Raw genomic sequence first — 114,408 nt, forward strand, 5'->3', positions numbered from 1 at the left:
CACTTCACAAACTCCCCGACGCCGGTGCCAACCGGCACCTGCGGACTGAAATCGACCCACTCTGCCAGGGCCGACACGTCGGCCCAGGTCTTGACCACATCGCCAGCCTGCAGCGGTAGATAGTTGCGTTGGGCTTGTATACCCAGCGCCGCTTCCAGGCAGTCAATGAACTCCAGCAGTGCCACTGGCTGGCCGCGACCGATATTGAACAACCGGTTGACACCTTCGCCCGGTCCGGTCGATACCGGTGGTCGTGTGCGCAGCCGGGCGATACTTTCGACGATGTCGTCGATGTACGTGAAGTCCCGTGCCATCTGGCCCTGGTTATAGATGTCGATCGGCCGGCCTTTGAGCATCGCCTCGGTAAACTTGAACAGCGCCATGTCCGGCCGCCCCCACGGTCCGTAAACCGTAAAGAAACGCAGCCCGCTGGCCTTCAATCCGTATAGATGGCAATAGCTCTCGGCCAGCAGCTCATTGGCGCGCTTGGTCGCGGCATACAAGGAAATGGGATGATCGACCGCGTCCTCGACACTGAACGGCATTTTGCTGTTGCTGCCGTACACCGAGCTGCTCGAGGCGTAGATCAGATGCTCAGGGCGATGGTGCCGGCAGGCTTCCAGCACATTGAGGAAACCCACCAGGTTTGATTGCGCGTAGACGTCGGGATTGTCCAGCGAATAGCGCACACCGGCCTGGGCGGCCAGATGCACCACTTCGCTAAACGGCTGATCGCGAAACAACGCCATCAACGCCGGCTTGTCGACAATGTCCATTTTCTCGAAACGAAAACCCGGCAAGCACTCCAGTTCCTTGAGTCGTGCGCGCTTGAGCGTGACGTCGTAATAGTCGTTGAGGTTGTCGATGCCGACCACTTCATGCCCGTCCTGGCACAAGCGCCGGGCGGTGTGAAATCCAATGAACCCGGCGACGCCGGTGACGAGAACCGTCACCGGCCAGTACGCCACGATGACGCACCGACCGGTGCAGTGTTGCTGCTCAATACCCACGCCTGCTTCATGCTTCTGTTCCTGCCCATGACGTTTCTAATGCGTGACTCCGTCATGAAGCTTGTAAAACAGAAATGTTTCAGTTTCGGTGGTTCAGAAAAACTTCGAAGGATTTTTTTACGCGTCAATCGGATTATTTCGCATCCCCGTCACGGGGCTTATAAAACCGGAACAAGCCGATTTCAGCGGTTTTGACGTACTTGTCAGCCCAGTCGGGCTTGACGGTGCGGTCGTGAAAATACAACGCGCCGCCCGTGTGGTCCGGCAATTGTTTGTTCAGCGCCTTGCGTGCGATTTCCTTGGCGATCGCGTAGGGAGCCTCCTCCTGAGCCGAATCGGGCTTGCCGTCACACCACCAGGAGAACTGGCAACTCTTGGTTTCCGAGCCTTGCTTGACCACGGCACACACCGTATCCGGGAAGCCTTCGTGACCCAGTCGGTTCATCACCACATTGGCGACGGCCTCCATGTCGGTGGAGTCCTTGCCCTTGGCCTCCCAGTAGATGGAACGGGCCAGACAGGTGATCGCGTCGTCCAAGGGTGCTTTGCCCGCCGGATCGACCGCCTGGACTTCAGGTTGAGTAATGGCTTGAGACTTGGGTGCCGGTGCCGGGCTGCTGTTATCCGCGGCCTTTTGCTCCAGGACCTCGGCCTTGTCTTTGGCGACTTGTTGTTTTTGATCCTGATCACTGGCGAAGGCCGGGCCGACCAGCAGCGTTATTGCGAGGCAGGTTGCAATCCAGTCGAGGCGCATGATGGGAAGAACTCAGTGGGCAGTATCGACTCAGTGTAGTAGTGAACGGATTGCATGCCCCCCACAACATTCTGGAAAATCCATTGCCTTTGATGGGGTAATTTCGCGCATCATGGGCGCAGTCAGCTCTAGGGGGATTTCCATGCGTTCACTATCATCCGCAATGCGCTTTGCCGGGTTGTCACTGGGTCTGCTGTTCGCCTCCAGCGCGATGGCGAGCGAAGAGTCACAGCTGATCGAATCGATCAACGTCTACCGCAGCCAGTTGCAGCGTTGCGCCGGCCAGGTGTCGTCGGAGCTGCCGCCGCTGTCGGCCGACCCGCGCCTGGTGCTGTCCGCCACCAGCATCGGCAATTTGCAACAGGCCATGGCGAGCGCCGGTTACCCCATGAAGAATGTGCAGGCGATCAGCCTGTCCGGGCCCCGTGATGCGGCCTCGGCGATGAAAGCGATACAGGAGAGTTTTTGCCAGATCGTGCTGGACCCGCAATTCGTCGATGTCGGTGTCAGCCATCAGGACCGTGACTGGCGCATCGTCGTCGCCCGTCCGTTGCTCAGCGCACGCCTGGGTGACTGGCAGACCGAAGGCCAGAAACTGCTGGCCGAACTCAACATCGCACGCAGCAAAGCGCGCCAGTGCGGCACGCAGTCCTTTGCCGCCGCCACGCCGCTGGCCTGGAACGCCACGCTGGCGAGCGCCGCCGAAGCGCACGCGCGCAACATGGCCAATAAAAACTTCTTCGACCACAAGGACCAGGATGGCCGCACACCGGGCGACCGGGCGGAACTGGCGGGCTACGACTTCCAGCAGATCGGCGAGACCATCGCCGCCGGACAGGACACCGTGCGCAAGGTGGTCGATGGCTGGCTGGCCAGCCCCGGTCATTGCGCCAACGTGATGAACCCGCTGTTCCGGGATCTGGGCGCAGCCTACGCGACCGATCCGAAAAGCGATGCGGGGATTTACTGGACGGTGATGTTCGGGGCGCAATAAGAACCGAACCTGAAACGACCTCTGTGGCGAGGGAGCTTGTCGGACCGTTATCACCGACAAGCTCGCTCCCACCGCGATTCACGCGCCGGACGTTGACGGTGACCTGATTGAGGTCATCGATCGCTTAACGAAGAAAGGACCAGGAATGCGCGTTTAATATCGCGTTATCGCTCGTTGCGAGCCCGCTGCCGACGATAACCCAGAGGATTTTTTATCGTTACCTATCAATAACTTAAACAATTTAAAAACCAATTATTGAAGGAAAACAGCGCTTCATAGATGCCGTCGATCAACCGGTTACTCAGAGTGATTGGACGTTCTCCCGAGTTGCACTTAGCCTCCCCTCAACAAATCCGCACATCACGTCATTCGTCACTGCAGGAGCGAGCTCGCTGCCGCAGGTTTTGCGGCTACTCATTCAATGCGTATGAGGAAATCATGTCAGAGCGAATCTTGGTCGATGGGTTCTCCCGGCGGGTGGACTACCTGCGCATGTCGGTCACCGATCGCTGCGATTTCCGTTGCGTGTATTGCATGGCCGAGGACATGCAGTTCCTGCCCCGGCAGCGAGTGCTGACCCTGGAAGAGATCTATCAGGTGGCCCACAGCTTCGTCGCACTGGGCACCCGCAAGATCCGCCTGACCGGGGGCGAACCGCTGATCCGCCCGGGTGTGGTGCAACTGTGCCAGAAGATCGCCGCCCTGCCCGGCCTGCGCGAACTGTGCATGACCACCAACGGTTCGCAGTTGGCCAGACTGGCTGATCCGCTGTTCGAGGCCGGGGTCAAGCGCCTCAACATCAGCCTCGACTGCCTCGACCCGCAACGCTTTCGCGAACTGACCCGCACCGGTGACCTGGCGCAGGTCATCAAAGGCATCGACGCCGCCAACAAGGCCGGATTTCGCAACACCAAGCTCAATTGCGTGGTGATGAAGGGCCGCAACGATCACGAGATCAATGACCTGGTGAGCTTTGCCATCGACCGCAACCTGGACATCTCCTTCATTGAAGAAATGCCCTTGGGCACCCTCCACGAACACAGCCGCGCCGAGTCGTTTTTCTCCAGCGCCCAGGTACGTGAAAAAATCGCCGAACGCTACACTTTGATTGATTCCGCCGAGTCGACCCAGGGCCCTTCGCGCTACTGGCGCCTGGCCGAAGCGCCGCACATTCGCCTGGGGTTCATTTCGCCCCACAGCCACAACTTTTGCGGCACCTGCAACCGGGTACGGCTGACCGTGGAGGGACGCCTGCTGCTGTGCCTGGGTAACGAGCACGCCGTCGACCTCAAAGCTGTCTTGCGCAGCCACCCCGGCCAGCCCGAACGCCTGGAACACGCCATCATCGAGGCGATGAAACTCAAACCTTATCGGCACCATTTCGAAGTGAACGACGATGTCCAGGTGGTTCGCTTCATGAACATGACAGGCGGCTGAAAGACCATGATCGTCAGACCCAAACCCAACCTGATCGGTGTCCTGACTTCACTCAAGGGTTCGATCGCCAAGCGCATTGCCTTGCGCAGCCTGATGGTGACGCTGCTGGCCTCGGCCATCGTGCTGATCGAAACGCTGCACCCCAGCTACTTTTCCAAGGTCAGTGCGACGCCTTTCACCCTGCTGGGGTTGTCGCTGTCGATCTTCATGAGCTTTCGCAACAACGCCTGTTATGACCGCTGGTATGAAGCGCGCAAGGCGTGGGGCGACATCATCGTCGAAGTCCGGTCGATGATTCGCGAAACCCGGATCATCAAGGACGCCCGTGAACGACACGCGATTCTAAGCAACCTCTGCGGCTTCGCCCATGCGCTGAATGCCCGGTTGCGCAAGGAGAACGAACTGGCCGCCAGCGGTGACTGGTTGCAGCCGATTCCCGAGGGCGGCACCCAGGACATCAGCGGGCAAATACTGATGCAGGTTGGCCAACAGTGCTCGGCACTCAGCGAGTCGGGCGCCATCAATGAATGGCGCTACACCATCATCGCCGGTCACCTGTCCAGCCTGACCCGCGCCCAGGCGGTCTGTGAACGGATCAAAAACACACCGCTGCCGTTCCCCTACACCTTGCTGCTGCACCGGACCATCTACCTGTTCTGCATCCTGCTGCCGTTCGCCATGGCCGAGCCCCTGGGCTGGCTGACACCGATATTCACCGCCATCGTCAGCTACACCTTTTTCGGGCTGGATGCGATTGCCGATGAACTGGAAGACCCGTTCGGCCGCGACGAAAACGACCTGCCCACCGACGCCATCGTGCGCAACATCGAACGCGACGTCCTCGACGCACTGGGCGTGACGGAACTGCCGCCACAACTGGAACCGGTGGACTTTGTCCTGAACTGAAAGCAAACCTGCGGGAGCGCGGTCTCCCCGTGATGGCGGTCGGGCAAAACCGACTGTTCAAAGCGCCGCTTCATGGCTACAGTCACCGGCTCAAAGCGCCCCAGCACAAGGAACATTCGCTTGAGCCTCACGCCCGCCCCCAACAGCGCCCCCGAACTGACCAAGCCTGCGCCGATCAGCCTCGGTGAAGCGTTCCGATTCTGGCTCAAGCTCGGTTTCATCAGCTTCGGCGGGCCGGCCGGACAGATTTCGATCATGCACCAGGAACTGGTCGAGCGCCGCCGCTGGATCTCCGAGCGACGCTTCCTGCATGCCCTCAACTACTGCATGTTGCTGCCCGGCCCCGAGGCCCAGCAACTGGCGACTTACCTGGGCTGGCTGATGCACCGTACCTGGGGTGGCGTGATCGCCGGTGCGCTGTTTGTGCTGCCGTCGCTGTTCATCCTGATTGCCCTGTCCTGGGTGTACATCGCCTTCGGGGAAGTGCCGGTGGTGGCCGGGCTGTTTTACGGGATCAAGCCGGCGGTGACCGCGATCGTGCTGCAAGCCGCGCACCGGATCGGCTCCCGTGCGCTGAAGAACGGCTGGATGTGGGCGATCGCCGCAGCGTCATTCGCCGCGATCTTCCTCGGCAACGTGCCGTTTCCGCTGATCGTGCTGGGCGCGGCCATCATCGGTTACTTCGGCGGACGCCTGGCACCGGAGAAATTCAGTACGGGCGGCCACGGCGCCGCGAAAAAATCCTTCGGCCCGGCGCTGATCGACGATGACACGCCGCCCCCCGGACATGCCCGTTTCAGTCGCTGGAAACTGCTGCGCCTGGCGCTGGTCGGCGCGGTGTTGTGGACCCTGCCGATGGCGACCCTCACCGCCCTGTTCGGCTGGGAAGGCACGCTGACGCAAATGAGCTGGTTCTTTACCAAAGCGGCACTGCTGACCTTCGGCGGTGCCTACGCGGTGCTGCCCTATGTGTATCAGGGCGCGGTCGGCCACTATGGCTGGCTGACGCCGACGCAAATGATCGACGGCCTGGCGCTGGGCGAAACCACGCCGGGGCCGCTGATCATGATCGTGGCCTTCGTCGGTTTTATCGGTGCCTATGTCCATCAAGTGTTCGGCCCTGATCAGGCTTTTGTCGCCGGCGCCCTCGCGGCCACGCTGGTGACCTGGTTCACTTTCCTGCCTTCGTTCCTGTTCATCCTCGCCGGCGGGCCACTGGTGGAGTCCACCCATAACGAACTGAAATTCACCGCGCCACTGACGGCGATCACTGCCGCGGTGGTCGGCGTGATTCTCAACCTGGCGTGCTTTTTTGGTTATCACGTGCTGTGGCCCAAGGGCTTCGCCGGGCAGCTGGACTGGCCTTCATTGCTGATCGCCATCGCGGCCGCCATCGCCTTGCTTCGGTTCAAGCGCGGAGTCATCGAAGTGTTGTTCGGTTGTGGCCTGATCGGCCTGGTCGTGCACCTGCTGCGCTGAATCAAAGATTTACATGTGCCCCGTTCACCCCTAGTATCCAGCCATCCCCGGATGGCTGTTTACCGGCCACCGACGTTTTCCTTCTGGAAACATGAGTCATGCGTACTTCGCCGTCAGAGCCCCACTTGCTGGATGTCTCGATCCTGACCCCCTCGCGGCTGGTCGCGGATGGCATTGCCTGATGAAACGCATCGTCAACCTCCCCATGGCCCTGCGCCGCTCAAAACTGCGTCACTCCGCACGCCCGCCGGATAGCGCCCTGCTCGCCTGATCGCGTCTTCGACGCATCGAGCCCCCAGCCTTTTTGCTATCGCTGCCCGCACGCAACGGATCTTTGTCCGTGCCCGTGCCGCGGCCCGAATCCGTGCGTCCGCGGGACGCCAACGTGAGTGACGAACAATGAAATTCGCAGCCCTTGAAGATGCCCAACGCTTTCTGGCGAACAACCCCGATATCGACATGATCGAGCTGTTCATCCTCGATGCCAACGGCGTGCCACGCGGCAAGCTGTTGCACCGCGAAGAACTGCTGGCGGTGTATGAAAGCGGTCGTCCGCTGCCCAGCACCATCCTCGGCCTGACCTTGCAGGGCGAAGACGTCGAGAACTCCGGGCTGGTGTGGGACGTCGGCGACATCGACTGCCGCGCCTACCCGCTCGAAGGCAGCCTGGTGCGCTTGCCGTGGCGGCAGATTCCGACGGCGGCGGTGCAGGTCAGCATGCACCCGCAAGAAGGCATGCCGGCGAGCATCGCCGACCCGCGTCACCTGCTGATCAAGGTCATCGACGGCCTCAAAGCCGAGGGTTACCACCCGGTGATGGCCTGCGAGCTGGAGTTCTACCTGCTGGACAGCAAGCGCGATCACAACGGTCGCCCGCAACCGGCGCTGGACGCTGACGGCGGTCGTCCACGGCACACTCAGGTCTATGGCCTGCGTGAGCTGGAACAGATCGAACCGTTCCTCGCCGACCTCTATGCCGCGTGCAAACTGCACGACATTCCGGCGCGCACGGCGATTTCCGAATACGCCCCGGGCCAGGTGGAAATCACCCTGGAACACGGCGATGCCTTGCTGGCGATGGACCAGGCCGTGCGGTACAAGCGGCTGGTGAAAGCCGTCGCCCACAAGCACGGCATGCAGGCGACGTTCATGGCCAAACCGTTCGACGACCTGGCCGGCACCGGCATGCACATGCACGTCAGCATCGCCGACGCCGAAGGTCGCAACCTGTTCGCCTCCGAGAACCCGGCCGGCACTCCGCTGCTGCGCACCGCCATCGGCGGCATGCTCGCCTCGCTGCTCGATTCGTTGCTGCTGTTCTGCCCCAACGCCAACTCCTACCGGCGTTTCCAGGCCAACAGCTATGCGCCCCTGGCACCGACCTGGGGCGTCGATAACCGCACGGTCAGCCTGCGCGTGCCGGGCGGCCCGGCCAACAGCCGGCACATCGAACACCGCATCTGCGGCGCCGACGCCAACCCGTATCTGGCGGCGGCGGCAATCCTGGCCGGCATTCATCGCGGCATCCGTGAAAACCTCGATCCGGGCGAACCGGTGCAAGGCAACGGTTACGCGCAAGCCACGCAATTGCTGCCCACCGACTGGCTGACGTCCCTGACGGCACTGGAGAACTCGGCCTGGGCGCGGGATGCACTGGGTCAGGAATTTCTAGGGGTTTATCTGGCGGTCAAGCGTGCCGAGTATCGGCAGTTCATGGGCGAAGTGGGTGAGCAGGACTGGCGCTGGTATCTGACTGAGGCGTGAGCCCAATCAGCCCCCACCCCCTGTGGGAGCGAGCCTGCTCGCGATGGCGGTGTGTCATTCACCACTGAGATGACTGACATGGCCTATCGCGAGCAGGCTCGCTCCCACAGGGGCCGCGCTAACGGCTCTTCATTTTTGCCTGGACCCTGACATGACTAACCAACGCTGCAACTCCTACTACACCGCCACCCTCAACCAGGACACCGATTACCCGACCCTGCAAGGCCAACACCGGGTTGACGTGGTGATCATCGGCGGCGGCTTCACCGGCGTCGCCACCGCCGTCGAACTGGCGGAAAAAGGCCTGAAAGTCGCCATCGTCGAAAGCCACAAGATCGGCTGGGGCGCCACCGGACGCAACGGTGGCCAGGTCACCGGCAGCCTCTCGGGCGACGAAGCCATGCGCAAGCAGATGCGCCGCACCCTCGGCGAAGACGTCGACGATTTCATCTGGCACCTGCGCTGGCGCGGGCACCAGATCATCCGGCAACGGGTGGAAAAATACGGCATCGCCTGCGACCTCAAGCACGGTCACCTGCACGCGGCCTACAAGCCAGGCCACATGGAGGGTTTGCGCAAGGATTACGAGGAAGCCGTGCGCCGTGGCATGGGCGACGAGGTCAGCCTGCTCGACCGCAGCCAGGTACGCGACCTGCTGCAAAGCGACCTCTACCACGGTGCGATCAAGAACACCCGAAACATGCACCTGCACCCGCTGAACCTGTGCATCGGCGAAGCCCGCGCGGCCGAGAGCCTGGGCGCGCTGATCTTCGAAAACAGCGAAGTGCTGGAGATCATTCACGGCGATGGCCTGAACAAGAGTCCTGGCGTACGCACCGCCCACGGTCGCATCGACGCCAACCAGGTGCTGCTGGCCGGCGACGTCTACCACAAACTGGAACCGGGCCAACTCAAGGGCAAGATCTTCCCGGCCATGGGCGGCATCGTCACCACCGCGCCGCTGGGCGACCTGGCCAGACAGATCAACCCCGAAGACCTGGCCGTCTATGACTGCCGCTTCGTCCTCGACTACTACCGCCTGACTGCGGACGGTCGTTTGCTGTTCGGTGGCGGCGCCAATTACAGCGGCAAGGATTCACGGGACATCGCGGCCGAGTTGCGCCCCTGCATCGAGCAAACGTTCCCGGCGCTCAAGGGCGTGGCCATCGATTATCAGTGGAGCTGCGCGATGGGCATCGTGATCAACCGCATCCCGCAACTGGGCAAGCTCTCGGACAACGTCTGGTATTGCCAGGGCTACTCCGGGCACGGCATCGCCACCACGCACATCATGGGCGAAATCATGGGCCGCGCGATCACCGGACAACTGGAGCACTTCGACACCTTCGCCGCCTGCCAGCACATCCGCGTGCCCATGGGCGACCTGCTCGGCAACCCGATGCTCGCCGCCGGCATGTGGTACTACCAAATGCTTGAACGCCTGCGCTGAGGCAGCCACGGGATACACCCGAATCAGCTGTGGGAGCCAGCTTGCTCCCATAGTTTGCTCAAGCCTCCACCTGCACCACCTCGATGCCCAACTGGCGGTAATCATCGATGTTGCCCGATGCCACATGGCGCTCGGTGATCAACGTGTGCACGCGGTTGCAGGGCGCGACGATGAAGGGTTCGACCGCGCCTAGTTTGTCCGCCGTGGTAACGGCGATCACTTGCGAGGCACTGTCGATCAGCGCCTGTTTCACCGGCACCTCATCGAAATGCAGCGAGCTGATGCCCACCTCGGGATGAATCGCGCAGACCCCGGTGAACAGCAGGTCAGCCTTGATTCCCTGCAGCAAGCGAAGGGTCTCGTGGCCACTGACGGACAGGGTCGCCAGGTTGAGTTGCCCGCCCGCGAGAATGACCTTGATGCCTTTGTATTCAGCCAGGGTGATCGCGGTCATCGGCGAAGTGGTGATGGCGGTGATGGAAATGTCCGAGGGCAACGAGCGCGCGATCTGCAGCGTGGTCGTGCCCGAATCGAACATCACGATCTGGCCGTCCTCCACCCTTTCGGCGGCGAGCTGCGCCAGTCGGGTTTTCACCTCATCGGTTTCGCTGATGCGGGTGAAGTAATCCTTGCCCGTGTCCTTGGGTCGCGGCAGCGCCCCGCCGTGCACCCGCTGCACCAGGCCGGCGTTGTCCAGCTCTGCGAGATCGCGGCGAATGGTGTCTTCGGACACGGCGAAATGCTGGCTCAACCCGGAGGCCATGACCTTGCCGTCGCGCTCGAGGATCAGGAGGATTTTCTGCCGGCGCACATGAGGGAGTTCGGCCGCGGAATGCTGATCATGCATGTTTTTGCCTGTTTATGCGATTAGATGCGTGTTTGTGCGAGATTAGTCAAACAGTGCCTGAAACACAAACAGGACGAGGCCAAGTATCAATTATTTCAATCTTTCAAATCATAAAGGCGAATTTCTTATTTGCGCGTGACCTGTTCAAGATGAGCGCCATCACAAAAAGCAACGGATGGACATCTCATGAATCTCAATTTCGCCTTCGCCTGCATGATCGTGGTCTCGTTTGCCATTGCGCTGGGCCACGCCTGATCTGCGACAACGCTCACTGCGTCATGCAGCGTCGAGCCCCGCTTTTTCCCTGTTAGCGTACGGCTGCTTCCTGTTCCCGGAACAGCCGGATACCACTTCGCTGGCTGGCACCTCACCCAAACCATGCACGCGGCGCCAGCCCTGTCGCGCGCGCGTGCGCAAGAATGATCGAACCCGCCTCGAAACACCCCCCTCAAAAGCCCGCTGACACAACGTGTTTGTTCGCCTCAGCTTGCCCGGCATTCACGCGCGAATAGGCAGGCGTCAGCCCGGGCGACAGGCCCGTGACGGTTTTTCACTGCATGGGGTAAGACAAGGGTACACGCTGCGTTTTTGATACGCAGAGGGGAGAAAAAACGCGGTTGAAGCACAAGCGGTGTGCTGTTTAGAGGACACCCAGAGGGTTGACAGCCTCAGTTGCTGGCAACGTGATCCACGTTGCCAGTCATCACCAGCGCCTTGAGCGACGCATCGAACTGTTTCAGCGCATTCACCTGCAACTCGGTTTGCTCGTTGATTTGCGCGGCAATCTGCGGAGCGGCTTTGCCATGCACCCACACCGAGGGCATTTGCTTGGCGCGTGAGCCTTCAGCCTGGCCGATGTATTGCAGGTTCGCATCGTAGAACTTGGCGACAAACCGCGCTTCGACCTGGTCGTTGCGCTTGGACACCAGGCGGCTGTAGGTGTCGAGCATCACCACCACATCGGGATGCGCCTGCACGGCGGCGTCGAGGTTGTCGTAGACCGTCACCGAGGCGAACTGTTTCTGCAGCGACCCCAACAAGCTCCTGACCCCAACCGAAATGCACAGTACGTCTTAAATCGTAACCTTCACAACCACATGGCCGTTGTATGCATTATAGATAATGCACATCACGAGCACAAGCTCTAAAACGGGCCTCTCAGCCTTTCTTCCGAACACCAATCAATGACAAAGCTCCCGTACGTCCAGAAAATACAAGGCTATACGACCTGTGTAATCAAATGACTTTTGAACACATCTGACATCAGTTGCAGTTCCCCAAAGATGTGTCGTGAGTAATAGCAAGCTCGTTCGAAATGCATGACCTAGTCATTCCACCATCTTTCAGACGGAGGTCGTTGCCCCTCCTCCTCGTTCGGGACTCAGTTTGGCAATCAACGTGGGTAATCAGTAAGGGGCCGGCGAACACGACTTGGTCGGACGGATAGACTACTCCCTGCACCGCATTGCCTTGAGCCTCTCCAGCACTAGGAAAGTTAATCAAGACGCCGACAGACTTGCCGATAGAACAAGTTCGATCAGCAAGAAGTACGTGGTAAACGATGAACCAATACCTCATTCCCACGCCGGATAGCGAGAGTTCGCAACCAGTCGCCAGGCTCCCTGAAATCCGTATGCTCGCCATTGTCTCTACTCTGGCGTTGCTTCTGCTCCTACCCGCAGCGGTCATGGTAAAGCTGGACGCACACTACGCAAACTACATTGCCCTGGCCTTGACCGCCGCGATGATTTCAAGCGTGTACGTCGTCATGAGTCTGATCGAATTAAAGCTAGCCGGTAGGCTGATGAGCATGAAGTCCGGCGTGTATATCTGGATTTCCTTGATTGGACTTTTGATATGGTTCTCAAAGATTGACGCACAGGTGGACGTCAACAATATGATTGGCGTAGATGCGTCGTTACTGCCTATGACAACTGCAGCTGCAACTTTTATGCACGTTATGATACGTATAGAGCCAGTGATCTACGTGATAATGGCCGCATCTACCTTACTATTCCTTCTCTCCTATCCGGCAGCACGGTTGAGAAAAGAAATCCCTTCGTATGCAATCTGCCATATTTCAAATCTATTTGCCTTCTGTGTGATCGCCTCCTTAGTTTCTGATGTGATGTCTCTGGATCGCCACCGCGTCCAGATCCTTTATCACATCGCGCATATGGCTGACTTCAGCAGCAAGTCACCATGCACGAATGTCGATCCTTTAACAGATGACGTGCTCTATCTGGATAGTGCGCGGAGTAAGATCTTGATTGCCCCGAAAATCAAAGAGCATGAGCCAACGACCTTGGCGACATTCTCGCTACTGGCCCCTACCCACATTCCTAGCGGCTTCAAGCACCTTGTATGTGACTACAAGCTCCCCCTCTCGAGCTGATATCAAAGTCTAACTAGAGAGCGATATAGCCCAGCAACCTTCCGGTCGGCTGGACTATTCCTTAGCGATCGAAAAACGGAAATCGCCGTGAATCATAGCCACGCAAAGTCTATGGGCTCTCGACTTTAGAATCCAACCGACGAATCGAACCGCTGGTTTTTGAGCGTCAGTACTGGATGGACAAACCTGGCAACACTATCAAATCAGCTCATAGCGTCAACTTCGGGACAAGCTGTGTGCACGCCTAGATAAAACCTGGACAAATCGAAATTAGGACACCTACCCAACGAGCATTGAAGCAAAACTTACGACGCCTGGGCGTCGGTTCATTTTGTCTCTCGAACCCAGCCTAGGGGCCACGCCATCAGTTATTTGTAAGCTGAGCCACGTGGCTGGATGAAACGAGTGCCTTCAACGACGCATCGAACTGCTTCAAGGCATTCATCTGCAATTCGGTTTGCTGATTGATCTGCGCAGCAATCTGCGGTGCGGCCTTGCCATGCACCCACACCGAAGGCATCTGCTGAGTGCGCGAGCCCTCAGCCTTACCGATATATTGCAGGTTCGAATCGTAGAACTTGGCAAGGAAGCGAGCCTCGAACTGGGAATTGCGTTTCGTAACCAACCTACTGTGAGTGTCCAGCATTACCACCACGTCAGGGTGCGCTTGCACCAAAGCATCAAGGTTGTCGTAAACGGTCACTGAGAAAAATTGTTTCTGGAGAGAGTTTTTGAGCCAGTCGATCGCAAGCTTTGGATCGGAACTGTTGATAAACGCGCTGCTGATGCGGGAATCGAGCGCATCATTTTTAGCACCTTTCAGCGCGACGGAATGGTACTGCTCGAGGTATTCGACGGTATTTACGGTGTTTTCGCTGTAGAGAACCCCTACCGACTGTGAATGCTGCAAGACCCGTGAGCTGTTATCCATCGGCAGAAAATGGCAGGCATCCCCACCTGCGCCATAGGCGGGCGCCATTGCTGCAGTACCAAAGCTCAACACGGCGACAAGAATCAGTAATGTGGAAATTCTCATCGCGTTTGCTCCTTCAGAAACCGCTTCGGTGTAACGCCAGTCTCCTCTTTTGCCAGCAAAACAAAACTTGCATTCTTTAATGATGACTATCGACTGAACGAATGGTGGAAGGATCGACGGCATCATTGAACCCCACCTCGCACGTCTGATAGCATTAGCGCGTTAGATCGGTCTCCCTGGATCGAGCGGTCGGCACGCATAGGTAACCCACAGGTCGCAGCACCCCTTCTTTTTGCATGCATTCGACATTAGTCACTGCGGGCAGCCGACACCGCCTGGACGATTGGAGAATGATTATGCGCGTTCCTATTTACCCTCAAGATCTTAATAGTGGTAGCGGTTTCGCGCGTCTTGCGAAATGCTTAAAGCGCGATTGGCCGGGAACCGAGCCTATCCGACTGTCAGAAGCGCAAAATCTACTTGCTAGATGCTTCGGGTACTCCGACTACCATCAGATCATATCTTCAAACTCACCAAAAATCGTAGCTTACCCATCGATAGCAGACGTGGTAGCGCAGTGCATGGAGACGCTTTGTGATGAACTGTTAGGTGGTGGTCGCGCTAAATTCTTCGACCTCGGGAAGCTACAAACGCAGGTTATCGATTGGCCATTCTTGCAATTGAGCGTCTACCGTAAGCAATACGGTCACTCTGATAATCGGGTTGTGGCTAAAGCAGTGATTGCCGAGCTAATTGAGGCATTCCTATCCACTCAGAAAGCTCATTCTGAGGTACAGCCAGATAAGCGAACCCACGAGCTCCGATTAAATAGACTCGATGCGATGTTAGGACACCTCTCGGTGAATTCTTGCGCGGCATATGTATCTCCCCCCATGGGTGTCTGCACCCATCAATCACCATACGACGCCAATCGGCCTTCATCGAGTGGGATGTCATGCCTCTCGTGTGGGCCCTCCATTTTCCAACACAAACTTTAATCCTACCCCAGCCTTAAGTGCCCTTGATTTGTTGGCGCTGATTGAAAACTGACCCACCCTGCCGATTGAAAATTGACCCCAGGGCGGATTGCTGATTTTTCAACCAGCATTTGTGGATAAGCTTAGAGTAGTGTTCTGGTTGAAGACGCATCGGGCCCCACCGCATGCAGGCATGCGGCAGGGTGTTTATGGTGCAGATCAAAACGGTTCATCGTCCTCGATACCATCTTCGTCCTTGCGCTTTCGTTCACGCGATTTGATCTTTGTCTGGGCGGCCAAGGTGCTGTGTTGCAGGCGGTAGGACTCGTTGCCCGTTTCGACGATGTGGCAGTGGTGTGTCAGCCGATCCAGCAATGCAGTGGTCATCTTGGCGTCGCCAAACACACTCGACCATTCCGAGAAGCTGAGGTTGGTGGTGATGACCACGCTGGTGTGCTCGTACAGTTTTGAAAGCAGGTGAAATAACAGCGCGCCACCGCTCTGACTGAAGGGCAAATACCCAAGCTCATCGAGTATCACCAGGTCTGTTCGAAGCAGTCCCTGGGCGATTCGGCCTGCCTTACCATCGTACTTTTCACGCTCCAGCAGGTTGACGAGATCGACCGTGGAGAAGAACCGTACTCGTTTGTTATGAGTGGTGATTCCGGACACGGCCAAGGCACTGGCCAGGTGTGTTTTTCCGGTTCCAGGCCCACCGATGAACACGACATTTTGTGCAGTCTCCGTAAACTCAAGGCTGGATAATTCCTTGACCAGACGGGCATCAGCGCTGGAAGCGCTGAAGTCAAAGCCAGCTAAATCACGGTGCATGGGGAGCTTTGCCATGTTCATCTGATGATTCACAGAGCGCACGGCGCGATCTGCCTGCTCCTGTTGGAGCAGATGCTCAAGCAGCCATTTCGAGGATGCCGTCGAAGCTTCTCCCTGGGCCGCCAGTTCTTCCCAAGCCTGCGCCATGCCATGCAGACGCAGTTCTTTAAGTTCTGCCATCAAGTCACGCATTGCGGCTCTCCTCATCTGTTGTACGGAGTTGGTCATATCGGGCCGTGTTGGCAACGGGAGCCACCTTGAGTTGCAGGCTGGTTTCTACGGAAGGCGGTGGTGCAGTAGCGGTGAGCCGGGCGAGAACATTTAAGATGTGATCGGCGCTCAGACTTCCCGACTCAAGCACCAGTTCTACCGCTACCAGCACCGGGTCGAGACCGGCGATGGGCACGGCAGCGAGCACCTGCGTCATGATTCGATCACCGTTGCTGTGACGTCTTAGGCCCCGTTTGAGAAGTTGTAACGGCTTGGGCAGATAGGCAAACGGTGCGCCATTGCGCAGTGCACCCGGCTTGCGTTCGATGAGTGGGATGTAATGCTGCCAGTCAAAACTGACCTGATCTCGATCAAAGAGGCGCTCGTGGCTGGCGATCACCGTTTCGTCGGCGATGACCACGATCCGAGAAGGATACAGACGGCTACTGACCCATTGGCCGACTCGCTCACAAGGCACCGAATAGCGATTTCGCGCCACACTGATCAGGCAGGTGCTGGAGACCCGCAAGGTACGCTCGACGTAGCCATCAAAGGCCGTCGGCATCGGCATCATTTCAGCTCGCTCCAGTTCCAAGACCTCTGCCACCGTTAGCCCGCTGTAATGCGGATGCGGCAGCTCGCTCCAGAGCGACCGGCAACGTTGGCCGAGCCAGGCATTCAGTTCTTCGAAGGTGTGGAACATGCAGTTTTGAGCGTCGATCCAGATGCGCCGTCGACTGTCTTGAACGTTCTTTTCAACGATGCCCTTTTCCCAGCCAGAGGCTACGTTGCAGAAATCCGGATCGAACAGGTAGTGCGCACACATCACGGAAAACCGGGCATTGACCGTGCGGCCCTTGCCTTTGTTGACCTTGTCGACAGCCGTTTTCATGTTGTCGTAGATGCCGCGACGCGGCACGCCACCTAACGCTCCGAACGAGCGTGTATGGGCATCGAAAAGCATCTCGTGACCTTGGCTGGGGTACGCAACCAACCAGAATGCGCGACTGGCACACAGCTTCATGTGGGAGACCTGGATGCGTCGAAACAGGCCGCCGATCAGCAGCCCTTCTTCGCTCCAGTCAAATTGAAAGGCTTCACCGAGCGCAAACGTCAGCGGTACAAAAGCGCGTAAAGACTTGCCTTGCTCACCTCGCCACGAGCGTACAAACGCTGTGAGCTGGCTGTAGCCGCCGTCATAACCCTCGGCCTTGATCTGCTCGAAAAGTGCTTTGGCGCTTCTGCGATTGTGCTTTGCCCGAAACGAATCGGCTTTCAGCGCCTGTTCCAGCGTGTCGTGGAATGGGCTGAGTTTGTTGAAGGTCGCGCACCGCTGGTACGCCGGCTGAGTGGCTTCGGGCGCTCTGACCCATTTTCGGATGGTGTTTCTCGACAGCCCGGTACGCTTGGCTATCTGGTGCAGCGAGAGCTTGTCGCGGAAGTACATCCGCCGGATTTTTCCCAACATTTCCATGCTGATCACCCTGTGTTCTCCTGCTCGGAAAGTGAGCAGAAGCAGTTGAACACCTGGGTCAGTTTTCAGTCGGCAGAACAGCCTTTACTGGGTCAGTTTTCGGTCAGCGGCAACACGCAGACCCTTTGATTGAGTCATAAGGGCGCAGGACGCAACCAGAGACCGCACAAAGCATGACCCGCAGTCTCGACTTGGCCCTGCGCGAGGCCCTACAGGCCATGTCATACCGCGCTTGCCAGACGGTGAGCACGCTCCTTATTGCGTGTCCGGCCTCTTCGGCCAATGGCGAATGGCTTCAGAGATCGCAATGCCGCGCTCCGTCGGTGTATCACACAACGGGCAAGTGTCAGTTGCCGGCTGAAGGTGCTCAGCAATTTTCAGCTTCTCGTACTGGCGTCGTACAGCGCCCTGAAAACCCACCATGTCCTGAAGAGCCGAGCGAGTCGCACGGGATTGCCTGCGCGCCTTTTCGATGTCACTCAGCAAGCGGCGTCGATTGTCGTATAGGTTGCCGAGCTCACTCTCATTGGGGTTCGTTACGCTATTCGCATTGATACGCTTGACCCGCAGCAGGGCGGCCTCAAGCTTCTTCTCGGAAGCGTCGTCCGACGGGAGGTCGCACAGGCCGCTGCGGCTGGCATCCAGCAGTAAGCGCATGGCGTGCTTTTTGTACTCGCTGCCGGCTGCCTGACGAGTTCGCTGCTGTCGCTCCTCTCGCTCAAGCTGCTTGCGCAGATCCCGCAGGCGCCGCTCCTGGAGCACGCTGTCCTCGTTCACGACACGCAAGAAATAGGGCATCGTCTCTATGATCGCCGGTGCCTCGTCAGCCTGATCCAACCCATGGAGCAACGCCGTTTCGTTGTAGATGACATCCTTGGGGACGAACATGTAGGCCGTGGCGTGGCGCACCGTTGGTCTTGGCGGCGTCACGGCCAGAGATGCTGGTCGAAGTTAAGAAAAAGCCAAGTGATGTCAGTGCGGTCGACATTGCCCGAATGGAACGCGAGATGGAGAATCTGCAACACGATTACAAGCAGGTCGAAGACACGCTGGGCGAGACGATGTTGGTCTTGGTTGTGGCCAAGGGGTATCTCGTACGCATGCTCCGCAATGAAGCTATTGCCGGCTATCTCAGTCGCTATTATGCGGAACTGCTTGAGGAGCTGGTGTCCATCATGGAAGCAGTAACCTCCGATGCCAGGCAGCTCGAACGGGAATAGCAACCGCCTGCTACGCTGTCTTCTTTTCACGGAGGAAATACGATGTCGAACGCAGACCTGCTCCCTTCCTTACTCTTCAAGATCAATCAAAATCAATTGGCTCTCGAAGCAGCAATCATGGAGCTCACACTCTGGGTCGAGCAACGAGGATCGGCGGAGGTCGCCGGAAACGTTCGCGGTGTACTGGCAGCTATCGACCGAAACGAAGAATTCATTAACATGACGCTTGCGGTGCTCATGACACCTGATTGATCTGGTCGCCCTTCAACGTGGATGATACGAGTCGAGTAGGTGATTTAGTCGTGGTTCAATTGAGGGCTCAAGCTCTTCAAGTAGAGCTGGAGTCAACGGCAGCTTGCAGCGTCACCGCCCAGTACTACCTGAGTTGAGATAAAACTGTTCGTCGTACCACTCAGCGCGTGCCTTAGGCGTACGACCTTAAAAGTGGTGGACGCGAGTCATGCGAGCTTGATGGCTCCGCCTTGGATATCGTCCCGCGCCATTCGCAACTCACTGGCGTCTTGGTTGAGCCGATGAATCAGGTTGAGCAATCGTTGGCGCAATACCTCATCCTGGAGCTGCTCGGCAGCACGCATCACATCAAGCGCCGCTGCCTCATTGTTGGTGGCGACGGAGTCGAGCAGTTTGCGCATGCTTCTTGATGGCCGATTCATCTCCAACCCTCCTAGGTTTAGGTGACGCGAATCATATGGCCGGAATGTTTCGTCAGTATTTCAGTTGCACGAACAGGTTTTGAATCACCAGCTCTGGTTGATTTGAGGATAGCTGGAGAGTGCCCCTATGAGCTGTCAATTCCCCTAACGCTCATCAACATGCTGTACACGTCGTTGAACTGCGACGCAATCGGTCGCGCGGTACAACCCTCAGTCTATCGCGGGCCGACTTGGCAAACCGAGGTCGGCACCCAACGTTAGAAAATGTAGTGGTCTAATGAAACCTTATCCCCTCTCCGAAAATCCAGTTACCGCTAACTTCGAGTTGCATGCGCTCTCTTCCTGTCCTTATCACCGCGATGGTTACTCCAATGCGGTTTTCTACCGTATCACGCTGCGACGTCGGTTTGACCTGCTCCAGCCTGCTGTCAGGTACGTGGCGGCCAAAGGTTGAAAGCTCTGTGATTCGGTGCTGATGAACTCCAGGTTTGCATCCCGTGGTAAGCGCGCAGCGCACGTTATCGGCGATGCCGGTCGATCCGCGCTGCTCTACCCAATCGGAAAGCTCCTCCACTGCGACGAGTTTGATCCAGTCGGCGCGACTCAATGGGCATGATCCATACGAGTATTTGAAGGACGTCCTGACACGCCCGCCGATGCAGCGGGCGAGTGAAATTGACGAGTTGCTGCCGCATAGGTGGACGCCCGTTTAACCACGCAAGAGGTGTTGGGCGGACGCTTACTGCTGTTGTTGCCTACAGCACAAGCAGCATCCAGCCTGGAACAGACAGCTGTTCCCTTGCTGCTGGTCATGCCGGTTGCAACAGTTGTACTTGGTTTGATGCTTAAAGAGATCGAGCAACGCAAACGAACAGAGCTCGCCCTGCAACTTAGAGAGTCGCGCCTGCGCGCAATCACCGAATCACATCAAGCGATGCTCATCAGTTTCCGATAACAAGCACAAACAGCCTTGCTCAGAATCGATAATCACAGAGATTTAGGTGTTCTTTTTTTGCAGGCTTTTCAGACGCAGAGTCGCACGTTGCACGGCGGCCATCTTTTCTGGGCGCTTCATGCGCTTCCATTTTTTGATGTCGTCCCTGGTGCGACCACAGCTCAGGCAAAGTTCGCTGTTCAGTTGGCAAACAGAAATACAGGGGGTTTTCGATATCCTTGGCCATGCTTCAACTCTCCGCAAAGCGTTTGAGCGCGAAGCGCTGCTGCCAGTCACCAGCGTTCATGTCCATCGGCTCGGTGGCGAGCCAGATGGCATCGATGCGGATCATCGCAACAGCTCTCGAAGAAAGCTTGCGCAGGAGGCTGCGCTGTCCACTGGCCAAGTCATCTTGACGGGTGGCTGCGCGGAATCGGATAGTATTGTTCACAGTCAATCCAGCTGACCCTGACGCACCTAGACGGTGACAAACAAAGCCCTCGGAATTATAATTTGATTATCATTGATCAAATCAGGGTTCCGGCGACTCCATGGAAAACAAAACTGCACGACTGACTGTGCTCATTGATCCCATCAAGAAAAAAGCCCTTGAGGAGCTCTGTTCAGCTCAGGATCTGACGCCTTCACAGGTCGTCCGTCAGCTTATTCGAGACTACCTGGAGACGCATGGCGTGTCCTATTCGACCAAAAACAATAAAGTTGCGGCTAAATAATGCTTTCGCGAATGGGCTGGCGTGAAAAGGGGTCAGCTCATCGCTCTACCTGCAGCATTCCAGCTCAGCTATGGCCGGACGGCTTCACACTCGCGACATGACTATTCAGTGCACCATTGAAATCGGCATGATAATGCTCTGAACCGAGCGCGTGGAGTATCCCCGCCCTGTCCAACTTGCCAAGAACTTTCTCGTTGGCCTCGCACAGTTTTACGACGATGCCACGCTTATGTAAGTGTTCAACAACTTCAAGTAGTGTTTGTAAGCCTGTTATATCCATGAACGGCACTCGCTTTAGGCGAATAATCAATGTCCTTGGATCCGTGTGCGTTTGAGCCAGAACGCGCTCAAAGGTTTCTGCTGCGCCAAAGAAGAGCGGCCCTTCAATGGTATAAACCAGAACGCCAGGCGGAAGATGAACATGCCCATTGATCCGTAACTCAACCTCAAGCTCTTTTTCGACCATTTGCTGCACTTCGACTGAAGACGCCATCCGACGCATGAATTGCAGCATGGCGAGAATGACACCGATATTCACGGCGATCGTTAAATCACTCAAAACGGTCAGACTGAAGGTTATGAGAAGTATCGCGACGTCGGCTTTTGGGGCCCGCTCGACCATGCGTTTGAAATGTTTCAGCTCACTCATGTTGTAAGCAACGACAAATAGGATCGCAGCCAGAGTGCACAGCGGAATGTCCGAGGCCAGAGGAGCCAGGAAAGAAATCAGTAAAATCAATGTGAGCGCATGGACAACCCCCGCAACCGGGCTGTTTCCGCCATTGCGGATGTTAGTGGCTGTTCGAGCAATCGCGCCTGTCGCAGCAAAACCACTGAACAAAGGAGTGACTAGGTTAGCGATGCCTTGGCCGATCAGCTCCTGATTGGAGTCGTGCTTGGTTCCCGCCATCCCGTCAGCGACGACAGCAGATAACAATGACTCGATAGCCCCCAACATCGCAATCGCGAACGCTGGGCCGATCAACTCGACCATCTGAGGTATGGTTATTTCAGGTAGGCCAATTGCAGGCAGCCCTTGAGGAATCCCCCCAAACGCACTGCCAATCGTTGCAACGCCGGCAAACTGAAAATAAGACTGAATTACCGTCACAATGACCATGGCGATCAGGGGCCCCGGCACACGCTTTATGCCAGGTATCTTGGGTGCCGTGATGACCAGCAGCAAACTCAAAAGCGCCAACAGTGTTGTGGGCACATGAACGTGGGGAAGCGCCTGGAGCAGGTGCCAGAGTCGCTCATGGAAATGCTCACCGCTAATTTTCGGCAACCCGAAAAAGTCTTTCCATTGCCCCACCCAAATGATCACACCAATACCGGCAGTGAATCCGACAATCACAGGGTCGGGAATGAACTTGATGATGGCCCCAAGCTTGGTAGTACCGAGCAACAACAGGATCACCCCGGCCATAATCGTTGCTAGCTGCAGGCCACTAACGCCGTACTTAGCGGTCACTCCAGCCAGAATGACGATGAATGCCCCTGTCGGGCCAGCGATCTGAAGACGGCTACCTCCGAAGAGAGAAACCAAGAGGCCACCGATAATAGCCGTGTAAATCCCTTGCTCAGGCTTGACACCTGAGGCGATGGCAAACGCCATGGCCAAGGGCAACGCCACGACGCCGACGATAACCCCAGAGACGATATTTCGAAGCCAGTGCTCAGGCCTTAACAGGCCCGCTTTCCATGCCTCTCGTATCGCAATCATGACTAGCCTCTCTCGGTTGGCATGTGCATAATATTCACATGCAGTGATAACAGTAAAGCCATAGAATTACCTTGGTACAGTCACTAAGTGCGCTAAAAATCCAGCACAGAAAGACCTCAATCACACTCGTGGACAGAATGCGTCCACACTCGGAGAAGCACATGAAACGCGAAGACGTCAAAACCAAACACGGTGAAGGCATGCGCTTCGACACGCACGTGATCGCCAACCCGGCCAAAACAAGCGAGTGGATCATCCTGTTCAAAAAAGAGGCGGGAAGAAGCTACTTCCTGGTCAATGACAACGAAGAAATCGAGTCATTTGGGCACCTGGATGACGCGATTCATGAGCTTCGGGACATAGGCATCAAATCTGCCGAAGTTCACTTCTAATTGCCCCACTTCGAGAGTTTGATCATGTCAGTCAAGGTTAAGCAGTTGTCTAACCAGCGCGAAGAGCTTTGGTCGGTTTGCTTCGGCGGCCGTAACATTCAGTTTCGCAATGAGCAGAGTGCCAAGGATTATGCGGCCACACTAAAAGAAAGAATCGAAGCGCCGCATGCCTTGCCTGAAGTAGCCGCTGAATCAGCAATCGATCGCGATTAATCAATCGAAGTCGCCTCCGCCTTTCTTACCTCCCCTTCCGCTCGCCAGTATATTGAACCACTACACGGCATCCGCTTGGGACTGTCAGTAGCTCATAGCCCCTCCCACCACCACACCCATCACGTTCGAAATACGCAAAAAAAAGGCCACACAAGGTGGCCTAAGATGGGTTCAAGCATATAAAGCGTTCTATTGACCCAAAAATACAGGCCCGCCCTGAAGTCTTGGCACCAATAGAACCGATCCACTCGCTGACCAACCTATTCGTCAGAAGCGTTCAAGCCGGCAATTTGGAACCAGCCCTGGAGTTCAGGAACCTAGTTGCCAAGCGTTATAATAATGTTAGCATGCAATTGTAATCAATGTCTAATTAGAGGTTCGTATGACTATCGACTTCAAGCAGGCCGCACTGGATTATCACGAATTCCCAACCCCAGGAAAAATAGGCATAGCACTGACCAAGCCAGCAGACACTGCCGTCCAACTTGCACTGGCCTACAGTCCGGGCGTAGCCGAGCCTGTGCGCGAAATCGCCAAGAACCCAGAGAACGCCTACCGCTTCACCGGCAAAGGTAATCTGGTGGCAGTCATAACCAACGGCACCGCCATTCTGGGCCTGGGCAATCTGGGCCCCCTGGCCAGCAAACCAGTTATGGAAGGCAAGGCTCTGTTGTTCAAGCGTTTTGCCGGAGTCGATTCGATCGACATCGAAGTCAATGCCGAGAGCTCTCAAGCCTTTATCGATACTGTCGTACGTATCGCCGATACCTTTGGCGGTATCAACCTGGAAGACATCAAAGCCCCTGAGTGCTTCGAAATCGAAGAAGCGCTAATTGAACAATGCAACATCCCGGTGTTCCATGACGACCAGCATGGCACCGCTATCGTCACTGCCGCCGGCATGCTGAACGCACTGGAGATTCAGGGAAAAACTCTAGAGAACGCGAGAATCGTCTGCCTCGGTGCCGGAGCTGCAGCAACTGCTTGTATGCGCCTGCTACTCAGCCTCGGCGCCCAACAAAGCAACCTGTACATGGTTGACCGCGTCGGTGTTATCCACTCTGCACGTGAAGACCTCAATCAGTACAAAAAGCAATTTGTGAACGACGGTGGCCCTCGCACGCTGATGGACGCCATCCAAGGTGCCGATGTGTTTATCGGACTATCCGGGGCCAACCTTCTGCCGGTGGAAGCACTGAGAGCCATGGCACCCAATCCAGTCGTGTTTGCCTGCTCGAACCCGGATCCTGAAATCAATTACGAGCTGGCCATGGCGACACGCGACGACCTGATCATGGCGACCGGGCGCTCCGACTATCCGAACCAAGTCAACAATGTCCTGGGCTTCCCATTCATTTTCCGTGGAACCCTGGATGTTCGCGCGAAGCAGATCAACGAAGCGATGAAGATCGCGGCGGTTGAAGCACTGCGCCAGTTGGCCAAAGAGCCGGCCCCGGTGGAAGTATTGCAAGCGTTCAATATCGACAAACTTGAGTTCGGACGCGACTACATTCTCCCCAAAGCCCTCGACGCTCGCCTGCTCGGAGCAATAGCCGGTGCAGTAGCCAAGGCCGCTGTCAATACCGGCGTTGCACAACTGCCCTATCCGAAGCACTACCCGCTTTGAACTGACACAAATAAAGCCGAGGCTGCGTGACCTCTTGTGAGGTTTGCAGCCAACGCACTTGCGAGCAGCTCAAAGGATCAATGAGCAGCAACATCGATCTCGCGAGGAGAGTGTGATGCCAGATGAGCATTTTCGGTTGGCCATATTGAGCTTCACGCTCTTGCTACAAGGGTGAATGAATGCCTATCAAATATGCGAGAAGCCTCACTGGCCGACGACGGACAACAGACGCAAACCAGCATCGAGGGTTTGCCTTAGCCTTCGTCGCGGGAGGGGGCAGTCAACGCCGACGGGCTCCTGACAGTGCATCAGTACACCTTACACATGACCGGCATCGTCTCTTGATTAGGCTGGCCTGCTAAGAGGCTCTTCAGAGTTGCTATACTGGCACTTGATCAAGTTTATCTATACAAACGTGACGAGCCGGGTCGAGACAAGCACTTTCGTTTATAGCCCACGTGATCTTGACAGGCTCTTCAAGGTCGCAGAGAAGAGGGTATGAATGACCCGCATATTAGCCTGTATCGATAGCACGAACGCGTCTCCGGCCGTCTGCGACTACGCCGCGTGGGCCAGTCTCAACTTCGGCCTTCCGCTGACCCTCCTGAATGTTGTAAATCGCCCCTCTTGTATGGAAACTCAACCCGGTAGCTTGGCGCACATGCTGGACAGCATGACGCTGGACGAACGGCGCCATGAGCGGGCACTCAAACAAGGTTACCTGATGCTGCAAAACGCACGGGAACGAGCAATTACTGATGGCGTGATGAAGCCGGAACTACGCCAAAAAAACGGAGAGCTCTTGTGTCAGTTGCTAGAGATGGAAAATGACATGCGCTGGTTAGTGATGGGAAAGCAAAGCTCGCTTTACCCACTCCTCAACCAACTCGAAAAGATCATCGATGCTTTACACAAACCTATTCTGGTCACCCCAACCACCTTCAAGGCTCCGCGAAGCCTGGTGCTCGCGTATGACGCGAGCGAGGTCACGCACATGGGAGTGGAAATGCTGGCCGCCAGTCCAATACTCAAAAATCTAGCGGTACATCTCGTCATGGTTGCGGCCAAAACGCCTAAGAACTTAGAGCAACTCGATTCAGCGGAAGCCATTCTGAAGACAGTCGGGTGTGATGTCCGGACAGCTATCTGCGACGGAAAAGTGAATCTCGCCCTACAGGCCTATCAGACCGAGCACAATATAGACCTGTTGGTCATGGGCGCTTTTAGTCATTCACGAGCCCACCGTTTCTGGCTTGGTAGTACGACCTCAAGAATGATCCGAACGACCACGCACCCTTTACTATTCCTGCCTAAAAGCCACCTCAACATGTAACGCCCTGATGTTCACTCATCGCCCCGCCTCCGTCCACCTTTAGGCGTAACTTTGCGGCCAACTACATGCGTCGATGGCCGCGAACGAAGCTCCGGGGCCTATTCGTTACCCTAGCGTGTGGAATGAATTGTCGACTCAGAAAATCGCCGGATACTCTTCGGACGGATCAGACCAAAGAGTCAGAACCTCGAAGCCCTCCTTAGTCACCAGAACCATGTGCTCCCATTGTGCCGAGGGCGAAAGATCCTTGGTGACTACCGTCCAGCCATCACCTAAAGCTCTGACATCGTGCTTTCCTGCGCCCAGCATCGGCTCGATGGTGAAGATCATGCCCGGGTTCAGTTTCAGCCCCTCACCAGGGCTCCCAAAGTGAAGTACCTGAGGCTCTTCGTGGTAAACCATTCCGATGCCGTGACCACAGCACTCGCGGACAACGCTGTAGCCCTCCCGCTTCGCCACTGTTTGAGTGGTGTGCCCGACATCACCTAGCGTGGCGCCTGGGCCTACTGCGTAAATTCCGGCACACACAGCTTCATAGGTAGTATCCACCAGTCGGCGAGCCTCAGGGCTTGGCTCACCAACAAAGTACATGCGGCTCGTGTCACCGAACCAACCATCCTTGATGACTGCGATGTCGATATTGATCGATATCGCCATCTCTGAGTTTCTTATTCGACGGAATGGCGTGACACGCCACATGGTTGACGGAGGTGCATGCAGTCTTTGGGAAACCGTGATAACCGACATTAGCTGGAATAGTTTTCTGCACACTGACTATGTAGTCATGGCACAACTGATCGAGTTCATCGGTAGAAACACCGGGTGTGGCATGAGGGGCAATCATGCTCAAAACCTCGGCAGCCAATTTGCCTGCTGCACGTAACAAGGCAATTGCTGCCGATTTTTTAATTGGAACTCTCGCCCTCATTACTCGACTCCGCGTACTGACTGGAAAGGCGTTGCTTGAGCGAGGTCAACATTGCTGGAGCAACTCGACGCGGCACCCGTGATACGAGAACGTCTCATGCATGCCATTCGATACTTTGTCCTCCCGACAGAACCGTTCTTTACGCAAGCACTCAAAAATTAATTTCGGCGACCTTGATACCAATATCTCTAAGCTCATGAATCAAGTTATCAAGATGCCGGAATGATTCGATTTCTTCGTTGTCATTGACTAGGAAAAAGCTTCTTCCAGCATCCTTTTTGAAGAAGACAATCCACTCCTGAGTATTGGCTGGGTTGGCAATCAAATGGGTGTCAAACTGAATGCCTTCTTCGTGTCTGGTTTTTACGTCCTCACGTTTCATGCGGGTCTCCGAGCGCTCACGTTTTTCTGTTCTTACGCGTGACTTTGCATCCCGGCAACGGATCAGGGAGCATCACCGAGAGCTGAGACAAGAGCGAATCCAATGCTCTAGAATTATCACCGAATGATAATATTATGCACATAGATCGACCCTAAGGCTAGTCATGACCAGAGTCAGTGAAACGCCAGAAGTAGACCTGATAAAACGGATCTACGCCAATCCAGCGCTCCTCACCAAGGCACATAAAGCAGCCGCCAGATCACCTAATGCACCAATGGAAGCGTTGCATAACCATCGAGGTACATCGGTGCACCGACCATGATTGTGAGCGGTATTGCATAGGATACCGCATCACTAGGCCCTACCCTCGCCGAGGAGCTAAGTACGCCGGGCCTTGCCGGAATGAGCGATTGCAACAACGTCAGGTTCTATGGCGAACTGAAGGGCGTGACGAAACTCAAACGAGCTCTCCCCTCTTCAGTCGACCGATTAAATTGATGACAGCTTATAGTGATCAACTAATCCCGAATACGATGGTAAGTTTTTCTTCGACCAGAACTGGCACCAGCCCACCATTTAACTGATGGAGTTTAGTTATCCAGCGCAATCGCTATTTCGCACTGCATGCAACCATTGATAAATAGCCTAGATCTTTGTGTAGTCGGCACGAGCGCCAGAGCGAAGGGACATGCAGCAAGAAGCAAGCGATATACGCCCCCCCCGGCGAGTAGATGAAGCCCCGGGCAAACTACTTAGCAACCACGCAATTACTTAGCGATATCGATCACTAACTAGCAACTTAATTTTAAGGTATACAGCCAGCTCCATTTAATGCCATTGACGTTTTATTTCCTGCCACTGGCTGTCTGACAGCCACTTATCCGCCACAGGAAAGAAAATATTTTCCTCCGCCTCCATATGATCGTAATATTTTTTTATGAAGTCATCGACAGTATCAGCAATCACACTCGTTTCCTGAGTGGTGTTCTCCAACATCTTCAGCTGCCCAGCAATGCGCCCAAATGCCTGATGATCTCGCTCGATATCCTTAACCCGTTGATGGATCGGTGCCTCAGTCGCTAGCAAGGCCAGCCGAATAAGTTCTTCATTTTCATGGTGGTGCCGCTCTGCATCGTCATGCAAGGCTTCCAGCATCGTGAACAACAGCTTGCAGTCATCAGCACCATTGGACTCATGCCTCAACTTCCTCAGCGACTCTTTGATCTGAGTAATTTTTACAGCCACTTCATGATGATAGGCATGAAGTTCTTTCAATAAAACGTTCATATTAAATCCTCGTCACGACACTAAGTCATCACAGATGAACTTTCAACAAGCAACGATACTCACGCTTTTAAATTTCTATAATTTTCAATTCTTTGCTAAACGCACTCACCAACACTAATTACCCACTTAGTATAGCCGAGCTAAATCTGTCACCCTAAAAATTTTCTACCCTTGAAAAAAATTGAAATATCAAGTGAATATTCTTATGCACTATTTGATCTACTGTTCCCTTCCCTGCTTTTGAAAATTAACCAAAAACAACTCGCCCTGGAGGCTGCCATCATGGAGCTCACGAATTGGGTTGAGCAATGCGGATCCATCCCGACTGCAGGCTTACCGGCTCACGTGATGGTGGCCAAGTTAGCAGACCATTTACCACCGTATCGGCAAGAGAAAATCTTCGGCCGCGCTGGCCTGGCTAACGCTCGACACCGGCGCAATGGGTCGGCCAAACTGATGTGCAGCTCCAGCCCTTGGTCGATGCGCTGCGCGAAACGGTGCTTTCTCAAGGTGTGATTCACGCTGACGAAACGCCTGTACAGATGCTCGCGCCAGGCGATAAGAAAATCCACCATGCTTACATCTGGGCCTACTGCATCACGCCTTCTTCAGCGCTCAAGGCAGTGGTTTACGACTTAAGCCCGAGCCGTGTAGGCTAGCATGCGCATAACCGGCAACCCGCTGCACTTGCTGGGCCCGTCCTCGGCGAAAGTTGCCATATAACCAGACCGCCAGTAATACCGCCCGGACGTGAGCTTGGCGCTCTTGTGCACTGGTCAGGATTAAATACCGCCCTGTCGTGCCAAAGGTCGTAGGTGTTCAAACCTAACTCGGCATCAATGATATTAGCTTCTAACCACCGTACGTCAGCAGCGCGAGCGCCGAGCCTGTCCTTTGCCGCAGCCAGCGCTGCACTAGAAAGATCGAGAACCGTCACATTTTCATAGCCGCTAGCTGAAGATCAACAACCAGCGTTGATGCGCCGCCGCCAACATCAATGATAGAAACCGTAAGCGGTACAGCCGCCTCTTGAATCAACTTCAGCGAGAGCGCGGCATGCTCTTGATACCAACTCACCTCCGCGGCGGCTTGGATTGTTTAGACATTTCCCCAGTGATCCTTGAATTGCACGGTCATCTCTCCGAGTTGTCTTTACAAACCAGGCAGGCTTGAGCGCCTGTCCATCTCGCACTTGGTTGGAGATTGGTATGCAGGGATCTCGATAACGGTGAAAAAGTCATCGGGAATCGCGTCACCAGCCGGGATATCCGCATAGATCTTGTTCATATCTCCAAGGCTTAGCAAGGTTTGGGCTAGTTGGCCTTTTTTCCGATGGTGCCCATTTCAATAGGGGTTTTTATGTAGAACACGGAAATCTCCTCAACACCCAACCTCTTGAATAACCTTTCGGATTCGTCTTCGGTGATAGCCATGCGAATCTCGGTAGGCTGATCCGCCAGTTCAAAAAAATGCGATGAGTGCAATTTCCCTGTGTGCCCAAATCCTTCAATTCCTGTGCAGAGGGTCGCGCCGCGCAACCCCATCTCTTTAGCCACATCGACGATCCATTCACCCAGCATTTTCCCCTGATAACGACGGTTCTGCTGGGTAAAGAAAATCACCAGATAACCTTTCATGTTCATTTCCTCAACGTGTGCCAATCATTTGATAGGACAGAAGCCCGGCAGCCGTCATCGCCAACGAGCCCATGACGTGCAATGAAATAGAGCCGAATGCCCAGAGCACCCTGCCCTCCTGAATTAGGGCAACTGTTTCGGCTGAAAATGTAGAAAAGGTAGTAAGTCCCCCACAGAAACCCGTGATGATCAGCAGACGCCATTCAGGGTTTAGGGAGGGAGATGCGGCCAAGAACGCGATGGCCAACCCAATGATGTAGCCCCCAACCATGTTCGCGACCACTGTGCCTAGAGGGATCGTCGGGAACAGCGCGTTGAGCTTCATGCCTAGGAGCCAGCGCAACCAAGCACCAAGCGATGCGCCGATAGCAATAACTAGAAGTGATTTCAGCATGGTTGCACGTCTCCTCTGAGCTCGTAGAGCTGAGGAGATGCTGATAACCGCAGATTATGAGAGGGAGCTGATATAAGATTTTGAGTCACGATCCTGTCCTAAATTGGAGGACAGGGAGACACACCTACGCACCCTGTCCAGGGTTCACGTAGGCATCATCAGCACAAAGGCGGTTAAAGGAGGAATGCCATCTCCGGCGTTCATTTTATAGTAGCGGCGGACAGGCATTCAAGCGGCTACTAAGTCGAGAATCTGGTAAGCAGTTATTCGAAGCATTCAATCAATGTCGATCAGCATCCTCAACCTATGAGCTGGATCAGTTGAGTTCAAATCTGGATCGCCATACTGGCTACCGCCCAATATCAACTCAAGGTTTTCCCCATGACTCCTTCGCCCAGCGACCAACGAGATGTAGTGATTATCGGCGGGGGTCAGTCAGCCTTGGCGGTAGCGTATTTTCTTCGCCGAACTCAACTTTCGTTCGTTTTCCTCGACGCAGAGGAAGAGCCCGGTGGTGCCTGGCGGCATGGCTGGAACTCGCTGCGCTTATTCTCCCCGTCCACCTGGAGTTCGATCCCAGGCTGGATGATGCCTCCTGCGCAGGAGGGGTATCCAACGCGAAATCATGTGGTCGACTACCTCAACCAATATGAGCAGCGCTACCAGTTTCCTGTTGAGCGTCCGGTTCGGGTCACCGCTGTGGAGCGTACTGAAATTGGCTTACGAGTACGTTCTGACGACAGGTATTGGGATACCAGGGTTGTAATCAGCGCCACCGGCACCTGGAGCAATCCGTATATCCCTCACTACCCTGATGCCGAGTTATTCGCCGGTTGGCAATTGCATTCCGCGAACTATGTCGATGCACAAGCCTTTGCTGGCAAGAAGGTGTTGGTGGTGGGTGGTGGCAATTCAGGAGCGCAGATTTTGGCAGAAGTATCCAAGGTCGCCGAGACCACTTGGGTAACCCCTGCCGAGCCGGTGTTTTTGCCTGACGACGTGGATGGACGGGTACTGTTCGAGCGCGCCACTCAGCGCTTGAAGGCCCAGCAGGAGGGGCGTGTCATTGATCAGCCCGTCGGCGGGTTGGGAGACATTGTCATGGTGCCGCCAGTGCTGGAAGCCCGTGAGCGTGAAGTCCTCAAATCTGTGCGCCCCTTTGAACGCTTCACTCGCGATGGTGTGATGTGGGCCGATGGATCTGAATCGGCAGTGGATGTGGTGATCTGGTGTACCGGGTTCAGGCCCGCACTTCAGCATCTGGATTCGTTGGGGGTGATCGACACTGAAGGTCGTGTTGAGGTCGACGGCACTCACTCGATCCAAGAACCAAGACTATGGCTGGTGGGCTATGGCGAGTGGACAGGTTCGGCTTCCGCCACACTGATCGGTGTAACACGCACAGCACGCAGCACAGTCAATGAGATCGCGACCTATCTTGGCGATCCGTCCGTGGCCTAGTGCGACTACACCCCAGGAGTAGAGGACATGAATGAAATGATCGTGCGCTGGCCGGAGCGCAATCCCCGCCTGTTTTTAGCGGTAGCAGCGCTTGTCTGGTTCGGATTGTATGAAGCCCTGATACCTGTTTCAGAGGCTTTGGTCGCAGCGCTTCCGGTTGATCGCAACAGCCACTTGGGAGGTGCCTTACAGTCTTTTTCTACGACACCCCCAAGGTGCTGATGCTGTTGACCGGCATCGTGTTCCTGATGGGCATGATCAATTCCCACTTCACACCTGAACGCACCCGCGCAATGTTGGCGGGTCGAAGCGAGGGCACGGCCAATGTCCTGGCGGCCACTCTCGGTGTGTTTACCCCGTTTTGCTCGTGCTCGGCCGTTCCTCTGTATATAGGTTTTGTCCAAGCTGGAGTGCCCCTGGGGGTGACTTTCTCTTTCCTCATTTCTGCGCCCATGGTGAATGAGGTAGCGCTGACACTGCTGCTTGGCCTGTTCGGCTGGAAAGTTGCATTGCTGTATCTCAGCCTGGGGTTGTTTATTGCGATCATTGCTGGCTGGGTCATTGGACGCCTGAAAATGGAGGCCTATCTGGAAGACTGGGTTCGCAATATGCCCAAGATCCAGGCAACTGCTGGAGACACGAGTATGCCGCTGTATGAGCGGATAAATGCCGGGTTTAGCAGCGTGCGTGAAATCGTCGGAAAAGTATGGCCTTACATCCTTGCCGGCATCGCCATTGGCGCAGGCATTCACGGGTATGTGCCTGAGGATTTCATGGCCAGCTTCATGGGTAAGGAAGCCTGGTGGTCAGTTCCACTCGCGGTTCTTATCGGCATCCCAATGTATACCAATGCGGCAGGCATCATCCCCATTGTGCAGGCACTGCTCGCAAAGGGCGCAGCGCTGGGCACTGTGCTGGCCTTTATGATGAGTGTCATCGCTCTATCTCTTCCGGAGATGGTGATCTTGCGCAAGGTGCTGAAAGTTCGCCTGATAGCCACCTTCATTGGGGTCGTCGCCGTCGGCATTCTCATCGTTGGTTACGTCTTCAACTTTGCTTTGTAATCCACCTACCGAGGTTTTTATGAAAGACATCAAGGTTCTGGGCACCGGTTGTGCAAAATGTAAATCGACTGTAGCCATCATCGAACAGGTGGCGAGTGCGAAAGGCGTTCGCGTTAAACTGGAAAAAATCGAAGACATGCAACAGATCGTCGGCTACGGGGTCATGTCCCCCCCAGTGTCGTGATTGATGGAAAAGTCGTTCACTCAGGGGGCATCCAGAGCCGGGAAAAGGTTGAAGAATGGCTCAGCACTTGAGTCAAGTGCCCCTGCACACCCAACCAGACTCGGTGGTGAGAGGCCTAACTGCCCGCCTCAAACAATTACAGGCTTTGGGCTAGGGGCTTGGCCCGTCAAGCCTCAGAGCCCTAGGGGAAATAGCGATGCCTAAGTTAGTTATACCCTTGTCCGACAATGACACAGCGTTTCTTTCGAAGGCAGCCGCTGCAGCGGCTCTGGCAGGAGTGCCGATCGAAACCCTAAACAGTCAGTGCTTTTACATCAGCCTAGATAAAAATGCGCTGTGCGAGACACTGGATTCGACACTCGGTCAGCCTGGCCTGGTTGCACTTGCACGGGGTGATAGGGCTTCTGCGGCATGACGATTGCTCGTGGCGAGACATGATCACCATGCGCTACATCGCGCACACTGAGCTTGTTCAAATCACAGGCACGCAACTGACTATTGATGACAGTAGTTACTGCATCGCCGAAATCCAGCTCTGGACATCCGCAATAGTCGGAATCTTACCGCTGCTGACAACCTTCTCATTGATCACCAGAGCAGGCGTGGCGAGGATGTCATAGGTCATCATCTTCCTCATGTCGGTGATCTTTTCGAATTCGGCCTGGATGTTCAGGTTTTGCGCGGCTTCGCGGGCTACGGCTTCGAGTTTTTTGCAGCTGGCACAGCCCGAACCCAGGATTTTTATGTTCAGCATCTAAAGCTCCTTTGTGTGTTGGTCAGTTTGCTGTTTGTGTGCGCAGACGACGGATCAACAAATAGAGGATGGCGATTACGACCAGCCAGGACGCCATCCCTGAACCGAGGGTTAGCCAGCCTGTGCCGTCGATCCAGGCACCAAAGAGCAGACCTGCGACGATGCTGAACGAGGCGACCAGCCCGACGTAAGCGGCGGTCTTCTTCCGGCCAATCACGGCAGCCACCATCAGCATACTCTGCAAGCTCAGTTCAGGATCGGCCATCAGGTAGGCCAAGAGTGGGCCCTGGTGCATGCCCAGATCAAGGAACATCTTGGCTACCGGTACTTCCACCAGGGTTGGGAAGTACATGAATACGCCAAAGCCAACGGCTACGGCATTGGCCAGCACGCTGTTGCTGCCGGCGAGGCTTTCAATCCACTCAGGCTGAATGACCTGGCGCACCATGCCGACGATGAACACACCCACCACCAGCACCACGAAAATCTGCTTAACGAAGCGCCAGGCTTCCCACAGCCAGCCCTGCCAATCCTCGGCGGGCAGCTGGCGGGCAAAGTACCAAACGCAGAGCAGGGTCAGTGCAACGGCAAATACACGGCCGGTAAAGGTAAAGACCAATGTGTCGGGCTCTGGAGTCAGGCGCATCGAGGCAACCAGCAAGGTACTGGCGGCCAGGCCCAGCGCAATCCATGTCCAGCTATTGGCCCCTTCGGTGATGTTGTCCAGGCCACGCTTGGCCGTGGCGGCGATCATCAGCAGCAGCGCGATGAGTACTGAGCCCTGGAAGCTGACACCTTCCTCGCCTTTGCTGGCGTCGTATGGCACCCAGTCAAACAAGGTTTCCTGCCACGCCTGAGCCCAGGACAGTGGGATGTTGATGCTGAACAGGTCTGCGGTGAGCGGCCAGAGCTTCAGGGTACCAGCGATCAGCAAGGCCACTAAAGACAGCAGCACGCCCAATGCCGGCCGAGACACGCTGGCCTTCTCGGCGAACAGGGCGTCCGACTGTGCGTCGTGGGTCAGGTCGTCCTTCCAGAAAATAGTGGCCATCAGCAGGCCGATGCCGATGCCGAACACCAGACAGAGGATCAGCCGCGCGATGGCAAAGTCCGCCCCCAGGATACTGCCGGTATAGGCCAAGGCCATGATGTTGCCGGCCGGCGCAAAAAACAGAAAGGTGATCGCTGGGCCGATACCCGCGCCTTTGCGATAGACGCCCGCGAACAACGGAACAATGGTGCATGAGCAGACGGCAATCAGTGATCCCGCCAGTGCCGCAGCTGGGTAGGAAACGTAGACTGGTGCGTGTCGGCCCAGCCAGTGGGTAATGCTGGCTTTCGGAATGAGGGCGGCCATGGCGCCGGCAATGAAAAACGCCGGCAGCAGGCACAGCAGCACATGGGCTGCCAAGTAGGAGGCCAGACTGCCTGCTCCGCCATTGAGCAGCTTGAGTACAAATTCCATGGAGAGCCCTCAATCCTTAGCGTTAGACGCAGGGTGTTCATTGTAGTTAATGTGCGTTGACGGATTTTGACGTTGGTCTATGGCACGTAGGAAAAACTTACGCAGCTCGCTGAACCACAGTACCAAGCTGCCCATGACGAAGCAGATCAGCCATTGCTCGATAGTCAGTGGTGCAGTGCTGAAGGCCCGGTTGAGGGGTGTCCAATGCACAACCGTTATCTGCAAGGTAATGCCCAGAGCAATAGCCCCCCACAGCCAGCGATTGTCGAAGATCCCCCTGAAGGCAGTAACCGATTCGGAGCGTGCATTCAAGGCGTTGAACAGCTGCGCCAGAACCAGCACGGTGAACGCGGCAGTTCGTGCAGACTCAAGTGAGGCACTACCCGGTAGAAGGCCGCCCGGTAGCATCAAGTCGAAGGTGGCCAAGCTGGCTACAGCCATTACCAAGCCGATTTGCACCACCCCGTACCACATGCGGGCATTGATGATCCGATCAGTCGGGCGGCGCGGAAGCCTGGCCATCACATCTTCACTCTGTGGATCAATACCCATGGCCAGAGCCGGTGCAGCATCGGTAATCAGGTTAATCCAAAGAATCTGCGTGGCCAGCAGTGGCAGCACTATTGCGCCATTGGCATCGATCAGGCCAATAAGGCTGGCGCCGATTACCGCGAGAAATACCGTCAGCACCTCCCCCATATTCGAGGAAAGCAGGTAGCGCAGGAACTTGCGGATGTTGTCCAGAATAGCGCGCCCCTCACGCACGGCGATGACGATGGTGGCAAAGTTGTCATCCGCCAGGATCATCTTGCCGGCCTGCTTGGTCACTTCGGTTCCGGTAATACCCATGGCAATGCCTATATCGGCAGACTTCAAGGCCGGGGCATCGTTAACCCCATCCCCGGTCATCGCCACCACATGACCTTGAGCCTGTAGGGCATCGACAATCCTCAGCTTGTGCGCCGGCGCTACCCGTGCGTACACAGAGGTTCGCTTGACAGCCTCTGCCAGTCCGGCGTCATCCAGCCGGTCGATGTCGGCTCCGGTCAGGGCGCCGGCGCCCGCCTCGATGATGCCCAGATCCTCGGCGATGCGCGCAGCAGTGCGTGGATGATCGCCGGTGATCATGATGATGCGGATACCAGCCCGATGGGCATCGGCAATCGCCGGGGCAACTTCCTCGCGTGGCGGGTCGATGATCCCGACCGTGCCGATGAAGATCATCTGGTTCTCCAGGGCTGCGCCGGCAGTCACCTGCTCATCTGCCAGCAGGGGTCGATAGGCCACCGAGAGCGTGCGCAGCGCCGCTCCGGACAGTTCATCCACATCGGCCAGGGCTTGTGCACGGACTTCATCAGTCAGCGGCATGACATCCATGCCGACCTGGACGCGTGTGCAATGCCCGAGCAACACATCAGGAGCGCCCTTGCTGATCAGCAGGCGCTCATTGCCCTGCTCATGGTCGATGACCAGCGCCGACATCATCTTGCGTTCGGAGGTGAAGGGAATCTCGGCAACTCGCTCGAAGCGCTCCTTGCTGCGTTCGGGCGTATCCAGTTTGCGCTCGGCCACCAGGAAGGCTGCTTCCGTGGGGTCGCCCTGGATGACCCAGGTACCATCTTCCTGCTGTTGTAGCTGGGCATTACCGGCCAGGCTGCCGCCGCGCAGGAGCAGAACATGTTCACTATGCACCGGGCCACAACACAGGGCCTTGTCAGCATGGCGAGCCTGCCCGTCAGGGCTATAGCCGATACCGCTGAAATGCGCGTTGCCGGAGGCCGTCATGGTTTGCTGGATAGTCATCTCGGAGCGAGTCAGGGTGCCGGTCTTGTCCGAACAGATCACCGAGGCGGAGCCCAGTGTCTCGACCGAAGACAGTTTTTTGATGATCGCCTTGTTACTGGCCATGCGCTGTACGCCCATGGCGAGCACCATTGACAGAATCGCCGGCAAGCCTTCCGGGACGGCGGCGACAGCCAGGGACACCCCCAGCATCAGTACGGCGATCACGTCCGCGGCATTTTGAATGTCCATCAGCAGTAGTACTGTCGTCACGACGACGGCGGCAATACCCACTACGCCGATACCGAGCATGCGGCCAATTTGGCGCACCTCTCTTTGCAGGGGCGTGGAGTCTACTGGCGTGGTATCCAGGAGGTGGGCGATAGCACCCACCTCGGTCGCCATGCCGATCGCCGTCACCAGACCGAGCCCTGTACCCTCGGCAATGGATGTGCCCTTGAACACCATGTTGGCGCGGTCTGCCAGCGGCACTTGTGCCTGAAGCCGCACAGCATGCTTCGATACAGCTTCGCTCTCACCGGTCAGCGAAGCCTCCAGCACACGCAAGGCATTAGCCTCGATCAGGCGAGCATCGGCACCCACCGAGTCACCTTCTGCCAGCACCAATAAATCGCCCTTGACCAGTCGGCTACTGGGGATGCGTGCCAGTGCACCATCGCGGATAATCGCGGAGGTGGTCTCGGTGAGTTTTGCCAGGGCCGCTGCGGCCCGCTGCGAGCGAGCCTCCTGGAAGAACCCCAAAAGCGCATTGATCAGCATGATCGCGAGGATGACCAAGGCATCGATGGGCCAGTCGCTGCTGTCGCCAAGCAGCCAGATGCCCAAGGTTATCGCCACGGCGGCGAACAGTAGATAGACCAAGGGATCTTGGAACTGAGCCAGAAAGTGCTTCCAGGCGGGGATGGCTGGTTGCGTTACCAGCTCATTTGGCCCATCGCGAGTCAAACGTGCCTGCGCCTCATCGCTGGTTAGCCCAAGACGAATGTCGGCCTGAAGTTGATCAGCCAACAGTCCGACATCCAGCAAATACGCAGATGCAGGTACAGCGCTAGGGGTGCCAGGATTCATTTCGCGTTTCATCTGGAGCAGCTCAACTCGCATCCGCTGTCGTGCTCCAGCTGGATCGTTGAGTGATCAATAGCAAACCGCTCATGCAGGCCATGGGTGGCAGTGCGTAACAACGCATCTCTTTCTGTATCACCGCCAACCGACAGATGGGCTGTGAGCGCAATCTCTGCGCCGCTCATGGCCCAGACATGCAAGTCATGCACATCGCAGACACCTGGCAACGCCAGCAAGTACTGACGCACCGATGGCAGATCGACCTGCTCGGGGACACCGTCAAACATCAGGTGCAAGGACTGGCGGAACAACGACCATGTGCCGAGGACGATCACCACTGCGATCAACAAGCTCAGAACCGGGTCGATCCACTGCCAGCCTTGCCAGAGGTAGAGCAGGCCAGCCAGTACGACGCCAACGGAGACCAGAGCATCTGCCGCCATGTGCAGGAATGCTCCGCGCAGATTAAGGTCGGTGCGACTGCCAGACATAAACAGCCAGGCTGTGACTGCGTTGATAACCACACCAATGCCTGCGACCAACATGACTGTTTCACCCACCATGGGTTCTGGGTGTTGCAGGCGCTGGATGGACTCCCAGCTCAGTGAGCCCATCGCCAGCAGCAGAATAAAGGCATTGAGGAAGCTGGCGAGGATCGAGCCCTTGCGCCAGCCGTAGGTATGCCGTTCGTTGGGATGCAGGCGCGAGGCAATCAGGGCTACCCAGGCCAGGATCAGGCCGGCAGCATCGCTCAGGTTGTGCCCCGCATCCGCCAGCAAGGCCAGCGAGTTAACCTGCCAGCCATAGAAGGCTTCCACGAGAACAAAGCCAAGGTTGAGAGCGATCCCGATGACAAAGGCCCGGTCGTATTGATGGGCATCGGTCGGGGGATGGCTGTACCCGTCATGATCATGGGTGCGCGTCATCATGTGCTTTCCACCCTCTGTAACCTGCTGTAGAGCTTACAAGGACTCCGGGCCTCGTCCTCTGTGTGGGCAAGGTCAGAGTCTAGAAACAGCAATGTGCTTAGGTCGCCAGCTGTTGATGCCTTGGCAGCCCGATGGAAATCAGTGCGGCCAGGGCGACAAAGGCACTGGAGACCCACAGGCAGGCTTCCAGTCCGTATTGCTGGAAGACCCAGCCGGACAACAGAGTCCCAAGCAGCCGGCCAAGCGCGTTGGACATGTAGTAGAAACCGACATCCAGCGACACGCCGTCTTCCTTGGCGTAGCTAACGATCAGGTAGCTGTGCAGCGACGAGTTGATCGCAAAGACGGCACCGAAGACCAGTAGACCACCTACCAACACGGCCTGCTTGGGTAAATCGCTATCCAGGCCCAGAGCAATCGTAACGGGAATGCCGGCCAGCAGAGCAGCCCAAAGGAACGCTGCACGACCATCGGGCAAATGCCCGCTGCTCTTACCAGTCAGTGCCGGTGCAAAGGACTGCACGATGCCGTAGCCAATGATCCAGCTGGCCAGAAAACCACCGACCATCCAGAAGTCCCAGCCGAAAACGGTGGTCAGGTAGACCGGTAAGGCGACCACAAACCAGACATCGCGGGCGCCAAAGAGGAACAAGCGGGCGGCGGAGAGGATGTTGATCGCCCGGCTCTTCGACAGGATGTCCTTGAACTTAGGCTTGATTTTAGCCCTGCCAAGATCCTTCTTCAGCAGGAACAGGCTGGCGATCCAGATCACCGCCAGCACGCCGGCCATGGCCAATACCGAGCCAGCAAAACCCAGCACTGCCAGCAGGGCACCACCGAGGAAGAAGCCGACCCCTTTGAGTGCGTTCTTAGAACCGGTGAGGATCGCCACCCATTTGTACAGCGTGCCTTGCTGGGCATCGGGTACCAGCAGCTTGATGGAGCTCTTGGCCGACATTTTGTTGAGGTCTTTGGCGATCCCCGAAAGCGCCTGCGCCCCCATGACCCAGGGCACGGTCAGCCAGGCGGCGGGCACGGTGAGCATCAGCAGGGCGCCCACCTGCATGGCCAGGCCGATGTTCATTGTACGATTGAGGCCCAGCCGGGCGCCGAGGTAGCCGCCGACCAGGTTGGTGACTACGCCGAATATCTCGTAGAACAGGAATAACGCCGCAATCTGCAACGGGCTGTAGCCTAGACTATGGAAGTGCAACACCACCAACATGCGCAATGCACCATCGGTGAGGGTGAAGGCCCAGTAATTGCCGGTCACCAGCAGGTATTGGCGGACTTCGGGAGCTAAGCGGGATAAAGCGTGCATCGGCGAAATCCTGTTGTACCGAGCGGAGTGTTTGATGGGTATCGCTAGGCTCAACCCATCCTGCAAGCCAGACCTAAGGGTCAATCGGCCAGACCGACCAGCTTGGCCAGTTCGACGGTACGGTTGGCATAGCCCCATTCGTTGTCGTACCAAGCGTACAACTTCACCTGGGTGCCATTGATGACCATCGTCGACAGCGCATCAATGATCGAGGAGCGCGGGTCGGTGCGGTAGTCGATGGAAACCAGCGGACGCTCTTCATAGCCCAGGATGTTTTTCAGCGGGCCCTCTGCCGCAGCCTTGAGCAGTGCATTGACCTCATCCACCGAAGTAGCACGTTCGACTTCAAACACGCAGTCAGTGAGTGAAGCATTAGCCAGCGGCACGCGTACGGCATGGCCATTCAGCTTGCCGCGCAACTCCGGGAAAATCTCGGCTATTGCGGTAGCCGACCCTGTGGTGGTCGGGATCAAGCTCATGCCCGAGGCACGGGCACGACGCAAATCCTTGTGCGGTTGATCGAGGATGCTCTGGGTATTGGTCAGGTCATGAATGGTAGTGATCGAGCCATGGCGGATGCCCAGGTTTTCATGGATCACCTTGACCACTGGTGCCAGGCAGTTGGTCGTGCAGGAGGCCGCAGTCACGATACGGTGCTGTACCGGGTCGAACAGGTGCTGGTTAACACCCATGACAACGTTCAGTGCACCTTTCTCCTTGACCGGCGCGCACACCACCACACGCTTCACACCCTGATCCAGATAGGCCTGAAGTACCGCAACGGTTTTCATCTTGCCGCTAGCTTCGATGACCAGATCGCAGCCCGACCAGTCGGTATCGGCAATAGCCTTGTTGGCCGTGACCTTGATGCGCTTGCCATCGATCACCACCTGATCGCCCTCGACCCCGGCTTCATGGTTCCAACGGCCATGCACCGAGTCGAAGTTGATCAGGTGCGCGTGCGTTGCTGCGTCGCCCGCCGGGTCGTTGATCTGTACGAACTCAAACTCTGGCCAACTCCAGGCTGCACGCAGGGCAAGACGACCGATGCGACCAAAACCGTTGATGCCTACTTTAATGCTCATGCTGTTGTTCCCTTGGGCTGCAGCCTGCGGATAGTTACGACTTGGCGACGTCGAATTGGCTGATGTAGTTGATATGTGCAAGGTGCTGAATCGCACGCGGACGCAGCGCTTGAACTTCGCTTACTGCTTGGCGGAATGGCACGCCGCACTCGATCAGTAGCTGTGCTGCGATCAAGCCAGTACGACCCGAGCCACCTTTGCAGTGGATGGCGATATTTTTTCCTTCGGTGAGCAATTGCTTGATCTGCTCACGGTTAGCCTCCCAGGCAGCCTGAAACGGCTCAGCAGGTGCTTGATCATCTTCCACAGGCAGGTGAAACCACTCGATGCCGTGCTGTTGGCATTGCTCTGGCAGATTCTCGACTTCGTTTTGACTCAACTCTTCAGTGGGCATCAGCGTCAGCAAAGCCGAAGCACCCGCTTCCTTCAGAGAGTCCAGTGCCTCGGCGACTGACGTGTCTTTGGTTCCAGGGCAAGGCGTAAAGATCAGTTGGCCCTGCACAGTCGCTGTAGTGAGCACGGAGTACGGATGTTTGTGCACGATCAGGCGTCCTTCAGATAGAGCGTTGATTAACGCGTTTGGAGAGCTCTTCCGCCGATTCCTTGCGCTCGGAATAGCGGTCGACCAAGTACTCCTGCCGCTCGCGCAGCAGCAATGTGAACTTCACCAGCTCTTCCATTACGTCCACAACACGGTCGTAGAATGAGGATGGCTTCATGCGCCCGGCCTCGTCGAACTCCAGGTAAGCCTTCGGCACCGAGGACTGGTTAGGGATGGTGAACATACGCATCCAGCGACCCAGCACACGTAGCTGGTTGACCACGTTGAAAGATTGCGAGCCACCACAAACCTGCATCACCGCCAGCGTCTTGCCCTGAGTTGGGCGCACCGCGCCCATGGTCAAAGGAATCCAGTCGATCTGCGCCTTGAACACCGCGCTCATCGAGCCGTGGCGCTCAGGGGAGCACCAGACCTGACCTTCTGACCAGAGCACCAGTTCGCGTAGCTCCTGTACTTTGGGGTGGCTGTCCGGCACGTCATCTGGCAACGGCAGCTCAGATGGATTGAAAATGCGTGTTTCTGCGCCGAGGTGCCGCAACAGGCGCGCAGCTTCTTCGGTCAGCAGGCGGCTGAACGAGCGCTCGCGAGTCGAGCCGTAGAGCAGCAGGATGCGCGGCTTGTGTGTGGCCGACAACGTACTGCCGAGCTTATCGAGAGTCGGGAGATCGACCAGTTCGGCGTCGAGGTTGGGGATCATTTCTTCAGTCACAAATTTACTCCTGAACGAGGGCGCCCTTTGAATGATCGAACCAGCGGTGCTTGAGCCAGAGGGCCACGCTAACCAGGGAGATCAGCACCGGTACTTCCACCAGCGGGCCAATCACCGTGGCAAAGGCCACCGGCGAGGCGAGGCCGAAAGTCGCGATGGCCACAGCTATGGCCAGCTCGAAGTTGTTGCTGGCAGCGGTAAAGGCCAGTGCGGTGGTGCGTGGATAGTCAGCGCGGAGCAGCTTGCCCATCCAAAAACTGATGAAGAACATCACCACGAAGTAGATGGTCAGCGGGATGGCGATGCGCAACACATCCAATGGCAATTGCAGCACCATGTTGCCCTTGAGGCTGAACATCGCGACGATGGTCAGCAGCAGTGCGACCAGCGTCAAAGGGTTGATACGCGGAATGAAGCGTTGGCTGTACCAAGTCTCGCCTTTGCGACTGATGAGGATCTTGCGCGTAAAGAAACCAGCCAGGAATGGGATGCCCAGGTAGATCAGCACGGACTCGGCGATACTGACAAAGTTGGTGTCAATCACGCTGCCCTGTAGACCGAACAGCGGCGGCAGCAGACCAAGAAAGATCCATGCATACACACTGAAGAACAGGATCTGGAAAATGCTGTTGAAGGCCACTAACCCGGCGACGTATTGATTATTGCCGCCCGCGATCTGATTCCACACCAGAACCATGGCGATGCAGCGTGCCAGACCGATGAGGATCAGCCCGGTCATATACTCCGGCTTGTCGGCGAGAAACACGATGGCCAGTACGAACATCAGCACTGGGCCGATCACCCAATTCTGGATCAGCGACAGCGCGAGAATGCGCTTGTCCTTGAACACCTCTTGGAGCTCTTCGTATTTCACCTTGGCCAGTGGCGGATACATCATCACGATCAGGCCAATGGCAATGGGGATATTGGTCGAACCCACCGAAAGGCTGTCAAGCCAGGCCGGCAGCCCCTCGAACAGATTACCCAAGCTGACACCAATCGCCATGGCGAGAAAGATCCAGGCCGTCAGATAGCGATCCAGAAAAGAAAGACGGCTTTTACTCATCGTCATGTCTCCAGTGTCAGAGGGTGCCGATCAGGGCCAGCTCGGCCTTGATTTGTTCGGTACTTAACTGCTTGAGCGGTAAAGCCAGGAAGGCCTCAATTCGGGTTCTGATCTGTTCCAGAGTGGCCTCGAAAGCGGCCTCGATCTCTTCTTGAGTCCCTTGGTATTCCGAAGGGTCTGCTAAGCCCCAGTGGGCCTTAGTGGCTGGCCCGAAAAACACCGGGCAGGCTTCGCCGACAGCCTTGTCACACACCGTGATGACGAAATCAGGTGCCAGGTTCTCGTAGACATCGCTGGACTTGCTGTAGAGCCCCGCAGTTGAGACTTCAGCTTTTTTCAGTGTTTTCAAGCTCAGCGGATGCACTTCACCCTTCGGCTGGCTGCCAGCGCTGAACGCTTGCATATCCGCTGGAGCCAAATGATTAAACATGGCCTCACAAAGAATGCTGCGGCAGCTGTTGGCGGTGCAAAGAAACAGAATCTTCATCGGGCTATCTCGTAAAGGCCGAGCGCTGCTCAGGCAAGTGTTAACTCAGCAGCAAACGGCAAGGCGCTGAGGACGATCACCCATCACGTCGAGGCGTTTGGCGTCGGGACTAAGCCAATGTTGGTTGGCGTCAAGAGTGGTTTTCAGTACGGCGATCACCCAGTCCGGCAGACTGGAATGCAGGCGGTAATACACCCATTGACCTTGCCGGCGATCTTCCAGCAAACCGCAATTGCGCAGTTGCGCCAGGTGCCGGGAGATTTTCGGTTGGCTCTCATCGAGTGCGCAGGTCAGTTCACAAACGCACAGCTCTTGCTCACGGGTGATGAGCAACATCAGACGAACGCGAGTTTCGTCAGCCAAGCATTTGAATACGGTGGTCGGTGTCAGATGGTCAGCCATAGGGGTCTCAACGTTTGTTTTTGACCAACACGAACATCTTGATGCGTTCATGGATCTCGTGAAGGGTGTGACGAAATGCGTCGTGCTTGGTGCTGGTTACCGGATCTTCGAAGTTCCAGGCCAGCACCTCTCCGGCGCCTAGAAGGGCATGACATTCCAGAGACGACTTATCGCACAGCGTGATGACGTAATCGAAGCGCTCTCCCGCAAACTCATCGATAGACTTGCTGTACAACCCTTCGGTACTCACACCTAGGTGCTGAAGTGCTCCCAAGGTACGGGGATCGATCTCGCCAGGCGCAGTACCGGCACTGAAGGTGTCGAATCGCTCTGAATCAGTGTGCCGCAGCAGCGCTTCAGCCAGCTGCGAGCGGGCAGCATTAGCCACACAAACAAATAGCACGCGGGTCTTGTCGGTCATTGCCAAGTCTCGGAGAGGATATGGTTTGACGAATATATGGTTTTACGAATATCCAGTAAAGCACTAACGCCAGTTTCTGACTGAGAAGCTGATTCACTAAGATGATATTGACAACAAATTAGGAGCATAAGCGCAAGCGCCGGTCATTTCTCAGCAGGTTCCGCCCTATAACATCTGGTTAGTCGCATATCCGTATTTTGTAATTAATCTGTCATCACAGTGGCTTTAGGCTCCCCCACACCTCAACCTCAAGCAGGAACCTTGCGATGAACAAACTGCCCCTGACCGCGATGCTACTCACCAGCCTGTTCGCCAGCGCTACATTCGCAAGTCAATACGACAAGCCAGGCTTCATTACCGAGGTCGAAGATGGTCGACTTTGGGTATTCCGCGAAGGCTCCAAAGAACTGGTGAGCCTGCCAAACAGTTCTCCGACATCGGTACTGGCCCGAACGGAATGACGGTGAAATCGGCTGCTGAAAAAACCCTGAAAGACTATCTACAGACCATTAAGAAATAAGCTGTAGTGGCACTGCTCTCTACTGAAAGAGGCAGTGCCACCCTCCAAACGGGACTTTACATGTGCATCAACATGCACATATATTCTCGGCATGAACGCTACCACCAACCGATCACAAGCCATTGAGTCTGCCATTGAGTCTCTCGACGGCACATTTTTCAAAGCCCTCTGCGAGCCGCCAAGAGTCGCTGTGCTAAAGCGCGTGATGCAATTAGGTCGCGCAGATGTCACCGCGATTGCGGCTGATCTACCCCAGGAGCGTTCGGTAGTATCTCGTCATCTTCAGGTTCTGCTGGACGCCGGGATCGTGCGCGCCACTAAGGTGGGACGTCAGATGTTCTATGAGGTGGATGGCCCAGCCATCGTCAAGCGACTGGAGGACATCCTCCATCACACCAAGAGCATTGCTTTATTGTGCTGCCCAGACGGATCTCGCTGATCTTTTTCTTACCTTAATATGTGTATAAGTGCGCACACATGAACACAAAAGATCACCCATACGATGTTGTCGTAATAGGCGCAGGGCAGGCAGGGCTGGCCTGTGGCTGGCATTTGAAACAACAGGAACTCGACTTCCTGATCTTGGATGAGCAGCAGCAATCTGGTGGTAACTGGCGCAACTATTACGAGAGCCTCGAACTGTTCTCGCCGGCAGCATACTCCTCACTACCGGGGCTGCCGTTTCCTGGAGAGCCGGGGCACTACCCCTCCCGAGATGAAGTAGTACGCTACCTAGAGCAGTACGCCAGTTTCTTCCAGTTGCCGATTCTTCCAGGGATACAGGTCATAACGGTGGATCAGAAAGCTGGGGGGTTCCAAATAGTGGCTGCCAATGGGCAACGCTTCTTTACCAGGGCACTGGTCGTGGCGTCAGGGGCATTTAGTCGCCCCTTTACCCCGGACATTCCGGGGCTCGAAAGTTTCCGGGGCGTTCAACTTCACAGCGCCAAGTATCGAAATACACATGCGTTCAGAGGGCAACGTATCGTGGTCATTGGCGCGGCGAACTCGGCAGTGCAGATAGCTTACGAGCTAGCCACGGTTGCCGAAGTCACGCTGGCCACACGCGAGGCGATTCGATTCTTTCCGCAGAAACTACTCGGCGCAGATTTCCATGCCTGGCTGAAATGGACAGGCCTAGAAAGAACCCGCTGGCTCAATGATCAGAGCACGCCGGTACTCGATGACGGTACTTATAAAAAGGCGCTGAAGTCGGGCCTTTTCAATCAGCGGTCGATGTTCGAGCAAGTAATCCCAACCGGGGTTGTTTGGGCGGATGGTCAGCAGGAAGCCGTCGATTGTCTGTTATTCGCCACTGGGTTCCGCCCAAATATTGCCTTTCTTGAAGACTTGGCGGTAACGGATGATCGGGGGAGGCTCATGCAGCGTGATGGACAAGCGCTCCATGTTCCAGGACTGTACTTTGTGGGTCTACCAAAGCAGCGCAATTTCGCCTCAGCAACCCTCAGAGGGGTGGGGCCTGACGTTGAGGTGATCCTCCCGCATTTGTTACGCCATCTGCACTCCACAGGCAATGAACCGGTGGCCGCTGCGCAGTAATAAACAACTAAAGCAATAAAGCACCATTCAAATTGCGTCTCCATTGACCCGAGCTTTGCATTGCCGTTGATCGGCAATACGACTTCACTCGAGATCTAAGCCGTTTTGGCCACAAAAAAGGCTTTTCTATCCTATGCTGTTTAGGTTGAACCTATAGCTGCTTACGACACAGACAGGGCCGACTGCATCGCAAGCGTCATGCGGAGGCAGAGATGACATCCATTTCCAGAAGAACCTTCTTGAAGGTGGGCGGCGGCGTTGCTGCGAGCGCGGCCTTCGGGGTGCCCGATTTAACTCAAGCCGCAACGTCAACTCCTGCGGTAGAGGGGCGAGTCAATCTCCCGTACCAGATGAAAGCGATCAGCAAAGCGCAGAAATTGCAGGTCAACACACCAGTGTCATTTTCCTACCCCGATGCCGCCTCACCTTGTACATTGATCAAAATGGGCGCTCCTGTTCCAGGCGGCGTCGGCCCGGATCGCGATATTGTCGCCTACAGCATCCTATGCACTCACATGGGCTGCCCGGTTGCCTATGACGCAGAGAGGAGATTGTTCAAGTGCCCCTGCCATTTCAGCATCTTTGATCCTGAGAATGCTGGTCAGATGGTGTCCGGCCAAGCTACCGAGAACCTGCCAAGCGTAGTACTCGAATACAACCCCAAAGACGATTCGGTACGTGCAGTCGCCGTCGAAGGGTTGATCTACGGACGTCAGTCCAACCTCCTGTGACAAGGAGATTAAAATGGCAACTAACAAAGATCGTGTGGCGCTCCCGCCTCCAGGAGCCCAAAAGTCCAACCTTACCTGCCACTTTTGTATCGTGGGATGTGGTTATCACGTTTACAAATGGCCGGAGAGCCAGGAGGGCGGGCGGGCACCCGATGAAAATGCGCTCGGGCTCGACTTTCGCAAGCAGTTGCCGCCTCTGGCCGTCATCATGACCCCGGCAATGCAAAACACGATCACCGACAAAGACGGCAAGCGCTACAACATCATGATCGTGCCGGACAAACAGTGCCTGGTGAACCAAGGGTTGTCGTCCACGCGGGGTGGTCAACTGGCTAAAGTCATGTACACCCCCGATGGAGTGGGCAAGGAGCGGTTGCGCAGTCCACGCGTCTATGTGGCTGACCAGTGGGTAGACACCAATTGGGATGATGCGCTGGCACTTTATGCCGGCGTGACCAAGAAGATTCTCGATAATGACGGGCCAGGTGTTCTCGCCTTTGACTGTTTCGATCACGGAGGCGCTGGAGGCGGGTTTGAGAATACCTGGGGCACCGGCAAGTTGATGTTCACTGCCTTGAAAACACCACTGGTGCGCATCCACAACCGCCCAGCCTATAACTCTGAGTGCCACGCTACCCGCGAGATGGGCATTGGCGAACTCAACAACAGCTACGAAGACGCCGAGTTGGCTGATGTCATTGTTGCCATCGGCTGCAACTCATACGAAACCCAAACCAACTATTTCTTGGCGCACTGGCTGCCCAACTTGCAGGGGCTGACGGTCGACAAACGTAAGCAGCGCTTTCCTGGTGAGAGTGTCGCCCCTGCGAAAGTGATTTTTGTTGACCCCCGCAGGACGCCCACGATCTCTGTGGCCGAACAAGCGGCAGGCAAGGACAACGTGCTTCACCTCGATATCGAACCAGGATCGGATATCGCTCTGTTCAACGGCCTGTTGACCTACGTGGTTGAACAAGACTGGCACGACAAAGAATTTATCTCAGCCCATACCAAAGGGTTCGATCAGGCACTTCAAGCCAACAAGCTGTCGCTTGAAGAAACGAGCCGTATCACTGGCGTTTCGGTAGATAAACTCAAGCTTGCCGCTGAATGGGCTTACAAACCCAAAGCTTCGGGTCACCACCCCCACACCATGCATGCGTACGAAAAAGGGATTATCTGGGGTAATGACAACTACCTCATCCAGTCCGCCCTGGTCGACCTGGTGCTGGCAACCCATAACGTGGGACGACGGGGTACAGGTGTAGTGCGTATGGGTGGGCATCAGGAGGGGTACACACGTCCTCCCTATCCAGGCAACACTAAGATCTACGTGGATCAGGAGATCATCAATGGCAAGGGCATGATGTACACGGCATGGGGAGCCAACCCGTTCCAGACCACGCTCAATGCCGAACAACATCGCACGGTCATTCTGCGACGCGCCAATATTGTCAGAGAAGCCATGGCCAATGTCCGTGGCGGTTCAACCACGCAGATGGTCGATGCCATCTACGATGCGGTGAAAACTAAAGGCGGGCTTTTCCTTGCCAATATCAACCTCTACCCCACCAAACTGGCAGAGGCCGCGCACGTGATGCTGCCGGCAGCCCATCCAGGTGAGATGAACCTCACCTCTATGAATGGGGAGCGCAGGATGCGGCTATCGGAAAGATTTATGGATCCTCCGGGTTCGGCAAAACCAGACTGCCTGATCGCGGCGGCCATCGCCAATACCCTTCAGCAGATGTATCTCGCCGAAGGAAAACAGGAAATGGCGGCGCGTTTTACAGGGTTCGACTGGAAAACCGAGGAGGACGCCTTCAATGATGGTTTTCGTATGGCCGGCCAAGCCGGTGCTGGCCCAATCGACAGTCAGGGAGGCATCACGGGCAATCTTGTCACCTACGAACGGTTGAGAGCCATGGGCAACAATGGAGTCCAGTTACCTGCCAAAGAATACCGAGATGGCAAACTGATCGGCACAGAAATGCTCTACACCGATTACAAGTTCGATACTCCGGACGGCAAGGCTGAGTTTAAACCCTCGACGTGGCCAGGGTTGCCAAAGCCGGTGGCTGAGCAGAAGGAAAAATACCAGTTCTGGGTCAATAATGGGCGCATCAACGAGGCGTGGCAAACGCTCTACCACGATCAATACAACGATTTCGTGAAGCGGCGTGTGCCGATGGCATATCTGGAAATCAACCCTGACGATGCCCAAGCGTTGGCTATCGCATCCGGGGATGTGGTCGAGGTCTTCAACGACTACGGCTCGTCCTATGCGCTGGCCTACCTGGAGCCGGATATAAAGCATAACCAGACGTTTATGCAGTTCGGTCATTTCAACGGCGTGATGGGCGATTTGACCACGCCATGGACAGACCGAAACGTAATCCCATATTACAAAGGGACGTGGGCGAACATTCGCCGCATCGGGAGAGTGGAGGAATTCAAGGAGAAGATCAGCTTCAAGTCACGAAGGTTTAATGTGTAACTACGGTTGCACAATCCTATAGGCCAAGCCTCCATGCCCTACTTGAATGGGCATGGGGGCAGTTAGCCAGGCAGAGGTCTGGTCGAATGCAAATGCCTAGTTGAGTGCATGCAACTTCACGCACAGTTACGAGCAGCAGGAACCCTTCAACGCAGGCGTAACTTCGGCAACCTTATCCGAATCGGTGCAGCAACTTGGCTCGCAACAGCCAGAGTTTGCCGCTCGGTCGCAGCACTCAGAATCATCGAATTGCGTGCTGCACACGCCTGTCTCTGGCAAGACCAATTCAACTCGCTTGGCCGCATCCCAATCACCGGCCAGCGCCGCTACCACCGAACGCACCTGCTCATAGCCTGTCAGGAGCAGGAAAGTCGGGGCACGGCCATAGCTCTTCATTCCTACGATGAAAGTTCCTTCATCGGGGTGAGCTAGCTCAACGGCACCATGTGGGCGAACAGTGCCGCAACTATGCTTATTCGGATCAATCAGTGGAGCAAGATGAATGGGGCTCTGAGTCGCTGAATCCAGCGCCAAGCGCAGTTCGGCAAGTAGCCCCAACTCCGGTCGGAAGCCCGTTGCGACCACGACCTCATCCACCACCGGGAGAGCTTGACCGCCCGCCTCAACAACGATGCCATGGTCAGTTGCAACAACCCTGTCGATGGCGATGTTGGTGAATAGCTCAATGGCCCCATCGTTCAACAGCTTGCGAATCCCCTGCCCTAGTTTCCCCCGTTCCTCCAGTTTGTCGTTTGCCCCTCCGCCCAATATGCGATCCAAAGAGGAGCCGCGAATCACCCAGAAAATCTTCGTGCCAGGCTCCTGGAGGGCAAGCCGGGCCAAGTCTTGCAAGACGTTGAAGGCAGAGTGGCCGCTGCCAACCACCATGACTCGCCGATTTGCATAGCGTTGCCGTTCACTACTAAGCACTTCGGGAATGCCATAAGCGATACGGTCAGCCAACTCCTTTTCGCCCAAGGCAGGAATACCATGTGCACCCATCCAATTTGGCGAGCGGAACGTGCCCGATGCATCTATGACGGCGCTGGCCAACGCATCTTTTTCGCCCTCTGGAGTTCTGACTCGCAACAGAAATGGTGCAGCCGCACGGCTCTTCGTCTTCATGACGTCCTGGCCAAGCCGAGTCACCGCCAAGACTTCGATATTCAGGCAAAGGTGTCTATTCAGGGTCGGCAGCGCGGCAAGTGGATACAGGTACTGATCCAGCAGTTCACGTCCAGATGGATAAGTGTCTTCAGCAGGCGCCACCCATCCGTGAGCCGAAAGCAGCTTGGCAGCCTGCTTGTCGATGTTGAATCCCCATGGAGAGAACATCCGCACATGCGCCCATTTTTCGATGCTTGCGCCTGCATTGGGCCCCGCCTCGAAGATCAAGGGAGTCAGTCCCCTCGCGATGGCATGGCAGGCTGCAGCTAGCCCTACGGGGCCGGCACCTATGATCGCAACAGGAAGTGTACTGTCCATGGCTGACTCCTCACGTTATTGCGGCTGATTGGTAGGAATTAGATGCTCGACGATTACACAATCGAGCCACCGCCCCTCGAGGCAAGCATGTTTTTCGTACACACCCACCTCCCGAAATCCACACGAACGGCACAACGCCAAGCTGGCCGCATTAAAGGTAAAGATACGAGAAAGCACCTTCCAAAATCCTCGAACCTGGGCCTCGTCCAGTAGCGCTTGAAGTAAGACTCTTCCTAACCCCTGGCCTCGAATGCTCCGATCCAGATAGATCGAGAAATCTGCGATACCGTCGTAACAGGCGCGGAAGCGGTAACTACTCAAACCTGCCCAAGCAACCACCTCATCTGCATCGCTGACCATTACCAGGGTCGGGTAGCGCTCCATCAAGGCGACGCGCTCAAGCATGTCCTCTGGCCTGCGCGGCGTCGTCTCAAATGTGGAGCTTCTCTCCTCAATACCTTGGTTGTAGATGTCAGCTATTGACGCAGCATCCCTGACTTCAGCGAATCGAATGCGCATGCTTAAACCCTTAAAGTTGGTAGTAACAACATTCTAGATAAAAAAGGGGCTTCCCCCTCATTTCACTTCAGGCACCGACGGGCAGCAGCCACTGACCAGGCCACAGCGAATCTCAGTCGCTCGAGTGATTTGTTTCAGCAAGCGCAACGCGCCTTGCCGCGCTTCGGGTGACAAGTGTTCGATCATTGCCCGCTCTTCAGCTATCAGGTCAGCGCGGATCTTTTGGTAAAGCTCATGACCAGATTCAGTAACCTCAACCTGAACTGCGCGACGATCCTCGCTGTCTTCCACCCGCGACACATAGCCTTTGCGTTCAAGCGTATCGACCACCCGGCTCGCGGTGCTTTTATCCAGGAACATCTCTTCTGCCAACGCTTGTAGGCGGAGTCGGCCCCTTTTGACCAAAGTCTCAATGGCATAGCACTGCGTGACCGAAACGTCATAGCAGCAGATGCGATCCCGGTCGCGGAACTGATACACCCGGACGAGCTGGTTCAAGGCTTCGTATAGATCCTCGGAGTCTTGAGTCAGCTGGTCTTTTTTTCGCTTTGCCATGGTCGCCACAAATTAGTTGTTATGTGCAACGATAGTCCCGACTTCAGGAAATGGTCAACCGCTCCTTCATTTTGATTGACGACGCTGCATCGGTGTAGCTAATTTGTTGCACCTAACAACTAAAATGGGCTCGCACCTTGTGAGTTATCCAATCAGCCGCCCTCACACAATCAACCGAACTGGGTTGGTCTGGGCGATGGGCATCGCACAGATACTGGCGTGGAGTACAACGTACTATTTGCCTGCAGTCCTTGCGACGCCGATTGCACGAGATATGGGATGGTCAATTACCAGCACTGTAGCCGGACTATCATGGGGTCTGTTGGTCGCAGGGGCTTGCTCTCCTATGGTCGGGAGGCAGATAGATCGGCATGGTGGCCGTCCCGTCCTGGCAACCAGTTCGATACTGATCTCACTGGGACTGCTGCTGATGGGCATTGCTAGCAACCTGGGCATCTACTACCTGGCCTGGACATTCATTGGCGTCGCCATGGCTGCCGGACTGTATGACGCTGCCTTCTCGACTCTCGGACGTCTATTCGGAGAAAGTGCACGGACTTCAATGACCGGTCTTACTCTGTTGGGTGGCTTCGCGAGCACTTTGGGCTGGCCACTGATAGCCGGTCTTGAGCAGCAGATTGGCTGGAGATACAGCTGTGTGGCGCTAGCTGCAACTCACTTGGTCATTGGATTGCCAATTCATCTCTTTGTAATTCCGAAGAGTGAGAGTATTTCGAATAGCGGAACTACGCCTATCCGTGATCCCTCCACCACCACTGCCCACCACACAAAATCCTATAATCGTCTCTTCCTGCTACTGGCTACCCTTCTGACATTCCAGTCGCTGGTTGTTTCTTCGATTTCTGTCCATTTGCTTGATGTGCTGAAGCTGCTCGGCATCGCTACGGCGACTGCACTGGCCATCGGTATGATGATCGGGCCATCTCAAGTAATAGCCCGACTTGCGGAGTTTTCCGTAGGGCGAAATTTTCATCCGACCACCTCCGCCAAGGCCGCGATACTGCTAAGCGGGATAGGAATCGGGTTACTGATACCGGCCATTCCATCGCTGGCATTCGTTGCAATGGCGCTGTACGGCGCTGGAAATGGGATTCTGACCATTGCACGTGGGACGCTACCACTGGCTCTCTTTGGGCAAGATGGCTACGGTACTCGCATGGGCTTATTGGCCCGTCCAATGCTGGTCGCACAGGCCGTAGGCCCTGTGGCAGCTGCTGTTATTCTGGACAAACTCGGCTCAACACCTTTGCTCGTTGTGATGTGTGTTCTAGCGACGGCAAGCCTCATCGCCAGCTTCGGCCTTCCGTCAAAGTAAACAGTTGATTGAGGGGAAGAGTCCAACTTAAGTCGAAAGCAATTCGTTTTGGCCGGTAGGCCTGCCATCTAAAGCCAAAAGCTTAGGAAACTGCTCTGTCTCTCGATTTTTCTCCATCCTCCTAGCCGACAAAAAGAGCTCTCAACTAGCCCCTTTGTTTGTACTCAAACTTTTGTTGCGACCTAGAACAATTCGGATGCCAGGCCCTTCCTGCCTTTTGAAGGCTCAATTTGTACATTTATTACTAAGTCACCAGTGAAAAATTGGTATTAGCTTCATTCACTCGTACGACGCCTTTCCGAGCGAAGACACCCTCCTCCTATCGTAGTGAATCATCGATTCAACACTGGTATTCTCGCCGCCACGTTCGCCAATCATTAAGGGATGAAGGCGAAAATAGAAGCCCCGAAGTCGCGAACCTTCGGGGCTTTGCTTTTTTGTATCACTGTCACCGTAATTGGTCACCGCGAATACCACCGCGCAACTCGCAGCATCAGCTCGCCTAAGCATACCCAAAGAGGCTTAAGCATTCTTTTTTTGCAGGCTTTTCAGACGCTGAGCAGCTCGCTGCACCGCAGCCATCTTTTCTGGCCGTTTCATGCGCTTCCATTTTTTGATGTCCTCCTTGGTACGACCACAGCTCAGGCACAGTTGACTATTCAGTTGGCAAACGGAAATACAGGGGTTTGGCTCAACGCCTCCAACTTGGCGCCCTAGGTAGGACAGTCCGAGCAGCGCCAGCCAAGCCGATCCGAATGCCAATCCCCCAATAACGTCTGAAAACCAATGAGCACCGAGGTAGAGGCGCGAGGAGGCAATCAGAAATATCAGGATTGCTGCGCCGAGAGCGACCATGAGGCGCCATGCCGGGTGGAGATCACGCGCGATGAGAAATGCGAGGAAACCGTAGAGCACGACATTGACCGTGCTATGGCCACTAGGGAAGGGCCTACTCGCCGCCGGATGTTCGGCACTGATTCTCGTCGGAGGACTCAATATCTACCGTAGCCATGCCACCGATATCGACCGCTATGCTGTCAAAGCAACGACTCCATCCATGACCGCCACCGATTGGTGGGCGTCGGGTTGGCAGCAAGTGCCAGTACGACGAATTGACCTCACGGGCGAAACAAATGAGCCACTGTCGTTCCAGTGGGCCGGTAGCCTGGAGGACTTGCGAGCCGTCCTGCAGAACCACGCTTGGCACGAGTCGGCGGACTGGACACCGTTGAACGCTCTGAATTGGATTACTGTTCAGACCGCCCCAGCGGCTCTTCCGGTCATTCCACTTTTCGCCAGTGGTCGCCTCCCCAGTCTGACGCTCGTTCGATCAAGTAGTGACAACCCACTAAGCAGCTCGCGTCTCGTGCTTCGAGTGTGGGTCGTCGATTTCGAGCTTACAAACGAACGGACTTCATCGCTTTGGGTGGGCTCGGTTGTCGAGGAGCGTTTTTATCATCCCCTGTCCCTCATCACGTTGACGTCGACACAGCCTGGTGTGAATGAACCACGAAGCACGTTGGCTGCCGCTTTTGACGAAGGAAGACTTCTTCCTCGCCCCCCGGGAACAGCAAATGGTGATTGGGATGGTGAAGTCCTGTTAGCTCGTCACGGTAAAACACAGAAATCGATGTCCGATTGATAGCGCCGAACGTGGACTAGCAGGAACATCGCCGATATTGACGTCTTTCGGCTTACGGCAGAAATTATTTACCTTGCACCACTCGAACATGTGCATGGCTGATGGCTTTGTAGACGTGAATCAATCTTAAAAGCGGCCACCAGTCATATAGAAAAATCTGCAGCGGTCGCCACATTGCCACCCAACCAACGATCATCAGACTTTCGCGCGCTATGCCGACCACAGCGCCAGTACCAAGTTGGCCAATGACATCCACTGCAATCAGGCAAAGGGTAACAAAGGCGATGCCGATCACCAGGCTAATGCGGCCATCTCGAAGGAGGTGTTTTAACTCACTGCGTGTGAGGCCTGCCTTATGATCAAAGTAATTGTGGATTGCCTCGATCATGATCGCACTTGGATCGCCCTCTGCTGGTAGGTGCTCAAGGTGGATTGTGATACGAAGCCGGCTGTCCGACGGAAATTCCGCCGCCCAACTCTCAATGAACGCTTCAGCTTCGCGATCGAGATCCTTATTAAGAAAAGGTGTCGGATCCATCGAGTTAAACAACTGCCCAAGCTCGCGTACCCGAAGTTGAAGGTGATGCTCTGGGGATGTTTTTTTTCTCATGGCACTTACCGATTGTCATGCATTGGCAGTTTCGGGGGGCGCGATTCGCTTTCGCTGCGCCTCAGTCCTTACGCAGCGCTCTGACCGCCGCAGGCATCACCGTCAAACCCTAGCTCCAATTTATCTAAAGCCTGCAGATGAACAGCCGGCGACGATGACCTGTATCCAAGAACGCTGAGTTTAGCTCCGCCGAAATAAACTGACTCAGGGCGATTGCACTCACGGAATCATGACCACAGCAACACCTGCTTGCCGCGAAACGGCCTTACTGTCCAAGCGTACCGAAAAGCCCACTTACTTGATTGAAGTCAACTCTGCAACGGCCTGGATGGTGCCTCGCAATCATGTACTGATTCAGATGAAATAGCCGCCCGCGACTTCGATCGATTGAGCATTGATCCAGCCCCCGTCTTCGGATAGCAGCATGGCGATCACGCGCGCAACATCCTGCGGTTCGCCAACCCGCCCAAGAGCGGTTTGCGAGGAGAGCAATACTTCGAGTTCATCATTCAAACCGCCGCCCAGTTCTGTGCGAATCGCCCCCGGGGAAACAGAGTTGACCCGGATACCCCGATTAGCAAACTCCTTGGCCATGTAACGGGTCAGCACCTCGAGTCCGCCTTTGAAGGCGGCATAGGGCGCCACGCCGGAAGTGGCAACGCGTGTGGTTGCAGAGGTCAGATTCACGATGCTGGCGCCCTCGCCCATCAATGGCAGCAAAATTTGCGTGAGGAAAAAAGGGCCTTTGAGGTGGACGCTCGACAAATCATCAAACTGCGCTTCTGTGACCGAGTCCAGCGGATTGAACAGACCGTGTCCGGCGTTATTGACCAGCCCGGCGAGGGTTTCCACGCCCCAGACTGCCTGCAGGTTTTTTTGCACTGCTGCGTGGAATCGACCGAACTGGCTGACATCCGCAACATTCAACTGCAGCGCCACAGCTTTGCCGCCCGCTGCCTGAATACGTTCGACCAAGGCGGAGGCCGCCTCGGCGTTGGTGTTGAAGGTGAGGATGACGCCCATGCCACGCTGAGCACAGTGCTCGGCGGTGCTGGCGCCGATGCCGCGACTGCCGCCGGTAATAACGATAACGCTCATGCGCTGCTCCAATGTCCTTGAGGTGAGCCACCACAGTAGCCATCTGCTGCAGCGTGAGCGCAGCGGTTCCTACTCGAAACCTGCCTGTTTCTGCTTTTCGCTTGCTTGGACGTAGTCGCCTGAGTTCAGATGATCACCATGAAAACCCAACTGACTGAACTGCGCACCCTGGCGAGTCGAGCCGAAAACCGCCGCACGGAAACCGGTATCCCGCGCGTGGCCATGGTTCAGGGAGAAATCCCCGAGCACCTGCTGGCTGCCGTATACGAACCGATGATTAATCTGATTCTGCAAGGCAGCAAATCGATGACGATCGCCGACCGTACGCTGAGCTATGACCCTGCGACCTATTTCGTCATGTCCATCGAACTGCCCGCCGTCGGCCAGGTTTACCCCTCTGCTGCCGGCGAACCTTACCTCGCGGTCAGTCTGACCCTTGATCCGGTTGTCTTGACGACGCTACTGGCCGACCTGCCCAAACCGCTCGGACAACACGAAAAGGATGCCGGTTTTTCGGTTGCCGCCGTCACCCCCGAACTGATGGATGCCTGGGTGCGTATGCTGCGTTTGATGGGGCATCCTGAGGAAATCGCCGCACTTGCACCGGTTTACGAACGGGAGATTCTGTACCGAGTCCTGCAAGGCCCGCATGGATGGATGTTGCGCGATATCGCATTGCCCGATAGCGCCATTGCCCGGGTCAACCTGGCGATTCAGCGCATTCGCCAGGACTTCGCCGAGCCGATCCGGGTCGACGACTTAGCACAGCTTGCGTCGATGAGCGTGTCAGCCTTCCACCGCCACTTCAAAGCCGTCACGGCGTTGAGTCCGTTGCAGTATCAGAAACGGGTTCGCCTGCTACAGGCACGAACGCTGATGGTAGCAAGTGCCAAAAGCGTTACCAGCACCGCGTTCGAAGTAGGCTATGAAAGTGCTACCCAATTTAGTCGGGACTACGCACGGGTGTTCGGTTTACCACCATCGCGAGATGCGGTTCGGATTTTCAAGGAAATTCGAAGCAGCGCAATTCGCTGCTGAACTTTTTTAGTCTTTCGTGTGCGCTTTTCTCGAATCTCGCCAAAGGATGTCGACTTAGTCTTGGCGCCCTCCAGATGGAAAATGTATTTTGCCGCCTGGCACGGTCGTTGGCATCACCAGAGATTACGAATACTCAGCTCAGGTGACGGCGCTCCAAACCTCAGGGGTGGTGTTCGAGAACTCACTCTCGGACTTAACAAGCCTGCAAAAACTCGCTGCTCGTCGTTTTCAGGCGGTATTGGTGATGAACAATGACCTGGAGGTTAGGAATCAAAAAGCCAAACAATCGGGCACCGAGGATGTAGTGCGCTTCGCCTTCAATTGCGGAGTGGAAAACTCAACAATTGGCTTTAGCTTGGCCCACCCAGAAGGATTGCGGGCGCTGGAGATGTACGACGAGGGCTATCATCGCATCGAGGCCAACGGCGCCCTCAAGGATATTCACATGCGCTGGTTTCCTTAGCTTCATTGGCCTTGTTCATACGATTGCGGTGTTCGGAAGCTACGTAGTATGGGTAACCATCTCAAGCTTCAGGGGACTCGGTCATCGCCACTCCTTTACGCCCCAGTTGTTTAACGCCATACATGGCCTGATCAGCCGCTTTCAGCAACGAACCCAGACTTTGGCCATGATTGGGGCACAGAGAGACGCCGATACTGCACGACAGTGATAGCTCTCCAGCGCTTGTCGCTACTGTCTGCTCAATGGCTTCCAGCACCCTCTCAGCGTACTGCTCAGCACTCTCTGGGTTAATAAGATCCGTGATCAGAATCACGAATTCATCTCCACCGTAGCGTGCGACGGTGTCACAAGAACGAGTGACCTGAAGCATGCGATTCGCGACAGCTTTGAGAACCTGGTCGCCGACCTCATGGCCATGCTTATCGTTAATGTCCTTGAAATGATCCAGATCGATCAACAGTACGGCAAACGCAGTCCCACTCGATGTCCAGTTTGAGAGGGCCTGATCAAAACGATCGACGAAGAGGTAGCGATTCGGCAGTTGGGTTAGAACATCATGGGTCGCGAGATAAGCCGAGCGCTCGTGTTCAACCTCGGCTCTTTCAATCGCTTTGAAATGCCGAATCAACACTACAGGCATCAATACGAATGCCCCCGCGAGAACAGCAAGAATTATCAATGTTTCCGCAGTCAGAATGTCCCCAAAACGCAACTGACGCTCAAACAACAAGGTCATCGGTTGTGAAACACTCCCGATCTCGACTTTGTCTGCGGATTCCACGGTCATCTGGCCACCCATTCCATGAGCATCTGACCACCGATTCCACGCTGATCCGGCCACCCATTCCACGCGCATCCGGCCACTGATTCCACGGCCATCCGGCCACTCAACCGGGTAGGCAGCTACGCAGGATTTCTTCACTACCATCGACCTCTTTTTCGAAGCAGAGAGGTCGTCGTGGAGCGTTTATCCATGCGTAAGATTCGCGAAGTACTACGTCTCAAGTTCGAGGTCGGACTATCGGCTCGCCAGATTGCGGTCAGCGTGCAGGTCGGTCGTGTCACCGTCGGCGACTACCTCAATCGTTTTGCCGCCAGCGGCCTCACCTGGCCCTGTTCGCTGTCCGATGCCGAGTTGGAGCAGCAACTGTTCCCGCCGGCCCCGGCGGTTGCCAGTGAGAAGCGGCCTTTACCCGATTGGGCATGGGTGCATGCCGAACTGCGCCGCCCCGGCGTAACCCTGGCGCTGCTCTGGCAGGAGTACCGCCTGAGCCAGCCGCAGGGCTTTCAGTACAGCTGGTTCTGTGAGCACTACCGAGCCTGGCAGGGCAAGCTGGACGTGGTGATGCGTCAGGAGCACCGCGTCGGCGAGAAGCTGTTCGTCGACTATGCCGGCCAGACGGTGCCGGTGATCGATCGCCACAGCGGCGAGATCCGCCAGGCGCAGGTGTTCGTCGCGGTGCTTGGCGCGTCCAGCTACACCTTCGCCGAAGCCACCTGGTCACAGCAGCTGCCGGACTGGCTGGGCTCGCATACCCGTTGCTTCGCCTTCCTCGGCGGCGTGCCGGAGATCGTGGTGCCGGACAATCTGCGAAGTGCCGTGAGTAAGAGCCATCGCTACGAGCCGGACATCAACCCGAGCTACCGCGACCTGGCCGAGCACTATGGCGTGGCGGTGGTGCCGGCGCGGGCGCGCAAACCGCGCGACAAAGCCAAGGCCGAAGTCGGCGTGCAGGTGGTCGAGCGCTGGATCCTCGCCGCACTGAGGAATCGGCAGTTCTTCTCCCTGGAGGAACTCAACAGCGCTATCGCCGGGTTGCTGGAGCGGCTCAACCAACGCCCGTTCAAGAAGCTGCCGGGCTCCCGGCAGTCGGCCTTCGAAGCTCTGGATCGTCCGGCGCTGCGCCCCCTGCCGGAGCAACCCTACGTCTACGCCGAGTGGAAAAAGGCGCGGGTGCACATCGACTACCACGTCGAGGTCGATGGGCATTACTACTCGGTGCCGTATCAACTGGTGAAGAAGCAGCTGGAGGTACGGCTGACGGCGCGCACGGTGGAGTGCTTCCACGCCAACCAGCGAGTGGCCAGCCACCTGCGCTCAATGCACAAGGGCAGGCACAGCACGCAGGCCGAGCACATGCCCAAGAGCCATCGCGAGCATGCCGAGTGGACGCCGCAGCGGCTGATCCGCTGGGCCGAGCAGACCGGGCCGAACACGGCCGGCGTGATCAGCCACATCCTCGAACGGCGCATCCATCCGCAGCAGGGTTACCGGGCCTGCCTGGGCATCCTGCGCCTGGGCAAAACCCACGGCGAAGTGCGTCTGGAGTTGGCCTGCCGTCGCGCCATCAGCCTCGGCACGTGCAGCTACAAGAGCCTCGAATCGATCCTGCGCCAGGGGCTGGAAAACCTGCCGCTAGCTCAAACCAACCTGCCGCTACTGCCGGACGACCACGCCAACCTGCGCGGATCCGCCTACTACCACTGACCCCAAGGAAACTCACCATGCTGCCCCATCCGACCCTGGACAAGCTGCAAACCCTGCGCCTGCACGGCATGCTCAAGGCGCTGAATGAACAACTGAAAACCCCGGACATCGACAGCCTGAGCTTCGAAGAACGCCTCGGCCTGCTGGTCGACCGCGAGCTGACCGAACGCGACGACAAGCGCCTGAGCAGCCGCCTGCGCCAGGCCCGGCTCAAGCACAACGCCTGCCTCGAAGACATCGACTACCGTAGCCCGCGCGGACTGGATAAGGCGCTGATCCTGCAACTGAGCAGTGGCCAGTGGCTGCGCGACGGCCTCAACCTGATCATCGGCGGCCCCACCGGTGTCGGTAAAACCTGGCTGGCCTGTGCCCTGGCCCACCAGGCCTGCCGGGCCGGCTACCGCGTGCGTTACCTGCGCTTGCCGCGCCTGTTGGAAGAGCTGGGCCTGGCCCATGGCGACGGGCGCTTCGCCAAGCTGATGAACAGCTACGCCAAGACCGACCTGCTGATCCTCGACGACTGGGGCCTGGCCCCGTTCACCGGTGAGCAACGGCGCGACATGCTGGAGCTACTGGACGACCGTTACGGCCAGCGCTCGACCATCGTCACCAGCCAGATGCCGGTGGACAACTGGCACGAACTGATCGGCGATCCGACCCTGGCCGATGCCATCCTCGACCGCCTGGTGCACAACGCTTATCGGATCAATCTGAAGGGTGAATCAATGCGCAAACGGACGCAGAAATTGACGACGCCGAGCACCTCGGACTAACAATGCCACCCCTGCGTCGCTGCGCTCCGACTGCCCGGCCGGATGGCCGTGGAACAGGTGGCCAGATGGCCGTGGAATGCCTGGCCAGATGAGCGTGGACTGGGTGGCCGGATGGCGTGGAATCCGCATTTGGACTCGGCGTCTTGGTTCGTGCCACAGATTGCATTGAGAAGGTTGGCGGGGACACGCGTGTACATTTCTGTGGTGCTCGGCTTCGAGTGGCCCAGCGCTTTCTGCAACATCACCTGGCGCTCTAATAAATCGTTGCCAAGATCCTTGCTGTTAAGTAGCGCGTATGCGTAGCCATGACGAAGCTTGTGCGGAGAAATTGGCTTCGCAAGCTTGAGATTACGAATTGCTCGCTTAGAAACACGGGAGAGCAAGGCACTGATTGAGTTGGGGGTATAGGGATGTCCATGAGCATTGAGGAATGCAGGTGCTTGGTCTTTGGGAAATTTTCGGCTGTGCCGCTTATAGATGGCAGAGGCGTGATAACGCTTAATACGCTCCAGAGTCGCCGGGCTTACGATGCTCAGCCGTTCTTTGATTTGATCGCCACCACCTTTGCTGCCATTGATATGAAGCAGGCAGTAGTTGGAAGGCGTGTCTATTGTCCTCGGATCAGCGCTGGACACGGCTTGGCCCAACCTGAGCGCTTCATCAATGGATGCCCGCATAACTCGAGGAACTTCGGATCGGCGCACCCCAGAATCAAAAATGAACTGAAGCAGGCACCGTTCACGCTCCAGTGAAGTCGACTCAATCAGTACCCTGAGGTCAGGCAGTGAGCAGGACTTTACCAACGTTGACTTTGGTGCGGGTGACATCAGGCCTGACGCATATGGGTCATCAGCCCGGAAAGCCGGGCGATCATCACGAGTAATACATAGGAAGCGAGAAATGAACGACTGAATGGATGCGTCCCTGTTACGAACAGTCTTAGATCCCAACTCAAGGCTCTGCATCTGGGACACGTATGCCCGGAGGATTGGCTGACCCACATGGAGGAATTTTTCGTCTCTCTCCCAAGCTGACAGCTCTCGCCGACCATTCAGGAAGTCCTGGCAGTACCCTAGGTTTCGCCCATAGGTCAGTGCAGTCTGCAAAGCGAATTTTTTCGTATCCAGCTTTTCGCTGAGAAAGGACGAGATCAGTGGCAGCAAGCGCTCATTTTCATCGAACACTCCTGCCCCAGTGACAGTCACAACCCCCTTAACACCCCCCATCTCGCCGTCCTCGTTGAGCATGGACTCACCGAGATCCAGAAATTTTCCTCTCACCGCAACTACCGTCATGACCCACCACCTTAGAAAAATCCCGCGCACTATACACAATGTGCATTTCTGTGTGGTCACGATAAATTATGGTTTTGGGCAATCTCCTCCTACCCAACCATTACGTAGTGTGCATTTTTATATAGGGGTTATAAAATCAGCCAGTTGATCGCACGCTGCGGATCGGAACTGTCGACGAACGCCTTGCCGATCTGCGGATTCATCTGCGGGTTCTTCGCGCCATTGACCGCAACGGCGTGGTAGCTCTCGAGGTATTGCTGGGTGTTGACGGTGTTTTCGCTGTAAAGCACCGCCACCGATTGCGCGTGCTGCAGGCTGGCGACGCTGTCGGTGATCGGCGGAAAATGGCAGGACAAATCGGCGGCAACGGCCGGGACGGTGGCGGCAACGCTGCCGGTGAACACGGCGACAAAAGCCAGCAGGCTTGAAATTCTCATCGCGCTGATTCCTTCAAAGGCGAGATCGGTATAACGCTATCCTCCTCCGATGACAGAAAAACAGAACTTGCATTCTTTAATGATGAATATCGACCAAATGAATGGTTGCCATCAGGACCCTGCGCTACCGACGACAGTGCCCCCCTTCAGGCCTGATCTGGCGGTCTGCAAAAATTGCAGACATTTCGTCACAACGGCCAATGACGATCATTCGGTTGATCGAGCCGCGCGGATTTGCAGTGCCCAAGGGCTACGGGCAACCTTGAGACGAAAAAAAGCCCGCAGGACTGCGGGCTTTCTCTGGGGCTGAAGCTGATCGCTTCAACTGCCGATCAATGGGATTTTTTTGTTCCCGATGGCCCGGCATGACTCAGCCCTTTGGTGTTGTGATCACCGGGCGTGGTAGCCGAGATCGCGGTGGCCTTGGTTATGCCGCGGGTGTCTTTGGAATGGGCGACACCTGAGGTCGTGCTGCCATGACCGCGATCATCATTTCGCTCACTGCCATAGTGCTTGCCGCTGATGCCATGGTCGCGAACGGCTTTGCCGGCGTGGTCGCTGTCCAGCCCGTTAGCGCGGCCGTTGCTGTCGGCGTGGCCTGAGCCGGCGTGGCTGCCACCTGCACCACCGCCCGCTCCACCGCCATGACCGCCACCGTTGCCACCGCCATTGCCACCGCCGTGTCCACCCCCTTCCCTGGCGGAAGCGGTGTTGATGACCGACAGATCACTCGGGAGTAAAGGGGCGGCCGCCAACATCAAGGCGCAGGACATGACGGCTACAAGACTCTTGTTTTTTAAAAGCATGATTGCTTCCGTAGGGGGTTGATATCGCGACCTTTATGACGCGATATCCCCCTGACAGTTCAAGTTTGACGATAGACGGCCCCATTGCCTCATCGCCCACTCGGGACGCCGGGTGGAAGCGGTTTGCCCTGGGCGGAATCACGCGCCCCAAGCTGCGGGGCCAAAGGCGCTGCATCAGTTATTTATACTCAAATGCCAGCTTAATAATATTTTACCGATATCAGGGTGATCCCTAGTCTTGACCCCAAGAGATGGCAGGCCACATGCGGTTTGAATCCAACTTCAAAGGGTATTGAGATGACCACTGTAAAAATAAAAACAGATACGCTGATTGTGGGCGCCGGTCAGGCGGGTGTGGCCATGAGCGAGCACCTGAGCAAACTGGGTGTGCCGCATCTGGTGCTGGAGCGTAACCGCATCGCCGAACGCTGGCGCTCCGGCCGCTGGGATTCGCTGGTGGCCAATGGCCCGGCCTGGCACGACCGCTTTCCCGGCCTGGCATTCGACGACCTGAGCCCTGACAGCTTTGCCCCGAAAGAGCGGGTGGCCGATTACTTCGAAGCCTACGCGAAAAAATTCAACGCGCCGATCCGCACCGGCGTCGATGTGTTGAAGGTCGAGCGCAATGTCGGTCGCCCCGGGTTCACCATCGAAACCTCCGAAGGCGTGATCGAAGCCGCCCGCGTGGTCGCCGCCACCGGTCCTTTCCAAAACCCGGTCATCCCGCCGATCGCGCCGAAAGATCAGCCATTGCTACAGATGCACTCGGCTGATTACCGCAACCCTGGGCAATTGCCTGAGGGCGCCGTTCTGGTCGTCGGCGCCGGCTCGTCGGGGGTACAGATTGCCGACGAGTTGCAGCGTGCGGGCAAGCAGGTCTACCTCTCGGTAGGCGCCCACGATCGCCCTCCCCGCGCCTACCGCAACCGTGATTTCTGCTGGTGGCTGGGGGTGCTGGGCGAGTGGGACCAAGCGGCGATGAAGCCCGGTCGGGAACACGTGACCATTGCCGTCAGCGGTGCCCATGGCGGGCGGACCGTGGACTTTCGCGGGCTTGCCCATCGCGGCATGACCCTGGTCGGCCTGACCCAGTCGTTCGACGGCAGCGTGGCGACTTTCCAGCCGAACCTGGCCGAGAACCTGACCCGGGGCGATGAGAACTATCTGGCGCTGCTCGATGCCGCCGACGCCTACATCGAGCGCAACGGCCTGGACCTGCCGCAAGAACCGGAAGCGCGGATTACCTTCCCCGATCCCGAGTGCGTGACCCATCCGATCCTGCAGCTGGACCTGGCCAAGGCCGGCGTGACCTCGATCATCTGGGCCACCGGTTTTGCCACCGATTACAGCTGGCTGAAGGTCAACGCCTTCGACGCCAACGGCAAGCCGCAGCACCAGCGCGGCGTATCGAGCGAGCCCGGGGTGTATTTCCTCGGTCTGCCGTGGCAGTCGCGACGCGGTTCGTCGTTTATCTGGGGCGTCTGGCACGACGCCAAGTACGTGGCTGACCAGATCGCCATCCAGCGTTCCTACCTCGACTACCACGATGCGGCGCAACGGCAGGCCGAAGCGGCCCCGGTTGCCCTTGAAACCACGGTCAGTGCCTAAGCCTTTTTCTGTCAGGAGCATCAAATGTCCACGCCAACCCATACCCGCATTCGCATGTTCAACACCAAGCAAACCTACCCGAACCAGAGCCTGGACAACGACCTGTGCCAAGCGGTCCGGGCCGGCAACACCGTCTATGTGCGCGGCCAGGTCGGTACTGATTTCGAAGGCAATCTGGTGGGCCTGGGTGATCCGCGTGCGCAAGCCGAGCAAGCCATGCGCAATGTCAAACAGTTGCTGGAAGAGGCTGGCAGCGACCTGAGCCACATCGTGAAAACCACCACTTACCTGATCGACCCGCGTTACCGCGAACCGGTCTACCAGGAAGTGGGCAAGTGGCTCAAAGGCGTGTTCCCGATTTCCACCGGGCTGGTGGTGTCGGCCCTGGGGCAGCCACAGTGGCTGATGGAGATTGATGTGATTGCGGTGATTCCCGAGTAGACCGAGTCGCGGCCATCGCGAGCAGGCTCGCTCCCACAGTTGATCTGCGCTGAACACGACTTTGTGACCACTGAAGATACCTGTGGGAGCGGGCTTGCCCGCGATGGGGCCCGCCCAGACACCCCATTCGACAAGGCACACCAAGGAGCACACCCATGACCTTTTCCATCGCCGCACGCTGCCCCGAAACCGGTCAGTTCGGCATCGCGATCAGTTCCTCGAGCATCGCCGTCGGCGCCCGCTGCCCCTGGCTGATGCCCGGTGTCGGCGCGGTGTCCACGCAAAACATCACCCTGCCGTCCCTCGGCCCGGAAGTCCTCGCCCTCATGGAACAAGGCCTCGCGCCGGCCGAGGCGCTGGACAAGGTGCTGACCCGCAATGGCTACAGCCAGTATCGGCAGGTCACCGCCATCGACCACCTCGGCCGCACCGCGCACTTCAGCGGCGCGCAGACCATGGGCAACCACAATGCCGTGTCGGGCGAACAATGCGTGGCGGCGGGCAACATGCTGGCCGATCGTTCGGTGATCGAGGCCATGGTCCAGGCGTTCGAGCACGGCGAAGGTCAACTCGCCGATCGCCTGCTCGCCGCGATGAAAGCGGCCATTGCCGCAGGTGGCGAAGCCGGGCCGGTGCATTCGGCGGCGATGGTGGTGGTGGGTGAACTGACCTGGCCGATCATCAACCTGCGAGTCGATTGGGATGACGAAAACCCGATCGGTCAGTTGGAAAAGCTCTGGGACGCCTATCGCCCACAAGTCCAGGACTACATCGACCGCGCCCTCGCCCCCGACAAGTCGCCGGGCTACGGGGTGGCCGGAGACGACCGATGAGCAGCAGCCGCGATTTGCTGCAAACCCTGGTGGCCTTCGACACCACGAGTCGCGAATCCAACCTGCAGCTGATCGAGTTTGTCCGCGATTACCTCGCACGCTTCGATGTGCCTTGCGAACTGATCTACAACGAGCAGCGCAGCAAGGCCAATCTGTTCGCGACCCTCGGCCCGGCGGATCGTCCGGGCATCGTGCTGTCGGGGCATACCGATGTGGTGCCCGTGGACGGCCAGCCGTGGACCGTCGCGCCGTTCGAACTCACCGAGCGCGACGGCAAGCTCTACGGTCGCGGCACGGCGGACATGAAAGGCTACATCGCCTGCGTGCTGGCGCTAGTTCCGGCGCTGGTAACGGCCAACCTGCGGCGGCCGGTGCACATCGCACTGTCATACGATGAAGAAGTCGGCTGCCTTGGCGTGCGGTCCTTGCTCAAAGCCCTGGAGCAGCGCCCGATCAAACCGATGCTCTGCATCATTGGCGAGCCCACCGAGCTCAGACCGGTGCTTGGCCACAAGGGCAAACTGGCGATGCGCTGTGACATTCACGGCCAGGCCTGCCATTCCGCCTATGCGCCGCAGGGGGTCAATGCCATCGAATACGCCGCCGAACTGATCGGCGAATTGGGGCGCATTGGCCACCGGCTCAAAGCCCCCGAGCATCATGACGCGCGCTTCGACCCACCGTTCAGCACCGTACAAACCGGCGTCATTTCCGGTGGCAAGGCCTTGAACATCATCCCCGCCGATTGCCGCTTCGATTTTGAAATCCGCGCCCTGCCCTCACACGACCCGAGCGAGGTGGCGCAGGCACTGAAGACCTACGCCGAGCAGCAGGTATTGCCGCGCATGCGCGCCGTGAGTGAGCAGAGCGAGATTCGCTTCAGCGAGTTGTCGGCGTATCCCGGCCTGGCGACCGAAGCCCACAGCGAAGCGGCCGAGCTGATCGCTGCGTTTTCCGGTTGCAGAGAATTCGGTACGGTGGCCTTCGGCACCGAGGGCGGGCTATTCGATGCCGCAGGAATCCCCACCGTGGTCTGCGGGCCGGGCAGCATGGATCAGGGGCATAAACCGGACGAATTCGTCAGCCTGGAGCAATTGAACGGCTGCGATGAAATGCTGCAAAGGATGCTGCTGTCGATCAGTTGAATCACAAGCATCCCCCCCCAAAGAACCCTGTGGGATCGGGCTTGCCCGCGATGAGGACCTGACATTCAACATCCATGTCGACTGTCCAGCCCTTTGCGAGCAAGCCCGCCGAATCTGCTACATTCCGCCGTCAATACCCAGACAAGGAATGTTCACCCATGAAATTCGGCTACCTGATCGTCTACGTCGCCAACGTCCCCGCCTCATTGCAATTCTTCGAAACCGCGTTCGGCCTCACCACCCGATTCCTTCACGAATCCAACACCTACGGCGAACTCGAAACCGGTGAAACCGCCCTGGCGTTCGCCGCCGACGAACTGGCCGCCATGAACTTCAGCGGCGGCCACATCAGCGCCCACACCAGCGTGAAACCACTGGGCATGGAAGTCGGCCTCGTCACCGACGACGTCCCCGCCGCCCACGCCAAAGCCCTGAACGCAGGGGCCAGCGAGGTGGCCGCCCCGTTGATCAAACCCTGGGGCCAGACCGTCTCCTACGTGCGCTGCCCGGACGGAACGCTGGTGGAGCTTTGCACCCCAATAAAATGAGGTTCTTCACGCGATCCCGGGATACAAAGCTAATGCAATACCTGTAGGAGCCAGCTCGCTCCCACACATACTGTGTTCGTACATAACCAAACAGCTTTGCCGATCAATCGGAGCTTTGCCTTTTCTCACAACCGAATCCGCATGGAAGCCGTCGAAGACGACGGCCCCAGTCGGACGTACCTTTGATTTTGGGCTTCCGAAAATCCTGTAGGAAATTACCTCTTGTGGCGAAGGGACTTGCCCCCGTTGGGCAGCGAAGCGGCCCCAAACCCTGCCCCCGAATTCCCAAGACCCTGCGCACTGTCCGAAATACCGCAAAAGCCCGTAAACATTGGCTATCCGCCTTGCCAAAACGCTCGCCAAAGCGTCCTACAGCCCGGTTGTGAGCATGAAAATGGGCGCCTATATTCGCCTCGCCGCTGACACAAATAGCGATGGGTTTCGCAGCCCTCTGGATTGACACCGAAGAACCGTCAGGCATGATGCGGCCGCTTTTGGTTGCATTAGTTTCATGGCGGTTGTGTGTGGGAGACCTTCGGGTCTGCCGGGTTTTTGGTGTGGGTCCCCGGTCTGCGAACCCGCGCACAGCTGCCACCCATTTGTTTCGCAGCAGAAAGGTGGCAATTCTTTTTTTATCAGGATTATCACCATGTCGAATCAACACCCACCCCGTCGATTCACCCCCATGTCCCAATTCGCCACCCACTACCCCGTCCTGCTCATCGACAGCGACGCCCCGCTGCGCGAACTGCACAACTGCGTCAGCGAACGCCTCAACGCCGTCCTCCAATATCTGCACCTCATGGCCTGCACCAGCCTCCCCGACTCCGCCGAGAACGACATCAACACCATCACCAACATCGCCCGGATCATGGTCCAGGATGTGAGCGATGTGTTTCGGGTGATTGAGCAGCGTGGGTTTGAGGTGCCGAAGGGATAGTGAGCAAGCTACACGTGTGTTGTTCAACGCATGCGTATACCCAACAACGAGGTCGAGCGTTAGCTCGCCTCGCGCGGCGCTCCGTTTTTCCAAGTGACCCGCCGTCAGGGCGGAACCCTAGGTGGCCGTTACAGCAGCAATGGATATGTACACCAGAAAGAAAATGGTCGGCTGTCAGGCCGCCATCGCTGGCAGGCCAGCTCCCACAGGGGAATGTGTACGTCAGGAAGAAAATGGTCGGCTGTAAGGCCGCCATCGCTGGCAAGCCAGCTCCCACAGGGACAGTGCCGACGCGAAAAAACCACGCCAGCCGTGAGGCCGCCATCGCCAGCAAGCCGGCTCAGAAGGGAATACGTAGCTAAACCATCCCGCCGCTGTCAGAAGTTCGCTGGCGTGTTCGCGCTGATGATCTCCGCCTCATCCGCCCCGATATTGCGGAATCGATGGGGCAAGGTCGTCGGGAAGTAATAGCCATCCCCGGCGTTGAGCACGCTGATCTGCCCATCCACGGTCAGCTCAACCGTTCCCCGCGTCACCAGCCCGCACTCTTCGCCTTCCGAATGCACAATCGGTTCTTCCCCGGAGCTGGCGCCCGGCGCGTATTGCTCGCGCAGCAGACGCATCTGCCGGCTCGGCACGGAGGCGCCGATCAGCAGCAGGCGCAGGCCGTTACGGCCCAGGTCTGGCTGTTCGTTGGCGCGGAACACGTATTGATGCTCGCGCGGGGGTTGATCGAAGGTAAAGAAGTCCGCCAGGGACATGGGAATGCCTTCGAGCAGCTTTTTCAGCGAGCTGACGGAAGGACTGACGCGATTCTGTTCGATCAGGGAGATGGTGGCATTGGTGACGCCGCTACGCCGGGCCAGCTCGCGCTGGGACAGTTTGTAGCTTTCGCGTACTAATTTGAGTCGAGAACCCGTATCCATGACAGCCTTATGCAAGAACGACTTAAGGGTAATGGGGGTGGAAAACAGGCGCGGATCCTGCCGTTTTCCCTGTCCCTGAACCGTGAAAGGCGGCTATTAAATCACGTTTGTTGGTGTTGCTCAGCAGGTTCGATAAACGGTGGTCGAAAATGGCCTATACCTTGATGCAGTACACACTGTGGGAGCGAGCCTGCTCGCGATTGCGGTGTGTCAGGCGACTTCGATGTTGGCTGAGCTGACGCCATCGCGAGCAGGCTCGCTCCCACAGGTTAAAAAGCCGGCGACACCTTTTGGGGTGGTCGCCGGCGAGGTAAAGCTTAGATGCCGAAACGGTCGCGCAGCGAGTAATACACGGCGCCCATGGCGGTGAGCGGTGCCGAAAAGGTGCGCCCGCCGATCATTGGCATGTGTGGCAACGAGGCGAACGCGTTGAAGCGTTCGGCGTCGCCGCGGATCATTTCCGAGATCAGTTTGCCGGCCAGGTGCGAACAGGTGACGCCGTGGCCACTGTAGCCCTGCATGTAGTAGGCGTTTTTCTCGATGCGGCCGAATTGCGGCATGCGCGACATGGTCAGCAGGAAATTGCCGGTCCAGCGGTAATCGATCTTCACGTCTTTCAATTGCGGGAAGGTCTTGAGGATTTTCGGGCGGATCAGTTGCTCGATGTCATTGGGCTCGCGGGCGCCGTAAACCACGCCACCGCCGTAGAGCAAGCGGTTGTCGGCGGTCAGGCGGTAGTAGTCGAGCAGGTAGTTGCAGTCTTCGACGCAGTAGTTGTTTTTGATCAGGCTGCGCGCCTGTTGCTCGGTCAACGGCTCGGTCACGACGATCTGCGAACCGCACGGCATGCTCTTGCTGGTCACGCGGTTGTCCAGGCCTTGCGGCAGGTAGGCGTTACCGGCGATCAGCAGGTACTTGGCGCGAACCACGCCCTTGGCGGTACGCACGGTGATCGGTTCGCCGTAGGTGATTTCCACCGCCGCCGATTGCTCGAAGATCTTGCCGCCCAGGCCAATGATTGCCGAAGCCTCACCGAGGGCCAGGTTCAGCGGGTGAATATGGCCGCCCTGCATGTCCAGCAGGCCGCCGACGTAGGCGTCGGAACCCACTTCGCGCTTGATGTCGGCCGCGTCGAGCATTTTCAGGTTCTTGTTGCCGTAGCGCTCCCAGCTTTTTTTCTGCTCGGCCAGGCCTTTGAGTTGCTTCTTGTTCATCGCCGCGAAGATACCGCCCGGGCGGTAGTCGCACTGGATGTCGTAGTGCTGTATGCGCTGACGGATGATGTCGGCGCCTTCGAAAATCATGCTGCCCAGCACTTCGGCGGTCTTGTCGCCATAGCGCTCTTCGATGACATCGACGTCGCGGCTGTAGGAGTTGACCAGTTGACCGCCGTTGCGACCGCTGGCGCCGAAGCCGACCTTGGCGGCTTCCAGCACGGTGACGCTGTAGCCCGCTTCGGCGAGGAACAGTGCCGAGGACAGGCCGGTGTAGCCGGCGCCGATCACGCAGACGTCGCATTCCACCCGTTCTTCGAGCACCGGGAAGTCGCCGGTGAAGTTGCGGGTGGCGGCGTAGTAGCTGTTTACATGTGCTTGTTTCATAGGTTTCTCCGAGGGTCGCCGGCAACGTGCAGGCGACCGCCGCTTAAAAGGGCTTAGAGCTTGATCCAGGTCGCCTTGAGTTCGGTGTACTTGTCGAACGCATGCAGCGATTTGTCCCGACCGTTACCCGACTGCTTGAACCCGCCGAACGGCGCGGTCATGTCGCCGCCGTCGTACTGGTTGACCCAGACGCTGCCGGCGCGCAGGCCACGGGCGAAGGTGTGGGCCTTGCTCAGGTTGCGGGTCCAGACCCCGGCCGCCAGGCCGAAGATGCTGTCGTTGGCAATCGCCAGGGCCTCTTCGACGGTGTCGAAGGTGATCAGCGACAGCACCGGGCCGAAGATTTCTTCACGGGCGATGGTCATGGCGTTGGTCACGCCGTCGAAGATCGCCGGTTCCACGTACAGGCCACCGGTGTCTTCGAGGGTACGGCTGCCGCCGGCGATCAGTTGAGCGCCCTGCTCCTTGCCGATGCCGATGTAGCGCAGCACATTGTCCAGCTGACGCTGATCGACCACGGCGCCGACGGTGGTCGAAGGATCGAGCGCATGCCCCGGTTTCCAGGCTTGCAGGGCTTCGACCAGCAGCGGGATGAATTGATCGCGGATCGAACGCTCCACCAGCAGGCGCGAGCCGGCGGTGCAGACTTCGCCCTGGTTGAAGGCGATACCACTGGCTGCCGCCTGGGCGGCTGCGCGCAGGTCCGGCGCGTCGGCAAAGACCACGTTCGGGCTCTTGCCGCCGGCTTCCAGCCAGACGCGCTTCATGTTGCTCTGCCCGGCGTAGATCATCAGTTGCTTGGCGATCGCCGTGGAGCCGGTGAAGGCCAGCACGTCGACGTCCATGTGCAGCGCCAGCGCCTTGCCGACGGTGTGGCCGAAGCCCGGCAGGACGTTGAACACGCCTTTGGGGATGCCCGCCTCCAGCGCCAGTTGCGCGATGCGGATCGCCGTCAATGGCGACTTTTCCGAAGGCTTGAGGATGAACGAGTTGCCCGCCGCCAGGGCCGGGGCGAACTTCCAGCTGGCCATGATCAGCGGGAAGTTCCACGGCACGATGGCCGCGACCACACCTGCCGGTTCACGGGTGACCAGGCCGAGTTGATCATGGGGCGTGGCGGCGACTTCGTCGTAGATCTTGTCGATGGCTTCGGCGGTCCAGCGGATCGCGTTGGCGGTCGCCGGAATGTCGATGCTCATGGAGTCGCTGATCGGCTTGCCCATGTCGAGGGTTTCGAGCAGCGCCAGTTCTTCCTGGTTGGCCAGGATCAGATCGGCGAAACGGATCAGGATGCGCTTGCGCTCGACCGGGGCCAGCCTGGACCAGACGCCGGACTCGAAAGTCCGGCGGGCAACGGCGACGGCGGCGTTGGCATCGGCTTCGTCGGTGCTGGCGACGTTCGCCAGAAAGCGACCGTCCACCGGGCTGATGCATTCGAACGTGGCGCCACTGGCGGCCGCGCAGTACTGGCCGTCGATGAAGGCGCGGCTTTCGATGGTTAGGGACTGGAAGCGTTGCTCCCAGTCGCTGCGAGTAATTGTCATTGTTGTGACTCGACGCAGGGGAATAGGTGGTCTCGGGCTGAATGCCAGCCAATCAAGGCATTGAAATGCAGTCCCCTGTGGGAGCGAGCTTGCTCCGGGCGGCGTTCCGACGATGGGGGATGTCAGACGGCATTAATGCCGACTGATCCACCGCTATCGCGAGCAGGCTCGCTCCCACAGGTGTTGCATTGGGTTCTGCCCGTCAGACGGTATGCAGGTACCAGTTGTACTCAAGGTCGGAGATGGAGTTCTCGAACTCGGCCAGCTCGCTTTCCTTGCACGCCACGAACACGTCGATGTACATCGGGTCGATGTATTTGGCCATGACTTCGCTGTCGTCCAGCTCGCGCAGTGCGTCGCGCAGGTTGTTCGGCAGGCTCTGTTCGTTCTGCTCGTAGCTGTTGCCTTCCACCGGGGCGCCCGGTTCGATCTGATTGGTCAGACCGTGGTGCACGCCCGCCAGGACCGAGGCCATCAGCAGGTACGGGTTGGCATCGGCACCGGCCACGCGGTGTTCGATGCGCACGGCGTCTGCCGAACCGGTCGGTACGCGCACTGCCACGGTACGGTTGTCGATGCCCCAGCTCGGCGAGTTCGGCACGTAGAACTGTGCGCCGAAACGACGGTAGGAGTTGACGTTCGGGCAGAGGAAGGCCATCTGCGCCGGCAGGGTCTCGAGCACACCGCCGATCGCGTGACGCAGTGCGGCGTTCTGCTCGGGATCCTCGCTGGCAAAGATGTTCTTGCCTTCTTTGTCGAGAATCGAGATGTGGACATGCAGACCGTTACCTGCCTGGCCCGGATACGGCTTGGCCATGAAGGTGGTGTCCATCTCGTGGTCGTAGGCGATGTTCTTCACCAGACGCTTGAGCAGGACCGCGTAGTCGCACGCCTTGATCGGGTCGGACACGTGGTGCAGGTTCACTTCGAACTGCGCCGGGGCGCTTTCCTTGACGATGGCGTCGGCCGGGATGCCTTGCTCTTTCGCGCCTTCGAGGATGTCCTGCAGGCAGTCGACGTATTCGTCGAGGTCGTCGATCAGGTACACCTGGGTCGACATCGGACGCTTGCCGGATACCGGCGAACGTGGCGACTGCGGACGACCGTTCACGTTGTCCTGGTCGATCAGGTAGAACTCCAGTTCGAACGCGGCGCAAATGGTCAGGCCGAGGTCGTCGAACTTGCGCACGACATTGGCCAACACTTCACGCGGGTCAGCGAAGAACGGCTCGCCTTCCAGCTCGTGCATGGTCATCAACAGTTGCGCGGTCGGGCGCTTCTGCCAAGGCTCGATGCTCAGGGTGCCGGGGATCGGGTAGCAGATTCGGTCAGAGTCGCCGATATCCAGGCCCAGGCCGGTGCTTTCCACCGTCGAGCCGTTGATGTCCAGCGCGAACAGCGACGCCGGCAGGTTGATGCCTTTCTCGTAAACCTTATGAAGACTGGTGCGTTCGATGCGCTTGCCGCGCACCACACCGTTCATATCCGCAATCAGAAGGTCGACGTACAAAACCTCAGGATATTTCTTAAGGAATGCGTTTGCTTCGTTGAGTTGAACGGTACGCAGAGGGACCGACATGATGCACCTATTTTTTACTGTTAATTATTATGTTCACCGCCCTTTCACGAGCCCAGTCAATCCGAAAGGCAAAGTGAAGTCAATAGCGAACACTCAGCCTTTCAGCGTTTATTTTAGGGCCTCTCAGCGGCACGAGAGTGCCATATCATCCCTCGAGCGCAGGTAAATCCTGATCTTCAGACGTACGGCGTTTAGAATTTTTTACATGAGAGTTGTTAATTAAAATCAACAAGGCTAAGCTCCGGAAAAGCTCGTTCAAGTGTGAAACTTCGAGGTGATAAAAATGGCATTCAAGCCATTGATCGGCGTTACTGCATGCGTCAAACAGATTGGCCTGCACCCCTACCATGTCAGCGGCGACAAGTACTTGCGTGCTGTCAGCGTTGCGGCACTGGGGCTGCCCGTCGTCATTCCTTCCCTGGCTGAACTGACCGAAATCGAGGACCTGCTGCCGCAGCTCGACGGTCTGTTGCTGACCGGCTCGCCTTCGAACGTGGAACCCTTCCACTATCAAGGCCCGGACAGCGCTCCCGGCACGGAACACGATCCCCAGCGGGATCGCACCACCCTTCCCCTGATTCGTGCGGCCATCGCGGCTGGCGTCCCGGTGCTCGGCATCTGCCGTGGCTTCCAGGAGATGAACGTGGCGTTCGGTGGCAGCCTGCATCAGAAGGTCCATGAACTGCCCGGCTTCCTTGATCATCGCGAAGCCAACCACCCTGACCTGGCGGTGCAATACGCACCGGCGCACACAGTCGACGTGCAACCGGGCGGCGTGTTCCAGGCGCTGGACCTGCCCACGCAATTCCAGGTCAATTCGATTCACAGCCAGGGCATCGACCGACTCGCCCCCGGCCTGCGCGCCGAAGCGCTCGCGCCGGACGGCTTGATCGAAGCGATCTCGGTCGAGCACAGCAAGGCCTTCGCCCTCGGCGTGCAATGGCACCCGGAATGGCAGGTGCTGTCGAATCCGCCTTACTTGAGCATTTTCCAGGCGTTTGGCGACGCGTGCCGGCAACGGGCGGCGCTGCGTCATGGGCGCTGACTGACGAACCCAAACACGATTCAACGATTTCACTGCCCCCGTGAGTCAGGCGGGCGCGCTTGTGCGCGCCGGTCCCTCACGACAACAACACACTGCAATAACAACAAGCACTACCAAGGCAGCCAGGACGGCGTCGCCGAATAAACCCGAGCGGTATGGGTGAGTTCGATCAGCAAATGCAATTCCATGTGGGAGCGCGTTCTGAGCGAAGTCCCCGATACGGGTTTGCAATCAACTATTAAGTCAGGCCGCGTTGGCCCGACGACTGAAACCTGTTGGGAGTTTCAAATGGCAAACGCCTCCAGCATCTACAGGAAGGCTCTTGAAGGTCACCAGGCACCGAAAAAGGTGTTGGTGAAAGTCGACCGCGTCACCAAGAAATTCGACGAAACCACCGCTGTGGACGATGTGTCCCTGGAAATCCATCAGGGCGAAATCTTTGCCCTGCTCGGTGGCTCCGGCTCCGGTAAATCGACGCTGCTGCGCATGCTCGCCGGCTTCGAGCGGCCGACCGAAGGCCGGATCCTGCTCGACGGTGTCGACATCACCGACATGCCGCCCTACGAGCGGCCGATCAACATGATGTTCCAGTCCTACGCGCTGTTCCCGCACATGACCGTGGCGCAGAACATCGCCTTCGGCCTCAAGCAGGACCGTTTGCCCGCCGCGGAAATCGACGCCCGCGTGGAAGAAATGCTGCGCCTGGTGCACATGACCCAATACGCCAGGCGCAAACCCCATCAGTTGTCCGGCGGACAGCGTCAGCGCGTGGCCCTGGCCCGTTCCCTGGCCAAGCGGCCGAAGCTGCTGTTGCTCGACGAACCGATGGGCGCACTGGATAAAAAGCTGCGTTCGCAGATGCAGCTGGAGCTGGTGGAAATCATCGAGCGCGTGGGCGTGACCTGCGTGATGGTGACCCACGACCAGGAAGAGGCCATGACCATGGCCCAGCGCATCGCCATCATGCACCTGGGCTGGATCGCCCAGATCGGCAGCCCGGTGGACATCTATGAAGCGCCGGTCAGCCGCATGGTCTGCGAATTCATCGGCAACGTGAACGCCTTCGAAGGCACCGTCGTCGAAGACCTGGAAGGTTACGCGATCATTCACAGCCCGGACCTGGAACAGAAGATCTACGTCGGTCACGGCGTCAGCACTTCGGTGCAGGACAAGTCGATCACCTACGCCATCCGCCCGGAAAAACTGCTGGTCAGCACCACCAAGCCAGAGGCCCGCTACAACTGGTCCAGCGGCAAGGTGCATGACATCGCCTACCTCGGTGGCCACTCGGTGTTCTACGTGGAGTTGCCTGGCGGCAAGATTGTGCAGTCGTTCATGGCCAACGCCGAACGCCGTGGCGCACGCCCGACCTGGGACGATCAGGTCTACGTGTGGTGGGAAGACGACAGCGGCGTGGTACTGCGCGCATGAGAACCTTCAATCAGCAATTCCTGCGCCTGGTGCCCAGCGGACGAAAACTCGTCATCGGGATTCCTTTCCTGTGGCTGTGCCTGTTCTTCCTGTTGCCGTTCTTCCTGGTCATGAAGATCAGCTTCTCGGAAGCGGCCCTGGCCATTCCGCCCTACTCGGAGATCTACACCTACGCCGAGCAGAAATTCCAGCTGTTGCTCAACATCGGCAACTACACCTTGCTGGGCGAAGATGAGCTGTACCTGTCCGCCTACCTGGGGTCGTTGAAGGTCGCGCTGTTCAGCACACTGATGTGCCTGGTGATCGGTTTTCCGATGGCCTACGCCATTACCAAGGCGAGCAAGGAAGCGCAAAACGTCCTGATGCTGCTGATCATGATGCCGACCTGGACCGCGATCCTGATCCGCGTCTACGCATGGATGGGCATCCTCAGCAACAACGGTTTGCTCAACGCGTTCCTGATGTGGACCGGGCTGACGTCGCACCCGATCGAGATCCTCAACACCAATACCGCCGTCTATATAGGCGTGGTGTATGCGTATCTGCCGTTCATGATCCTGCCGCTGTACGCCAACCTGGTGAAGCACGACCAGAGCTTGCTGGAAGCCGCTTCGGACCTGGGTTCGAGCACCTTCAACAGCTTCTGGAAAATCACCGTGCCGCTGGCCAAGAACGGCATCATCGCCGGTTGCATGCTGGTGTTCATTCCTGTGGTGGGCGAGTTCGTGATCCCGGAACTGCTTGGCGGTCCCGAGACCCTGATGATCGGCCGCGTGCTGTGGCAAGAGTTCTTCAATAACCGCGACTGGCCGGTGGCGTCCGCCCTGGCGGTGGTGATGCTGTTGATCCTGATTGTGCCGATCCTGCTGTTCAACCGCAGTCAGGCCAAAGAAATGGAGGCACGGGGATGAAGCGTTTCGGCTTTTCAAAAATGATGCTGGTGCTCGGCCTGTCGTTTATCTACCTGCCGATGCTGATTCTGGTGATCTACTCGTTCAACGCCTCGAAACTGGTGACGGTATGGGGTGGCTGGTCGTTCAAGTGGTACGCCGGCCTGCTCGACAACACCCAGTTGATGGGTTCGGTGGTGCGTTCGCTTGAGATCGCCTGCTACACCGCGCTGGCGGCCGTGGCTTTGGGAACACTGGCGGCGTTCGTCCTGACCCGCGTCACCCGCTTCAAGGGTCGCACGCTGTTCGGCGGCCTGGTCACCGCACCGCTGGTGATGCCGGAAGTGATCACCGGTCTGTCGCTGTTGCTGCTGTTCGTGGCCATGGCGCAGCTGATCGGTTGGCCGATGGAACGCGGCATCGTGACGATCTGGATCGCCCACACCACGTTTTGTGCCGCCTACGTGGCAGTGGTAGTCTCCGCGCGCCTTCGCGAGCTGGACCTGTCCATCGAAGAAGCGGCCATGGACCTGGGTGCGAAGCCGTTCAAGGTGTTCTTCCTGATCACCATTCCGATGATCGCGCCCTCCCTGGCAGCCGGCGGCATGATGTCGTTCGCCCTGTCGCTGGATGACCTGGTACTGGCGAGCTTCGTCTCCGGCCCGGGTTCCACGACCCTGCCGATGGAAGTGTTCTCGGCGGTGCGCCTGGGCGTGAAGCCCGAGATCAACGCCGTGGCCAGCCTGATCCTGTTGGCGGTCTCGATCGTGACCTTCATGGTCTGGTACTTCAGCCGCCGTGCCGAAGCCACCCGCAAGCGGGCGATCCAGGAAGCGATGGACCAGACTGCCAGCGAATCGTGGCAGGCACCTGAGAAGAAAATGGTAGAAGCGACGGCCTAGTGCCGCCGACCTGTAGGAGCGAGCTTGCTCGCGATGGACCCAAGGACGCCGCGTTAATTCAGGCAGCCCACGTCATCGTTGACGTCCATCGCGAGCAAGCTCGCTCCTACAGGGAACACAAGCGCCACTGCATTTTTGTTTTGTGTATTTGAATAAGAAAAGAAATGGAGTTGTACCGATGAAAATGCTTGGCAGGACTCTGCTGACACTGTCCTTATTGGGCGCGATGACCACCGGCGCCCAGGCCAATGACAAGGTACTGCGCGTCTACAACTGGTCGGATTACATTGCCCCGGACACCGTCAAGAAGTTCGAAGACGAGACCGGCATCCAGGTGACCTACGATGTGTTCGACAGTAACGAAACCCTTGAGGCACGCCTGCTGGCGGGTAAATCCGGTTACGACATCGTCGTACCGTCCAACAGTTTCCTGGCCAAGCAGATCAAGGCCGGGGTCTATCAGGAACTGGATAAATCCAAGCTGTCGAACTGGAAAAACCTCAATCCGGTCCTGCTGAAGAACGCCTCCGCCAGCGACCCTGGCAACAGCCACGCGTTCCCGTACATGTGGGGCTCGATCGGTATCGGTTTCAATGCGGCCAAGGTCAAGGAAGTGCTCGGCGCCAATGCCCCGACCAATTCCTGGGACCTGCTGTTCAAACCGGAGAACGCCGCAAAGCTCAAAGCCTGCGGCATCAGTTTCCTCGATTCGCCGACCGAGATGCTCCCGGCTGCCCTGCACTACCTGGGCTACCCGGTGAACGATCAGGACAAGCAACACATCGCCGAAGCCGAAGCGCTGTTCATGAAGATTCGCCCGTCGGTGGCGTATTTCCACTCGTCGAAATACATCTCGGACCTGGCCAACGGCAACATCTGCGTGGCGGTCGGCTACTCCGGCGACGTGCTGCAAGCCAAGGCCCGCGCTCAGGAAGCCGGCGACAAGGTGAAGATCGACTACAGCATCCCCAAAGAAGGGGCTGGCAGTTTCTACGACATGGTCGCCATCCCGCGTGATGCCGCCAACGTCGAGAACGCCTACCTGTTCATGAATTTCCTGATGCGCCCGGACATCATCGCCGAGATCACCAACAACGTCGGCTACAGCAACGCCAACGCGGCCGCTACGCCATTGGTGGATGAAGCGATTCGCAACGATCCGGGTTCGTACCCGTCCCAGGAAGTGATGGCGACCCTGTATGCCATTCCCGACATGCCGATCGGTGTGCAGCGGGTGATGACCCGGGGCTGGACCAAGGTGAAGCTGGGTAAATAACGCATCACCCTGTGGGAGCGGGCTTGCCCGCGATTGCAATGGGTCAGCCGCCACGGATGCTGTCTGTGACGACGCTATCGCGGGCAAGCCCGCTCCCACACGTAGGGTGTGCTGGTTGAAATCTGATTTTCCGATTTACGTTCATGCAGCGCCTTACCACCGCCGCATCACTCACCTGGCTCCCTCGGTTAAGGTGAATTTTGGCGCCCTCGGGCGCCTTTTTTTCTGGTTCTTCACGGAATCCCGGGATACAAAACCAACGCAATACCTGTAGGAGCGAGCCTGCTCGCGATGGACCTGAGAACACCGCGGGGTGTCAGGTTCCCAACGTCATCGTTGACCACCATCGTCGGAACGCCGCCCGGAGCAGGCTCGCTCCCACAAAGGACGGTGCCCACGTCGCAATGCCCCTTTTATTCCTTTTGTCTGCTGTAGGGGCTTACGCCGCCCCCAGCGGCCAATCCGCCAGCGCCCGGTAGCGGCCCTTACGGGATTCGAACAGGGTGAAGCGGTCGGCGCGCAGGAAAAACTCAGGTGGCGAGGTGGACTCCGGCACCGGCGCCCGATAGTCGCGGGCCAGGGTCAGGTGCGGACGAAACTCCCGTGGCGCATCCTCCAGTCCAAACGGCAACAAGGCCTGTTCCAGGTCATACACCAGGCGCAACAGCGCCGGCGGTGCCTGTTCCGGCGCCAATACCAACACCCCTGCCCTGCGCCAGACATCCAGCCGGTCCAGCGCCACGGTCAAACGCGCGTCGGGTGTGCGTACGGACGCGACCGCCGTGCAAATGTCCGCAATCTGCCCCACCGCCACCGCACCCAGAAACTTCAGGGTCAGATGAAAGTTCTCCACCGGCACCGGCCGCCCGCTGCGCAGTTGCAGCGCGCTACGAAACTGGGCGATGGACTTGCGTTGCGCGGGGGCGCAATCCAGGGCAAAAAACAGCCGTTTGAACGGTTCGCGGGATTCGTCATTCATGCAGGACACCTCGGCGGGAGACCGCATGAGTGTACAACCTGTGACGTGTCGGCAAGCGTCCTCGCCACGGGTCTATAGTTGAGGCGAGCGATTCAACCGGAGGGGTCATGCGCCAGATCATCAGCAAGGAACCATGGTGGGCCGAGCCGCCCAGGCCCGGCCAGGATGAATTCGAACTGGAATGGGGCTGGCTGGTGCACTACAGCGAAGGCGAGCCGCGTTTCGAATTCATCAGGGTACGGCCGACCGATGACGAGATCCTCCATCGTAAAAGCTGCAGGATCACCCCGACGGCGGAGTGACCCTGGAGCCGGCCTCAGGCCTGGACGAACAGTTCGAAACCGCCGAATACCATACGCTGGCCATCGAACGGCATCGGATTGACGTCCGGCTTCATGCGCGGGTCTAGCATCATTTTTTCCATCCCGGCATTGCGGGTGGCCTTGTCCGGCCAGATGATCCAGCCAAACACCACGGTCTCGTCGTCCTTGAGTTTTACCGACATCGGGAACGAGGTGACCTTGCCCTCCGGCACGTCATCGCCCCAGCACTCGGCCAGGCTCAGCGCGCCGTTTTCCTTGAAGATCACGGCGGCGATTTCGGCGTGTTTCTTGAACTTTTCGCGATTGGCGGTGGGCACTGCCGCGATAAAACCATCGACATAGGACATGGGGGTTCTCCTTGAGTCATGGGTGGATCTGCTGATTAGTCGAATCCGTCGGGCTCCAATCGACAGTCCCCACGCCTGAACCGACCGGCGGTTCGGCACGCTGTGCCAGGCTGCCTTCGATTTGCGCCGCCATGTACAGGGTCCCGGCCATGACACCGGTGGTCGGGTTCTGCACCAGCTTGGTCCAGGCTTTATCGAAAGTGTTGCCCAGGCTGCTGCGAATCAACGCTTCACTGTCCGGCCGGTCGGCGCTCTGAATCAATGCACGAATCCCCGCGACCCCCACGGTGATCAACCCGCCGGCGAGTTTGCCCGCCGCCGCGGCCACCGCACTGGCCGCCCCGCGAGGGGCCATTTCGGCCTCCATCCGCTGGCTGGCGCGCCTGGCCACCGGCGCCATGGCAGTGTCGGTCGAGCCAACGCCTTTATCGCCGCCTGCCTTGTGGATCTTGTCGATCAACGCCGCGTAGGCCGGCAAGGTGTTCAATTGTTCAGTGTGAACGACTTGGTAGAGCGAGGCGTCCCGTGCCGGTGGCGGCCCGAGGGCAATGGCCGGGATTTTCTGGATACGGCCATTGAGTTGCGCCATCGGCACGCCATGGCGTTGCGAAATTTTCTGCAGTTCTTCCTTGAGAATTTCCACGTAGAAAGCTGCCGCCAGGCTGAGAATCGCATCGGGGTCTATCTCCACCGCCACCGGCGCCAGGACCTTTTCCTGGTACTGCTCCAGCAGATAAGCGGCCAGACGCTTTTCCGTGGTGTCCTGCTCGCCCTTGGCGCTGATGGTGTACCAGCTGACCTTCATCGACAGCCATTCCTGGGTCCAGTAACTGCTGAACCAGGGAATGAAGTTCTGCTCGGTCAACTCATAGACCCGGGTGCGCCAGTAATCCATGGCGCCGTGGGCGTAGATTTTTGTCTGCTCGGTCGCCGATTGCGACGCCTGGATGATCTCCCGATCCACTTGTTGCCAGGTGCTGGGGGAAATCACGACTTGCGGTGCTTCCACCGGCGCGCGCGGTGACATGGCGCATCCGGCCAATACCACCAGCATGGCGACGATCAACCAACGCAGGTTCAAGATCGCGGTTCCTAGAGTCGGCTCCGAGCGGGATGTTCGGTGTTCAAGAGCCCCTGAATTGAGTATAGGTGGCTGCCATTGTCGGCTGAGCGTGGCGGGTCGCCAGCCCTCGGAAACACCGCAAAAACCGACCATCACTTATGTCGATATTCACCATCGCCAGGAATTTCTTCCGCCCCGCCGCCGTCAGCGTAGGATCGGCTCCAACCCAACACGAAACCCTGTAGCGGAGGGTCGAATCATGCTTATCCATCTCCTGACCTGTCTGGCCCTGACGGCCTTCACGTTGAGTGCATTCGGCTGGTTCGTCCTCTCCGAGGAGCGCACGTCATGATCAACGAAGTCACCCTGTCCGTGAGCTTCCCGGTGTTTGGCAACAACTATTACTCGCAACCTTTCGAGTCTCGTAAAGTGTTGACCCTGGTATTCGACAAAAAATTCGAAGCCCTGCTGATTCCGGCGGCCGCCAATCACTTCAACAACGAAGTGGTGGGGCTCAACGATCAGTTCCGGTTCCTGAACGATGTGCTGGCCGAGCATCTGCTGGCGACCGAAGTCGCCGCGACTGCGCGCCGCCATCAGTACGTCTGAGAGGCCGACCCGGGCCAGGCGCCCATCAGGTCGGCGATGCTTGACCGCCGTGGCCTTTCACCGACTTTCCTGGGCGACGGCCGATGCCCGACCAATGGCAATCAGGTCCCCCACTTGCTCGATGAGCTCGCGGCTGTCGGCGAACATCTGTTGCCAGTCGGTGGGAAACCGCACATTCAACGGCAGTTGATCGATTCGCCACTTCGCCGGCAGCGGGTGATCAAACCGGGCGGCGACCTGCAAGCCCATTTCGCTGGCCGTGAACGGTCCGCGCAACACCGTCGGTGTACGCCCGGCGCTGTCCACTGCCTGGACAACATGGGCCTCCAGCCAGTCCCCATTGGGCATGCGGACGCGCAACGCCTGGCCAATCGCGGCGTAGCTGATGTTCTGCGGCTCCAGGTATATCCACAGCAACGGGTCTTCCTGTCGCTCGATGCGCATCAGCAAGGTGCCGGCCCCGACGTTTTCACCGGGGTTGACCATGACTTCCGCCACTCGCCCGCCCTGCGGGGCCTTGATCGGCAGCGCGGCCAGGCGCGTCTTCAGCCACTGCTGCTCGGCGTTCTGTTGAATGACATCTCGCTCGACGCTCAACGGCGCCTGATTGGCCAGTTGCTCCCGGCGCTCGAACGCCAACAGGTCGGCCCTGAAACCATCGAGTTCAGACTTTGCCGTCAACACTTCCCCTGGCGAAACGGCGCCTCGCGACACCAGATCTTCCAGCACCCTCACGCGCTCCTGCGCCCGACCAATACGGGTATTGAGCAACTGGCGCTCGCTGCCGCCCAACTTGGTATTGCGTGCTGGCGTCGTGTTGGTTGGCATGGCCGCCAGTTGCGATAGCCGGGCCCGCCATTCGGGGTTGTCGAGATTGACCAGCGGTTGATTGACGCCGATCTGGTCGCCGGCCTTGACGAACAGTTGCTCGACCCGACCGCTGTCCCGCGCGCGCACTTCGATGATCGGCAAGCGCAACTGAGCCGGCGCGTCGATCATCAGCATGCCATAGGCCAGCTTGCCACCCAGCCAGATCAACGGGCTGGCGACCAGAAACAGGATCAGATACCAGCGCACGCGAAACGCCGTGCGCTTGCCCGGTGCATAGAGCACGTTCAATCCCTGCTCCTGAGTCGGGCTCAGCTCCTTACGACTATCAAAACGAATCTTCATGAGGGTTCACCGTTTTGGAAAGTCTCGCCAGGCTTGCCAGTCAATGCCGGCAATCCCGAGAGGTTGCAGTTGTTCACGCCAGGCGCTGCTCTGGTGCTGCAACTGTTCGGTCGAAGCGCCGGCCCAGGATTCCGTGGCATCCAGTTGCGGCTCCGTGCTTTGTGCCAGGCGAAATTGCAGATCGGGCCAGCGCCTGGCGATTTGCTCTGCCATTCGCGCGCTGTTGTTGGGGTTGCGGGTGTAAATCATCAGGCTGACCTGCCGCACTCCCGCACCGGGAAGCGCACAGGGCACGCAGGTCTGTCCGGGTTTGGGGTCAGCGAACCAGCGATGATGACTGGAAATCTCCACCGGCCATGGACTCACTGAAGAGGCGACGCGCAAGGTTTCCAGCCAGTCTTTCAGGCGCCGATCCGGAACGGGCATGCCCAGTTGCTCGACTTCCAGGTCCAGGTGCAGGCTGATGAAGGCCAGCCCTTTGAGTTTCGCCAGCAGATCGGTGAGCTGATGGCGTTCCGGCGGTTCGATCCAGCTCGGGTCGCCCAGCAGCAGGCTGACCTGTACCCCCTTGCCCGCCGCATCCCGCAGCAACTGTTCCAGGCGTTGGCGGGTGGTGGCCAGATCCATGATCTGCGCGGCCTTGAGGCCCAGGTAAATCTTGTCCATCCCGGCGTTGCGCAGCGCATCCAGTTCAGCCGGCCGCTGGCCGGGATCGAGCAACGCTTCGCTGTCCCAGACATAACTGGCCTGTGACCATTTCTCCGCTTGCGCCGCCTGCGCGGTCAACGACAGGGCCACCAGCAGGGGCAAGCACAGGGCCGGAAGGATCGAACGCATGTCAAAACCTCGTGGCTCGTTTCAGCACCCACCAGGGCGCCATCGAGCTTTCTTCATGCCCGCGGCGGAACATTTCGTTGAGCATGGCGACCACGCTCCAGCAGCGCAGGAGCAACATGAACAGCGGGAAGAACGGCACCAGCAGGCCAAGGATCATGTCCTGTCGAGGGCGGTCGGAGACCATCAACAACATGGCGCCGAACATCACCACGGTGATCGTCAGGTACAACAGATAGATCAGCGAAAACAGAAACAACAGGGTCATGCCCGGCAGGATGAAGATGGCCAGCAAGGTGTAGATGAAGATGATGAACGGCAACACCAACTGGAAAAAGAAGCCCGTCACCAGGATCATCAGAAAGGTTTTCCAGCCTAATAACTTCGGGCTGATGTTGCGGTTGTGCTTCCTGATGTACAGGAAGAACAGGTCACCGTCCCAGCGCAATCGCTGCATCAGGAATTGCCCGAGTGTCGCCGGCGCGTCGGTGTGACCAATCGCTTCAGGCTCGAAAGGGATTTTCAGGTCGTGGCGCTTGAAGTAGCTCTTGATACGCAGCGTCAGGTCCAGGTCTTCGGCGGTGTGGGTGTTCCAGCCGCCGATTTTCACCAGGAAGCTGCGGCGGAAAGCACCAAAGGCCCCGGACACGTTGTTGACCAGATTCCATTCGGCCAGGCCGATCTTCGACATGTGGATCGACAGCAGGTACTCCAGCGACTGCATCGCGGTGACCCAGGAGCCCCAGACGTTGCGTACCCGCAGGCTGCCGGCCACCGCAGGCACCGCGGGGTCTTCGAAATGCCGCACGATGGCGCCGACCATGTTGTTGTCGAAGGACGTATCGCCATCGAGGGCCATCACGATTTCGCCGCTGGCCAGCGACAGCCCGGCGTTCAATGACGACACCCGCCCGCCCCGCTGCCATTTGGCGATCGGGCGCAAATGGCGCCTGGGGTACAACTGCGGGTCCACGTTGAAACTGCGCACGGCGGCCAGCGTCGGCTGGTTCACGGTGGCGCCGTCCACCACGGGAATCATCTCGATGTGGCCACCGTAAGTCTGCTCGCACAGGCTCAAGAGCGTGGCCTGCACGTCCATGCCTTCGCTGTAGCAGGTGATGATGCACGAGACCCTGGGCTGATAAAGGGTGATCTTCGGCACGCGCGAACGCCGACGGGCGAACCAGCGCAACACCCCCAGCATCACCAGGATCATCATCGGCAATTCAAAAATCAGAAACGATGGAAAGAGCATGTAGAACAGCCGGCTCAGACCATCCGCCCCGGCAAGCCCACCCAGTGCGTTGTAGAGTTGTTCCATCAAGGGGTTCATGGGTGTCACACCAACTCACCGGCCAAACGGGCCAGCAGCAGTTCACCGTTTTCCTGATCGAGCAGATCGTCGGGCGCCGTGATGCTGACGACACGCAGGGAAAGGTCGCTGACCTCCGGCGCGGAAAACAGCTCGGCGATCCGGCTCAGGCGCTGTTTGACGCATTCCAGCCCCTTGCCATCGGTATGGGGCAGCATGATCCAGAAGAACTCTTCGGTACTTCGCGAGCAGCGGTCCGTTTCCCGTACGGTTTCCTTCAAGCGATCGGCCACGCTGTCGATGAAGGCATGGCCGCGCTGTTCCCCCAGGTGCGACAACGTGCCGGCCAGGTTGACGAAGCGCAGACCGATCACCGAAAAGGTCGGCAACGGGTAGCGGCGTACGACCTGGATCTGCCAGCTCAGCAGATCATAGAAATCCTTGCCGCCCAGCAGGTTGAGTCGACCGAAGTTCTGCACCGAACGATCACTGAACTCCTGGCGGCAGCGAAACCGCCCGGCCTCGCTCAGGCGGAAATCCCTCACCTCGCGGACTCGCAATTTGTCCGGCGTATGGGACAAGCCGCAATCCAGGCAACGCGCCTGCACTTCGGCATCGACAAAAAACGCCTGGCATGACCGGCAGCGATAGTTCTCCATCGGCCGGTCGTAGTCCGTGCCGATGTGACGCAGCCGGCTCAAACAGTTGGGGCACAGCAGCACGCCGTCTTTGAGAAAGGATTCCTGTGGCCCCACATGCCCGCAGGTAAAGCAGTGCAATGAAGGTTGCCGCGAAATATCCAGGGCCTGGCACTCGGCGCACACGTCGATGTAATTGAGCCGTCCTGAACCACAGTCTGAACAGAGGCGAACACGATCGACCAGCACCCCCTCTTCCAGCCAGTCCTGCTGCACCATCAAGCCGAGCCAGACGAATGCGTTGATCTGCTCGTTGTCAGCCAGGGCTTCGAGTAGCGGGTAGCGGTAATGCTGGGGCACCTCCGGGTCGCGCAAGGCGTACACATGGGCGTTGTCGCGCAACCACAACCAGGACAACACCCGGCTTTCGAATCGCTCGGGGGTGGCCCCCTGCTCGAACAGCCTGAAGCGTTCCTTCCAGGCTACCCAGAGCTGCCTGATCTCACTGGATTCGACAGGGCACGCACCATCGCCCAGGGCTTCACACCAGCCATCCTGGTCGCGGCAACAGTAAATGAGCGTGTAGCGATACGGCGGAATCGAGCGCAGCTTGCGCAGCACTTTCCCCGCATAAGCGGCGGGCATGTCCAGCAGTACCACATCAAACGCGCGGGCCGCCAACAAGCTGCCCATATCGGAGAAATGTTCAAGTTCTGGGAGATTCAGACTTGGCACTCTATTACCGAGTATCGCGATTCGAGGATTTGGAATCGACATGACGCACGTCCTCTACAGAACGACAAGTGCGGTTTATTGAAGTTACCAACACTAGCACCGCTGAAGAAAAGCGCTCGATTTATTTTGATTTCTTTCCAGATAGGCGACAACAGCACTTCGCCGCCCAACTTTCATTGCAGCCCCGTTACATCAAGCCAACGACGCGACAGTCTGAAGCCACATTAAAATCAATAATTTTATTGTTTTAAATCAGCAAGTTAATTAATCACATTGAATAAATTATTGAATACATCGACAATACTAGTGAATCGCCACCTTGATAGCGTTGCGCCATTCACTGTATTTGCGAAGACTTCCGTATTAGCGCCTGCAACAAGTGATATTTTGCGTATACCGCACTTCAAGCGAAAAGTTCAAACGGGCTTTATAACAAATCCACCCGTCGATATGACAAAAAATTAATAAATACAAAAACAGTAACAGCAACTTAACACCGCCCCCTCAATACAACGTGCGCTTGATCAACAATTTAAACTTATTGTTTCTCCATTTACTTTCTATTCCGAACAAACCACTCGAAGACATTCACGTAACCAGCGATGCACCGGATCGGCATCCAGTCGAGGGTGCCAGAGCATGGCCACGGTGAAAGAAGGCAATGACAAGGGAAGCTCGAAACTGTGCATGCCTTCGCGCAAGTCGGCCGTGTGGCGCTCCGGCACGCTGACGATCAAATCACTGGTCCGGGCGAGCGAGAGTGCCGTCGAAAAGCCGGCGACGATGGTGGCGATCTCGCGCTCCAATCCGAGCCGTTCCAGCGCATCGTCGATCGGCCCCTTGTCCAGCCCGCGCCGCGACACGCCGATGTGACGGCCCGCAGCGAAACGCGCAGCGCTGATCGGGCCCTGACTCAACGGATGCCCCGAACGCACCACGCCGATGAATCGGTCACGGAACAGACCCTGGGTTCGCAGTTCGGGACCGGCGCCCTTCCCCACCACCCCGGTTTCCAGATCCACCGTGCCGTCACGCAGTGACATGCTGTCCTTGTCCGGTTTGTGCACAAAGCGCAGGCGCACACCGGGCGCTTGTTCGGCGATGCGCGTAATCAGCCTTGCGCCGAAATTTTCAACAAAGCCTTCACTGGTGCGCAGGGTGAACGTGCGAACCAATTGCGTGAGGTCCGGCTGCTCGGCCGGACGCAGCACCGCTTCAACCTCCTGCACCAGTTGACTGACCCGCTCACGCAACGCCAGCGCCCGGGGCGTGGGCACCAGACCGCGTCCCGCCCTGACCAGAAGCGGATCGCCAGTGGTCTCGCGCAATCGCGCCAGCGCCCGGCTCATCGCCGACGGACTCAGGCGCAAGCGCTTGGCGGCGCGGGCCACGCTGCCTTCTGCCAGCAGCACATCAAGGGTGATCAGCAAGTTGAAATCGGCGCTGGACATGCAATGCCTCGTGGCGAGCTTATAGGGCGTTGAACGCATGTATTGAGTGCAAAGGGTGCGTCTTCCGCCATGTTAGGCGTGGGCGTAGATTTCCGATAGCTCCAATCGGGAGTGGCCACGACAGGGGGACCCCATGAATTCCGCAACGACAATGACAGAGGGCGCGCAACGAACAGGATCCGTCAGGTGGGCGCTGGCCAGCCTGTCAATGTCGATGCTGCTGTCCGCCCTCGGCACCAGCATCGCCAACGTGGGTTTGCCGACGCTGGCCCAGGTGTTCGAGGCCTCCTTTCAGCAGGTGCAATGGATCGTCCTCGCGTATCTGCTGGCCATCACCACGCTGATCGTCAGCGTCGGCCGGCTCGGCGATCTGGTCGGACGGCGGCGCCTGCTCCTGGGCGGGATCGGCGTGTTCACCCTGGCTTCGGCCTTATGTGGCCTGGCACCGACCCTCGGCCAGTTGATCGGCGCGAGGGTCCTGCAAGGCCTGGGCGCGGCGATCATGATGGCCCTGACCATGGCCTTCGTCAGCGAGACCGTGCCCAAGGAGAAGACCGGCAGCGCCATGGGTTTGCTCGGGACGATGTCGGCGATTGGCACCGCGATGGGGCCTTCGCTCGGTGGCCTGCTGATCGGCGGATTCGGCTGGCGGGCGATGTTCCTGATGATGCTGCCTCTGGGCCTGGTGACGCTGCTGCTTGCTTATCGCCATTTGCCGGCCGATCGGCGCAAGGCGGACACCGTGGGCAGCGGTTTCGATCCGCTGGGCAGCCTGTTGCTGGGCCTGACATTGGGCGCTTATGCCTTGGCCATGACCCTTGGCCGCGGCGACTTTGGTCCGTTGAACATCGCCCTGCTGCTGGCCGCGTGCGTGGGCGTCGGCCTGTTCATTCGGGTGGAGGCACGCGTCGCTGCGCCGCTGATTCGCCTGGGGATGTTCCGCGATCCGCAGTTGAGCGCCAGCCTGGCCATGAGCCTGCTGGTGACGACGGTGATGATGGCAACGCTGGTGGTCGGGCCCTTCTATCTGGCCCGGGCGCTCGGGCTGGAGGCGGTCGGGGTCGGATGGGTGTTGTCGGTCGGGCCACTGGTGGCGGCACTGGCCGGCGTGCCCGCCGGGCGCATGGCCGATCGCTTCGGCGCGCGACGCATGACCTTCGCCGGGCTCATCGCCCTGGGGCTGGGCTGCTTCACGCTGTCGGCGCTGCCGAGGACGTTCGGCATCGGCGGCTACCTCGCGCCCATGGTCATCATCACCCTGGGTTACGCGGTGTTTCAGACCGCCAACAATACCGTTGTCATGAGCGATGTGGCGCCGGACCGGCGGGGCGTGGTGTCCGCGTTGCTCAACCTGTCGCGCAATCTCGGCCTGATCACCGGGGCCTCGGTGCTGGGCGCGGTGTTTGCACTGGCATCGAATTCGGTCGACATCAATACCGCGCATCCCGAGGCGGTTGCCAGCGGCATGCGCGTGACGTTCAGGGTCGCGTGGGGGCTGATCGGTATCGCTTGCCTGATCGTCCTGGCCAGCCGCCGCGGCGACCCCGCCTGAGTCGGGGGCGAGCAGGACGCCATGGCGTCGTGCTCGCCCGTCACTCAGTGAGGCGCGCGCGGGATGGTCTTGAGCAGGTCTTCAGGGCTGATGTGGCCGACCACTGACTGAACACTGCCCGGTTGCGGCAGATCCAGGATGTGGCCCTTCATCTTGCCGATCACGTGCATTTCGCAAGGTTTGCAGTCGAACTTCAGCGTCAGCACTTCATCACCGTGCACCAGCTGCATCGGCGCAACCTTGGTGCGCACGCCGGTGACGCCCTTGGCCTGTTTCGGGCAGAGGTTGAAGGAAAAACGCAGACAGTGCTTGGTGATCATCACCGGCACTTCGCCCGTCTCTTCGTGGGCCTCGTAGGCCGCGTCGATCAGCTTGACGCCGTGACGGTGATAGAAATCACGGGCCTTCTGGTTGTAGACGTTGGCCAGGAACGACAGGTGCGATTCCGGGTACACCGGCGGTGGAGTGGTCTCGGCTTTGCGAGCGCCCCGCGGGTGTGCGGCGATGCGCGCCACGGTCAGCGCTTCGATCACTTCGCGGCGCAAGGCCTTGAGCTGCGAGTTGGGGATGAACCAGGCCTGTGGGGCGTCCAGCTTGATGTCCGTGGCGTGGTACTCGGTGGTGCCCAGTTGGCCCAGCAGATCGTGCAGTTGCTCCAGGGCCTGTTCCGGTTTGTTGGCCACACCGAACGGTCCGTCCAGGGCAACACTGGCGCTGACGCCCTCTTCACTGGTGGCGGTCAGTTCCAGGCGATCTTCACGCAGGCGCGCGACCCACGAAAGGCCGATCCGGCGCTCGGCGGAGGTCTTTTGCAGCGCCTGGGCCCAGTTGTGATCCAGGTTGCGGCTGAGCGGGTGATTGGGGCGCAACTGGTGCAAGCCTTTGGGCATCTCGTTTGGCTCGACGCGGTAGCGGTAGCGCTTCTCGCCGTCCTCTTCGAACTCGCCCTTGGGCTCGGCGATGTTGGTCCGCCAGCCCACCACTTCACGCTTGACCAGCACGTTGAGGCCGTCGCCGTTGGACAGCGGCTCGTGGGTGACCACCAGCAGATCGCGCTTGCCGACTTTTTCCACCACACCCACCGGCAGGCCGGTGAAGGTCGGCGAATCGAAGGCGCCGATGTCGATCTTGCGTTCGCTGACGAAGTAGTCGGTGCTGCCGCGGTGGAAGGTCTTGTCCGGATCGGGCAGGAAGAAGTGCGCGGTGCGGCCGCTGGAGGCACGGGCCAGGTCCGGGCGGTCTTCGAGCACATCGTCCAGGCGCTGGCGGTAATAGGCGGTGATGTTCTTCACATAGCCCATGTCCTTGTAGCGCCCTTCGATCTTGAACGAGCGCACGCCGGCTTCGACCAGGGCGCGGATGTTGGCGCTCTGGTTGTTGTCCTTCATCGACAGCAGGTGCTTCTCGTAGGCGATCACCCCGCCCTTTTCGTCTTTCAGGGTGTATGGCAGACGGCAGGCCTGGGAGCAGTCGCCCCGGTTGGCGCTGCGGCCGGTCTGCGCGTGGGAAATGTTGCACTGGCCGGAGAAGGCCACGCACAGCGCGCCGTGGATGAAGAACTCGATCGCTGCGTCGGTCTCATCGGCGATGGCGCGGATTTCCTGCAGGTTCAGCTCACGGGCCAGCACCAGTTGCGAGAAACCGGCCTGATCGAGGAACTTCGCCCGCGCCAGGGTGCGGATGTCGGTCTGGGTACTGGCGTGCAGTTCAATCGGCGGGATATCCAGTTCCATCACGCCCAGGTCCTGGACGATCAACGCGTCGACCCCGGCATCGTAGAGTTCGTGGATCAGCTTGCGCGCCGGCTCCAGCTCGTTGTCGTGCAGGATGGTGTTGATGGTGGTGAACACCCGGGCGTGGTAGCGATGGGCAAACTCCACCAATTGGGCGATGTCGCTCACCTCGTTGCAGGCATTGTGGCGGGCGCCGAAGCTTGGCCCCCCCAGGTACACGGCGTCGGCGCCATGCAAAATGGCCTCGCGGGCGATGGCGACGTCGCGGGCGGGGCTGAGCAATTCGAGGTGATGCTTGGGTAGGGACATGTGTTTTTAGTCTGGCCTGTCACGATCAAGGCACGCATTGTAGCGGCGAAACCCTTGACCGGCACCCACAGGCTGCCCGATGGCGCCTGCCTGAACGGATTGGCCTGAGTTCTTTGTGGGAGCGAGCCTGCTCGCGATGGCTGCTTATCAGTCGTCAACGGTGCTGACTGTCACACCGCTATCGCGAGCAGGCTCGCTCCCACATGGGGTGTTTTCAGCCCTTGGCGGCCATCGCGGTGACTTCCACGCGCATGCCTTCGACCGCCAGGGCGGCCACGCCAACGGCGGCGCGTACCGGCCATGGCTTGGCGAAAAAGCGCTGGTAAACCTCGTTGAAGGCGGCGCGGTCGGCCATGTCGGTGAGGTAGATGGTCAGGTGCAGAACCCGGTCCATGGAGCTGCCGGCACGCTCCAGCGCAACCTTCAGCGCCTGCAGGGTGCATTCGCTCTGGAGGGTGATGTCGCCCAGCTCCAGGCTGCCGTCCGCGCGGGTAGGGATCTGGGTGGAGACCAGCAGGCCGCCAAAACCGGCAACGTCGGAGGAGATGGAATCGGCATCGGGGTCAGGAACGAAGGTGATGTCTTGATTGGCCATGGGAAACTCTTGCTCGAGGGGTAAAGGGTCGGTCGAAACCGGGCGGCCAGTTTACAGTGCCATCGTCAGGCCGTCCCTGAATCAGCTCGAAAACCCCGCCCCCACGCAGAGGGGCCCTGCCCCGTTACACGCCGCCGCGCCCGCATTCACCGAATCAATGAATTGCACGAACGCCTGGCCAGTCAGTGGCACCGAGAAAAAATTGCCCTGGCCGACCTCATACCCTTGGGCCTTGAGGATGTCACGCTGGACAGAGGACTCGATGCCTTCGGCCACCACGGTCAGCGACAGACTCTTGCCGATGCCGATGACCGACTCGCTCAGGGCCCGGCAAGACGTGTCGTGCTCCAAGTCGTCGACAAAACTCTTGTCCAGTTTCAGCTCGCTGATCGGCAGATGCCGCAAATACCCCAGACTGGAATAGCCCGTGCCGAAATCATCGATGGCCAGCCGCACCCCCAATGCGTGCAGGTCGCGGATGGTTTTACAGGTGCCAGGACTGTTGGAAAGCACCACGCCCTCGGTCACTTCCACGCACAAGTCGGCGGGTTGCAAACCGTTTCGCTGCAATTGGCCGGCAATCAGTTCAGCCAGATCGAGGTTATGAAAGTTGATCGGCGACAGGTTGATCGAAAGCGACGCAATCGCCAATCCCTGCCGACGCCAGCCGGCCAGTTGTTCGCATGCCGCTTGCAGCACCCACTGACTCAGGTCATTGATCAGCCCGCACTCCTCGGCCAGCGGTATGAATTGCCTTGGCGAGATGTCGCCCAGGGCCGGATGCGCCCAGCGTGCCAACGCCTCGACGCCCACCAGCCTGCCGCTGTTGAGGTCGATCTGCGGCTGGTAGAACAACTCGAGGTTGCCGGTGGCCATGGCGTTGCGCAGCGCCGTTTCCAGCACCAATCGGTCTTGAGCGATCCGGTTCATCTTTTCGACAAAAAAGCTGAAGCTGCCGCGTTCGATGCGCTTGGCCTGATACATCGCAATGTCGGCTCGGTGCAGCAGGCTCTCCATGTCCCGCCCATCGCCGGGGAACAGGCTGATGCCAATGCTGGCCGAAACGACCACCGACATGCCCGCGATCGTCATCGGACGACTCAGGAGCATCATCATCCGCTCCAGAAAAGTCGCGACCTGCGTCGCGTTCATGCGTGGCAGCACCAGGACGAATTCGTCGCCGGACAAACGCCCGACCAGGTCGGACTCTCGCAACAGGCTGCGCAGCCGGTGCGCCATGACGCGCAATAACTCGTCACCCGAGGCATGGCCCAACGCATCGTTAATTTGCTTGAAACGATCCAGGTCGACGAACAGCACGGCCAGCTCCGCCTGCTCTCGCGCCATTTCGCCCAGGGTGCGTTGCGCCTGGGCGAGCAGGTAACTGCGATTGGGCAGGCCGGTCAATCCATCGTAAAAGGCCATTTTTCGAATGGATTGGCGGGCTTGCTCGCGTTCGAGGGCCAACATGCACAGATGCGTGCCCGCTTTGACCAAGTGGCCATGCAAGGGGTCCGGTCCACGGCTTTCCCGGAAATACAGGGCAAAGGTCGCGGCGATGCGCCCGGAACCGTTGCGTACCGGCATCGACCAACAGGCCTGCAAACCCGACTGTTGTGCCAGTTGCTTGTAGTCCGCCCACAGCGGGTCGTTGTTGATGTCGGTCACCAGCACCGGTTCGCCCCGGTAGGCGGCGGTACCGCAGGACCCCGTCGTGGGGCCGATGGCCAGGCCCTCGATGGCCCTGGAGTACTCGACCGGCAAGCCGGGGCTGGCCAGGGGATGCAGAATTCCTTGCGGATCGACACTCAGGATCGACACGATGACTTCGGGGGCGATGCGTTCAATTTCATGGCACAACAGCGTCAGCACGCTCTCCAGCGACTCCTCCTTGAGCAATGCGCCAATGACTTTGTTCTGCAGCACCTCATGCAACTTCGACTGGGTAATGTCCGTCAGCACGATCACGACGTGTTCGAGCTGGTCTTGAGCGTCGAAGACGGGTGTCGAGGACACATGCACCCACAGGCGCTGGCCACTGCGTTTGCTGATCAGGGCGCTGAACTCGTGAGGCTGGCCGCAGAGAATGGCTTCCAGCTCCGGCTCCGCTTGCGTCTCGGCCCGAGCGTCGGGCACGAAAAACAGCAAGGGTGATTGCCCGATCACCTCCTCACGGGAATACCCCAGCAAGCGGATCAGTCCGTCATTCACGTAGATAAGCTGTTGATGGGCGTCGACGATGCACGTCGCCGAATGCGTGGCGTTGATCGACATCGATAGCAACCGGTGCTCGAGGTCTTGCACGCGCAGGTGCGTGACATCCTTGAGGAATACCGCATGCAGGGTCTGATCGTGCATGACGATTGTCGAGACGGACATCACGCCCCAGCGTTCCTGACCATCCTGGCGCACGATCCGCGTATCCAGACTGCTGCCTGCCAGGTGATGGACGCCGCCGTCCGCGTGCTCGCTGGCAGAACCGTCAGGGTTGGGGTCAAGCCCCCGGGGAATCAGGGCACTGAAGTTACCGCCCAGCGCCTCAATGCGCGAACAGCCCCAAAAGCGTTCGGCAGCGGCATTGAAAAACACCACGAGGCCCTGCGCATCCACGACCACCACGGCGTCGATAGCCTGCTCCAGTGTTTGCACCAAGACGCCTGGAGCCGCTTCGTCTCTTGCCAGTTCGACCCTTGTGTTCATCGCTGCCACATTTATCCGTGCAACCACCGCTTTTCATCCAGAAAAGCCAGTGGAACGCCGAAAGACCCTTCCCTGCCAGAAGGGACCCATCATCCAGGCAACAGTTGATTCCGGTTAACGAAGCGCAACAGCATCAAGAACATGGAAATCAGGATAGCCGTGAAGTGGCGACCTGACGAAAACATTGGCGTCAGGCCACCCGTTCAATCTTTTGCGCACGGCGCTTCTTCTCGGCGCCGTTGAAGCGCATCAACACGATTCGCACGAACTTGTTCCAGGCATAACCGACCACGATCCCGCCGACGATGGCGATCACCACGGCCAGTACAGGGCTGTCATTGAGGCGACGGGCCACGGACTGGAACTGGAAGTGCGTCAGATAGATGTACAGCGTTGACGCCGCGATGGCGGCGAGCCCCCGCGCGATGAGTCCTGGCACGGGCACCGAGCGGATCCAGATCACCGCGAGCACCGCCGGCACCGCCACATCGATGTATTCGCTCATGCCAACCGCAGGCAATCCATGCCCGTAGAACTCCAGTAAATCTCGCCCGCCCACCACAATGACCGCCACCGCGCTGGCCATCCATTTGCGCCGGGTGGAGTCGGCATAGTGAATGGCCATGCCGAGCACCATGATCGCCAGGTAGTGCTGCGGCACCCGGTTATTGAGCGCGGAAGCGTCAAACACATAGGCACTGATCAACAGGTCAGCCACCGCCAGCAGGCAGGACGCCATGAGCAAATAACGGAACGGATTGGAAAGGATGATTTGCCTGACGCGCTCGAACGACAACACGATCCCGATGATCAGGATCATCTGCAACAGCACCTCGATGTACCAATAGGTGAAGTTGCCGATTTCCTTGGGTGGAAACCAGTTGGAAATCATCAGGACTGACGGCCAGTGAACCCTGTCGAAAAGCACCTGGGTCAACACCGTATACAGGACGGTGGGCACCGCGATACTGGCCATGGACTTGAGGAGCGTGCTAGCGTTACCGCGCTCATTGATGGCTTGAACCTGGAACCTCGCCAGGCTGAGACCGGACACGGCGAACAACACGGCCGTTTCGCCGAAAAACGCCCAATCCTTAAACAGTTGAAAATGCCCGACCACGATCATCACGATGGACATGACCCGCAGCAACACGGGTACTTCCATCGCCCGAACGGCCAGCCTCGACGGTTTGGCCGTATTGGCCAGCTCACCCAGATCACGGACCGGCAGCATTTCCCATCGCTCGGGCAGATGCCCGATCAACCGCTCGAGGACCATTGATGCCTGGACGAACGACAGCGAATCGCCGCCCAGCTCCACGAACGACAGGTTGGCGTCGATATGCGGGACTTCGAGGATTGCAGACCAGGCGTCCACCAGCTTGAGCCCGATCGGCGACAGATTCTGGTTCGAGCCCGGGGACGCCGCTTCCGTCGAGGCGCCCGCTGCAGTCAGCGCCCGCTTATCGATCTTGCCATTGGGCGTCAGTGGAATGGCGTCCAGAAACACGAACAACGCCGGCACCATATAGTCGGGAAGTGCCTTGCTGACATGCTCGCGCAATTGAACCGACGAAACAGGCTGGGTTGAAACGCAATAGGCCACCAGCCTCACGCTGGAACGATCATTCGCCGCCAGCACAACGCACTGCTTGATGCGAGGATGGCGTGAAATGGCGCCTTCGATTTCAGTCAGTTCGATTCGGTGCCCGCGAATCTTGACCTGACTGTCACCGCGCCCCAGAAACATGACGCTGCCATCCGGAAGGTACGTGCCGAGGTCGCCGGTCTTGTAGCAAATGTCATCCGGGACACGGGTGAAGGGATTGACCACAAAACTATCCCGCGTCTTCGCCGCGTCGCCCCAGTAACCCAATGACAGATAGGGGCTGCGAATCAGGATTTCCCCCACTGCTCCAATGCCGGCCAACTGACCGGCGTCATTCACGACCAGCAGTTGTGCCCCGTCTATGCCTTTGCCCAGCGGTATCCGCGAATTGTCGGCGGCGGGATCGAGCGGGTGAAACGCCATGGCCTGTGGCGTTTCCGTCGTACCGTAGAAGTTCACGCTCTTTGCATCGGGCGCAATGACGCGCATCTGTTTGTACAAGGTATCGCTCAGGGCGTCGCCACCCCAAAACAGATAGCGCAGATCGTTGAATCGGGTTCCATTGATCTTTGCGCCCGCTTCAATGAGCTTGCCCAGGGGCGGCGTCAGGTGAATCACCGAAATGGCATGCTCGTGCAGCCATGTGGCCAGGGCCGATGGATCGATAACCAGCGATTGCGCCGGAATGACCACTTTCGCGCCGATGGACAGTGGCGTGAAGACGTCCCTGTAGACGGGGTCATGGCCCAGTCCGGACAACAGGGAAAAGCAATCGTTTTCCGATAGCGAATGATGCCGGGTATGCCACTCGATGAAATGAACCAGCGGCGCATGGTGGGTGACAATCCCCTTCGGTTCACCGGTACTGCCCGATGTGAAGGTGATGTAGGCCGGATGAGCCGGATCGACGTCCGGCAAATCCACGGGAGCGATGGCAAACGCTTGCAGGGATTCGTCAGGCGATTCGGGAATCTGCACCACCTGCGGATGAGCAGTGCCCTGCCCTGGTTGCAAAGGCCCTGGATCGAAGGTCGCCCCGCCGCAAAGCAACACAAACGAGGGCTGCAGGATGCGAATGATCTGGTCGATGCGCGCAGCGGGATAGGCCATGTCGGCGACGCTGAACGTCAACCCGGCCCGCGAGGCGCCGAGCATGGCGTAGACCAGGCCCGCGCAGCGATTGGAAACGATGACCACCCGGTCTGACTCGCGGGCGCCCTTTTCGATCAGAAAGCCGGCAATGCCCCGGCTTATGCGCTCAAGTTGACGATAACTGCACGATGCATCGTGGGAGACGACAGCGGTTGCATCGGGTGTGCGGTTCGCGTACTGCAAGAAGTCCATGAATATCGGACGTTCGACACAATATTCCAGGGTCAGCGTTGGGTTGGGGCGAACATCCTGCATTTATTGATCCTGCTCCGCATGAAGTCGATTGCGACCCGGTACCCATGACCGCAATCGAACTGACGCCGTCATTCCTTGGCCAGCGCTCCGGGCAAGGTAGCGCCCTGCTGGAAAATCACCGTTTGCGCCGGCATCGGTGCCGGGAAGCCCGCCTCGCCGAGTGCATCCTTGATGGTGCGATTGGTGTCGAAATACACCTGCCAATAGTATTCATTGTGGCAATAAGGACGCACCGCCAACACTGGCCCTACCAGATTGAACTCCAGGATCTCCACATCCACCGCCGGCTCGGAGAGCACGTTGGGGATGGTCGCGATTTTCTCCTTGAGCAAGGCCGCCGCTGCCTTCCAGTCGGCGGCGCCGGACAGCTGTGCCTTGAGTTCAACACGGCGGAACGGATTGTGGGTGAAATTCTGGATGTTGTCGCTGAAGATCTTGTTGTTGCCCACCAGGGTCAGCACGTTGTCCGGGGTATTGATCGCCGTGGCGAACAGGCCGATCTCGGTGACCGTGCCAGTTACCCCGCCGGCGCAAATGAAATCGCCCACCTTGAACGGGCGCAGGACAATGATGAAGGCACCGGCCGCCAGGTTGGCCAGCAACCCCGACCAGGCCATGCCGATTGCCAGGCCGACCGCGGCGAGCAACGCGGCGAAGGTGGTGGTCTGCATGCCGAGGTAACCGAGAATGCCGATCACCAGGATGATGTTCAGCGTCACCGTGATCGCCGAGCCCACATAGCGCAACACGGTCGGGTCGACCTTCTGCTTGCCCAGGGCCTTTTGCACCATATGGACGGCAAAGCCGATCAGCCAGCGCCCGACGATCCAGAACGCGATAGCGGTGAGAATCTTGACCGCGAAAGCGGCCCCGTAGGCCTGAACGATAGCGATGAGGGCGTTGAACTTGGCAGTGGTTACATCAACGATAGTCTCGTCCATGGGGGGAGCTCGCAAATGAGGGTTGACCTCAAGACGCTAGCACAGCCGGCGAGCCCTGCCAGTCGGATTGCGTTACCTATGCCTGGGGGTACATCGCTCTGTAGGAGCCGGCCTGCCAGCGATGGTCGTTAACGATGATGCGTGTGGCCAGGTTAAACGCGGCGTATTTGAGTCCATCGCGAGCAAGCTCGCTCCTACAGGGGCGTGAACGGCATTAAAAAGCCCGCTCAAGGCGGGCTTCGAAGGTTAAGTAGGTGGCCAGCGCTGGTCTCTGGCTTACAAGGTTTATCAGGCCTCCCACAGAACAGTCATGTAACCATGATGCAACTAAACACTGTCCTGCTTCACACGGCATAAGGGCTGGATCTCAGCGCGGAGATCTTTCTAACCGTGTACCCTTCGGAGCGCGCCCCACGCCTCCTCGCTATCCGCTTGCGCATCAGTCTGCGTTTTCACCTACAACTTCAGATTAGCAAAGCACTCAGGGAATGGGTTGGCGTTTTTAGACCGATTTCATCCTGGGAAACACGCGGCTGGATGGAAAAATGCTATCGCCCTCACCGCTCCAGCGATCAGCCGCGACAGGGTCATTCATCGGATAGCGTGTCCGGCCCGGCAAAGTGCTGTAAATATGCATGAACTGCTGCATTATCACAGCACTCAGCCAGACAGGCCTTCGTGAACGTCAATGTTTATAAGCGTTTCGATTGGCATGCAATGTGCCGTATCCAAATACTCAAACGCCAATATCGAGCCGATCCATCAATGGATATCCTGAATTTGCTGGCCAAGAAAGCCCAGCCCCTCGCAAGTTCCGTCAGCGCCGACGGGCAACTGCTCAACCTGTCCGCCAGCCTGAGCAATCAATTGGGCTATGCGCTGGAGGAACTGCTGGCGCAACCGATCGAACGCATTTTCAGCGTCGAGTCGGTGCGTGCCTTGCAGTCGCTGTTCGCCAACCCGCCTGCCGACGAACTCATCCCGAGCCTGGAGCTCACCTTGATTCGCCACAATGGCGGCCTGCTGCACGTGATCGCCAGTGGCCTGCTGGAATGGCGGACCATGCAACCGGCGCGCCTGCACCTGGTGAAAATCCCCCTCGGATCACTGGGCCACCGGCTGCGGGAAATGCACAACGCCAACGAAGTGATGAGTCAGATGCTGCAGAGCGCAAAGGTGGCGTACTGGTGCATCGAATTCGCCGAAGCGGTGAACATCAACAATACCCCGGACGAAATTGTCCGCCAGGTCTTTGAAAACGACTCCCACTGGCGCCTGTGCAACCGCGCCATGGCCGATGTCTACGAGATGCCGTCGGATGTCGATTTCAATCAGCAGCCCGTCCGCCTGTACTGGCCTCGCAGCCCGGCCAACGAAGCATTCGTGCGGCGCTTGATCGAGGCCGGGTTCAGCGTCGACTGCGCCCTCTCGGTGGACCGTCGCCACGACGGCTCGCCGGCCTACGTCGAAAACGATGTGCGGGCAACCATCATCAACGGGCAACTGCTGCGGATGTGGGGCAGCATTCGCGACGTCAGCCAGGAATTGCGCATGCAGCACGACGCCGAGCAGCGCATCGAAGCGTTGCGCCGGGTGTTCGATGCGGTGCCCGACGCCGTGCTGGTGATCGATGAACACCTGCAGCCGCAATGGCGCAATGCGGCGTTCGAAGACACGTTCGGCATCACCCATGGCGCCGGGATCGCACAGTTGCTGCTGGACATGGCCTTGCCCGAACGGACCTGGCACAGCCTGCCGCTACCTGATTTGCATGGGCGCGACCGCAATTTCAATGTGCATTGCTCGCGCATCCTGGTCCGTGAGGGCGTGGCGTGGCGGGTGGCGGTGTTTCGCGAATGCCAGGGGCGTCGCGTCCAGGATTTGCATCCATGAACGACTCGAACCTGCCGCCCTTGTTGCAGATGGGCATGCGTTCTTCGGTCAATGCCAGCAGTGAAGTGCTGGGTGCCTTGCTGGAAACCCCGGCACTGCACGCCTTGCTCGACAGCTTCAGCGAAGCACTGATCGTCACTGACGGCGAAGGTCGGGTGCGCTTTCTCAACCTCGCCGCCGAGCGGGTCAACCGCTTGTCGAAACAGCAAGCCATCGGGTTGTCCGAGCGCGATTTCTTCCAGCGCTCGGCCCTGAATTACGACGACTTGCTGGCCGCGCTCAATCGCGGAGGCAACAGCGCCCTGACCCGTTCCCGGGAAGGTCGGGTACTGCTCAGCAGCACCCATGCCATCCCCACCGGGGCCTATGAAAAACCGTTCAGGATGCTGACCCAGAAAGACTTCGACGGCAGCCAGCCGCAACGGCGGGCATCACTCGGCAATCGACCGGCGGAACCGCAAGGCCTGCGCGATCCACAGGACAACGCCCTGCACCTCTCGCCTCAACTGTCGAGCATCGCCGACACCGGCGTGCGCGCGTTCCGCCGGCGCGCGCGACTGTTGCTCCTGGGCGAGCCCGGCGTCGGCAAGACGGCCATTGCCCGACATATTCACCGTGCGGCCGGCTGGGGTGATCGACCGTTCATTCATGTCAACTGCGGGAGCATTCCCGAGAGCCTGTTCGAGTCGGAGATGTTCGGCTACGAGCGCGGCGCTTTTACCGGTGCGCTGCAGGGCGGCAAGCAAGGCTACATCGAGGCGGCCTCCGGCGGGACGCTGTTCCTCGACGAGATCGGCGAGATCCCCTTGCATGTACAGGCCAAGTTGCTGAAGTTTCTCGAAGACAGCACCATTCAATCGGTCGGCTCGCCCCTGAGCAAGACCGTGCAAGTGCAAGTGATCGCGGCCACCAACAAGGATCTGCGCCACCTGGTGAGCACCGGTGAATTTCGTGCCGATCTTTACTATCGCCTGGCCGTGCTGCCGGTTGAAATCCCGCCACTGCGCCAGCATCGCGCTGACCTGCCGTTTCTCATCGACATCCTGCTCAGCCGCATCAACGGTGATCGCGAGCCTTCCCTGAGCCTGTCGGCCGGTTGCCGCAATCGCCTGATGAGCTATGACTTCCCGGGCAATATTCGCGAACTGGTCAACATCTTCGAACGCCTGGCGGTTCTCGCCGACGACGAGGCGCAAGAGCATCATTTGCCCGCGGAGCTGCTGCAAGCGCAACGACTGAAACCCGCCGTTGTTCAGGGCGCCACCGATCAGAGCGCCGAGCAGAACCTCAAGCTTCAGGTCCAGCAGTTCGAACGCCAGGTCATCCTCGAGGCGGTGGAACTGTGCGGCAGCAAACGCAAGGCGGCGCAGCATCTGGGCATCGATATCGGTACGTTGATTCGCAAATTGCAGCGTGACTGATGCCTTGATTCCCGCCATACACAACCCTGTGGGTGCACGCTCACGCCTGCAGGGGGTGATGTGGCTTCCCGCCTGAATGCTGCAAAAATGCCTACACCCATCGTTATTTTTACCCCCAAGCCGCCCTCAACAAACAATAAAACCCTTTAATTTCAATAACTTGAATAACTGGCACGCCCTGTGCTCCTGCTATCGCAACCCACCGTCGTTGGGCGTTGCATCACAGCCGGCTTTCATCAGCCGAGCCGATAGTCAGGAGAAAAAACAAGAATGCTGATCACCGGGATCAAAAGCCGACCGGTCTATGACCAGTTGCAACCGCTGCCGGGCGGTACGCGGCACATCATTGCGGGGCAAGGCAGTGGCGGGCGCGCCATGTTGCGCCTGCTCGACGAAATGGCCGGCCTGGACCGGCCCATCACCTTGCTGTATTCCCGCGAATCCTTTTCCGGGCAGGACTTTGTCGCCCAATTGCAGGAGCATCCAGGCCATCAATTGAAGCTGTACGCCAGCAACCAGGCGTTGATCGATGACCTGAACGACCTGCTCTTCGATGCGCGAATGGGCACCCGTCTGTACCTCGCCGGGTCCGAAAGCTTCCTGGGCAGCGCCATGCAAGTGGCCACCCGCTACGACCTCAATCGCGATGAAGTGCTGCGCGAACATTCCGGCACGCTGGTGCGCCGAGTCTGGTGCGTGCACTGCGACACCTATACCGAAAACGTCACCCAACGTGTCTACGACTGCCCCGGTTGCGGCCTGACGCTGGTGGTGCGCGATCACTATTCCCGGCGGCTGGCAGCGTTTCAGGCGGTCAAGGCCGATGCCGAAGTACCGGGCGAACTGCCGCCCGCCGAGGAGCTCGACACATGAGCCAGAACACTGGGACTTTGAATCTGCGCGTGGCCCGAATCGAATCGGTGACCCCGCAAATCAAGCGCTTCACCCTGGTCTCACCGACCGGCGAGCACTTGCCGGCGTTCTCCGGTGGCAGCCATGTGGTGGTGCTGATCGCCAACGACCGCAACACCTTGCGCAACCCTTACTCGCTGCTGAGCTCGCCCTACGACACCAGCAGCTACCAGATTGCCGTGCGCCGCGTGGAAAGCGGTCGTGGCGGCTCGGTGGCCCTGCACGACAGCGTCAATGAAGGCGATCTGATCGAAGTCACGCCGCCGGTCAATCTGTTTCCGCTGATCAAACAGGCACGCCTGCATCTGTTCATCGCTGGCGGCGTCGGCATTACCCCGGTGATTTCCCAACTGGAGGAGTTGCGCCTGAGCAAGGTGCCGTTCGAGCTGCACTACGCGGTGCGCGGCGAAGAACATGCGCAACTTGGTAAAGAGCTGCAGGCGACCTACGGCGACAAGGTTCACCTGTATCGCAAGGGCATCGAAGCGCGCATGGACATCGTCCGGGTCCTGGCCAATCGCCCGCTCGGCAGTCACGTGTACGCCTGCGGCCCGGACAGCATGATCGATGCCACCCTGGCCTGCGCCCGCGAACTGGGCTGGACCGACAGCCACGTGCACTTCGAACGTTTCCTGGAGCAAAGCAGCGGCGGCGAAGCCTTCAGTTTCACCCTCGGCCGCAGTGGCGCGACCATCGAGGTCTCGCCCGACCAGACCATGCTCGAAGCCGTGGAAGCCGCCGGTTACAGCATGCCTTACCTGTGCCGTGGCGGCGCCTGTGGCCACTGCGAAACCGAGGTGCTGGAGCTCGACGGCGAGCTGCTGCACACCGATGACTGGCTGTCCGACGAGGACAAAACCAGCGGCAAGAAAATCATGCCCTGCGTGTCCCGCGCCAAATGCAATCGCCTGGTCATCGACCTCTGATCGACGGAGAAAAAAAACAATGAACATCCCATTCAATCCCGACGAAACCTACCGCGACGACTACACCTTCGCCAACAGCCCGGAATGCATCGCCCGCGCGCCCTTCCCGTTTCCCGATGACAATTACATGTACTCGATGAACCTCGAGCCCCATGTCTCGGTGGGAGACGGTGCCTTGCGCGCCGCGTTCGATATCGACGAGCATTACATCAGCGAATGCCGCGACCGGGCGATCACCCTGGAGAAAGACCCGGGCATGCACTATGTCTCGGCGCCGCACATGATGGAGGCGCAATGGGATTTGCTCGAACTGATCATGGAATCCTACGCCCGGGACTACCCGCAGTACTTCAGCCTGGAGCGTGAAGGCCGCCAGTGGCACTGGACCAACCGCTTGCTGGACATTGACGACCGCTTCACCTTCGGTGACCCGACCACCCTGCCCTACGAGCCGATGGAGTACGTGACCCGTCAGGCCCAGGGCGACTGGGTGTTGCAAGAGGAACGCGACGGCACACTGTACTGGGGGGCGGGCATCGCCACCCAGCGCGCCGACTATTCGCTGCGATTCAACCTCGGCATGAGCTGGGAAGAATTCCACGGCCCGGTGCCGCTGGTGAAAGAAATCGGCATGCTCGACCGTGCGCTGAAGTTCCTGCTGCGCCTGCGCACCGGGCATCCGGTGCGGCGTCTGAACTGGTCGCTGACGGTCAACCCGCGCCTCGAAGTCTCGGCCGAAAGCCTGCCGGAATGGGCGCCGGACCGGACCATCGTGACCGCGGAAAATGCCGGCAAACTGGTTTACCTGCGCATTGAGCTGCAACCCTTGCATCGCCTGCCGCGCAGCAACGCCATCCTGTTCCCGATCCGCACCTACCTGCTCAGCCTCGAAGACATCGCCACCAACCCGGCCTGGGCCCGGCGCATGCACCGGGTGCTGCGCGACCTGGATCAGCAACTGGTCGACTACAAGGGCTTCAGCCGTTATCGCGATGCGGCGGTGGAGTGGTTGTCGCGATACGACGACGGGCGCGACAGCGAAGTGACAAAGCAGGCCTAAAAAAAAATAACGCCTTTATCCCTGTAGGAGCGAGCCCGCTCGCGATGATCTCAATTGCACCGCGTTTACCCAGACCGGTCGCGTCATCGTTGGCCTCCATCGCGAGCACGCTCGCTCCTGCAAGGGAGCCAAGGCGAAACAAACGTCAGAACCCAATCACTGCCATTGATAATGAGGAAATAACATGAGTGGCTCACCTAACGCGCGTGCAAGCGTCAGCGACGACCAGGATGCGGAACAGCTCCGCGCCCTCGGCTACAGTTCGGATTTCAATCGCAGCATGAGCCTGTGGGAGAACTTCTCCCTGGGTTTTACCTACCTGTCGCCGGTCGTCGGCGTCTATACCCTGTTCGGTTTGTGCCTGGCCGCCGGCGGCCCGCCGATGTTCTGGTCTTATTTGCTGATCGGCGCCGGGCAGATGCTGGTGTGCCTGATCTTCGGTGAAGTGGTATCGCAATTCCCGATTTCCGGCGGCGTGTACCCTTGGGCCCGCCGGCTGGTAGGCAAGCGCTGGGCGTGGATGGTCGGCTGGGTGTATGCCTGGGCCTTGTGCGCGACCATCGCCGGGGTCGCGGTGGGTGCCGGGCCTTACCTGGCGATCATGCTCGGCTACAAGCCCGGTCCCGAGGCCAACATCCTCATCGCCCTGGCGATCATCCTGCTCTCCACGGCGTTGAATCTGGTCGGCACCAAACTGTTGGCGCGGGTGGCGATGTTCGGCTTTCTGTGCGAGTTGGTCGGCGCGATTCTGGTCGGCGGCTACCTGCTGATCTTCGAACGTCACCAGCCGCTCAGCGTGTTGTTCAACACCTTCAACCTTGAGGTGAATGGTTCATACCTGCCGGCATTCCTCGCGGCGTCCCTGGCCGGTCTGTTCCAGTACTACGGCTTCGAGGCCTGCGGCGATGTCGCCGAAGAAACACCGAACCCGGGCAAGCGCATTCCCAAAGCCATGCGCATGACCATCTACATCGGCGGTGCGGCGGCGATGTTTGCCTGCCTGGCGCTGATCCTCTCGGTGCCGGACATGGCCAAGGTCCTGGCCGGTGAAGACACCGACCCGGTCGCCACCATCCTGGCCAATGCCTTCGGCCCGGTCGGTTCCCGCCTGGTCATGGCCGTGGTCATGGTGTCGTTCATTTCCTGCGTGTTGAGCCTGCAAGCGGCGGCCAGCCGGTTGCTGTTCGCCTATGCCCGCGACGAAATGATCGTCGGCAGTTCGCTGTTCAAGCGCCTGTCGGCCAACCATGTGCCGTCGTTCGCCCTGCTGGTCAGCGGCCTGGTACCGGCAGCGATCGTCTGCCTGGGCATGTTCATGGCCGATGCCGTGGCCACCATCGTCGGCTTTGCCGCGATCGGTATCTACGTGGCCTTCCAGTTGATCGTGGTCGCCGCGTTGATCGCCCGGGCCAAGGGCTGGCGCCCGAACGGTCAATTCACCCTCGGCGCCTGGGGCCTGTGGGTGAACCTGGCCGCGCTGGTCTACGGTGTGTGCGCCATCGTCAACATGGTCTGGCCGCGCTCGCCCGATGCCGCGTGGTACATCAACTACTCGATGATCCTGACCACGCTGGTGGTGATGGGCGCCGGGCTGGTCTACATGCTGCTGGGCAAACCTTATGACAAGGGCACGGCGCCGGCGGGTGACGCGTGGAAGTTCTCCAAACCCAAGGCCAAAGCGACGGGAGTGACCGGCGCAACGCTGCAACAGCCTTGAGGCCATTGACCCTCTACGACCTGTAACCGACCTGTAGGGGCTGGCTTGCCAGCTCCTACGGGTTTTGTGTCCTGCGCAATTGTGCGGCACCCACCTCTACAACGTGCGCTGGCTATTGCCAATGCCCTTGGCAATATCGATCCCCCAATCCATCGCCGCTTCCATGTCCAGCATGTGCGGCTTGGGATCAGGGTTCTCTTCAATGACCGTGCCGTCCGGCCGGTAAACACCGATGAACATCCCCAGCGAGCCGTCCCTGAGGATTTCGGCCTTGACCTCGATGCTGCATCCATTCGACAGCGTTTCCTTGTGAATCAGATGGCGCTCAGTCATTGCGGCATTCCTCTCCGTACTGGATGTGGACCCTATCCGCCATGCTAGCTCAGCCCCGCCAAACAGCGCTGACTCACAGGACCAGAGGCGTACCCTGACAGCGGCGTAATGCCACCTATACTACAAGCCACCTCCCCTCAGGGGTCTGCACTTCCAACAATAAAAAGCAGAGGTGGAACATGGTCTGGCAGCAAGTCTACGATCCGTTCAACAACCCGGTGCTTTCAACCCTCATGGCGGCCGTGCCAGTGGTGGTGATGTTGGCCTCCCTGGCTTTTTTTCACGTCAAGGCGCACCTGGCGGCGCTGCTCGCCCTCACCTCGGCCTTGCTGATCGCGATCTTCGCCTTTGGCATGCCCGCCAACATGGCCGGGTCGGCAGCGTTGTACGGTGCCGCCAATGGTCTGCTGCCGATTGGCTGGATCGTGCTGAACATCATCTTCCTGCACCGGCTGACCACCGAAAACGGCTCGTTCAAAGTGCTGCAGGATTCCCTGGCGAAAATCACCGACGACCGCCGCCTGCAACTGTTGCTGATCGCCTTCTGTTTCGGCGCGTTCTTCGAGGGGGCGGCCGGTTTCGGCACGCCCGTGGCGGTGACCGGGGCGATCCTGATCGGCCTGGGCTTCTCACCGCTGGCCGCCTCTGGCCTGGCGCTGATCGCCAATACCGCGCCGGTGGCCTTCGGTGCCCTCGGCACGCCGATCATCACCCTGGCCAAGGTCACCGGGCTGGATGAAATGGAGCTGTCGATGATGGTTGGCCGGCAACTGCCGTTCTTCTCGGTGATCGTGCCGTTCTGGCTGATCTGGGCCTTCGCCGGTTGGCGCAAGATGCTGGAAATCTGGCCGGCGATCCTGGTGGCCGGGGTCACCTTCGCCGTGCCGCAGTTCCTGGTGTCCAACTATCACGGGCCCATGCTGGTGGATGTGATCGCCGCGCTGATTTCCATGGCCTGCCTGACCGGTTTCCTCAAGGTCTGGAAACCGGCCACGGTGCATACCTCTGCTGCCCTGTCCGGACGGGTCGACCACTCGAAAATCGATACCGAGCATGAGAGCAAAACCGAGCCGACCGCGACCTTTGCCAGCGAGGCCAAGCCTGCGGTGATGCGCGCGTGGATGCCGTGGATCATCCTGACCATCTTCGTCTTCGCCTGGGGCACCCAGGGCTTCAAGAACCTGTTCGACACACGCCCTGCGATCGATCCGGCCACCCATTCGGCCAAGCTCGACCCACAGGGCAAACCGTTGTCTGAAGCCAATCCGATATTCGCGCCGGTCCTGACCTTTACCACCATCCACCAGCAAATCGAGAAAGTGCCGCCGGTGGTGCCGGCACCGAAAACCGAGGACGCGGTGTACAAGTTCACCTGGTTCACCGCCACCGGCAGCGGCATCCTGCTCTCGGCGATTCTCGGCGGATTGCTGATGGGTTACAGCATCCCGCAGCTGATCAGCCAATACCTGCGAACGCTGTGGGTGGTGCGCTATTCGCTGATCACCATCACCGCCATGCTCGCCCTCGGCTTTCTCACGCGTTATTCGGGACTCGACGCCACCATGGGCCTGGCGTTCGCGGCGACGGGGATTTTCTACCCGATGTTCGGCACCCTGCTCGGCTGGCTCGGCGTCGCCCTGACCGGCTCCGACACCGCCTCCAACGTGCTGTTCGGCGGCTTGCAACGGGTCACGTCCGAGCAACTGGGGCTCAGCCCGGTATTGATGGCCGCCGCCAACAGCTCCGGCGGGGTCATGGGCAAGATGGTCGATGCCCAGTCGATCGTGGTCGCCTCCACCGCCACCCGCTGGTACGGCCATGAAGGGGAAATCCTGCGCTACGTGTTCTTCCACTCGATCGTCCTGGCGATCCTGGTCGGCGGGCTGGTGACGTTGCAGGCCTATGTGGCGCCGTTCAGCCACATGGTGGTGGGCGGCCATTGATCGCCCAAGGTCCTGGCCAGCCACGAAATGCCCGGGCAATCGTCCGGGCTTTTCATGAAGGGAGTATCGTAAAGCGACTATGAACATTCTCTACGATGAACGCGTCGATGGCGTGCTGCCCGACGTGGACAAGGCCGGATTGTTACAGGCTCTGCGCACGCAGTGGCCGGACCTGGAAGTGCTGCATCAGCAGGAAGAACTCAAGCCGTACGAGTGCGACGGGCTCTCGGCCTACCGTACGACGCCGATGCTGGTGGTGTTGCCCCGTGACATTGCGCAGGTCCAGGGCGTGCTGCGCCTGTGTCATGAGCGTCAGGTGCCGGTGGTCGCCCGCGGTGCCGGTACGGGTTTGTCCGGTGGCGCGCTGCCGCTGGAAAAGGGCGTGCTGCTGGTGATGGCGCGCTTCAATCAGATCCTGCACATCGACCCCGCCGCACGCACTGCGCGGGTCCAGCCCGGCGTGCGCAACCTGGCCATTTCCCAGGCCGCCGCCCCCTACGGCCTGTACTACGCGCCGGACCCCTCCTCGCAAATCGCCTGTTCCATCGGCGGTAACGTTGCCGAAAACGCGGGCGGCGTGCATTGCCTGAAGTACGGCCTGACCGTGCACAACGTGCTGAAGGTCGACATCCTTACCGTCGACGGCGAATACCTGAGCCTGGGTTCGAACGCGCTGGACTCGCCCGGCCTTGATCTGCTGGCCTTGTTCACCGGGTCCGAAGGCATGCTCGGGGTGATCACCGAAGTCACGGTCAAACTGCTGCCCAAACCACAAACCGCGAAAGTGCTGCTGGCGGCGTTCGATTCCGTTGAGAAGGCTGGCCGCGCCGTCGGCGACATCATTGCCGCCGGCATCATTCCCGGTGGCCTGGAAATGATGGACAACCTGGCCATCCGCGCCGCCGAGGACTTTATCCACGCCGGTTACCCGGTCGACGCCCAGGCCATCCTGCTGTGCGAACTCGACGGCGTTGAAGCCGACGTCCATGACGACTGCCACCGCGTGCGTGAAGTACTGGAACGGGCTGGCGCCACCGAAGTACGCCAGGCCAGGGACGAAGCCGAGCGCGTGCGTTTCTGGGCCGGGCGCAAGAACGCCTTCCCGGCGGTGGGCCGTCTGTCGCCGGACTATTACTGCATGGACGGGACGATTCCGCGCCGCGCGTTGCCCGGCGTGTTGCACGCCATCGCCGCGCTGTCGGCGGAATACGGCCTGCGGGTGGCCAACGTGTTCCATGCCGGCGACGGCAACATGCATCCGCTGATCCTGTTCGACGCCAATCAACCGGGCGAACTCGACCGCGCCGAGGCGCTGGGTGGCAGGATTCTGGAACTGTGCGTGAAGGTCGGTGGCAGCATCACCGGGGAACACGGTGTCGGCCGCGAGAAAATCAATCAGATGTGCGCGCAATTCAACAGTGATGAACTGACCCTGTTTCACGCAATCAAGGCGGCGTTCGACCCCAGCGGCCTGCTCAACCCCGGCAAGAACATTCCGACCCTGCACCGATGCGCCGAGTTCGGTGCCATGCACGTGCATGGCGGGCAACTGCCCTTCCCCGACCTGGAGC

Annotated in this window: 105 protein-coding genes, 8 pseudogenes and 1 riboswitch (1 of these 114 only partly in view); of the genes and pseudogenes, 54 read left to right on the forward strand and 59 right to left on the reverse strand. The window is 58.4% G+C overall.

From position 1 onward, the window contains the following. On the reverse strand, positions 1-953 hold a 953-nt coding region (locus JQF37_RS24370), incomplete at its 3' end, for an NAD-dependent epimerase/dehydratase family protein (RefSeq protein WP_204149780.1). A gap of 190 nt (positions 954-1,143) precedes the next feature. Beyond that, positions 1,144-1,764, reverse strand: a complete 621-nt coding sequence (locus JQF37_RS24375) for a cell wall hydrolase (RefSeq protein ID WP_130209173.1) — start codon at positions 1,762-1,764, stop codon at positions 1,144-1,146. 142 nt (positions 1,765-1,906) lie between these two features. Between JQF37_RS24375 and JQF37_RS24380 the strand changes: the two genes are divergently transcribed. The 6 genes from JQF37_RS24380 (at position 1,907) to JQF37_RS24405 (ending at position 9,794) form a co-directional block, all read left to right on the forward strand. Further along, positions 1,907-2,758: a CAP domain-containing protein gene (locus JQF37_RS24380; RefSeq protein WP_130209171.1), complete on the forward strand. Its 852-nt coding sequence runs from the start codon at positions 1,907-1,909 to the stop codon at positions 2,756-2,758. Positions 2,759-3,196: 438 nt separating this feature from the next. After that, positions 3,197-4,195 (forward strand): GTP 3',8-cyclase MoaA, encoded by a 999-nt coding sequence (moaA, locus tag JQF37_RS24385; protein ID WP_130209169.1) that lies wholly within the window; start codon positions 3,197-3,199, stop codon positions 4,193-4,195. A gap of 6 nt (positions 4,196-4,201) precedes the next feature. Continuing rightward, a complete protein-coding gene (locus tag JQF37_RS24390) occupies positions 4,202-5,101 on the forward strand; it encodes a bestrophin family protein (protein WP_130209167.1) in 900 nt (299 codons plus the stop codon). A 120-nt stretch (positions 5,102-5,221) separates the two neighbouring features. Further along, a complete protein-coding gene (chrA, locus tag JQF37_RS24395; protein ID WP_130209165.1) occupies positions 5,222-6,580 on the forward strand; it encodes a chromate efflux transporter in 1,359 nt (452 codons plus the stop codon). A 399-nt stretch (positions 6,581-6,979) separates the two neighbouring features. Beyond that, positions 6,980-8,344 (forward strand): glutamine synthetase family protein, encoded by a 1,365-nt coding sequence (locus JQF37_RS24400; protein WP_130209163.1) that lies wholly within the window; start codon positions 6,980-6,982, stop codon positions 8,342-8,344. A gap of 151 nt (positions 8,345-8,495) precedes the next feature. Then, positions 8,496-9,794 (forward strand): FAD-binding oxidoreductase, encoded by a 1,299-nt coding sequence (locus tag JQF37_RS24405; protein WP_130209161.1) that lies wholly within the window; start codon positions 8,496-8,498, stop codon positions 9,792-9,794. 58 nt (positions 9,795-9,852) lie between these two features. Here JQF37_RS24405 and JQF37_RS24410 read toward each other — a convergent pair whose 3' ends face one another. Both JQF37_RS24410 and JQF37_RS24415 read right to left on the reverse strand, forming a co-directional pair. After that, positions 9,853-10,641, reverse strand: coding sequence for a DeoR/GlpR family DNA-binding transcription regulator (locus tag JQF37_RS24410; protein WP_130209159.1), 789 nt, complete (start codon positions 10,639-10,641; stop codon positions 9,853-9,855). A 668-nt stretch (positions 10,642-11,309) separates the two neighbouring features. Beyond that, positions 11,310-11,681 (reverse strand): annotated as a pseudogene (locus JQF37_RS24415) (ATPase); the annotation flags it as partial. Between the two features lie 521 nt (positions 11,682-12,202). Here JQF37_RS24415 and JQF37_RS24420 point away from each other — a divergent pair. Beyond that, entirely contained in the window at positions 12,203-13,036 is an 834-nt protein-coding gene (locus JQF37_RS24420; protein ID WP_130209157.1) for a hypothetical protein, read from the forward strand. Between the two features lie 364 nt (positions 13,037-13,400). Here the strand turns inward: JQF37_RS24420 and JQF37_RS24425 are convergent, their stop codons facing one another. The 4 genes from JQF37_RS24425 to JQF37_RS24440 form a co-directional block, all read right to left on the reverse strand. After that, on the reverse strand, positions 13,401-14,072 hold the full coding sequence (locus tag JQF37_RS24425) for an ATPase (RefSeq protein WP_130209192.1): 672 nt from the start codon (positions 14,070-14,072) through the stop codon (positions 13,401-13,403). Between the two features lie 1,136 nt (positions 14,073-15,208). Further along, complete coding sequence (gene istB, locus JQF37_RS24430) at positions 15,209-16,012, reverse strand: IS21-like element helper ATPase IstB (protein ID WP_130209155.1); 804 nt, start codon at positions 16,010-16,012, stop codon at positions 15,209-15,211. Continuing rightward, positions 16,005-17,504, reverse strand: a complete 1,500-nt coding sequence (gene istA, locus JQF37_RS24435) for an IS21 family transposase (RefSeq protein ID WP_130209190.1) — start codon at positions 17,502-17,504, stop codon at positions 16,005-16,007. The genes istB (JQF37_RS24430) and istA (JQF37_RS24435) overlap by 8 nt, the downstream gene beginning before the upstream one ends. 255 nt (positions 17,505-17,759) lie before the next feature. Beyond that, the gene (locus tag JQF37_RS24440) at positions 17,760-18,413 is read right to left on the reverse strand and encodes a hypothetical protein (protein WP_223272705.1); all 654 of its coding nucleotides are present in this window, start codon (positions 18,411-18,413) and stop codon (positions 17,760-17,762) included. Between JQF37_RS24440 and JQF37_RS24445 the strand changes: the two are divergent. Further along, positions 18,410-18,724 (forward strand): annotated as a pseudogene (locus tag JQF37_RS24445) (plasmid partitioning protein RepB C-terminal domain-containing protein); the annotation flags it as partial. The gene JQF37_RS24440 and the pseudogene JQF37_RS24445 sit on opposite strands and share 4 nt — an antisense overlap. A 42-nt stretch (positions 18,725-18,766) precedes the next feature. Beyond that, positions 18,767-18,976 carry a hypothetical protein gene (locus JQF37_RS24450; RefSeq protein ID WP_130209153.1) on the forward strand — a complete coding sequence of 70 codons (210 nt, stop codon included), beginning with the start codon at positions 18,767-18,769 and terminating at the stop codon, positions 18,974-18,976. Between the two features lie 206 nt (positions 18,977-19,182). Here JQF37_RS24450 and JQF37_RS24455 read toward each other — a convergent pair whose 3' ends face one another. Both JQF37_RS24455 and JQF37_RS24460 read right to left on the reverse strand, forming a co-directional pair. Then, positions 19,183-19,398: a hypothetical protein gene (locus JQF37_RS24455; RefSeq protein ID WP_130209151.1), complete on the reverse strand. Its 216-nt coding sequence runs from the start codon at positions 19,396-19,398 to the stop codon at positions 19,183-19,185. A 274-nt stretch (positions 19,399-19,672) separates the two neighbouring features. After that, positions 19,673-20,005 carry a hypothetical protein gene (locus JQF37_RS24460; RefSeq protein ID WP_130209149.1) on the reverse strand — a complete coding sequence of 111 codons (333 nt, stop codon included), beginning with the start codon at positions 20,003-20,005 and terminating at the stop codon, positions 19,673-19,675. On the opposite strand from JQF37_RS24460, the pseudogene JQF37_RS24465 reads away from it, so the two are divergent. Together JQF37_RS24465 and JQF37_RS24470 are read left to right on the forward strand one after the other, a co-directional pair. Next, positions 19,980-20,111, forward strand: a pseudogene (locus JQF37_RS24465) (transposase domain-containing protein); the annotation flags it as partial. The gene JQF37_RS24460 and the pseudogene JQF37_RS24465 sit on opposite strands and share 26 nt — an antisense overlap. Beyond that, complete coding sequence (locus JQF37_RS24470; RefSeq protein ID WP_130209147.1) at positions 20,096-20,353, forward strand: hypothetical protein; 258 nt, start codon at positions 20,096-20,098, stop codon at positions 20,351-20,353. The pseudogene JQF37_RS24465 and the gene JQF37_RS24470, both read left to right, overlap by 16 nt. A 42-nt stretch (positions 20,354-20,395) precedes the next feature. Here the strand turns inward: JQF37_RS24470 and JQF37_RS24475 are convergent. Together JQF37_RS24475 and JQF37_RS24480 are read right to left on the reverse strand one after the other, a co-directional pair. Beyond that, positions 20,396-20,579: pseudogene (locus tag JQF37_RS24475) on the reverse strand (DUF1289 domain-containing protein). 3 nt (positions 20,580-20,582) lie between these two features. Then, on the reverse strand, positions 20,583-20,783 hold the full coding sequence (locus tag JQF37_RS24480; protein WP_130209145.1) for a hypothetical protein: 201 nt from the start codon (positions 20,781-20,783) through the stop codon (positions 20,583-20,585). Positions 20,784-20,883: 100 nt separating this feature from the next. Between JQF37_RS24480 and JQF37_RS24485 the strand changes: the two genes are divergently transcribed. Further along, positions 20,884-21,066: a CopG family transcriptional regulator gene (locus JQF37_RS24485; RefSeq protein WP_130209143.1), complete on the forward strand. Its 183-nt coding sequence runs from the start codon at positions 20,884-20,886 to the stop codon at positions 21,064-21,066. A 64-nt stretch (positions 21,067-21,130) separates the two neighbouring features. On the opposite strand, the gene JQF37_RS24490 is transcribed toward JQF37_RS24485, so the two are convergent. After that, a complete protein-coding gene (locus JQF37_RS24490; RefSeq protein ID WP_130209142.1) occupies positions 21,131-22,792 on the reverse strand; it encodes a SulP family inorganic anion transporter in 1,662 nt (553 codons plus the stop codon). A 161-nt stretch (positions 22,793-22,953) separates the two neighbouring features. Between JQF37_RS24490 and JQF37_RS24495 the strand changes: the two genes are divergently transcribed. The 4 genes from JQF37_RS24495 to JQF37_RS24510 all read left to right on the forward strand — a co-directional run bounded on the left by JQF37_RS24495 (position 22,954) and on the right by JQF37_RS24510 (position 26,357). Further along, on the forward strand, positions 22,954-23,184 hold the full coding sequence (locus JQF37_RS24495; protein WP_130209140.1) for a hypothetical protein: 231 nt from the start codon (positions 22,954-22,956) through the stop codon (positions 23,182-23,184). 24 nt (positions 23,185-23,208) lie between these two features. Then, a complete protein-coding gene (locus JQF37_RS24500; RefSeq protein WP_130209138.1) occupies positions 23,209-23,397 on the forward strand; it encodes a hypothetical protein in 189 nt (62 codons plus the stop codon). A gap of 382 nt (positions 23,398-23,779) precedes the next feature. Continuing rightward, entirely contained in the window at positions 23,780-25,024 is a 1,245-nt protein-coding gene (locus tag JQF37_RS24505; protein WP_130209136.1) for a malic enzyme-like NAD(P)-binding protein, read from the forward strand. Positions 25,025-25,526: 502 nt separating this feature from the next. Further along, positions 25,527-26,357, forward strand: coding sequence for a universal stress protein (locus tag JQF37_RS24510; protein ID WP_130209134.1), 831 nt, complete (start codon positions 25,527-25,529; stop codon positions 26,355-26,357). Positions 26,358-26,492: 135 nt separating this feature from the next. On the opposite strand, the pseudogene map reads toward JQF37_RS24510, so the two are convergent. The 3 genes and pseudogenes from map to JQF37_RS24525 form a co-directional block, all read right to left on the reverse strand. Then, positions 26,493-27,285, reverse strand: a pseudogene (map, locus tag JQF37_RS24515) (type I methionyl aminopeptidase). Positions 27,286-27,436: 151 nt separating this feature from the next. Beyond that, complete coding sequence (locus JQF37_RS24520) at positions 27,437-27,667, reverse strand: hypothetical protein (protein ID WP_130209132.1); 231 nt, start codon at positions 27,665-27,667, stop codon at positions 27,437-27,439. Between the two features lie 828 nt (positions 27,668-28,495). Then, a complete protein-coding gene (locus JQF37_RS24525) occupies positions 28,496-28,954 on the reverse strand; it encodes a hemerythrin domain-containing protein (protein ID WP_130209130.1) in 459 nt (152 codons plus the stop codon). A 318-nt stretch (positions 28,955-29,272) separates the two neighbouring features. On the opposite strand from JQF37_RS24525, the pseudogene JQF37_RS24530 reads away from it, so the two are divergent. Further along, positions 29,273-29,610, forward strand: a pseudogene (locus JQF37_RS24530) (transposase); the annotation flags it as partial. A 657-nt stretch (positions 29,611-30,267) separates the two neighbouring features. Here the strand turns inward: JQF37_RS24530 and JQF37_RS24535 are convergent. Continuing rightward, entirely contained in the window at positions 30,268-30,591 is a 324-nt protein-coding gene (locus JQF37_RS24535; RefSeq protein WP_130209128.1) for a DUF190 domain-containing protein, read from the reverse strand. A 10-nt stretch (positions 30,592-30,601) separates the two neighbouring features. After that, positions 30,602-30,985 (reverse strand): fluoride efflux transporter CrcB, encoded by a 384-nt coding sequence (gene crcB, locus JQF37_RS24540; protein ID WP_130209126.1) that lies wholly within the window; start codon positions 30,983-30,985, stop codon positions 30,602-30,604. Between the two features lie 142 nt (positions 30,986-31,127). After that, positions 31,128-31,189, reverse strand: a riboswitch (Fluoride riboswitch). Positions 31,190-31,366: 177 nt separating this feature from the next. Here crcB and JQF37_RS24545 point away from each other — a divergent pair. Genes JQF37_RS24545 through JQF37_RS24555 form a run of 4 tightly spaced genes read left to right on the forward strand, consistent with a single transcriptional unit; the run spans position 31,367 to position 33,694 of the window. Next, on the forward strand, positions 31,367-32,446 hold the full coding sequence (locus JQF37_RS24545; RefSeq protein WP_130209124.1) for an ArsO family NAD(P)H-dependent flavin-containing monooxygenase: 1,080 nt from the start codon (positions 31,367-31,369) through the stop codon (positions 32,444-32,446). A 27-nt stretch (positions 32,447-32,473) separates the two neighbouring features. Then, positions 32,474-32,668, forward strand: a complete 195-nt coding sequence (locus JQF37_RS31520; protein WP_223272703.1) for a hypothetical protein — start codon at positions 32,474-32,476, stop codon at positions 32,666-32,668. A 5-nt stretch (positions 32,669-32,673) separates the two neighbouring features. After that, positions 32,674-33,510: a permease gene (locus JQF37_RS24550; RefSeq protein WP_239142533.1), complete on the forward strand. Its 837-nt coding sequence runs from the start codon at positions 32,674-32,676 to the stop codon at positions 33,508-33,510. Positions 33,511-33,529: 19 nt separating this feature from the next. Then, positions 33,530-33,694, forward strand: a complete 165-nt coding sequence (locus JQF37_RS24555; RefSeq protein WP_223272701.1) for a thioredoxin family protein — start codon at positions 33,530-33,532, stop codon at positions 33,692-33,694. Between the two features lie 511 nt (positions 33,695-34,205). Here the strand turns inward: JQF37_RS24555 and JQF37_RS24560 are convergent. The 12 genes from JQF37_RS24560 to JQF37_RS24615 all read right to left on the reverse strand — a co-directional run bounded on the left by JQF37_RS24560 (position 34,206) and on the right by JQF37_RS24615 (position 45,760). Beyond that, positions 34,206-34,448: a thioredoxin family protein gene (locus JQF37_RS24560; protein ID WP_130209122.1), complete on the reverse strand. Its 243-nt coding sequence runs from the start codon at positions 34,446-34,448 to the stop codon at positions 34,206-34,208. 22 nt (positions 34,449-34,470) lie between these two features. Then, a complete protein-coding gene (locus tag JQF37_RS24565) occupies positions 34,471-35,913 on the reverse strand; it encodes a permease (RefSeq protein ID WP_130209120.1) in 1,443 nt (480 codons plus the stop codon). 9 nt (positions 35,914-35,922) lie between these two features. Further along, entirely contained in the window at positions 35,923-38,796 is a 2,874-nt protein-coding gene (locus JQF37_RS24570) for a cation-translocating P-type ATPase (RefSeq protein ID WP_223272700.1), read from the reverse strand. Then, positions 38,793-39,707 carry a cation diffusion facilitator family transporter gene (locus JQF37_RS24575; RefSeq protein WP_223272699.1) on the reverse strand — a complete coding sequence of 305 codons (915 nt, stop codon included), beginning with the start codon at positions 39,705-39,707 and terminating at the stop codon, positions 38,793-38,795. The genes JQF37_RS24570 and JQF37_RS24575 overlap by 4 nt, the downstream gene beginning before the upstream one ends. A 97-nt stretch (positions 39,708-39,804) precedes the next feature. After that, positions 39,805-41,028, reverse strand: a complete 1,224-nt coding sequence (arsJ, locus tag JQF37_RS24580; protein ID WP_130209118.1) for an organoarsenical effux MFS transporter ArsJ — start codon at positions 41,026-41,028, stop codon at positions 39,805-39,807. 80 nt (positions 41,029-41,108) lie between these two features. Continuing rightward, on the reverse strand, positions 41,109-42,113 hold the full coding sequence (locus JQF37_RS24585) for an ArsJ-associated glyceraldehyde-3-phosphate dehydrogenase (protein WP_130209116.1): 1,005 nt from the start codon (positions 42,111-42,113) through the stop codon (positions 41,109-41,111). 34 nt (positions 42,114-42,147) lie between these two features. Continuing rightward, entirely contained in the window at positions 42,148-42,654 is a 507-nt protein-coding gene (locus JQF37_RS24590; protein ID WP_130209114.1) for a cyclin-dependent kinase inhibitor 3 family protein, read from the reverse strand. 13 nt (positions 42,655-42,667) lie between these two features. Continuing rightward, a complete protein-coding gene (gene arsH, locus JQF37_RS24595) occupies positions 42,668-43,372 on the reverse strand; it encodes an arsenical resistance protein ArsH (RefSeq protein ID WP_189340440.1) in 705 nt (234 codons plus the stop codon). A gap of 16 nt (positions 43,373-43,388) precedes the next feature. Beyond that, positions 43,389-44,450 carry an ACR3 family arsenite efflux transporter gene (gene arsB / locus JQF37_RS24600; protein WP_130209110.1) on the reverse strand — a complete coding sequence of 354 codons (1,062 nt, stop codon included), beginning with the start codon at positions 44,448-44,450 and terminating at the stop codon, positions 43,389-43,391. A gap of 16 nt (positions 44,451-44,466) precedes the next feature. After that, entirely contained in the window at positions 44,467-44,937 is a 471-nt protein-coding gene (locus JQF37_RS24605; RefSeq protein ID WP_130209109.1) for an arsenate reductase ArsC, read from the reverse strand. 45 nt (positions 44,938-44,982) lie between these two features. Beyond that, positions 44,983-45,339, reverse strand: coding sequence for a metalloregulator ArsR/SmtB family transcription factor (locus JQF37_RS24610; RefSeq protein ID WP_130209107.1), 357 nt, complete (start codon positions 45,337-45,339; stop codon positions 44,983-44,985). A gap of 7 nt (positions 45,340-45,346) precedes the next feature. After that, a complete protein-coding gene (locus JQF37_RS24615; RefSeq protein WP_130209105.1) occupies positions 45,347-45,760 on the reverse strand; it encodes an arsenate reductase ArsC in 414 nt (137 codons plus the stop codon). A gap of 266 nt (positions 45,761-46,026) precedes the next feature. Between JQF37_RS24615 and JQF37_RS24620 the strand changes: the two genes are divergently transcribed. The 5 genes from JQF37_RS24620 to JQF37_RS24640 all read left to right on the forward strand — a co-directional run bounded on the left by JQF37_RS24620 (position 46,027) and on the right by JQF37_RS24640 (position 51,068). Next, positions 46,027-46,221 carry a hypothetical protein gene (locus JQF37_RS24620; protein WP_223272698.1) on the forward strand — a complete coding sequence of 65 codons (195 nt, stop codon included), beginning with the start codon at positions 46,027-46,029 and terminating at the stop codon, positions 46,219-46,221. 150 nt (positions 46,222-46,371) lie between these two features. Continuing rightward, the gene (locus JQF37_RS24625; RefSeq protein WP_130209103.1) at positions 46,372-46,719 is read left to right on the forward strand and encodes a metalloregulator ArsR/SmtB family transcription factor; all 348 of its coding nucleotides are present in this window, start codon (positions 46,372-46,374) and stop codon (positions 46,717-46,719) included. Between the two features lie 38 nt (positions 46,720-46,757). After that, complete coding sequence (locus tag JQF37_RS24630; protein WP_130209101.1) at positions 46,758-47,840, forward strand: NAD(P)/FAD-dependent oxidoreductase; 1,083 nt, start codon at positions 46,758-46,760, stop codon at positions 47,838-47,840. 212 nt (positions 47,841-48,052) lie between these two features. Continuing rightward, positions 48,053-48,571 carry an arsenate reductase (azurin) small subunit gene (locus JQF37_RS24635; RefSeq protein ID WP_130209099.1) on the forward strand — a complete coding sequence of 173 codons (519 nt, stop codon included), beginning with the start codon at positions 48,053-48,055 and terminating at the stop codon, positions 48,569-48,571. A 13-nt stretch (positions 48,572-48,584) separates the two neighbouring features. Further along, positions 48,585-51,068, forward strand: a complete 2,484-nt coding sequence (locus tag JQF37_RS24640; RefSeq protein WP_130209097.1) for an arsenate reductase (azurin) large subunit — start codon at positions 48,585-48,587, stop codon at positions 51,066-51,068. 126 nt (positions 51,069-51,194) lie between these two features. Here JQF37_RS24640 and JQF37_RS24645 read toward each other — a convergent pair whose 3' ends face one another. From JQF37_RS24645 to JQF37_RS24655, 3 genes are read right to left on the reverse strand one after another with little or no spacing between them, the layout of a single operon-like run. Further along, entirely contained in the window at positions 51,195-52,553 is a 1,359-nt protein-coding gene (locus tag JQF37_RS24645) for an NAD(P)-binding domain-containing protein (RefSeq protein ID WP_130209095.1), read from the reverse strand. Positions 52,554-52,568: 15 nt separating this feature from the next. Next, the gene (locus tag JQF37_RS24650) at positions 52,569-53,072 is read right to left on the reverse strand and encodes an arsinothricin resistance N-acetyltransferase ArsN1 family A (protein ID WP_130209093.1); all 504 of its coding nucleotides are present in this window, start codon (positions 53,070-53,072) and stop codon (positions 52,569-52,571) included. A gap of 57 nt (positions 53,073-53,129) precedes the next feature. Beyond that, a complete protein-coding gene (locus JQF37_RS24655; RefSeq protein WP_130209091.1) occupies positions 53,130-53,627 on the reverse strand; it encodes a MarR family transcriptional regulator in 498 nt (165 codons plus the stop codon). A 196-nt stretch (positions 53,628-53,823) separates the two neighbouring features. On the opposite strand from JQF37_RS24655, the gene JQF37_RS24660 reads away from it, so the two are divergent. Continuing rightward, on the forward strand, positions 53,824-54,963 hold the full coding sequence (locus JQF37_RS24660; RefSeq protein WP_130209089.1) for an MFS transporter: 1,140 nt from the start codon (positions 53,824-53,826) through the stop codon (positions 54,961-54,963). A gap of 522 nt (positions 54,964-55,485) precedes the next feature. Here JQF37_RS24660 and JQF37_RS24665 read toward each other — a convergent pair. After that, positions 55,486-55,689: a DUF1289 domain-containing protein gene (locus tag JQF37_RS24665; protein ID WP_189340437.1), complete on the reverse strand. Its 204-nt coding sequence runs from the start codon at positions 55,687-55,689 to the stop codon at positions 55,486-55,488. Between the two features lie 63 nt (positions 55,690-55,752). Beyond that, a pseudogene (locus tag JQF37_RS31525) lies at positions 55,753-55,878 on the reverse strand (hypothetical protein); the annotation flags it as partial. Positions 55,879-56,020: 142 nt separating this feature from the next. Here JQF37_RS31525 and JQF37_RS24675 point away from each other — a divergent pair. Continuing rightward, positions 56,021-56,605, forward strand: a complete 585-nt coding sequence (locus tag JQF37_RS24675; protein ID WP_223272697.1) for an LssY C-terminal domain-containing protein — start codon at positions 56,021-56,023, stop codon at positions 56,603-56,605. Between the two features lie 64 nt (positions 56,606-56,669). Here the strand turns inward: JQF37_RS24675 and JQF37_RS24680 are convergent, their stop codons facing one another. Both JQF37_RS24680 and JQF37_RS24685 read right to left on the reverse strand, forming a co-directional pair. Then, positions 56,670-57,215: a hypothetical protein gene (locus tag JQF37_RS24680; protein ID WP_130209085.1), complete on the reverse strand. Its 546-nt coding sequence runs from the start codon at positions 57,213-57,215 to the stop codon at positions 56,670-56,672. A gap of 354 nt (positions 57,216-57,569) precedes the next feature. Next, a complete protein-coding gene (locus JQF37_RS24685; RefSeq protein ID WP_130209083.1) occupies positions 57,570-58,313 on the reverse strand; it encodes an SDR family oxidoreductase in 744 nt (247 codons plus the stop codon). A 138-nt stretch (positions 58,314-58,451) separates the two neighbouring features. On the opposite strand from JQF37_RS24685, the gene JQF37_RS24690 reads away from it, so the two are divergent. Next, on the forward strand, positions 58,452-59,351 hold the full coding sequence (locus JQF37_RS24690) for an AraC family transcriptional regulator (RefSeq protein ID WP_189340436.1): 900 nt from the start codon (positions 58,452-58,454) through the stop codon (positions 59,349-59,351). 88 nt (positions 59,352-59,439) lie between these two features. Continuing rightward, positions 59,440-59,814, forward strand: coding sequence for a hypothetical protein (locus JQF37_RS24695; RefSeq protein WP_130209081.1), 375 nt, complete (start codon positions 59,440-59,442; stop codon positions 59,812-59,814). A 61-nt stretch (positions 59,815-59,875) separates the two neighbouring features. On the opposite strand, the gene JQF37_RS24700 is transcribed toward JQF37_RS24695, so the two are convergent. Beyond that, on the reverse strand, positions 59,876-60,736 hold the full coding sequence (locus tag JQF37_RS24700) for a GGDEF domain-containing protein (RefSeq protein ID WP_275424145.1): 861 nt from the start codon (positions 60,734-60,736) through the stop codon (positions 59,876-59,878). A gap of 51 nt (positions 60,737-60,787) precedes the next feature. On the opposite strand from JQF37_RS24700, the gene istA (JQF37_RS24705) reads away from it, so the two are divergent. Together istA (JQF37_RS24705) and istB (JQF37_RS24710) are read left to right on the forward strand one after the other, a co-directional pair. Continuing rightward, complete coding sequence (gene istA, locus JQF37_RS24705; RefSeq protein ID WP_050481613.1) at positions 60,788-62,302, forward strand: IS21 family transposase; 1,515 nt, start codon at positions 60,788-60,790, stop codon at positions 62,300-62,302. A 17-nt stretch (positions 62,303-62,319) separates the two neighbouring features. Further along, positions 62,320-63,075 (forward strand): IS21-like element helper ATPase IstB, encoded by a 756-nt coding sequence (gene istB / locus JQF37_RS24710; RefSeq protein WP_050481612.1) that lies wholly within the window; start codon positions 62,320-62,322, stop codon positions 63,073-63,075. Here the strand turns inward: istB (JQF37_RS24710) and JQF37_RS24715 are convergent. The 3 genes and pseudogenes from JQF37_RS24715 to JQF37_RS24725 form a co-directional block, all read right to left on the reverse strand. Continuing rightward, positions 63,072-64,370 (reverse strand): tyrosine-type recombinase/integrase, encoded by a 1,299-nt coding sequence (locus JQF37_RS24715; protein ID WP_204149776.1) that lies wholly within the window; start codon positions 64,368-64,370, stop codon positions 63,072-63,074. The genes istB (JQF37_RS24710) and JQF37_RS24715 overlap by 4 nt on opposite strands. 134 nt (positions 64,371-64,504) lie before the next feature. Next, positions 64,505-64,807 (reverse strand): annotated as a pseudogene (locus JQF37_RS24720) (ATPase); the annotation flags it as partial. 332 nt (positions 64,808-65,139) lie between these two features. Then, positions 65,140-65,613, reverse strand: a complete 474-nt coding sequence (locus JQF37_RS24725) for a hypothetical protein (RefSeq protein ID WP_130208946.1) — start codon at positions 65,611-65,613, stop codon at positions 65,140-65,142. A 297-nt stretch (positions 65,614-65,910) separates the two neighbouring features. Between JQF37_RS24725 and JQF37_RS24730 the strand changes: the two genes are divergently transcribed. From JQF37_RS24730 to JQF37_RS24755, 6 genes are all read left to right on the forward strand, one after another. Continuing rightward, positions 65,911-67,221, forward strand: a complete 1,311-nt coding sequence (locus JQF37_RS24730; RefSeq protein ID WP_130208948.1) for an NAD(P)/FAD-dependent oxidoreductase — start codon at positions 65,911-65,913, stop codon at positions 67,219-67,221. Positions 67,222-67,245: 24 nt separating this feature from the next. Further along, on the forward strand, positions 67,246-67,662 hold the full coding sequence (locus tag JQF37_RS24735) for a RidA family protein (RefSeq protein WP_047528033.1): 417 nt from the start codon (positions 67,246-67,248) through the stop codon (positions 67,660-67,662). Between the two features lie 155 nt (positions 67,663-67,817). Further along, the gene (locus JQF37_RS24740; RefSeq protein WP_130208950.1) at positions 67,818-68,495 is read left to right on the forward strand and encodes a DUF1028 domain-containing protein; all 678 of its coding nucleotides are present in this window, start codon (positions 67,818-67,820) and stop codon (positions 68,493-68,495) included. Continuing rightward, a complete protein-coding gene (gene argE / locus JQF37_RS24745; protein ID WP_130208952.1) occupies positions 68,492-69,640 on the forward strand; it encodes an acetylornithine deacetylase in 1,149 nt (382 codons plus the stop codon). The genes JQF37_RS24740 and argE overlap by 4 nt, the downstream gene beginning before the upstream one ends. 158 nt (positions 69,641-69,798) lie before the next feature. After that, positions 69,799-70,188 (forward strand): VOC family protein, encoded by a 390-nt coding sequence (locus tag JQF37_RS24750; RefSeq protein ID WP_130208954.1) that lies wholly within the window; start codon positions 69,799-69,801, stop codon positions 70,186-70,188. 649 nt (positions 70,189-70,837) lie between these two features. Next, on the forward strand, positions 70,838-71,128 hold the full coding sequence (locus JQF37_RS24755) for a fructose-bisphosphate aldolase (RefSeq protein WP_130208956.1): 291 nt from the start codon (positions 70,838-70,840) through the stop codon (positions 71,126-71,128). 377 nt (positions 71,129-71,505) lie between these two features. Here the strand turns inward: JQF37_RS24755 and JQF37_RS24760 are convergent, their stop codons facing one another. The 4 genes from JQF37_RS24760 to JQF37_RS24775 all read right to left on the reverse strand — a co-directional run bounded on the left by JQF37_RS24760 (position 71,506) and on the right by JQF37_RS24775 (position 76,778). Next, a complete protein-coding gene (locus JQF37_RS24760) occupies positions 71,506-72,054 on the reverse strand; it encodes a cupin domain-containing protein (protein WP_130208958.1) in 549 nt (182 codons plus the stop codon). 317 nt (positions 72,055-72,371) lie between these two features. Then, positions 72,372-73,655, reverse strand: coding sequence for an FAD-binding oxidoreductase (locus JQF37_RS24765; RefSeq protein WP_130208960.1), 1,284 nt, complete (start codon positions 73,653-73,655; stop codon positions 72,372-72,374). A gap of 53 nt (positions 73,656-73,708) precedes the next feature. After that, a complete protein-coding gene (locus JQF37_RS24770) occupies positions 73,709-75,199 on the reverse strand; it encodes an aldehyde dehydrogenase (protein WP_130208962.1) in 1,491 nt (496 codons plus the stop codon). Between the two features lie 202 nt (positions 75,200-75,401). After that, the gene (locus JQF37_RS24775) at positions 75,402-76,778 is read right to left on the reverse strand and encodes a glutamine synthetase family protein (protein ID WP_090468691.1); all 1,377 of its coding nucleotides are present in this window, start codon (positions 76,776-76,778) and stop codon (positions 75,402-75,404) included. Positions 76,779-77,061: 283 nt separating this feature from the next. On the opposite strand from JQF37_RS24775, the gene JQF37_RS24780 reads away from it, so the two are divergent. The 5 genes from JQF37_RS24780 (at position 77,062) to JQF37_RS24800 (ending at position 82,322) form a co-directional block, all read left to right on the forward strand. Continuing rightward, on the forward strand, positions 77,062-77,823 hold the full coding sequence (locus tag JQF37_RS24780; RefSeq protein ID WP_130208964.1) for a gamma-glutamyl-gamma-aminobutyrate hydrolase family protein: 762 nt from the start codon (positions 77,062-77,064) through the stop codon (positions 77,821-77,823). Positions 77,824-78,111: 288 nt separating this feature from the next. Further along, positions 78,112-79,254 carry a polyamine ABC transporter ATP-binding protein gene (gene potA, locus JQF37_RS24785; protein ID WP_103404197.1) on the forward strand — a complete coding sequence of 381 codons (1,143 nt, stop codon included), beginning with the start codon at positions 78,112-78,114 and terminating at the stop codon, positions 79,252-79,254. A 29-nt stretch (positions 79,255-79,283) separates the two neighbouring features. Next, a complete protein-coding gene (locus tag JQF37_RS24790; protein WP_167361848.1) occupies positions 79,284-80,165 on the forward strand; it encodes an ABC transporter permease subunit in 882 nt (293 codons plus the stop codon). Beyond that, positions 80,162-81,046: an ABC transporter permease subunit gene (locus JQF37_RS24795; RefSeq protein WP_130208966.1), complete on the forward strand. Its 885-nt coding sequence runs from the start codon at positions 80,162-80,164 to the stop codon at positions 81,044-81,046. The genes JQF37_RS24790 and JQF37_RS24795 overlap by 4 nt, the downstream gene beginning before the upstream one ends. A 178-nt stretch (positions 81,047-81,224) precedes the next feature. After that, positions 81,225-82,322 carry a polyamine ABC transporter substrate-binding protein gene (locus tag JQF37_RS24800; RefSeq protein ID WP_130208968.1) on the forward strand — a complete coding sequence of 366 codons (1,098 nt, stop codon included), beginning with the start codon at positions 81,225-81,227 and terminating at the stop codon, positions 82,320-82,322. A gap of 439 nt (positions 82,323-82,761) precedes the next feature. Here JQF37_RS24800 and thpR read toward each other — a convergent pair whose 3' ends face one another. Further along, positions 82,762-83,301, reverse strand: coding sequence for an RNA 2',3'-cyclic phosphodiesterase (thpR, locus tag JQF37_RS24805; RefSeq protein WP_130208970.1), 540 nt, complete (start codon positions 83,299-83,301; stop codon positions 82,762-82,764). Positions 83,302-83,408: 107 nt separating this feature from the next. Between thpR and JQF37_RS24810 the strand changes: the two genes are divergently transcribed. Further along, on the forward strand, positions 83,409-83,603 hold the full coding sequence (locus JQF37_RS24810; RefSeq protein ID WP_130208972.1) for a hypothetical protein: 195 nt from the start codon (positions 83,409-83,411) through the stop codon (positions 83,601-83,603). Positions 83,604-83,617: 14 nt separating this feature from the next. Here JQF37_RS24810 and JQF37_RS24815 read toward each other — a convergent pair whose 3' ends face one another. Together JQF37_RS24815 and JQF37_RS24820 are read right to left on the reverse strand one after the other, a co-directional pair. Then, entirely contained in the window at positions 83,618-83,971 is a 354-nt protein-coding gene (locus JQF37_RS24815; protein WP_130208974.1) for a DUF1428 domain-containing protein, read from the reverse strand. Positions 83,972-83,987: 16 nt separating this feature from the next. Continuing rightward, a complete protein-coding gene (locus tag JQF37_RS24820) occupies positions 83,988-85,052 on the reverse strand; it encodes a hypothetical protein (protein WP_130208976.1) in 1,065 nt (354 codons plus the stop codon). Between the two features lie 330 nt (positions 85,053-85,382). Here JQF37_RS24820 and JQF37_RS24825 point away from each other — a divergent pair, with 330 nt between their 5' ends. Continuing rightward, complete coding sequence (locus JQF37_RS24825; protein WP_130208978.1) at positions 85,383-85,643, forward strand: hypothetical protein; 261 nt, start codon at positions 85,383-85,385, stop codon at positions 85,641-85,643. A 57-nt stretch (positions 85,644-85,700) separates the two neighbouring features. Here JQF37_RS24825 and JQF37_RS24830 read toward each other — a convergent pair whose 3' ends face one another. From JQF37_RS24830 to JQF37_RS24850, 5 genes are all read right to left on the reverse strand, one after another. Then, complete coding sequence (locus JQF37_RS24830) at positions 85,701-86,816, reverse strand: HlyD family secretion protein (RefSeq protein WP_130208980.1); 1,116 nt, start codon at positions 86,814-86,816, stop codon at positions 85,701-85,703. Between the two features lie 6 nt (positions 86,817-86,822). After that, positions 86,823-87,653, reverse strand: coding sequence for a hypothetical protein (locus tag JQF37_RS24835; protein ID WP_130208982.1), 831 nt, complete (start codon positions 87,651-87,653; stop codon positions 86,823-86,825). A gap of 1 nt (position 87,654) precedes the next feature. Then, complete coding sequence (locus JQF37_RS24840; protein WP_130208984.1) at positions 87,655-88,983, reverse strand: glycosyltransferase; 1,329 nt, start codon at positions 88,981-88,983, stop codon at positions 87,655-87,657. Positions 88,984-88,988: 5 nt separating this feature from the next. Continuing rightward, positions 88,989-90,377 carry a diguanylate cyclase gene (locus JQF37_RS24845; protein ID WP_130208986.1) on the reverse strand — a complete coding sequence of 463 codons (1,389 nt, stop codon included), beginning with the start codon at positions 90,375-90,377 and terminating at the stop codon, positions 88,989-88,991. Between the two features lie 518 nt (positions 90,378-90,895). Further along, complete coding sequence (locus JQF37_RS24850) at positions 90,896-91,786, reverse strand: LysR family transcriptional regulator (protein WP_130208988.1); 891 nt, start codon at positions 91,784-91,786, stop codon at positions 90,896-90,898. A 133-nt stretch (positions 91,787-91,919) separates the two neighbouring features. Here JQF37_RS24850 and JQF37_RS24855 point away from each other — a divergent pair, with 133 nt between their 5' ends. Next, entirely contained in the window at positions 91,920-93,338 is a 1,419-nt protein-coding gene (locus tag JQF37_RS24855) for an MFS transporter (RefSeq protein WP_130208990.1), read from the forward strand. 44 nt (positions 93,339-93,382) lie between these two features. Here the strand turns inward: JQF37_RS24855 and JQF37_RS24860 are convergent, their stop codons facing one another. The 5 genes from JQF37_RS24860 to JQF37_RS24880 all read right to left on the reverse strand — a co-directional run bounded on the left by JQF37_RS24860 (position 93,383) and on the right by JQF37_RS24880 (position 102,632). Next, complete coding sequence (locus JQF37_RS24860; RefSeq protein WP_130208992.1) at positions 93,383-95,380, reverse strand: U32 family peptidase; 1,998 nt, start codon at positions 95,378-95,380, stop codon at positions 93,383-93,385. Between the two features lie 214 nt (positions 95,381-95,594). Beyond that, positions 95,595-95,975, reverse strand: coding sequence for a RidA family protein (locus JQF37_RS24865; protein WP_090320103.1), 381 nt, complete (start codon positions 95,973-95,975; stop codon positions 95,595-95,597). Positions 95,976-96,056: 81 nt separating this feature from the next. Continuing rightward, positions 96,057-98,675 carry an EAL domain-containing protein gene (locus tag JQF37_RS24870; protein WP_130208994.1) on the reverse strand — a complete coding sequence of 873 codons (2,619 nt, stop codon included), beginning with the start codon at positions 98,673-98,675 and terminating at the stop codon, positions 96,057-96,059. Between the two features lie 190 nt (positions 98,676-98,865). Then, positions 98,866-101,691, reverse strand: coding sequence for an amino acid adenylation domain-containing protein (locus JQF37_RS24875; protein WP_130208996.1), 2,826 nt, complete (start codon positions 101,689-101,691; stop codon positions 98,866-98,868). Positions 101,692-101,759: 68 nt separating this feature from the next. Next, a complete protein-coding gene (locus tag JQF37_RS24880) occupies positions 101,760-102,632 on the reverse strand; it encodes a mechanosensitive ion channel family protein (protein WP_130208998.1) in 873 nt (290 codons plus the stop codon). Positions 102,633-103,397: 765 nt separating this feature from the next. Here JQF37_RS24880 and JQF37_RS24885 point away from each other — a divergent pair. The 6 genes from JQF37_RS24885 to JQF37_RS24910 all read left to right on the forward strand — a co-directional run bounded on the left by JQF37_RS24885 (position 103,398) and on the right by JQF37_RS24910 (position 110,561). Next, positions 103,398-104,525, forward strand: coding sequence for a PAS domain-containing protein (locus JQF37_RS24885; protein WP_130209000.1), 1,128 nt, complete (start codon positions 103,398-103,400; stop codon positions 104,523-104,525). Further along, complete coding sequence (locus JQF37_RS24890; protein WP_130209002.1) at positions 104,522-105,946, forward strand: sigma 54-interacting transcriptional regulator; 1,425 nt, start codon at positions 104,522-104,524, stop codon at positions 105,944-105,946. The genes JQF37_RS24885 and JQF37_RS24890 overlap by 4 nt, the downstream gene beginning before the upstream one ends. 270 nt (positions 105,947-106,216) lie before the next feature. Next, on the forward strand, positions 106,217-106,819 hold the full coding sequence (locus tag JQF37_RS24895) for a dimethylamine monooxygenase subunit DmmA family protein (protein WP_047527973.1): 603 nt from the start codon (positions 106,217-106,219) through the stop codon (positions 106,817-106,819). Beyond that, complete coding sequence (locus JQF37_RS24900; protein ID WP_130209004.1) at positions 106,816-107,784, forward strand: PDR/VanB family oxidoreductase; 969 nt, start codon at positions 106,816-106,818, stop codon at positions 107,782-107,784. Before JQF37_RS24895 ends, JQF37_RS24900 begins: the two co-directional genes overlap by 4 nt. 19 nt (positions 107,785-107,803) lie before the next feature. Further along, positions 107,804-108,844 carry a DUF3445 domain-containing protein gene (locus JQF37_RS24905; RefSeq protein ID WP_130209006.1) on the forward strand — a complete coding sequence of 347 codons (1,041 nt, stop codon included), beginning with the start codon at positions 107,804-107,806 and terminating at the stop codon, positions 108,842-108,844. 184 nt (positions 108,845-109,028) lie between these two features. Next, positions 109,029-110,561 carry an amino acid permease gene (locus tag JQF37_RS24910; RefSeq protein ID WP_130209010.1) on the forward strand — a complete coding sequence of 511 codons (1,533 nt, stop codon included), beginning with the start codon at positions 109,029-109,031 and terminating at the stop codon, positions 110,559-110,561. Between the two features lie 96 nt (positions 110,562-110,657). Here the strand turns inward: JQF37_RS24910 and JQF37_RS24915 are convergent, their stop codons facing one another. After that, on the reverse strand, positions 110,658-110,894 hold the full coding sequence (locus tag JQF37_RS24915; protein ID WP_047527965.1) for a hypothetical protein: 237 nt from the start codon (positions 110,892-110,894) through the stop codon (positions 110,658-110,660). Positions 110,895-111,073: 179 nt separating this feature from the next. On the opposite strand from JQF37_RS24915, the gene JQF37_RS24920 reads away from it, so the two are divergent. Together JQF37_RS24920 and glcD are read left to right on the forward strand one after the other, a co-directional pair. Then, complete coding sequence (locus JQF37_RS24920) at positions 111,074-112,837, forward strand: L-lactate permease (RefSeq protein WP_130209012.1); 1,764 nt, start codon at positions 111,074-111,076, stop codon at positions 112,835-112,837. A gap of 79 nt (positions 112,838-112,916) precedes the next feature. After that, positions 112,917-114,408: the 5' portion of a glycolate oxidase subunit GlcD gene (gene glcD / locus JQF37_RS24925; RefSeq protein WP_130209014.1), read on the forward strand. 8 nt of this gene lie beyond the right edge of the window; only the first 1,492 of its 1,500 coding nucleotides appear in the window; the start codon lies at positions 112,917-112,919; its stop codon lies off the right edge, out of view.

The organism is Pseudomonas sp. MIL9 (assembly GCF_016887925.1).
Taxonomy (GTDB): domain Bacteria; phylum Pseudomonadota; class Gammaproteobacteria; order Pseudomonadales; family Pseudomonadaceae; genus Aquipseudomonas; species Aquipseudomonas mohnii.

Coding starts and splice junctions, on each gene's coding strand:
- JQF37_RS24760 (WP_130208958.1), bottom strand. CDS start 72,054: ATGGATACGGGTTCTCGACTCAAATTAGTACGCGAAAGCTACAAACTG.
- JQF37_RS24845 (WP_130208986.1), bottom strand. CDS start 90,377: ATGTCGATTCCAAATCCTCGAATCGCGATACTCGGTAATAGAGTGCCA.
- JQF37_RS24420 (WP_130209157.1), top strand. CDS start 12,203: ATGAACCAATACCTCATTCCCACGCCGGATAGCGAGAGTTCGCAACCA.
- JQF37_RS24660 (WP_130209089.1), top strand. CDS start 53,824: ATGGGCATCGCACAGATACTGGCGTGGAGTACAACGTACTATTTGCCT.
- JQF37_RS24510 (WP_130209134.1), top strand. CDS start 25,527: ATGACCCGCATATTAGCCTGTATCGATAGCACGAACGCGTCTCCGGCC.
- JQF37_RS24905 (WP_130209006.1), top strand. CDS start 107,804: ATGAACATCCCATTCAATCCCGACGAAACCTACCGCGACGACTACACC.
- JQF37_RS24585 (WP_130209116.1), bottom strand. CDS start 42,113: ATGAGCATTAAAGTAGGCATCAACGGTTTTGGTCGCATCGGTCGTCTT.
- JQF37_RS24750 (WP_130208954.1), top strand. CDS start 69,799: ATGAAATTCGGCTACCTGATCGTCTACGTCGCCAACGTCCCCGCCTCA.
- JQF37_RS24375 (WP_130209173.1), bottom strand. CDS start 1,764: ATGCGCCTCGACTGGATTGCAACCTGCCTCGCAATAACGCTGCTGGTC.
- arsJ (WP_130209118.1), bottom strand. CDS start 41,028: ATGCACGCTTTATCCCGCTTAGCTCCCGAAGTCCGCCAATACCTGCTG.
- JQF37_RS24755 (WP_130208956.1), top strand. CDS start 70,838: ATGTCGAATCAACACCCACCCCGTCGATTCACCCCCATGTCCCAATTC.
- JQF37_RS24885 (WP_130209000.1), top strand. CDS start 103,398: ATGGATATCCTGAATTTGCTGGCCAAGAAAGCCCAGCCCCTCGCAAGT.
- arsB (WP_130209110.1), bottom strand. CDS start 44,450: ATGAGTAAAAGCCGTCTTTCTTTTCTGGATCGCTATCTGACGGCCTGG.
- JQF37_RS24635 (WP_130209099.1), top strand. CDS start 48,053: ATGACATCCATTTCCAGAAGAACCTTCTTGAAGGTGGGCGGCGGCGTT.
- JQF37_RS24520 (WP_130209132.1), bottom strand. CDS start 27,667: ATGAAACGTGAGGACGTAAAAACCAGACACGAAGAAGGCATTCAGTTT.
- JQF37_RS24525 (WP_130209130.1), bottom strand. CDS start 28,954: ATGAACGTTTTATTGAAAGAACTTCATGCCTATCATCATGAAGTGGCT.
- istA (WP_130209190.1), bottom strand. CDS start 17,504: ATGGAAATGTTGGGAAAAATCCGGCGGATGTACTTCCGCGACAAGCTC.
- crcB (WP_130209126.1), bottom strand. CDS start 30,985: ATGCTGAAATCACTTCTAGTTATTGCTATCGGCGCATCGCTTGGTGCT.
- JQF37_RS24690 (WP_189340436.1), top strand. CDS start 58,452: ATGAAAACCCAACTGACTGAACTGCGCACCCTGGCGAGTCGAGCCGAA.
- JQF37_RS24735 (WP_047528033.1), top strand. CDS start 67,246: ATGTCCACGCCAACCCATACCCGCATTCGCATGTTCAACACCAAGCAA.
- JQF37_RS24655 (WP_130209091.1), bottom strand. CDS start 53,627: ATGGCAAAGCGAAAAAAAGACCAGCTGACTCAAGACTCCGAGGATCTA.
- JQF37_RS24855 (WP_130208990.1), top strand. CDS start 91,920: ATGAATTCCGCAACGACAATGACAGAGGGCGCGCAACGAACAGGATCC.
- JQF37_RS24865 (WP_090320103.1), bottom strand. CDS start 95,975: ATGGCCAATCAAGACATCACCTTCGTTCCTGACCCCGATGCCGATTCC.
- JQF37_RS24910 (WP_130209010.1), top strand. CDS start 109,029: ATGAGTGGCTCACCTAACGCGCGTGCAAGCGTCAGCGACGACCAGGAT.
- JQF37_RS24685 (WP_130209083.1), bottom strand. CDS start 58,313: ATGAGCGTTATCGTTATTACCGGCGGCAGTCGCGGCATCGGCGCCAGC.
- JQF37_RS24780 (WP_130208964.1), top strand. CDS start 77,062: ATGGCATTCAAGCCATTGATCGGCGTTACTGCATGCGTCAAACAGATT.
- moaA (WP_130209169.1), top strand. CDS start 3,197: ATGTCAGAGCGAATCTTGGTCGATGGGTTCTCCCGGCGGGTGGACTAC.
- JQF37_RS24555 (WP_223272701.1), top strand. CDS start 33,530: ATGAAAGACATCAAGGTTCTGGGCACCGGTTGTGCAAAATGTAAATCG.
- JQF37_RS24610 (WP_130209107.1), bottom strand. CDS start 45,339: ATGGCTGACCATCTGACACCGACCACCGTATTCAAATGCTTGGCTGAC.
- JQF37_RS24740 (WP_130208950.1), top strand. CDS start 67,818: ATGACCTTTTCCATCGCCGCACGCTGCCCCGAAACCGGTCAGTTCGGC.
- JQF37_RS24390 (WP_130209167.1), top strand. CDS start 4,202: ATGATCGTCAGACCCAAACCCAACCTGATCGGTGTCCTGACTTCACTC.
- JQF37_RS24625 (WP_130209103.1), top strand. CDS start 46,372: ATGAACGCTACCACCAACCGATCACAAGCCATTGAGTCTGCCATTGAG.
- JQF37_RS24715 (WP_204149776.1), bottom strand. CDS start 64,370: ATGACGGTAGTTGCGGTGAGAGGAAAATTTCTGGATCTCGGTGAGTCC.
- JQF37_RS24405 (WP_130209161.1), top strand. CDS start 8,496: ATGACTAACCAACGCTGCAACTCCTACTACACCGCCACCCTCAACCAG.
- JQF37_RS24650 (WP_130209093.1), bottom strand. CDS start 53,072: ATGCGCATTCGATTCGCTGAAGTCAGGGATGCTGCGTCAATAGCTGAC.
- JQF37_RS24575 (WP_223272699.1), bottom strand. CDS start 39,707: ATGATGACGCGCACCCATGATCATGACGGGTACAGCCATCCCCCGACC.
- JQF37_RS24825 (WP_130208978.1), top strand. CDS start 85,383: ATGATCAACGAAGTCACCCTGTCCGTGAGCTTCCCGGTGTTTGGCAAC.
- JQF37_RS24620 (WP_223272698.1), top strand. CDS start 46,027: ATGAACAAACTGCCCCTGACCGCGATGCTACTCACCAGCCTGTTCGCC.
- JQF37_RS24645 (WP_130209095.1), bottom strand. CDS start 52,553: ATGGACAGTACACTTCCTGTTGCGATCATAGGTGCCGGCCCCGTAGGG.
- JQF37_RS24915 (WP_047527965.1), bottom strand. CDS start 110,894: ATGACTGAGCGCCATCTGATTCACAAGGAAACGCTGTCGAATGGATGC.
- JQF37_RS24815 (WP_130208974.1), bottom strand. CDS start 83,971: ATGTCCTATGTCGATGGTTTTATCGCGGCAGTGCCCACCGCCAATCGC.
- JQF37_RS24800 (WP_130208968.1), top strand. CDS start 81,225: ATGAAAATGCTTGGCAGGACTCTGCTGACACTGTCCTTATTGGGCGCG.
- JQF37_RS24795 (WP_130208966.1), top strand. CDS start 80,162: ATGAAGCGTTTCGGCTTTTCAAAAATGATGCTGGTGCTCGGCCTGTCG.
- JQF37_RS24485 (WP_130209143.1), top strand. CDS start 20,884: ATGGAAAACAAAACTGCACGACTGACTGTGCTCATTGATCCCATCAAG.
- JQF37_RS24500 (WP_130209138.1), top strand. CDS start 23,209: ATGTCAGTCAAGGTTAAGCAGTTGTCTAACCAGCGCGAAGAGCTTTGG.
- JQF37_RS24505 (WP_130209136.1), top strand. CDS start 23,780: ATGACTATCGACTTCAAGCAGGCCGCACTGGATTATCACGAATTCCCA.
- JQF37_RS24895 (WP_047527973.1), top strand. CDS start 106,217: ATGCTGATCACCGGGATCAAAAGCCGACCGGTCTATGACCAGTTGCAA.
- potA (WP_103404197.1), top strand. CDS start 78,112: ATGGCAAACGCCTCCAGCATCTACAGGAAGGCTCTTGAAGGTCACCAG.
- JQF37_RS24495 (WP_130209140.1), top strand. CDS start 22,954: ATGAAACGCGAAGACGTCAAAACCAAACACGGTGAAGGCATGCGCTTC.
- JQF37_RS24880 (WP_130208998.1), bottom strand. CDS start 102,632: ATGGACGAGACTATCGTTGATGTAACCACTGCCAAGTTCAACGCCCTC.
- istA (WP_050481613.1), top strand. CDS start 60,788: ATGCGTAAGATTCGCGAAGTACTACGTCTCAAGTTCGAGGTCGGACTA.
- JQF37_RS24850 (WP_130208988.1), bottom strand. CDS start 91,786: ATGTCCAGCGCCGATTTCAACTTGCTGATCACCCTTGATGTGCTGCTG.
- JQF37_RS24890 (WP_130209002.1), top strand. CDS start 104,522: ATGAACGACTCGAACCTGCCGCCCTTGTTGCAGATGGGCATGCGTTCT.
- JQF37_RS24410 (WP_130209159.1), bottom strand. CDS start 10,641: ATGCATGATCAGCATTCCGCGGCCGAACTCCCTCATGTGCGCCGGCAG.
- JQF37_RS24400 (WP_130209163.1), top strand. CDS start 6,980: ATGAAATTCGCAGCCCTTGAAGATGCCCAACGCTTTCTGGCGAACAAC.
- JQF37_RS24775 (WP_090468691.1), bottom strand. CDS start 76,778: ATGTCGGTCCCTCTGCGTACCGTTCAACTCAACGAAGCAAACGCATTC.
- JQF37_RS24380 (WP_130209171.1), top strand. CDS start 1,907: ATGCGTTCACTATCATCCGCAATGCGCTTTGCCGGGTTGTCACTGGGT.
- JQF37_RS24725 (WP_130208946.1), bottom strand. CDS start 65,613: ATGCTTTTAAAAAACAAGAGTCTTGTAGCCGTCATGTCCTGCGCCTTG.
- JQF37_RS24730 (WP_130208948.1), top strand. CDS start 65,911: ATGACCACTGTAAAAATAAAAACAGATACGCTGATTGTGGGCGCCGGT.
- JQF37_RS24810 (WP_130208972.1), top strand. CDS start 83,409: ATGCGCCAGATCATCAGCAAGGAACCATGGTGGGCCGAGCCGCCCAGG.
- JQF37_RS24545 (WP_130209124.1), top strand. CDS start 31,367: ATGACTCCTTCGCCCAGCGACCAACGAGATGTAGTGATTATCGGCGGG.
- JQF37_RS24830 (WP_130208980.1), bottom strand. CDS start 86,816: ATGAAGATTCGTTTTGATAGTCGTAAGGAGCTGAGCCCGACTCAGGAG.
- JQF37_RS31520 (WP_223272703.1), top strand. CDS start 32,474: ATGAATGAAATGATCGTGCGCTGGCCGGAGCGCAATCCCCGCCTGTTT.
- JQF37_RS24875 (WP_130208996.1), bottom strand. CDS start 101,691: ATGCAGGATGTTCGCCCCAACCCAACGCTGACCCTGGAATATTGTGTC.
- JQF37_RS24560 (WP_130209122.1), bottom strand. CDS start 34,448: ATGCTGAACATAAAAATCCTGGGTTCGGGCTGTGCCAGCTGCAAAAAA.
- JQF37_RS24425 (WP_130209192.1), bottom strand. CDS start 14,072: ATGAGAATTTCCACATTACTGATTCTTGTCGCCGTGTTGAGCTTTGGT.
- JQF37_RS24675 (WP_223272697.1), top strand. CDS start 56,021: ATGACCGCCACCGATTGGTGGGCGTCGGGTTGGCAGCAAGTGCCAGTA.
- arsH (WP_189340440.1), bottom strand. CDS start 43,372: ATGATCCCCAACCTCGACGCCGAACTGGTCGATCTCCCGACTCTCGAT.
- JQF37_RS24765 (WP_130208960.1), bottom strand. CDS start 73,655: ATGAAACAAGCACATGTAAACAGCTACTACGCCGCCACCCGCAACTTC.
- JQF37_RS24455 (WP_130209151.1), bottom strand. CDS start 19,398: ATGAATCGGCCATCAAGAAGCATGCGCAAACTGCTCGACTCCGTCGCC.
- JQF37_RS24900 (WP_130209004.1), top strand. CDS start 106,816: ATGAGCCAGAACACTGGGACTTTGAATCTGCGCGTGGCCCGAATCGAA.
- argE (WP_130208952.1), top strand. CDS start 68,492: ATGAGCAGCAGCCGCGATTTGCTGCAAACCCTGGTGGCCTTCGACACC.
- JQF37_RS24630 (WP_130209101.1), top strand. CDS start 46,758: ATGAACACAAAAGATCACCCATACGATGTTGTCGTAATAGGCGCAGGG.
- JQF37_RS24770 (WP_130208962.1), bottom strand. CDS start 75,199: ATGACAATTACTCGCAGCGACTGGGAGCAACGCTTCCAGTCCCTAACC.
- JQF37_RS24450 (WP_130209153.1), top strand. CDS start 18,767: ATGTCGAACGCAGACCTGCTCCCTTCCTTACTCTTCAAGATCAATCAA.
- JQF37_RS24680 (WP_130209085.1), bottom strand. CDS start 57,215: ATGAGAAAAAAAACATCCCCAGAGCATCACCTTCAACTTCGGGTACGC.
- JQF37_RS24605 (WP_130209109.1), bottom strand. CDS start 44,937: ATGAAGATTCTGTTTCTTTGCACCGCCAACAGCTGCCGCAGCATTCTT.
- JQF37_RS24490 (WP_130209142.1), bottom strand. CDS start 22,792: ATGATTGCGATACGAGAGGCATGGAAAGCGGGCCTGTTAAGGCCTGAG.
- JQF37_RS24835 (WP_130208982.1), bottom strand. CDS start 87,653: ATGCGTTCGATCCTTCCGGCCCTGTGCTTGCCCCTGCTGGTGGCCCTG.
- JQF37_RS24615 (WP_130209105.1), bottom strand. CDS start 45,760: ATGACCGACAAGACCCGCGTGCTATTTGTTTGTGTGGCTAATGCTGCC.
- JQF37_RS24860 (WP_130208992.1), bottom strand. CDS start 95,380: ATGTCCCTACCCAAGCATCACCTCGAATTGCTCAGCCCCGCCCGCGAC.
- istB (WP_130209155.1), bottom strand. CDS start 16,012: ATGCGTGACTTGATGGCAGAACTTAAAGAACTGCGTCTGCATGGCATG.
- JQF37_RS24870 (WP_130208994.1), bottom strand. CDS start 98,675: ATGAACACAAGGGTCGAACTGGCAAGAGACGAAGCGGCTCCAGGCGTC.
- JQF37_RS24840 (WP_130208984.1), bottom strand. CDS start 88,983: ATGAACCCCTTGATGGAACAACTCTACAACGCACTGGGTGGGCTTGCC.
- JQF37_RS24920 (WP_130209012.1), top strand. CDS start 111,074: ATGGTCTGGCAGCAAGTCTACGATCCGTTCAACAACCCGGTGCTTTCA.
- JQF37_RS24570 (WP_223272700.1), bottom strand. CDS start 38,796: ATGAAACGCGAAATGAATCCTGGCACCCCTAGCGCTGTACCTGCATCT.
- JQF37_RS24535 (WP_130209128.1), bottom strand. CDS start 30,591: ATGAAAGGTTATCTGGTGATTTTCTTTACCCAGCAGAACCGTCGTTAT.
- JQF37_RS24640 (WP_130209097.1), top strand. CDS start 48,585: ATGGCAACTAACAAAGATCGTGTGGCGCTCCCGCCTCCAGGAGCCCAA.
- istB (WP_050481612.1), top strand. CDS start 62,320: ATGCTGCCCCATCCGACCCTGGACAAGCTGCAAACCCTGCGCCTGCAC.
- thpR (WP_130208970.1), bottom strand. CDS start 83,301: ATGAATGACGAATCCCGCGAACCGTTCAAACGGCTGTTTTTTGCCCTG.
- JQF37_RS24565 (WP_130209120.1), bottom strand. CDS start 35,913: ATGGAATTTGTACTCAAGCTGCTCAATGGCGGAGCAGGCAGTCTGGCC.